Genomic DNA, 110011 nt, shown 5'->3' on the forward strand with positions numbered 1-110011 from the left:
GCATATTCCGAGCCGGGAATACGTCAATGCGGAATCGGACGACCACAAAAACGAGCTCGTGATTCACCTCGGACACTCGCTATCCAATAGTATCAGCGATTACCCACTTAGAGAGTCTGAAACACCCGAGAACACCGACGGAAAGGACGTTGGAGTCGTCGAATCTGACGATGCAGTGGTTATCGACAACACAGAATCCACGCAAGCAACGCTTGACGAGATCCTGGCGGACTAGCCGACAGATTGCGGTACAGTAGCCCTCCTGGCGGTGACGTGGGGTTCGATTCCTCATAAGGGCATACGGCGAAGCGTGTCCCCGCTTCGTCACCCTCCCTCCAATATGAGTAGAACACTAGAGCGTGTCATAGACCTCTTCACATACTATAGTCAGTTTGAATACTATTATAGCGGGTTATTAGATTAGAACTACGTGCACTAAGTGCACACAGTTCAAAATTAGTTAGAGAGTACCCTTTCGTTTCCGAATAATGATTTCTCGTACCCGTTTAACGTGATTCGTCTCGGATTGAACGAACGCTGTGAGGATGGCTTCGACGATCTCGGAGCGGCTGGCTCCGAGATCGTCACACTCAGCGACCAGTTCATCCACTTCTCGCACGATTTCCTCGTCAACAGCGACGCCGAACTTATCTTTCGCCATAGCTAAAACAAGCTGAGAACAGCGTGCACCAAGTGTACGGCGATATTATTTCGTTAGAGCCGACTCAGCAAGCTATGAGAACTATTCTATGACACGCTCCACTAAACAACAAAACAGAACAGAACCTGAATAGACTACGCAGAACCGGCTTCTGTGCCGCCTGCAACAAATACAAACACGACTGCAAGCAACGTGTCGAAATTCGCGAAACACGCTGGCTTTGCAGCAATTGTGACCAAACCACCATCGGCGACTTCCTCAAAGGAGACGACCGATGACGGTCGTTACCATCGAATCCTACAGCGACCTCGAGTCCTGCTATGAAATCAGCAGCAAGGGAGCGGACGCGATTGCAGAGTTGATGTCGGAAGGCATCGAAACCATCGTGTTCGTCCCGGGCTGGATGGCCGACGGCACTTCCCTAGAATCGATTGCTGGTGGGAAGACGTTGTTCGTCGCGGAAGTGGAAGATTACAGCTCGAAATCGTGGCTGGTGACTCAGCCAGACGGTCAGTCTGAATTTCTTGCTAAAAGCCAAGTCGTGGTTTTCGAAAGTGCGTCCGAGACTATCGACTCTCCACAGACGGGACTCGACAAATTCGCTAAAGGTGAGTCTCGATGAGTCGAGGAACAGTCAGCGACCACACGTGTGAACGGTGTGAGTCGCTCACCCTCCAACGGCCATACCGTGGCTTCGTCGAATATTGATGCTCCGACTGCCATCACAGCGAAAAGGACTGGCGTAGTGCGACGTTCCCTAGCCCTCTGGGGTCTCTGTTGCTGCTTCCGTTCTGGGTGCTTTCCGTCGTCTCCAGGGTTATTCTCGACTCCTTCGCAGGTGATTCTCGATGAGTGATATTTTGTCCATCGCCGTAGGGGTCGCTGCTGGTGTCATTTTCGCCACAGTGGTCTTTCCACTGCTGCTGATCGGCGGTTTGTACCTCTTTGTTGAAACGACGGAGCGTGTCGTGGCTTGGTGGCATCGCAACAGCACGATGGTCTACGAGATCGACTCCGTGACCGGCACTGTAGATACCTATCGGGGTTCAGATGAAGCGCTTGAAGACCTCGAGGTGACCAACGATGAGTAGTGTCCCTCGCAGTGTGCGGATGGAGTCGGAACTGGCCGACCGTTCGACTCTGTTCAACGCTGGTCAACGGAAGGCAGTGAGGCAGGCTATCAACTACTGTTCTGTCGTCTCCCCACAAATTGCTGACTTAGAATCGCTCCTCCAGAAAGTCGAGAAGGGACAGGTACTGACGAAGAAGGATCGACGTCGATTGCAAGACGTACTGAACAAACACGGCAAGCAACACCTCGACACCAACGAACGCCGATTGAATTCATGGGCCAAATCGGAACTGTGGAACGCAAACCGCCCATAGCTCACAACCAGTTTATAAGCGTATTAACCATACACAGTAGAAGACTCACAATAGCCAAATATATGCCATTCAACTAGCTAGGACATCCCTACTACTAAATAGATACAATCGAATAAACATCTAACATGGCTGATGTCCGCCAAACTAAATTAGGAGAACTCTTTTCCAGTTCAGTTTTTAAAATCCCTAAATATCAAAGGGGGTACGCTTGGGACAAGAAGGAAGTCCGCGATCTTCTCGAAGACATCGAGTACTCTTACGAAGAACGCACAACCGAAGAGGGAAGCAACTTCTCCCACTACTTTGGTACTATCGTGATGCTTGATAAGGGCATCCAAGAATCTGAAACAAACGATTTTGAAGCCTACGACATCATCGACGGACAACAGAGAATGACAACAGTGTCCGTCCTGATGAACTGTATCAACGAACAGCTCAAATCACTTGATGAAGAGAAAGTGAGTTCAGATGCACTTCCAGCTGAACTCGCTAAAAAGAACCGAGAAACATTCGTTATCTCGTACGACACCGAACGAATCGAACTCGACAGCATCAATGACCGTGTTTTTGCATCTCTTGTTGTCCATAACGAAGAACTAGAAAATATCCGATCAGAAACAATCTCGCAACGCCGACTGATTAACGCAAAACGGGAGATTCGCAGTTGGTTGGAAGGAAAGCGAGAAAAACATGTTTCCGAGGACTCACATGACGAGTATTACGACTTCCTGAAAGAAGTGCAAAAAATCGTCAAGACCGGTCTTGAAGTGACGCAATACACCGTCGAGGACGAAACAGAGTCTGGCCGTCTCTTCGAGGTTATCAACGATAGAGGAAAGGAACTGACGAATCTGGACAAAATCAAAAGCTACCTTGTCTACTGCTCTGCTAGATTCGATGACAACGAACTATCGTTAGACATCTACCGGAATATTGGAGAGGTACTTGAAAACATCACTAAATATGGTGGTGAAGATAGTGATATTGAAACATTCGTCAGATATCACTGGATGCTCTTCTCGGGAGAACTCGTCCTTGCCAGACAGACAAACTCGGAATATACCACCGTCCATCGGCGCATCAAGCACCTCGAAAAGCACGCATCACTCAACCAACCCGAAAATGATGTCCGAGACTGGATTAACTCGTATTTAGACAGCTTTACTTCGCTGTTCTGTCGCGTACTTACAAATAAAATATCCCGATGAGATCAGCTCAGACTATGAGCGGACTGAGGAAATTGTGGAAGACTTGGATGGTCTGAATCGCCTCTCAGTATCAAACAACTTTTTGCCACTCCTGATGGCAACACACCATCAATACGGCATCGGGGACGAATTCCGTCGGATGGCCAGTTTATGCGAGAAAGCTCTCGTTCCGTGTATATAACGTAGCCGGACGCCGAACTGATGCTGGACGTGCTGCGTTGCAACGGCATGGGTATTGGATCGAGTGGGCTGGTCGATCTGACCATGCAAACAAGATATTCGACGGTCAACAGTCTGCACTGAAATTCAACACGCTGAATGAGGCTGCCCCGAAAACGTGCAAGCGTATTGAGTCAGAAATCGGGGACAATTGTCCGGATACCTACTTTATGGATTGTCTCCTCCGTGAGGATATTTTCGATGGAACAGACCGCAATGACGGGTGGACAGGGGTTCGTGATAACGAAGTAATTCGGTATCTTTTGTACAAGTACGAGGCACACCTGCGCGGGAAGGGTAGTCGTGATGACCTCTCGCAGTTGCCGCAGTTCTCGCAATGGAAGTCGGAAGGTATCACTATCGAACATATCCATCCGCAGTCTGCCGAAGATGATAGCACCGACCTTGCAGAGACAATAGATACGTTGGGGAACCTTGTGCTGCTGGGCCCTCGAGACAATGCTGGTGCGAGCAATATGCAGTATGAAGAAAAGTACGAAGATACGTACAGTGAGTCGAAAATGGAGATGATAAACGAACTTCCTGATCCAGAGGACGGCTGGTCTCGGGAGAAGGCGAACGATCGGGCGTTGCAGATCGTACGGTTCGCGCTGCAAGAGTGGGGTGGGATGAGTACTGCTCATGTTCACGTCCAAGAGATGCCTGACGATGTGAAGATCACCCCTACGATTCTTCGAGATATTGCTCACGAAGTCCGGAACTATCACCAAGAGAGAGATGATGATGGTTTCACTATTCCATCAGTGCGGTTTCAGCAGGAGAGGGCCACAGGTAGTGGGTGGGTGACGATGAATAATTGTCCGAGGTGTGATGCCACTGTGGTGGATTTGCATTCGTTGGAAGGTTGGGAGGCTGAATGCAGTGGGTGTGAAACGAATCTGAAAGATCCAGTATACAAGTTCCGTCAGAGTGAGTATCTGAACGCGATATAGACAACTAACGCTTCTTCTCCTGTAGTTTTCCAACGTTCACTACAGACTGGTAGAGACAGAACGGCTTTAATACCGACATAGGTGACTATGAACAAGAATGAACCTCGTGAGCGTAATTACTGAGGCAATAACCGGTCTGGTTGTTCTTCTGGTTTCTGTTCAGGCTGGGTATTCGACACACGAGACAATCCACTACCGCGCCACTCGCCGATGGACAAACACGCAGAGATTAAAATTCAGGTTCATAACACCGACGTTCACGAACTTCGACCCCAGCAAGGTTCCGAATAAGGGTATTCAACTATCAGCCATCGCACCGACACTCCTCTTCGTACCTGTGCTTATTTTTCTCCTCATCACAGTCGGTCTACCACCACTCCTCAATATGGAACTTCAGGACTATGCTCACCTCGGATTCTTCCTCACATTGACTCTCGCAGCTTGGCCAAGCCGAGGCGATATCCGCGCATTGATCAATCCAGAACAGTAGCCGTTACCGCAGTCCGGCTTCGTCCATCATCTCGACGGCCAAGTGATCCGGTTCTTTCCCCAAATAATTCTCTCTGAACGTCTCCCCATTTTGCCATCCGCCCCACTGAAGAATAACCTCCAAAGCGTATGGTGAAGAGAGAGAATAGTACGTGCTGGTGGCCCACGTCCTTCTACAGTCATGTGCTGAGACGTGCACCCAGTCGCTGTTGTCTGTCTCTTCGGCTAGTTCGTCGGTAGCGTTCGATACCCAGCGTTGCACTGTGCGCGGAGCGACGTCAATGAGGGAGTCTGTTTTGGTAAGACTGCGAGCGTTTTTCAGCATCACTGCTTTCTGCTTCGTCTCGTTACTCACGGGGCATTCTCGCCAGCCAGTTTTGCCCTCTCGCACTCGCAGCTTGTGGGCGGTATCATCGGAGTCAAGGCGTCGGAAGTCGCGTGTGGCGACTCTCGGGACTTCCTCTGAGCGGAGTCCGTCGAGCATCAGTTCGATAGCCAGCTGCTTGCGTGGTTCCTTAGCGTAAAACTCAATCAACTGTTCTTGTTCCGAGGGAGAGAGCCAGCATCGGTATCCGTCTTTCTCAGGCATCGGCTCGATCTGCATTAGAGGGTCACCCTTCGGAGGTTCCCGACTCGGCAGTGCGGGCAGTTGTCGTGTTGGCCGCGAACGCCACGGTTGCAATGTCGGCAGGTCTGGTATGTCCATTTGTATGTTGTATCTACAAGGAACACTCCCGTTGCGACTGCTGCTATAGTCTCCATCGAGAATACGGGGCTCGATAGATTGTACCACGCAGCAGCTGTGAGGCCGAGTAGTGCTCCGGTCAGGAATCTGTGTTTCATTTTCATTGTGGAGGGCACGAACACCGATTCAGGACGGTGTCGCACTTACTCTATATCTAGTATTTTCTGACACTTAACGCTTCTCACCAGAAAAATAATTGTGCAAAAAATCATCGAACCCACCTATAGGACTCTCACAACAGACTAGACGAGACCCATCGTCGCAGAAGGTGCCTTCTCCGACACCAACAACAAATAAGAGTCAGAACTCTTTGAGAAAACAAGACTGGTACATCTCCTCCGGTGCACCATCAATAAAATCGTGAATACCCGGGTTCTCCACCTTCCGGAATCCCAACTTCGAAAAGACGTGCCGGATAACGGGGGTAGTCGCAGGAGTCGTCGTAACACGATCAAAACCCCGAGACTCCACTATATCGAGATACTGGCGCAAAGCCTCCGTTGCATAGCCTTGATTCCGTTCCTCAGGAATCACCTCGATCTTCTTTAGATGATTCTCCTCGCGGGTGAACTTCCCAACCTCGTCTCCATCAACTAGAATAACGCCATCACCCAGAGTAACCACAATCAATCCCTCCTATTCCTCGCAATCTTGTTCTCGAAGTACTCTACCTGGAGGAATCTCCGCGAGCTTCAACTCCTCCTGCTTCTCCTCTTCACTCCACCCGCCATAGTGGTCAGGGTCGAGACCGAAGTAAGCCATTGACAGAGATTACATCGTCCTTCGACATAGAATCAGGGGTCTCCATCAATCATCGCTCGTCACCCACGGGACTTCTCCTAAGCACCTGTTGCACACTTTCCCTGATACCCACCGAGCTTCCTCTCACATTCAATGCACTCGCTCTCTTCCTCCCACATCTGAACAGGTCTAACCTCACCCATCACATCTCCCGCGCCATCGAGGAACTCTGTGCGTTTCGCACCCACGCCGCTACCTAGCCACATTTGAAATTCCTCAACTTCGATCTCATCGGTGTAAGGCATCAATCCATCAAACAGGAATTTTTCTGCGAGACGTCTGTCCTCGAACAGCCTCCCTCCAAACGAAGTGGGCCGAGTCTCTCCATCTACGCTGGTAACATCGGTAATGTATAGCACTTTGTCCGTCGGGTGAACAAGTTCTCCCGCGTCACTCATCGTGCATCACCTCGCGGGCCTTCTCCAGCCCATCCTCACCCACGTGCTCTTGCCACCCGCTGTTCAGCGTGTACATCTCCACTGGGATACCGTACGGGCTAACGCGCACACCATCGATAGCAACATACGACCCACCAGGATTCATGTCAGAGTCAATCTCGTAACTCACGGTGTGCTCGTCGCTCCAGAGCATCACGACGCATTACTTGACAGCCTGGTGAATGCTTATAATGGCCATTTCACCGAAACTAGAGATAGTCTGTATAAACTTGAACCAATTCCAAATTTTCCAGAACCTGTGCTTGAGGGACTAAACAAAGAATTCGATCTTGCCTACCGTCAGCCCAAACTTGAACTCCCCGTTGTCGAAGACTGCAACGGAAACGACGGATATCAACCTAGTGACTATCCCATTCAAATCCACGATATTCTTGCTGACCTCCGTCTAAAAGGTATCGTCACAAATCTGGCAAATTCTGGTTGTGAGAAGTGTGGGCACAAAAATGGAATTCAGTATGCCACTGAATTGCGCAATGGGGGAAGCACAATTCATGGGTACGCAGGTATCGCTGCAAATTCACCTCCAGAAAGCCCCGTGATTTCAATACAGGACTGTGAAGAAAGTTCTTTGAGCACTAATGATGTCGTCGATTTGGTGTTGGATAGCGCCCATACTCATCAATTCCGTTCGAATCTTCGAGTGAGAAAGGCAGGTATATTGAGACAGTAACTGCGTCACCGTGTTGCTTCAGTCATCAGTAGATAAATCCTTATCTTCCAGTATCTTTCTGCCCGCAGATTTGAAAGCTGACGGCTGTACTTCCTCATCATCGAAAAAATACTTTTCAGATGATCTGCCAACCGCATAGGTTCCTGCACCAGCCACAGCACCAGAAACAGCTTGTCCATATCCAGGAACAAACTGAACAAGACCCCTGGCCAACTCCCTAAATCCGAGACCAGCTAACCCTGTGGTTCCTAATGAAGACACGTATTCCCGTACAGTCTCTTTCTCCATTTCATTACAAGAGAAACCCCCAATCAACGCAACAAGTATCAATTGTCCTGCTGTTAATGGAGGCAAATCTGCATACGACGTTGGGGCCGCTCCAACTATCCCTCCTGCAACTGCAAATCTATTTGTTACATCTCTGGACAGATCTCTCATCAGCTCTGTTCTCTGCTGTGCTTGGATGAATTGAAGTCGAGCATCAGTCGGCAAAAAATCTCCAACCAGCCACGAGAACGTTTCGACGTTCCAATAATCTTCTTTTCTTTTCATATGAACAGGTACTACGCCTATGTGGTCATCAGAATCGAATTTGTATCCATAGAGGGGTCGGTTCTCATTGAATGCTTCTTTCTTCTCTTCATTGAGGACTTTTGAAACGAAGTCTAAGTTTTCTTTGACGGCTCCGGCGAGTATCTCAGACTCCTCTGGCGGCCATTCACCCGGACTTGCATGTTGATCGACCTTGTTTAAACAATACACTACCGGAGGGAAGAGATTACCGAGGTCGTCCCTTAGATTCTTCACTGTTTCAAAGTCTTCCTTGCCTGCGCGTACTTGATCGGGCGTCATAACGTGGATTAAAATATCAGGACGGTACTCCTGCAAATCCTCTTTCATAAATTCCTTAGTATCAGCAGGAACATCACCATCCGGAGTTACGCTTTCGAATAGCCCCCGAGAGTCAATAACATCCCACGTAGCATAGCGGTCTGGGAATTCAATATGATAAAGCTCTGATTCTACAGTTGTCGGCTCAATGTCGCCCACTTCTGCCACGTTCTTGTTAGCAAGTGCATTGATTAGAGAGGATTTTCCAGCACCGGAGCGCCCAAATACGTATATTCGTGGTGGACGAGATTCATCAATCAGCTCTTCAGTTTCACGCAATGCGTCCCCAAAGGCCGTATCAACTAGGGCTTTATTCATATTACTACTTCCAGGAGCCATCTCCGTAACTTGGTCAATATTCTCTCGGAATTGTCGGAACTTCTCTGGATCAATGGCCATAATATGACACGAAATCCAACACTCATATATTCTTTCATAGATAATTACAATGTCACAACAATATCCACAGGCTATTTATCAGGTAAACAAAATATAAAATATTAATATAAATATGGTAACAAAAGTGGCAATAGATATAGAGGTACTCAGCGGTGGTGCAATCTGCGTATCGTGTCTTCGTGTTGTCGTTATGTGAATATCGAGAACAGCATCGAGCCAGCACCATAGCACATTCACCGCATTCTGTGGGGTTACGGGGCGTACGTCCAAGTACCGAATATGAACTCTAAGTCACACCGAACATTAAATAAATGCTGTCAATATATACAAAGTATCGTATGAGAAGTCCATACATTTGGGTGGGGCTGATGTTCGTTCTGGCTATTCTTTCCTTTAGTGCAACGGGGGGAGTGACTGTTTTTAGTGCTGGTTTTCTAACTGTTCCATTGGTCATTATCGCGCTATTGATTACTGCGATTCCTACGCTTATTCTGATGTCACTAGACGTTCGAGCAACCAGCAAGGGAGGAGCAGACTGGGGGAAGGAACGGTATGCGATCTATGTTGCTGCGCTTCCTACCCCTGCCTGGATAATCATTCCCATTTACCTACTTGTACGTCTGAGTAAGTAACTATTCTGACTTTATTCTACTCGATTTGACGTATAGCACTTCCATTATTTATAATGCAAAAAGTTATCAGATGCCCATATATTGGATAGAATATGAATTATGAATACTTTGGACTCGTTGTTGGAGTGGTGGTGATGGTAACAGCCTCTATAAATACAGTCGCACCTCCTTTGACAGCCCTCTTTGTTGCGTACTGTCTTGGATACTTGCTTCTTCGTGAGACCGACCTCTATGCTCAGCACTTCAACCTTCTTATGATTTCCAGCCTCTTGATACTCGTTCTAAATACTATTACTGGCCCGTTTGGTTTGCTCGCCATATTCTGGGGTTCGGGAATGGCAGCACTGGGAGAAATGGGAGTGGTACTGGGAGTATTAAAACTGATCTTCGCAATTCCAGGAAAATCGATAAAAGGACAGTTTGTTACGGCAAAAGGCGCGACAGCTGCTGCTGCTGCGCAGCAATCCCTCTGGACGGCAGTAACCTCTGTATTGAATCCACAAGCCGTCCTGGCGTTCATTGCCGCTCTTTTTGCAATCATTCCTCTGGTCATCCTCGACATTCTCCTCAATCAGGGTTCACATACTGTCCTGGCAGAAATTTTCGTAATTATGGGAGTAATCAGCCTGTCCCTGATCGCTATTGCTCTCGATACGAAAGATCGAGCAATACGCGTTGCCAGTAAGTTGAAGCAGGCCTTCGCCAGCACCAGTGAAAGTCAGAAGCAAGCAGGGAGAAATCAGACAGATATCGAAGCGGCCCGGGCTGATTTCGCCCGCAATTTTTATAAAGAGTTGGATGAGGATCTACCTGAGAAAGCGAATTCCGCGTGGACTGAAACGCAGATTCAATCACTCTCAGCAGAGGAATTTCGAACACTCTGTTTCAAGAGTGCCAAACAGGAATGTAAGGAAGAAGGGGGAAGATTTGATATCAAAGACTCGTCTTCAGACTTCGGGAAGATCGGTGTTGCGGAGTTGCCCAACCACGTGGTGGGTGTACTCATTTGGATACCAGAATCCCAACCCAATATAAGTAGTGAGCTGTTGCTCTCCACAGTGTGGGAAGCAATGGAAGCCCTCGACCCACTTCCTGATTTCGTCCAATTATATGTCCCAGAGGAGATAGACGATGGTGAACAAATAGAACTCCTACAGGAATTCGGACTTGTTACTGTCGATGTGAGCCTCCTCTGTAGAGAATTCGAGGACAATGACATTCGACCCACTAGCGCCTGAGTGTCGGCCCCGGCATGCTATAGCCTCATACTTAGTCGCCCGAAGACGATATTTAACATCATCTGATGCATCTCCAAGTTTCGCGTTCGGTACATAGCAACGTGTAATAAAGCTTCAATGATATGAATTTCACAGTTCACAGTAAGCTCTCACAGAGATATCTGAAACTCAAACACCACAGCAAAGCATCAGCACGCAACAACCCACCATCCATATATAGTGCAAATTGTATCATATTCCAAATAAATCGAAGAATAAATATATCGCAAATGCATGTTCTAAACTGACCGTGAACCGTCGTCAACTATTGTCCGGAGTAGGGACACTTGGTATTACATCTATAGCAGGCTGCGGAGAAACTTCTAGTGGTTCTGAGGCAGAACCCGCCAGAGAGCCAGAACCGGAAACAGAGCCTGAGACAGAACCCGCCAGAGAGCCAGAACCGGAAACAGAGTCTGAGACAGAATCCGACAGAGAACTAGAACCGGAAACAGAGTCTGACCCTGTTGAAGAAGAGCCTACTGAAGAACAGGCGAATTTGGAGTATCTACATGGAATAACTGGGTTCACATGGCCATCTGATACAGAGGGTAATCACACCCGGCGATACGAGTGGAATGCCGCTGGATATGAGTGGTGGTATGAAATGGCGATCTCCAGATCACTTGGTGCATATTATAAAAATCGGTATAGTCGAGGTCGAAACTATGATATGTATATTACTGATGCATACGGGAAACCATATATAAAGGATTTAGCCAATGATTTTGAGCAAATGGCCGACAGTAATGGTTTATCTGAAGCAGAAAAAGTGAATTTAGTTATTAGATTTGTCCAACAGATGAAATACACAAAGGATGAGGTTACTAGCAGTTTTGACCAATATTCTCAATACCCTGTTGAGACGCTTATTGAACGGGGTGGTGACTGTGAAGACTCTGCATTTTTATTGTCCGCCCTTTTAACGGAGATGGGCTACGGTTGTGTACTGCTTCATTTACCCGATACCGAACCAGTGGCTCATATGGCAATGGGTGCCAAAGGTGGCTCCTCATTACCAGGAACATATTATGAATACAACGGGGAGCGTTATTACTATATTGAGGGGACAGATGAGTATGCTGTCGGAGAAATGCCCGACTGGGGTGGGAGTACGAAGGCAGACATCATTCCAGTCAAAAGTGCCTATCCAACATTAGTATACGGCTACAGCACTGAGGTGACTGATTTGAATGAAATTGCTGTTGACGTAGAAATCACAAATTGGGGTGATGCTAGCGCTCGAAACACAGTATTCGGTGCCGGGTTCGAAGGTAAAAACGGGGTGATTCATGCAGAAAGTTCTTTAGATATTGGGAATCTCAACAGTGAACAATCTACAGAAGAGCGGCTGTACTTGTCGCCTCCCGATGACAAAAAATTACGACTGTTAACCTTCGTGGAAGCTGAGGAAGAAATTCACGATATATCTCGGAGTAAGTGGCAGTATCCAATAGAGTAGTATCTACTTTGACTGTACGATGACTGCCGTGGGGTGTCCTCGTTGAAATTGATGCAAATCCAGTAATGGACTAGAGCTTCAACGCGTCACACCTACACGTCACCTTCGAAGTTACTCCGGGCCGAAATCGTGCGCATCATCCGTCCCAGCCCGAGGATCATACTCGATATAGGTTTTTTCGGTAACGTCCACCGACTGGTGGCCAAGGTAGCGAGAGACCTGGTATAATCCAGCATCCGTATTGTGGATGAGATGTGATCCTAGTCCGTGACGGATGTTATGGCTCGAAATTAGCCACCGGTTCGGCTCCGGATCACTCCCGTCCTCGGGTGTAGCGGCGTTCGCGTCCGCATACAGTTTCCTGTTGATGCCAGCGCGTTCGGCAGCCTCACGAACAAGCTCGTTAATCGCCTCCGGACTCAACGGAGCGCCGCGCTCGCCGATAAACAGATTGTCGTGGTCGTTCCCGCCGAGGTAATCGTCTCGATACCCACCATCCAGCCACTTGTGCAGCAACCCGTCGAGATTCGGCTGCCAGGCCACAACTCGGGGCTTTTTATTCTTCGTGATACTGCCCGGAAGCGCGATCTCGCGGGCATCTCGATCAAGCATATCGACCGTCACCCGACTCGCTTCCTGACGCCGCATTCCAGTGTGCCAGAGGCACCGAATAATTAGTTGATTCCTGATTCGATTCCTACCCGCATTCTTCTCCATGGCCCGTACGTCTTCCTGATCCACCGCATACGTCTCACCATCCTCCAACCGCTTACTCTGCTCCGTACTCTTCGTCATTCCCCACTTCTCAGACTTCTGGTCGTTCCACCGGTCTAACGGGTTCCTATCGAGAATTTCGAGAGATACAAAGTAGTCGTACATTGAAAGGATTCGATCCCATCTGTACCTGGGAGTCGTGCCATTATATTGATTTGAGAGAACTCTCCCGAGCCTGTTGGTGTCCTTTGGCCCGACATCAAACGCAGACGCAATCCCCTCCTCGTCCAACCAGTGATCGTACCAGCGAACGTCTTGTTTGTACCGTTGGGTACTCTTGGACTGCCGCTGGTCTGGGTCGTTGTTGTCAGTCCCGGTCTCCAGCTCATCGACGTAATCCACGATCTCGTCTCTGCATTCCTCAATCGGCTTGAAGCGGCGAGGAGGCATTTACTCGGCCTCCGAAGTTCGGTAGTATCGACGCTTGCCCATGTTTTCGTCGTAAGTCCACTGCACGTCCGGGTACCAATTCGTGGCGCGGTTAATTGCTCGACGCGTCTTGTTTTTGTCTGCATCAACGAAATCCGCCCAAAACTCGATGGTAGACATCTCCTTTGTGAATTCGAGGTCAGACATGCCGCTGTGTGCCCGTTCCTCCATAATCGCGTTCGTATCCCTAAGCTCCTTGCTGGAATCCATCACCGGTAATTGCATCGCAATGTCGTCCGCCAGGTCATCAACATCCTCGTTGTTCGGTTGAACTGCCGTATCGACCCGGTTGACCTCCTGCTCAATTCGGGCCAAGCGCTCGTGCACGTCACTAAGACCGATTTCAATAGCGCTGGTGATTTGTTCTGGGTCGATGTCTGTGGTCTGTTCGTCGTCTTGATGGATGTGCGCGTTAGCACTCGCTCGCAGCAGTTGACTGACGCTGGGGAACTCGCCAGTGTCTTCAATATACTTTTCAAATTTCTCCTTTCGTTCTGGTGTCACCCTGACTTTGATTGTTTCCGTCCGATTGGCCATGCACCACCAATCCGCCGCAGAACTATAGTAGTGTGCATACATTGTAGCCCGCTTAGCATGGAGAACCGCGTCATATAGACGCCACGTGGGGTTTTGTGGTCTCTCCAGAACCCGCCGGGGAGCCACTGCTCCTGTGTTTGCCGGACCACCGGAAGGGTTAGGATGGTCCACGCGGGACCTGACAGTCGTGCTCGGGTCGATACCTGACCTGTTGCGACTGGTCGCCGTCCCCGTCTTCGCGTGGACGGCCTACCGCGACGTGAAGACGCGCCGGGTCCCCAACCGGACGTGGCTCCCGCTGGCCGCCCTCGCCGTGGTCTTGCTGGCGTGGGACGCCTACGCCGTCTGGACCGCGCCGACCGGCGGCCGTCTGTTTTTCCTGCGCGTGGCCATCAGTCTGGGGTTCGTCGCCCCGCTGGCCTACGGCTTCTGGTACATCGGCGGGTTCGGCGGGGCCGACGCCAAGGCGTTCATGCTCGTCGCCGTGCTCTTTCCCGTCTATCCCACGTACCTGCTGTCGACGCCGTCCGTCGCGCTGCCCCTCCAGCAGACGCCCATCGGTGTCTTCTCGTTGACCATCCTCTCGAACACGGTGCTCGCCGGCGTCGCCTATCCGCTGGCGGTGGCCGCCGGGAACCTCGCCCGGGGGCACGTCTCGCTGGCCATGTTCATCGGCCGGCCCGTCGCCGTCGCGGACGTCCCCGGCGAGTACGGACGGTTGCTCTCGGCGCCGGACGGGTTCACGCGACAGGGCCTCGACCTGGACGCTCTGCGGATGTACCTGCAGTGGCGCGGTCTCACACTCGAGGAGGTGGTCGCGGACCCGGACCGGTACCGCAACCCCGAGACGCTGCCAGCGGTCCCGAACCCGCCCGGCGACGGGGCGCTGGTCACCGACGGCGGCGGACCGGAGTGGGGAACTGCCGGGAAGCCAGACCCCTGGGGCGCCGAGCGGTTCCTCGCGGACATCGACCACTCGGCCTACGGGACGACCCCCGAACAGCTGCGCGAGGGCCTGGAGGTACTCGCCGCCCGCGAGACGGTCTGGGTGTCGCCCGGCATCCCGTTCCTGGTCCCGATGTTCGTCGGCCTGGTCGTCTCGCTGACCTACGGCGACGTGCTCTTTACCATCCTCCGGTCGGTGGGGCTGGCCTGACCCTGTCAGACTTGCAGAGTGGACAACTGATTTACCCTCGCGGGGAGTAGTGAGGAACATGGCAGATAAACCACAGTCCGGATCCATCTTCGGCGTGCCCTACAACTTCGAGCGACCGAGCTTCAAGCGACTGGTCTCCTCGTACTGGCAACCCGGTGACGGAATGCTGGTCGAGAAACCGTTCGGCATCGGCTACACGCTGAACCTCGCCAACTGGCGCTCGTGGGTCGTCCTCCTCGTCGCGGGCGTGATGCTCTACCTCGAACGGGGCGGCGACGGCGAGATCGAGGACGAAGCGGACGACGAACCCGTGGAAGTCATCGTCGACTGAGAGCGGCCGTTCCACGTCGTTCCCGTACCGACCGCGCGACATCCTGCGGTCGGGGACGGTACACAGGTACAACGACTGCGACGGCGCGTTTCGACGGCTCTTTGACTGCCGGCTACCCCTTGCCGGTATGCTGTACTTCGTGACGACCAACCCCGGGAAGGTCCGGGAGGCGACCGAGTACCTCGACGACGAGGTGCGCCAGTTCGACTACGACTACCCCGAGATCCAGGCCGACGATCTCGGGACGGTGGCCACACAGGGCGCCCGCGAGGCCTACCGGGCGGCCGACGGCCCGGTCATCGTCGACGACGCGGGCCTGTTCATCGACGCCTTCGACGGCTTCCCCGGCCCCTACTCCTCGTACGTGGAGGACACGGTCGGCGTCGAGCGGGTCTGGGGCATGACCGAACCCGAGGCCGACCGCTCGGCGGCGTTCAAGACCGTCATCGCCTACTGCGACGGGGATCCGTTCGAGGCGACGCCGGAACCGCTCGAGCCCGGCGACCGTCGAGGACAGGACCTCGCGGCGACGGACCGGGAGACGGCCACCACCGACGAGCAGGTCCGCGAGGGGGACGTCCCGGTCAAACTGTTCGAGGGGTGGGTCCCCGGCGAGATCGTCGCCCCGCGGGGCGACGGCGGTTTCGGCTTCGATCCCATCTTCGAACACGACGGCGAGACGTTCGCCGAGATGAGCACCGAGGCGAAAAACGCCGTCTCCCACCGCGGCCGGGCGCTGGCGAAGTTCGCCGAGTGGTACGCCGGTCGATGACCGGGACCGCACTCGTCACCGGCGCGTCGGCCGGCATCGGCGCGGCGCTTTCCCGCGAGTTCGCCGCCAACGGGCACGACGTCGTCCCGGTTGCCCGACGCCGCGACCGCCTGGCGTCGCTCGCCGGCGATCTCGAACGCGACCACGGCGTGACCGCGACGCCCATCGAGATGGACCTAGACCGGCGTGACGCCGCCGCGGACCTCTACGGGGCCGTCCAGGAGCGCGGGCTCGACGTCGACGCCCTGGTCAACAACGTCGGCGTCGGTGTCTACGGCCCCTTCCGCGAGAGCGACCTCGAGGCGGAGCGCACCCAGTTGCAGTTGAACGTCGTCCTCCCCGTCGAACTCACGCGGCTCTTTCTCGAGGACTTCGACGACGGCGGGAAGGTGCTGAACGTCGGCTCCGTCGCGGGGTTCCAGCCCGGGCCCCGGATGGCGGGCTACTACGCCAGCAAGGCCTACGTCAACAGTTTCACCGAGGCCATCGCCGAGGAGCTGCGCGGGACGCCGGTCGACGTGACGCTCGTCTGTCCCGGGCCGGTCGACACCGAGTTCCAGGCCCGTGCCGGGATGGACGACTCCAGCGTCGGGTCGCACGCCTCGAACACTCCCGAGGCCGTCGCCACGGCCGCATACGAGGGGTTGATGGCCGGCGAGACGGTCGTCGTCCCCACCAGGGCCATGCGGGCCGTCGACCTGCTGGCCCGCCTGAGCCCCCGGCCGCTGGTCCGGCGGGTGGCACACTGGGTCAACAGCGACCGGTGAGGCCGGGTTCGACTCCGACACGGCGCCCCGCGGCCGGACCGGTTATCATATTCTGCAAAGAGCCCCGTTCATTGAAAGGGGAGTCGGTGGTAATTCGTCTATATGTCACTCGACCCCATCGACACGTACAAGGGGCTGATACGGATCTCGATGGACCTCATCGGCGTTTCGGGCTCTATCAAACGCAAGGTGCTGGCCGCTGTCGGCATCCAGCTCGGCGTCTCCATCGCGCTCGCGGCCGTCACGTTCGCGCTGTCGGGGACGCTCCAGCTCGTCCTCACCGCCGTGCTCCTCTCCGGTGCAGCCCTGGCGTTCGTGAACACGGTCTTTATCACCCGCGAGGACTTCGTCCGCCCCGTCGAGGCGCTGGACGAGGCCGCCGCCCAGATCGCCGCCGGCGAGATCGACGTCGACGTCCCCGACAGCGAACGGGACGACGAGGTGGCGAGTCTCACGGCCTCGTTCGCGTCGATGCAGTCCCACCTCGAGACGGTCTCGCGGCAGGCCGACGCCCTCTCCCGCCAGGAGTTCGACGCCGACGTCTTAGACGAGGACGTCCCCGGGGACTTCGGGCGGTCGCTCGAGCGGATGGCCGCCAGTCTCGACGACTACACGACCGAACTCCAGGCGATGACCGACGACCTGGAGGCACGCTCACAGGCGCTGCGGGACCTCGTGACGGCCTTCGCGGAGGCGGCCGAGCGCGCGAAGGAGGGGGACCTCACCGCCACGCTCGACGACGACTTCGACGACGTCGACGAGGACCTGTTTCAGGCGGTCGTCGAGAACTACAACGACCTCGTGACGACGCTGGGCGAGACGGTCGGCGAGGTGACCGCCTTCGCCGAGGAGGTCTCCGGGACGACCGACCGGTTCGTCGAGAGCGTCGAGGAGATCGACCGCGCCAGCGACGAGGTCGCCCGGTCGATACAGGACATCTCCGCGGGGGCGAGCCAGCAGTCCGACCGCCACGACGACGTCGCCTCGGAGATGAACACCCTCTCTGCGACCGTCGAGGAGATCGCCGCGACCGCCGACGACGCGGCTCAGACCGCACAGCAGGCCGCCGAGCGGGGGCGGACCGGGCGCGAGGAGGCCGCCGTCGCCATCGACGAACTCGACGAGATGGAGGCCCGTATCGGGGAAATCGCCAGCGCGGTCGAGGGACTCGTCGACGAGGTCGGCGAGATCGACGAGATCGTCGACGTCATCACAGAGGTCGCAGAGCAGACCAACATGCTCGCGCTGAACGCCTCCATCGAGGCCGCCCGCGCCGACGCCTCCGGTGACGGCTTCGCCGTCGTCGCAGACGAGGTCAAGGCCCTGGCCGAGGAGACCCGTGACGCCGCTGCCGACATCTCTGACCGCATCCAGGCCGTCCAGGACGAGGCCACGCAGACGGTCACCGACGTCGAGGAGATGAACGAACGCGTCTCGGAGAGCACGGACACCATCGAGGGGGCGCTCCGCGACTTCGAGGACATCGTGGACGTCCTGGGCGAGGTCAACGACGCCATCCAGGAGATATCCGGCGCGACCAGCGAGCAGGCAGAGACGACCCAGGAGGTCGTCGCGATGGTCGACGAGGTAGCGACCGTGAGCGACCAGACCAGCAAGGAGGCCGAATCGGTCGCGGCCGCCACCCAAGAGCAGACCGCGACCATCGCCGAGGTCTCCGAGGAGGTGTCGTCGGTGGCGCGTCGGACCGACGAACTGCTGGACCTCCTCGCGCAGTTCGAGGTCGACGCGAGTGGCCAGGAGCGACCCGCGACGGACGCGACGGCCGCGCCCGGTGTCTCGGACTAGCCGCGCGGGTCCCGGTCCGGCCCGGGGTAGGAACCACCTTCGACCGCCTCGTACAGGGCTTCGGGGTCGAACAGGCGGGCGAAGGCGTCGGGTGGCCGGACGCTCAGGGACATGTGTGACTGCAGCGAGGCGCCCGCCTTCGCACTTCTGAGCCCCTCGTCGTAGGTGAGCAGGTGGGCGGCGCCGCCGCGGTAGGCCGAGGCGAGCGCCGGGTGGTCGCCCGGCGGATGCTCGACGGCCGCCCGCTCGCGCCCGATGCGCTCGCGCCAGTCCGCGGCCAGCGTCGCGTCGGCGAGCGATTCGACGACCGTCCGGGCGTCCTTGAGCAGGTGGTCGCTGGCGACCAGCTCCATCCAGGAGTGCCGGCGAACGTGGTCGAGCGCCACCCGGGCGGCGTTGCCGGACTCGTCGCCACACAGCAGGTCTGCCGCCAGTACGTCCGCGTCCGCGACGACGCGGGCGGGTGACGCCTCAGGCATCCCCACGGTGGGTCTCGAGCGCCTCGCGGACGGCCTCGACGCTCGTCTCGTACTCCCTCGCGCGCTCGAACAGGTCGCTCCAGGTCATACCCCACAGACGACACGCGCCGGGAAAAAGCCGCCCGTGACTGTCCGCCGCCCGTCGGTCGTGCGTCTGACGGGTGTTTATATTCGGCCGTGGTCTCGCCTCAGTACGGGCGCGCTCTGACGGCCTCGATTTCCCATCCTCCCGAACGGCGCGCCCGGACACCGAAACCCATCCCCCCTTTCTGGGTTCCGGTCTCTCTCAGGCAGACGCCTCGCCCCGCAGCGACGCGCGCACGGCCTCGAGCTCCTCGGGCGTGCTCATGATGGCGACGCTGTCGCCCGCCTCGATGACCGTCTGTGGGAGCGGGATGCTCATCGGTTCGCGACTGCGGCCGTGGGCGTAGATGTGGGCGTCACCGGGCAGTTCGACCTCGACGACGCGTTTGCCGATGACCGGCGACCCGTCGGGGACGGTGACGCTCGCGACGGAGAGCTGTTCGGTCAGGTCCGCGAGGACGTTGAAGTCCCCGCCGAGCAGCGCCGTCTTCGCGCCGGCGGCCCCCAGTCGCTCGGGGTAGATGATCTCGTCGACGTCCGCGGCGTACTTCTCGTAGATCTCCTCGCGGTAGTCGGCGTCGATGCGCAGGACCGTCCGACAGCCGTACTCGCGGCCGACCATACAGGCGGTGAAGTTCACGTTCAGGTCGCCCGTGAGCCCGCCGATGGCGTCGGCCGTCTCGATGCCCGCTTCGACCAACAGCGACTCGTCGCTGCCGTCGCCCTGGAGGGCCTCGAACCCGGCCTCCCTGGCTCTGTCGACCTTCTCGTGGTCGCGCTCGACGATGGTGACGGCGTGCCCTTCGCTCTTGAGGATTCTCGCGGTCCGGGTGCCGACGCGGCCGTAGCCGACGATGACGAACTTCATGGGCCCGGCTACGACGGGCACCGTTAAAAATGTGAACGGATGACAGGGCCGGTCCGCCGTCGGGTTCCGACACGCGTTTACCCGTCGGTGGCCGACGACCAGACGAGATGCGCGTGACGTTCCTCGGGACGAGCGGAGCCATTCCGACGACCCAGCGAAACACCAGCAGCGTGTTCGTCAACCGGGAGGGCGACTACCTCCTGTTCGACTGTGGCGAGGGGACCCAGCGACAGATGATGCGCTACGGCACCGGCTTCGCCGTCGACCACCTCTTTGTCACGCACTTGCATGGCGATCACGTCCTGGGGATTCCCGGCCTGCTCCAGACCTGGGACTTCAACGAACGGGACGCCCCCATCGCCATCCACACACCCGCCGGCACGCGCGGGAACGTCCGGCAGCTCATCGAGGCCAACGGCGCGTCGCCGTCGTACCCGGTCCGCATCAACGAGGTGTCGGCCGGCGACGTGGCGCTCTCCCGCGAGGAGTACGAGGTCAGGGCCTTCGGGACCCAGCACCGCTGTCCGTCGGTCGGCTACGTCCTCGCCGAGGACGACCGCAAGGGACGGTTCGACCGCGAGAAAGCCGAGGACGAGCTGGGCATCCCACCCGGGCCGAAGTACTCGGCGCTCCACCGCGGGGAACCGGTCGACCACGACGGCCGGACTGTCCGGCCGGAGGAAGTCGTCGGGCCGCCCCGGCCCGGGCGGACGCTGGTCTACACGGGCGATACGCTCCCGACCGACAGCGTCGTCGACGCCAGCGAGGGCGCCGATCTCCTGATCCACGACGCCACCTTCGCCCAGGACCGGGCCGACCGCGCACAGGCCACGGCCCACTCGACGGCCGCGGAGGCCGCCGACGTCGCCCGGCGGGCCGGTGTCTCGACGCTCGCACTGACCCACATCTCGACGCGGTACGCCGGGCAGGCCGACCAGCTCGGGGCCGAGGCCGCGGAGGTGTTCGACGGCGAGGTGTTCGTCGCCGAGGACGGCCTGCAACGCACCGTCGAGTTCCCCGACGCCGAATAGTGCGATATTTACCCGCGAGTCCGGTAACGCCCCCATGACACACCGACTGGTTCACGTTGGCCTGGGTGGGCAGGGTACCCACTGGGTCGAGGACGTCCTCCCGCCGAACGTCGACGCCGGCCGCATCGAAGTGGTCGCTGCCGTCGATACAGACCCCGACCGACTCGAACGCGCCGAGGACCACCTCGACCTGCCGGCCTCGCGCTGTTACACCGACCTCGACACCGCCCTCACCGAGCGCGACGCCGACTTCGTCTCGGTCGTCACCCCGCCGGGCGCACACGAAGTCGTCGTCGACATCGCGCTGGAACACGGCTGCGATGTCCTCTCGGAGAAGCCCATCGCCGATACCCTCGAGGCGTCGGTCCGCATCGCCCGGAAGGTGGCCGACGCCGACGCGAAGATGGGCATCACGATGAGCCACCGCTTCGACCGCGACAAGACCACGTTCCGCCGGGCGGTCAGGGACGGCTCGGCCGGCCCCATCGACTACCTCGCGGGCCGGTTCGCCGGCGCCGTCCGGGAGCGCGGCTACTACTCGCCGTACGTCTACGAGATGGACGACCTGCTCTTGCTCGACGGGGCCGTCCACCACCTCGATATCCTCGCCTCGCTCGTGGGTGCCCCCTGTGAACAGGTCTACGCCGAGACGTGGACGCCCGAGTGGGCCGACTACGAGGGCCACACCACCGGGTTCGTCACGATGACCTTCGCCGACGGCACCCGTGCGATGTACGAGGGCAGCTACGCCAACGCGACCGAGCGCAACGGCTGGGGCAACGAGATGTTCCGCGCCGAGTGCCGCGACGAGACGGTCGTCCTCGACCGCCGCGAGGTCCGCCGGTACCCCTACACGCCCCACGACGCGAGCGACGGGGCCGAGGAGGCCGAACCCACGGCTTCGGACGGCGGCGAAACGACCGAGGCGGCGGCCGACGGCGACGGCATCCCGGTCCCGCTCGCGGACCGGCCGACCTGGGGCAACGCCTGGCTCGTCGAGCAGTTCTGTGACTGGCTCGACGGCGGCGAGCCGATGGCGACGAACGTCCAGGACAACCTCCAGTCGATGGCCATCGTCTTCGCGGCCATCGAGAGCAGCGAGCGCGGCGAACCGGTCGACGTCCAGGCGCTGCTCGACGAGGCACGTGCGAACGCCTGATCCGGCTCACCCCTCGCCCCGGCGCTCGTCGTCGATCACCTCTGTGACCGCCGCGGCGACGGTTCTCCCCACTCCCCTTCCGAGAGACGGCCCCTGCGGTCGCCGTTCGCTTCCGGGAGCCCGAACGCAGTGAGGGGTCCCGCTACTGCTCGCGGCGTTGCCGCTCGCATTCCGAGGCCCGCTCACTCGCTTCGCTCGTTCGCGCCCCTCGCTACTCGCGGGTCGCTAACGCTTCCCGCTCGCTTTCGGGGTTCTTCGCGCTGCTCAGAACCCCGCTACTCGTGCCCGTACACTGCCACCGGCTCGTAGGGATCCTCGAGATACGCCACGTCAGACGCCGAGAGGTCGATCTCCAGGGCCTCGACGGCGTCTTCCAGGTGGTCGATGCTCGAGGTCCCGACGATGGGCGCGGTGACGTTGTCGTTCTGGAAGTGCCAGGCCAGCGCGATCTGGGCCATCGTCACGCCGTAGTCGGCCGCCAGTTCCTGGACGCGCTCGTTGATCTCCTCGCTGCCCGGTCCCTCGTGGTAGGGGACCTCGGCGGTCTCGGTCTCGTGCACCCCGCGCGAGGTCGTCTTGAACTCCTCGTGGGGCCGCGTCAGGTAGCCCGCGCCGAGCGGACTCCACGGCAGGACGCCGACGTTCTCCCTCTCACAGAGCGGGTACATCTCGCGTTCCTCCTCGCGGTAGGTCAGGTGATAGAGGTCCTGCATCGTCTCGAAGCGGGCCAGCCCCTCGCGGTCGCTGACGTGCAACGCCTCCTGGAACTGGTGGGCCCACATCGAGGAGGCCCCGATGTGGCGGACCTGGCCACGGCGGACGGCGTCGTCGAGCGCCCGCAGCGTCGTCTCGATGGGTGTGCCGTAGTCCCAGCGGTGGATCTGGTAGAGGTCGACGGTGTCCATCCCCAAGCGGGAAAGCGAGTTCGCCAGTTCCTGCTCGATGGTCTTCCGGGAGAGCCCCTGCGCGTTGCGGTGGTCGGTCGCGCCGGGGAACCGGACCTTCGTCGCGACGACCTGCTGGTCGCGGTCGTAGTCCGCGAGGACGTCGCCCAGAATCTCCTCGCTCTCGCCCGCCGAGTAGACGTTGGCGGTGTCGAAGAAGTTGATGCCGAGGTCGATGGCCCGTTCGACGAGTTCACGGCCCTCCTCGGCGTCGAGCATCCACTCGCGGCCGCTGCCGAAGCTCATACAGCCCAGACAGATCTTGCTGACTTCGATGCCGGTCGAGCCGAGCGTCGTGTACTCCATACCGACGAGACGACTGGCTGGCACAAATGCGTTCGGCACGCCCGCCATCCGGTACCGTCATCCCGCAGCGCCTACAACGAGCCCGCATGGACCTCGCACACACCGCACTCTGTGTCTCGGACCTCGACCGCGCGATGGAGTTCTACGCCGCGATGGGCTTCGAGGAGACCCACCGGTTCACCCTGGACGGCGTCGAGAACGTCTACCTGGCCGACGGCGGCGAGGGCGACGGCGACATCCAGCTCCGCTACGACCCCGACCGGACGACGCCCATCGCCCCGTCGCGGGCCGACGTCGACCACGTCGCGTTCACCGTCGACGACGTCGAGGCCGCCTACGAGCGGGCGCTCTCGGCCGGCGCCGCGCCGGTGCTCGAACCGACCGAAATCGAGGCCGCCGACGCCCACGCTGCGTTCGTCGAGGACCCCGAAGGGTACACGCTCGAGCTCTTCCGCCACGTCTGAGCGGGGCCGACACGTGCGACCACAGGAACTACTGCCGCCCGGCACGTACCGCGCACATGGTCTCGTTCGGGGAGGTGTACGTCGTCGTCCTCACCGCCACGGCGCTGGTGGCCCTCGCCGTGGCGCTCCCGGTACTGGTGCGTATCGTCCTCGACGGGCGCGAGCGCTGGCGTGAGGGCGCGCCCGACGCGCCCGAACCGGGGACCGGCGAGGCGGACCCCGCCGGCTCGGTGCCGTCGGGCGGGTGGCGCTGTGGCAACTGCGGGACGGTCAACGAGCGCGGGTTCCGGTACTGCCGGGAGTGCGTCGCGACGCTGTAGCCTCGGTCGTCACCCGTCGTGTCTCGTGACCTCGACGTTGGCGGCACCGGTTATCTCGAATGTCGCGAACCAGGTGCCGGTGCCGTCGGCCGTCGAGTCGGCCACCTCGAACTGTGCCTGCTTGCTCGTCGCGTCGAGACTGACCGTGACCGTGTAGCGTCCCTGGTCGTCGAAGGTGACTATCTCGACCGCGGTCCCCGGATGCATCTCGTACCCCCGGTGTGAGAGCGGTGGTGGCTGCTGACCGTCCTCCTCCGGCTCACTGTCGGCCTCCGTGACCCGGACACAGGCTGTGTACACCGACTCGGCCCCGTTTTGCAGGTAGACACCGCGGTGGCGGTACTCGTCGACGGCCTGATAGTCGACGAGTCGCGGGTCGTCACAGGGGTTCCCCGACCCGGATTGTGCCTGTTCCGCCGACCCGGTCAGCTCGCCGAGACACCCCGACCACGCCGTGGTGGCGACCATCCCGGCGCTCGACTGGAGCACCTGTCTGCGGTCCATACCTGCTGTTGGCGAGCCACTGACTTAACGAACGGCGACGATAAAACACTCGTCACGGCGTCCAGGGGTTGTGCTTTCGCGGTCAAACAGGAGAGTTACGGTGTCGGTGGGCGATGGGAGGACATGGACGTCGCCGACTTCCTCGCGGAGGCCGCCGTCACCGTCTCGGACGAGCCCTACGCCGTCGTGAAAGCCGACCGACCGGACCCTGACGCCTTCGCGTCCATCCAGGACGGCCGCGAGACGACCCTGGTCGTCGAGGAGGGGACCGACGACCCCGACGGCGCCATCGAGGTGGAACCCGGCTGGAAGGTCCTCACCTTCGAGGCGGTACTCCCCTTCGACCTCGTGGGGTTTCTGGCGAGCGCCGCGACGGCACTCGCCGAGGCCGACGTCTCGATATTCGCGCTGTCGGCGTACTCGACCGACCACGTGTTGGTCAAGGCCGAAGACGTCGACCGGGCGCTCGCGACGCTCGAGGAGCTAGGGTGTGACGTTCCTAGGTGACGCTTAGAACGCCGCTTCTCCACGGAATAATTCTGTTCGTTGCTGTAAGCATACCGCGCCGAAGGCGCGGTTTTACCGGACGCGAACGACGTGAGCGTCCGGCCTTTTTGGTCCAGATTTTTCAAGGAGTGGTTCGCGCGAAGCGCGAACCCGACGCAGAAAAAGGTGGTACGCCAGGACTGGGATTTGAACCCAGAATCCCGAAAGGGAACACGCTTTCCAGGCGTGCGCCTTACCGTTCGGCCATCCTGGCTCGTATTCGAGCATCAGACGGCGGGTGGTTAAGGACTTTCGTTTCCGGGCAGGCGGTCCTGCGTCAGGTAGGTCAGGCCCGTCGCGCCGGCCGCGACCAGGGCGGCGACGCCGAACTTCACGCCGAGGGCGACCGGTTGCGCTGCCAGCAGTTCGTAGCCCTGGAGCAAGACGAGGAAGGCGAGGCCGCCGACGACGCCCCACAGCAGGCTGGATTTCGTTCGCGGACGCATCTAGCGGGCGGCCACGGCCTCGATCTCGACGGCGACGCCCTTCGGGAGGTCCTTGACGGCGACGGCCGACCGGGCGGGCGGTTCGTCGTCGAAGAACGTCTCGTAGGTGTCGTTCATGGCGTCGAAGTCGTCGATGTCGGCCAGGAACACGGTCACCTTCAGGACGCTGTCCATGTCGGTGTCTGCCGCCTCGAGGATGGCGGCGACGTTCTCCAAGGCCTGTTCGGTCTGGACGTCGACGGCGGCCCCGTCCAGCAGGTCGCCGTCGGGAGTCAGCGGGATCTGGCCGGCGGTGAACACGAGGTCGTCGGTGGTCGTCGCCTGGCTGTACGCGCCGACGGCGGCGGGCGCCGCGTCGGTACTGACGATATCTCTCATACCGGAGCGGGGGCCGCCTGGCTAATAAATCCCGAGTCGGCCGGGTCAGACCAGCACGTCGACCTCGTAGCCGTGCTCGCGAAGCGCCGAGAGCAGTGCCTCGACGTGTTTGGGGCCCCGGGTTTCGAGGTCCAGTTCCACCTCGGCGTCGTTCATCGCCACGTCGCGACTGGTCCGGTCGTGTTCGATGGCGTAGATGTTGGCCCGCTGGGCCGAGAGAATCTCGACCAGTTCCTCCAGCGCGCCGGGGCGGTCCTTGAGCACGGTCCGCAGCTTGAGATAGCGCCCGGTCTCGACCAGGCCCCGCATGACGACGTTCGTCAGCATGTTCAGGTCGATGTTCCCGCCACAGAGCGCGGGGACGATGGTCTCGTCGTCGGCGTACTCGAACTTCTCCTCGAGCACCGCGGCGAGCGCGACGGCCCCCGCTCCCTCGGCGAGGGTCTTCGAGCGTTCGAGCAGCGTGGTCAGCGCCACGGCGATCTCCGAGTCGGAGACGGTCACCACCTCGTCGACGCGGTCCTGGATTATCTCGAAGGTCTGCTCGCCGACGGTCCGGGTGGCGATGCCGTCGGCGATGGTCTCGACGGAGTCCCGCTTGACGCGGTGCCCCTTCCGCAGCGACTCGGCGACGCTCGAGGCCCCCTCGGCCTGTACGCCGACGACACGGATGTCCTCGTTTTTCCCTTTCAGCGCCGTGGCGATGCCGCTGATGAGCCCGCCCCCACCGATGGGGACCACGACCGTCTCTATCCCGGGCAGGTCGTCGTATATCTCGAGGCCGATGGTCCCCTGGCCGGCCATGACCTGCTCGTCGTCGAAGGCGTGGATGTAGGTCCGCCCCTCCTCGCGCTCGATCTCGTGGGCGCGCTCGGCGGCCGCGTCGTAGTCCCGGCCCGCGAGGACGACCTCGCCGCCGTAGTTGCGGGTGGCTTTGACCTTCGAGACCGGCGCGTGCTCGGGCATGACGATCTTCGACTCGACGCCGATGCGCGTCGCGGCGAGTGCGACGCCCTGGGCGTGGTTCCCCGCGCTGGCGGTGACGACGCCGGCCTCGCGTTCCGCCTCGGAGAGCGTGGCGATGCGGTTGGTCGCCCCGCGGATCTTGAACGCGCCCGTGCGCTGGAACAGTTCGAGTTTGAGGTGGACGTCCGCGCCGGTCATCGCAGAGAAGGTGTGCGAGTAGTCGAGCGGCGTGTGGCGGGCCGTCTGGCTGACCCGGTCCTGGGCCGCCAGCACGTCCTCGAACGAGAGCATGCCCCGTCCTACTCGCCGGGAGGTGTTAGACCTGCGGGAACGGGCACCGACATCGCGTGACGGCGGCAGAACTGTTTTATCGCCCGTGGGCCACGTACCGGTAGATGGACACCTGGATGCGACGGACCGCCTACTACGTCGCAGGGCTGGCGGCCGTCATCGTCGCCTACGCCGTCGCATACGACTACGGGATGACGGCCTGGGAGTCAGACCCCCGGGACTTCCTCCACTCGCTCCAGGTCGTCGTCGAGACGTTCACCACCACGGGCTTTGGCTCCGATTCGCCCTGGGAGAGCACGGGGATGCGCCTGCTGGTCATCGTGATGGACGTCACCGGCGTCGTGCTCATCTTCCTTGCGCTGCCGGTGTTGCTGTTCCCGCTGTTCGAGGAGGCGATGGCGACCTCCGCCCCGACGAGCATCGACGAGGAGCTGTCGGACCACGTCGTCATCTGCCAGTTCACGCCGCGGGGCGAGACGCTGGTGACGGAACTCGACACCTGGGACGTCCCCTACGTCATCGTCGAGGCGGACCGCGAGCGGGCGAACGAACTGCACGCTGCGGGAAACCACGTCATCCACGCCGACCCACAGACCGTCGAGGGCCTGGAGAGCGCCCGCCTCTCGGCGGCCCGCTCGCTGGTCGCCGACGCCTCCGACCAGGTCAACACGAGCATCATCCTCACCGCCCGCGAGGTCGACGAGTCGGTCCAGACCGTCAGCGTCGTCAAGGAGCCAAGCCGGGCGAAGTACCACGACCTGGCCGGCGCCGACGCCGTCATCTCGCCGCGCCGCATCCTCGGCGAGAGCCTCGCCAGCAAGGTCACGACGGGCGTCTCGACGACGCTGGGCGACTCCATCGAGGTGGGCGAGGACTTCGACATCGCCGAACTCCCCATCCACCGCGGGAGCGATCTGGTGGGGACGACGCTCGCGGACAGCGGCATCCGCGAGCGGACGGGCGTCAACGTCATCGGCGCGTGGTTCCGCGGGCAGTTCGTCAGTCCGCCCTCGCCGGACGCCGAACTCGACGGGAGCACCGTGTTGCTGGCGTCGGGGACCGAGTCACAGCTCGAACGGCTCAAGGAGATGACGATGTCGTCGGTCCACGACTTCCAGCGGGGCAAGACCGTCGTCGTCGGCTACGGCGAGGTGGGACAGACCATCTCCGCGGCGCTGACCACCGCCGGCGTCCCCCATACCGTCCTCGACCGGAAGGACGAACCCGGCGTCGACGTGGTCGGCGACGCCACCGAACCGGAGGTGCTCCAGGCCGCCCGCATCGACGAGGCCCGGACGGTCGTCCTCGCCATCTCACAGGACACGGAGACGGAGTTCGCGACGCTCGTCGTCCGTGACCTAGACCCCGACGTGGAGGTCATCGCCCGCGCCGAGGAGACGAACAACGTCAAGAAGATGTACCGCGCGGGGGCCGACTACGTCCTCTCGCTGGCGACGGTCAGCGGACGGATGCTCGCCTCGACCATCCTAGAGGAGGAGGACGTCATCTCGATGGACCAGCAGGTCGAGATCGTCCGCGTCTCGCCGGAGCGACTCGGCGACACGACGCTCGGGGAGGCCGACATCCGCTCGCGGACGGGGTGTACGGTCATCGCCGTCGAGCGCAACGGCGACGTGCTGACGGACCTCGGGCCCGACGTCCACATCGATTCGACGGATCGACTCGTCATCGCGGGCACCGACGAGGGCGTCGACCGCTTTACCGACCTGTTTGGCTGAACCGGCGGCGTCTCACCCGCCGCCGCCCGCGACGCCGCTCCCGATGGCCGCGCCACAGTCGTTGCACGCGACCACGTAGAACCGCTTGGAGGACCTGAACAGGCCCGCCATCTTCGCGTCGAGGTCGATGAACTCGACGTCCGATTCTTCCGCTATCGTGCCGTCACACTCGGGACAGTGGACCATGCGGCAGCACCGTCTCACCGCCGGGTAAAAGGCCCTGCCGTCGCTCAAACTGGCGTTGAAGTCAGGCGCTCCACTCGAAAAAGCGGGTGAAGAAAGTCGGCCCGTCGGTTCGCTCGGGCCGGCCCCGGAGTCACTTACCGCTCCTCGAGCGGGACGAACGTCGTCTCGTCGGGGTCGGGACCGGTGTAGCGGGCACGCGGGCGGATGAGGCGGTTGTCCTCGATGTACTCGAGTACGTGGGCGACCCAGCCGCCGACGCGGGACATCGCGAAGATGGGGGTGTAGATGTCGATGGGGATGCCCATCTGGTAGTACGTCGAGGCCGAGTAGAAGTCGACGTTGGGGGCCAGCCCCTTCTCCTCCATGAGGTACTCCTCGATGGTGGTGGACATCTCGTACCACTTCAGCGACCCGGCGGCCTCGCCCAGTTCCTTCGAGCGCTCGCCGAGGATCTTCGCGCGGGGGTCCTTGACGTTGTAGACGCGGTGGCCAAAGCCGGAGACGCGCCGCCCCTTGTCGAGGGCGGTCTGGACCCACTCGAGGGGGTCCATCGCGGCGTCGTCGACCTCCTTGAGCATCTCCATGACGTCCTGGTTGGCGCCGCCGTGGAGCGGCCCCTTCAGCGTGCCGATGGCGGCGGTGACGGAGCTGTGGACGTCAGAGAGGGTGGAGGCCGTGACCATCGCCGAGAACGTCGAGGCGTTGAGGCCGTGGTCGGCGTGGAGGACGAGCGCCTGGTCGAAGACGTCGGCCAGCACGTCGTCGGGTTCCTCGCCGTTGAGCATGTACAGGAAGTTCGCGGCGTGACCGAGGTCGTCCCGGGGCTCGACCGGCTCCTCGCCGTTTCTGATGCGGGCGAAGGCGGCGAGGATTGTCGGAATCTTGGCCGTGATGCGCCGGCCCTTCGCGAGGTTGACGGCCTCGTCTGTCGGTTCGGCGTCCTCGGGTGCGGGGTCGTACGCCGAGAGCATCGAGACGGCCGTCCGGAGCGCGGCCATCGGCTTCTCGCCGGACTCGGCCAGCTCGCGGACCGTCGCCACCAGTCCGTCGTCGACGGCCCGTTCGCTCACCATCGCTTCCTCGAAGTCCGCCAGTTCGGCCTCGTCGGGGAGGTGGCCGTGCCAGAGCAGATACAGCACCTCTTCGTAACTGGCGCCCTTCGCGAGGTCCTCGATGGTGTACCCGCGGTAGACGAGCGTGCCCACGTCGCCGTCGATCATACTCAGATCGGATTCGGCGACGAGGACTCCCTCGAGCCCTTTTTTGAGGTCGTCGGACATACCCGAACGGTACCGTACCTGCCGGGAAAAACATTTTCTTTCATCGCCTTCGTCTCACACACTCACACGTCTGGCGTCGGGGCCTGCTACGACAATGTCCACCTCTCGCCGCCAGATGCTGTCGAACGTCAAGGTTTCGTCGCCTGTCCGTGACGGGGCCAAAGCCGGCCCGACCATGAGCGGTGAGGAACGTTTTTCCTCGGCGGCGCCGAACCGACGGCCATGGATCCGACGGTATCCGTCGAGTACGAACCGGTCAGCGTCAAGGCGGTCCTGGCCGAGATGAAAGACACCGCGGAGCTGCTCATCGACCTCTCGTACTCGGCGGTGCTGCTCGGGAGCGACGACGTGGCCGCCGAGGTGCTGGAACTGGAGTCGAAGATGGACGTCCTCCAGATGCGCGCCCGGATGAGCATGCTGATGGCGTGTCGGTCGACCGACGACGCCGAGGCACTGGCGCCGGTGCTGGGGATGGTCGGCGCCGCCGAGAAGATAAGCGACGCCGCCGGCGACATCGCGAAGGTGGTCTTGGAGGACATCGGCCTGCCGGAATCCATGCGGGCGGCCCTCCCCGAGGCTGTAGAGACACTGGTCCGGGCGACCGTCGCCCCCGACTCGCCGCTGACCGGCGAGACGCTGGGGGCGCTGAACCTAGAGACGAACACGGGCGTGCGCGTCATCGCCATCCGGCGCCAGGGGACGTGGTTGTTCAACCCCGACCGCGAGACGTCCCTCCTGGCCGACGACGTGGTGCTCTTCCGGGGGCCCGAGAGCGGCGTCACCGACGTCTACCGCGAGGCGACCGGCGGCGACTACGACCCGCCAGACCCGCCGGCTGCGGGCCTGCAGGACCTGGAGCGGGCCGTCGACTCTATCGTCGTGATGAAGGACATGGGCGAGCTCGCCGTCGACCTGGCCTACGGCGCGGTGCTGTTCGACAGCACGGAGGTCGCCGAGGAGGTCATGGAACTGGAGGCGGAGGTCGACGCCCTGCAATCGCGGTTCGAGGTGTGGGTGCTCCGGGCGGCCGCCGACATCGACGACCCCGTCTCGCTGCGGGGGCTGGTCCACCTGGCCCGGTCGACGGAGGTCATCTCCGACGCCGCCCAGGAGATAAGCGAGGGCGTGATGCGGGGCCTCTCGACCCACCCGGTCGTCGCCGAGGCCGTCCAGGAGTCCGACGAGATAATCGTGCGGACGACGGTCACCGCCGACAGCACCCTCGCGGGCACCACCATCGGGGACGCCGCGGTGAAGACGGCGACGGGGATGCGAATCATCGCCATCCGGCGGGCCGGCGAGAGCGCCCGGACCGGCCGCGAGGACGCCGACTGGGTCGTCTCGCCGGGGCCGGAGACGCCGCTGCGAGCGGGGGACGTCCTCATCGCGAAGGGGACCCGCTCGGGGTCAGAGCGCCTGACCGATCTGGCCGGCCAGTAGTCAGGGGGCGTCCGCCCGGGCGAGTCTGACAGCCGAGACGACGGTCAGAAGCACCGTCAGCAGTCCGCCCAGGGAGGCGGCGAGGACGAACCCCAGCGCGAGATAGAGGTAGGCCGGCCGCTGGGTCCCCGGCAGGACGAAAAGCGCGAATATCGCGGCTGTCACTACCAGCGCGCCCGCGAAGCCGACCTTCGCGTTCCGGGGGACGTTCAGCGCCGTGACCATGGCGGCCTTGCCGCTCTGTCGCTGTCCGTCGGGATCTGACACGAGCGCCGGTACGGCCCCCATCCAAATGACGCCGTCGGTCCGCGTCGGGCCGGATGAGCGAAATCCGAACCAGTAAAAACGCCCGTCACGAAAGTGGGCGCAATGGAAACGTTCGGCACCGCCAGTGCTGCGCCTGGCGACGTGGACACGGGGCGCCTGACGGTCGGGGAGACGCGGGACGGGAGTCCCGTGGGCCTCCCGGTCGCCGTGGTCAACGGCGCCGCCGACGGGAAGCGACTCTACGTGCAGGCTGCGAGCGACGGCGACGAGTTGAACGGCGTCGGCGTCGTCCGGCGACTGCTCCCGCGACTCGACCCCGCCGACGTCTCGGGGACGATTCTCGTCTGTGGCATCGTCAACTACCACGCCTTCCAGGTCGCAGAGCACCGCAACCCCATCGACGACACGAAGATGAACCGGGCCTACCCGGGCGACGAGAACGGCACCTCGAGCGAGCGCATCGCCGCGGCCACCTACGACGCGGCGGTGAGTGCCGACCTGGTCGTCGACCTCCACCAGGGGTCGACCTCCCGGATGATAGACGAGTGTCGGGTCCGCTGTGGGTCGCGCCACCACCTCCACGAGGAGTGTCTCGAACTCGCACGGGTGTTTGGCTGCGGGTACATCTTAGACCAGAAGGGCCCCGACGGGCAGCTGGCCCGTACGGCCCCGGACGACGGTGTCCCCACCATCGACCCTGAACTGGGCGGGGCCGTCGGCTGGGACGAGGACTCCATCCGGGCCGGCGTCGATGGGATGTTCAACGTCCTGCGCTACTACGGCTTCCTCGACGGGCAGTGCCGGCCCCGGCCACAGACCCGCGCCAGCGGCTTCGAACAGTACGGCTCGCCGGTCGGCGGGCTCGTGGACTTCCAGGCCGACCTCGGCGAGCGCGTCTCGCACGGGCAGACGCTGTTCGAGGTGACCGACGTCTTCGGTGAGACGAAAGCCGAAATTACCGCTGACTCGGCGGGCATCTTCTGGCGCTCGCGGCGCCTCCCGCAGGTCGCGACCGGCGAGTACGTCTGTTCGGTCGGGACCGACGTGGATACGTACTGATAGCGGCTTCCCTCGGCCAGTTCGACATCGACTCGACGGTACAGCGCGGTCGAAGTGACGGACGGAGACGACGCCTCAGCGCCACTCCAGCAGCGAGACGGCCGCGGCGGCGTTCACCGAGAGCCACGCCGTGTCCGCGGCCGTCCCACGGCTGTCGTCGTAACAGATGAACCGGTCGGTGCCGTCGGAGCGCGTCCGGACCACCGCCGGCAGGACGCCGTCTGCCGGGTCCGCCGTCGGTTCGCCGTCGACCGTGTCCCAGTGCTCCGCTCCCATGTCTCGTAGCGTCGCTCACTGGCACTATTGTTACCACGGCGTTACCCAGAACTGGGTTACCTTACGTCCTCGACGTCGACGAGTGCGGTCGCGTCGACCGCCAGCCACTGGTCGGCCACCCGGTGTGCCGGCGCCGCTTTCGGGTAGACGAGTGCCCGTGGCGGCCCGTTTGCCGTCGGTTCGGATTCCGCGACCAGCACTTCCTCGGCGAAGTCGTCCTGGGGGAGCGGGTCCCTGGCGGCGACGGGACCGTCTCCGACGGTGGCGGGCCAGTTGGTGCTCATTACCTCCCGATAGCGACCCCGTACACATTGTTATGTGCGGGGTAATCGGGGTCCGGGACCGACCGCGCCCCGACGGTGGACACTGCGAGGGCACCGCCCGGGGGCCGCCATCGTCGCCGCTGTGGCCTCCCTCGCCGAGTAAGGCCCGCGGAACCTCGCCGGACGCCCCCTCTTTGGTCAGGTCAGGGTGCGTGGAACTCGATCGCCGCGTCCTGCACGACCACCTTTTTCGTCGTCGGGTCGCCTGCGGCGACCACTCCTCGAAAAACGTGGGCGAAAAAGGCCGGCCCGTCGCTTCGCTCGGGCCGGTGAACCCCCTCGCTGCGCTCGCGGGATGCTAGGGCCGGTGGAACTCGATCGCCGCGCCCTGCACGACCACTTTTTTCGTCGTTGGGTGTGCTCGCTTCGCTTCGCACACCACGCCTCGAAAAATCTGGACCAAAAAGGCCGGCCCATCGCTTCGCTCGGGCCGGTGAACCCCCTCGCTGCGCTCGCGGGATGCTAGGGCCGGTGGAACTCGATCGCCGCGCCCTGCACGACCACTTTTTTCGTCGTTGGGTGTGCTCGCTTCGCTTCGCACACCACGCCTCGAAAAATCTGGACCAAAAAGGCCGGCCCATCGCTTCGCTCGGGCCGGTGAACCCCCTCGCTGCGCTCGCGGGATGCTAGGGCCGGTGGAACTCGATCGCCGCGCCCTGCCCGAAGCCGACACACTCCGTCGCCAGGCCCAGGTCGGCGCCGCGCCGGTTCATCTCGTGGACGAGCGTCACCGGCAGGCGTGCCCCGGACGCCCCCAGCGGGTGGCCGATGGCGATGGCGCCACCGTTGACGTTGAATATCTCGTCGTCGAAACCCAGCTCGTCCTTGCAGTAGAGAGACTGCGAAGCGAAGGCCTCGTTCAGCTCGACCAGGTCGTACTCCGACGGGTCGCGGCCGACGCGCTCGCCCAGTTTGCGGACCGCGGGGACCGGCCCGATGCCCATCACCGTCGGGTCGACGCCGACGACCTCGTGGGCGCCGATCTCCGCGAGCACGTCGAGGCCGCGTTGCTGGGCGAACTCGCGGGTCGTGACCAGCAGGCCCGCGGCGCCGTCGGAGACCTGTGAGGCGTTCCCGGGGGTGACCGTCCCGTCGGACTTGAAGACGGTCGGGAGCGAGGCGAGTTTCTCGAGCGTCGTGTCCCGGCGGATGCCCTCGTCCTCGGCGACGATGCCCTCGTCGGTCTCGATGGGGACGATCTCCTCGGAAAAGCGGTCCGAGTCCGTCGCGTCGGCGGCCCGTTCGTGACTGCGCAGCGCGTACTCGTCCTGGCGCTGTCGGTCGATCCCCTTCTCCTCGGCGACCGTCTCGGCGGTCATCCCCATCTGGAGCTCGCCGATGTTGTAGTGCTCGGCGATGCGCGGGTGGACGTTGTGGGTGTTCTCGCCCATCTTCACGCGGGACATCGACTCGACGCCGCCGGCTATCAGCACCTCACGCTGTCCGGCCGAGATGGCGTCGGCCGCCCGCATCAGCGCCTCAGCGGAGGAGGCACACCAGCGGTTGACCGTGGCGCCGGGGACGTCCTCGCCCAGTTCGGAGAGCAGGGCGACGACGCGGGCTAGGTTGTTGCCCTGTTCGCCGCGCTGCTGGGCACACCCCCACAGCAGGTCGTCGACCGCGGCCGGTTCGACGCCGGTGTCTGCGAGCAACTGGTCCACGAGCGGTATCGAGAGGTCCTCGCTGCGGACGTCCGCGAACGCGCCGTCCTCTTTCCCCTGCGGTGTCCGGACCGCCCCGACGATGACAGGTGTTGGCATGCCTGGTGCAAGGGCACCGCCGCTGTTAAACCCTCACAAACTCCCGACAGCGCGCGAGGCGTTGTCGCGGGTCAGAAGTTCCGGAACCCCTCCGGCAGACCCGTGTGTCTGATGCCGCTTCGCTCCTCGACGTCGAACCGGAAGATGGCGATGTCCTCGGACTCCAGGGCGGCCGCGAACACCTCCGGGCGCCAGACCCCGTCGAGGACGTCGGCTATGTCCTCCCACTCGGACTCCGGGACGCGTTCGGGCCGCCCGGTCAGGGCCACGCTCTCCCAGCTGAACATCGAGGCGACGTCCAGGACGAGGAACGTGGCCAGCTCGGCGTCCGTCATCAGGACCCGCTTCTCGCTCTCCGGACCGCCGATGAACGTGAAGTAGAGCACGCCGTCGGCGTAGCCGAACGATATCGGCACCAGGTACGGGGCCGCCGCCGCCGGGAGGCCGAGCACGCCGAAGCGCTGACTCGACAGGAAATCCTCGATCTCCGTATCGTCCATCTCCGTGAGTCCGGCCGCCTCAAGAGAGTCCATCGGCATACTGTACTGTTTCGAAGACTGACACTAAAGTGGTTCGTGCGTTCCCGCACCGAGAGAACGTCAGTCAGGCCGCTGCTGGCCGGACGACCCGAGCCGTGGACGTCTCGACGCCGCCATCACGTCGTGTGCCTGGCGCCCGCGCCGTCGGCGTGCTTCGAGTCACTTATTGCCCCCGGATTGCAAGGTCTGTGGGAATGAGCAATCCGGAACTGGACGTCGTCGAGTTCCTGCTGACGACGACACTCTACACCGAGCGACGGGAGCTCGACCCCGACGACCTGCCGGCGGCCTACCGGGCGGCGTTCTGGAGCGACGGGACCATCGAGCGCCCCCTCTCGGCGACGACGACGACCGCCAGCGAGGCGACCGGCGTCGAACGCCCCTGGGACGCCGTCTCTGGACTGATGTTCACCGACCGCGACGACTTCTCGGGGACCCTCTCGTTTACCGACCGCGACATGGCCAAGCAGTGGTTCTTAGACCGGGTCGACGCCGACCGCATCGGGCGGAACCCGGTGCTCGCGGCGGCCTACGAGGACGAGGTCGAGGGCGTCGACTACGAGACCGCCCGCGCCCAGAATCGCCCCTCGCGCGCCGACCGGGCGTTCATCGACGCGATGCTCGAGGAGGCGTTCGACACCGACGACGAGGACGACGAGTCGATGCTGGACCTCGTGGACGTGCGCGCCCCCGAGGAGGTCGAGATGACGCTGAACGACCTGGTGCTCACGGCGGACCAGGAAGGGGAGATCCAGAAGATCGTCAAGGCCATCGAACACCGCGACTACCTCGCCCGCATCGGCCTGCGCGAGATCGGGAAACTCCTCTTTGTCGGCCCGCCGGGCACCGGCAAGACGAGCGTCGCCCGCGCGCTGGCCCACGATCTGGACCTCCCGTTCGTCGAGGTCAAGCTGTCGATGATCACCAGCCAGTACCTCGGCGAGACGGCGAAGAACGTCGAGAAGGTCTTCGAGGTGGCCAAACGCCTCTCGCCGTGTATCCTCTTCATGGACGAGTTCGACTTCGTCGCGAAGACCCGCTCGTCGGACGAACACGCCGCGATCAAGCGCGCGGTCAACACCCTGCTCAAGAGCATCGACGAGATCTCGCTCATCCAGGACGAGGTGCTCCTGATCGGCGCGACCAACCACCCCGACCAGCTCGACGCCGCGGCCTGGCGGCGCTTCGACGAGATCGTCAACTTCCCCAAGCCCGACCGCGGGATGCGCGCGGACATCCTGCGCATCGTCACCCGCGAGATGGACATCCTCGACTTCGAACCGACGAAGCTCGCGGACATGACCGAGGGGCTCACCGGCAGCGACCTCCGCCTGGTCCTCCGGGAAGCTGTCCTCGAGGCGCTGACCGAGGAGCGGACGACGCTCACCCAGCAGGACCTCGAGGACGCCATCGTCGACTTCGAGGAGCGGGACAACCTCAAGAACATGGACATGATCGACGGCGACCACGACGCCCTGGTGGCCGGCGGCGACTTCTCCGAGGAGGCCGACGCCGCCTCCGACGGCGGCCACAGCCACGACCACGACCACTGAGGCGGCCGGTCAGGGTGACGCTTATCTGGTTCGGTGACCAGCGTCTGGTATGGACGAAGACGTGTTCACGACCCCCGAAGAACCGACGGACGACTGGGTCGACGTCCGGATGACCGACCCCGCCGCGGGCGAGTGGGACATCGACCTCGTCGTCGCCGACGGGACGGTCGAGTTCGTCGACCTGCGAATCAAACCGTCGCTCCTCGCTGGCTTCATCGACTGTCTCGTCGACGACGTCACCGACGAACGCGCTCGGGAGGTTCTCACCAGGGCCGCCCGCATGCAGGGCCTGGACCCCGACGACATCGTCTCCGAGGAGTGACGCCCGAAGCGCGGGACTTACACCCGTCCCGCCCGGAGCGGCCCACGATGGAGGTCACGCTACTGGGAACGGGCGACACGACGGGCACGCCGACGGTCGGCTGTGACTGTGACACCTGTGAACGGGCGCGCGACCCCGACGCCGACCTGCGCGAGGGGGTGCGCGAGCGCGGCCTCGACCCGGATTCCGTCGAGCGCTCGCGCTTTTCGGTCTACGTCGAACACGCCGAGACCGGCCAGTCGCTGCTCGTCGACGTCAGCCCCGACTTCCGCCACCAGTTCCTCCGCGAGGGGGTCGCCCTGCCCGACGCGGCCGTCGTCACCCACGTCCACTTCGACCACCTCGACGGCCTGGGCAACGCCTACCGCCTGTTCGAGGACCTGCCGGTGTACGCCGCCGACGAGACCGACCCGGTCACCGGCGAGAGCGTCGCCGAAGGCGTCCGGAACCGGTATGACTACCTCGACACCGTCTCGGTCCACCCCCGGACCCCCTACGACCCCTTCACCGCTGCCGGCTTCGAGGTGACGCTCGTCCCCGTCGAACACCCGCCGCTCTTGTGTTACGGCCTCCGCATCGCGGAACCGGAGACTGGCGCCGTCCTCGCTATCTCCGGGGACACCTGCTTCGAGATTCCCGACCGCTCCCGCGAGGTGCTGACCGGTGCCGACCTCGCGCTCGTGGAAGGACTCATCCACCCCGAGGCCTGCGAGTCCCACCCTGCCGGCGGTGCCCACCACGACGACGCGGGCGTCCCCCGGACCTTCGGGACCAAGCACATGACCCTGCGAGGCTCACGGGACTTCGCTGTGGCCATCGACCCCGCGGAGTACCGCATCGTCCACACCGCCCACTACGTCCCCGCCGACCAGGCCTACGCCGACGACATCGCCCTCGACGGCGAGCGCTTCTCGCTCGGCGAGTAGGCAGCCCAGGTCGGTATCCTCGCGGTCGTCGGTCTGGCTCTACGACCCGATGACTGCTACAGTAACCACCATCGGCCGCGTCCGCCCTGGACTTTTTGTAGGATGGGGCGACCAGTGGGGACATGGACCCGCGCGGCATCGCGGAGACGGTGGGGGCGGCACTGGTCAGCAGCGCCCTCGCGGCCGCCGGCCTGTGGCTGTTCGCGGGTGTCGTCGACTGGCCGCTCGTCGGCGGCGTCGGGGCCGTCGTCGCGCTCGCGTCGGCGGCGGCCTACCGCGACCGGCCCACGCACGCGGATCTGATCGAGGACCCGGGGGACGACGGGGCGGCCCGGCGCGGTGCGGAAAGCGACCCCGGACCGCGCCGCAGCGACCGTGAACCCGGACCGCACGACGAGGCGGGTCGGCCGCCCGACGGCGACCGCTGAACTCAGCGAAACCGGTCCAGGCCGCTCTGCCGGCGCCGTCGCCCCGCCGGGTCACGCTCCCAGGGCGTCCGCTCGGCGCGCAGGGCGTCGCCGTCCACCGTCGGGGCCTCGCCGGGGTCGTAGCCCCCGCAGTCCGGTCCGCACGCCTCGCTTTCCCGGACGGGCCGCCCCTTCCAGGCACAGTGGGGCAGGCCGTCGGCGTCGGGGCGACACCGGGTGCAGTCCGGGTAGTCGAAACTCCGCCACCCCTTCGCGTAGGCGCGCTCGGCCAGCCGACGGCGGGCGCGGGCCGTCTCGGCGGCCGTGACGACCCGCACGTCGGTCCGGAGCGGGTGCTCCTCGAGGAGTTCGACGCCGCCCGCGTCGGCCGGCAGCGGCGCCGACTCGCGAACGACCTCCCGGTCGCCGCTGTCGGGGTCGAACCGCCAGACACCGACCGCCTCGGGGATGCGGTTCAGGTGCGCGCCGGTGACGTAGTCGGCCGTCGCCAGCACCACCCGGTCGACCAGGCCCAGCGAGACGTCGGTCCGCAACTGGGTCTCGAGGTCGCCCGGCCGGTCGAGGTCGGGCTTGTTCTCGATGGCGGTGATGCGCCCGATCCAGTTCGGATATCGGGTGGTCTGGCGGACGTAGGTGCGCCCGCCGCGGCGCTCGCGCTCGAAGAAGCCACGTTCGACGGCCAGTTCGACGGCCCGCTCGGCCCGGTCGGGGTGGCAGTCGAAGGCCGACTTCCAGTAGCGGGCCCGGCCGGGGCCCACGTCGCTCTCGATTGCCGCCGTCGGGATGCGCTCGGGGGTGATGGCCGCCCGCTCGGCGAACTCGGGGCCGGGTTCGACGACGACGGTGTCGAGGACTCGCCGGCCGTGGACGTGCCCGCCCAGTTGACGGCTCACGAGGTGGCCCTCCCGCTCGAGGTGGGCACACAGCGCCAGTTCGAACCCGAACTCTCGCACAGCGAGAGGCAGGGGCGGCAGGAACAAAAGCGGCGCGCCCGAGTGGACTCCGCTCTCGGCGGTCGGCGAACTGCCCGTCCACCCCGCTGGCCGACCGAGCGCTCCCCCGCCGCCGTCGAGGGAGCGGTCACGGGCGAGGTCATGCACCTCCTGTTGGGCTGAGACCGTCGATTTCCGTGCAGGTGGGGCACACGCAGACGCGGGGCAGAGCCCCGCGCTCCGGGCGCAAACAGTAGGTTTATCAGGCGCACGTGGCGAAACTCAACCAAGATTACTCCCGAAATGACATCGAACAACCAACCGGAGGTGAACATCGGACTCGTCGGCCACGTCGACCACGGCAAGACGACGCTCGTCCAGGCCCTGTCCGGCGAGTGGACCGACCAGCACTCCGAGGAGATGAAGCGCGGGATCTCTATCCGGCTCGGCTACGCCGACGCCACCTTCCGTCGCTGTCCCGAGGCCGAGGAGCCCGAGGCGTTCACCGTCGAGGAACACTGCGAGGACCACGACGTCGACACCGAGCACCTCCGGACGGTGTCGTTCGTCGACGCCCCCGGCCACGAGACGCTGATGGCGACGATGCTCTCCGGGGCGGCCATCATGGACGGAGCTGTTCTGGTCATCTCCGCGACCGAACCCGTCCCGCAGGCCCAGACCGAAGAGCACCTCAGCGCGCTGGACATCATCGGCATCGACAACATCGTCATCGCCCAGAACAAGGTCGACCTCGTCGACGCCGAGCGGGCGAAACAGAACTACGAGCAGATCAAGGAGTTCGTCGCGGGGACCGTCGCCGAGGACGCACCCATCGTCCCCATCAGCGCCGGCCAGGAGGCCAACGTCGACCTGCTCATCGACGCCATCGAGCGCGAGATTCCCACGCCCGAACGCGACCCGGACGCCGACGCCCGGATGATGGTCGCCCGGTCGTTCGACATCAACCGGCCCGGCACCACCTGGGAGGACCTCATGGGCGGCGTCCTCGGGGGGTCGCTGGTCCGCGGACAGCTGGAGGCCGACGACGAGATCGAACTGCGCCCGGGCCGCGAGGTCGAGGAGGGCGGCCAGTCCGAGTGGCGCCCCGTCACCACGGAGGTCCGCTCGCTGCAGTCGGGCGGGGAGTTCGTCGACACGGTCACGCCCGGTGGCCTGCTCGGCGTCGGCACCGGCCTGGACCCCTCCATCACGAAGGGCGACGCGCTGGCCGGCCAGGTCGCCGGCCCGCCCGGCAGTCTCCCGCCGACTCACGAGCAGTTCACGATGGACGTCGACCTGCTCGAGCGCATCGTCGGCGACGACGGCGGCGAGGTCGAGGAGATCTCGACCGGGGAACCGCTGATGCTCACCATCGGCACGGCGACGACGGTCGGCGCGGTCACCAGCGCCCGTGAGGGCGAGTGCGAGCTCTCGCTCAAGCGCCCGGTCTGTGCCGAAGCAGGCGCGAAGATCGCCATCAACCGCCGTGTCGGCGCGCGCTGGCGGCTCATCGGCGTCGGCACGCTGCGGGGATGATAGTGCTGGACACGAACGCGCTGATGATGCCGGTCGAGTGCGACGTCAGAGTCTTCGAGGAACTCGACCGACTCGCCGCCGACGGCGAGTACGCCGTCCCCGAGGCGGTCGTCGAGGAACTCGAGAAACTGGCCGACGGCGCCGGGATGGAGGCGACGGCGGCGTCGGTCGGCCGGGACCTCCTCGACCGCGTCGCCGTGGTCGAGACAGCGGCCGACTACGCCGACGACGCGGTGGTGGAACTGGCGACGCGCGACGCGGCGACACACGCGGTCACGAACGACGCGCCCCTCAGACGGCGCCTGCTCGACGCGGGCGTTCCAGTAATTAGTTTAAGGGGCCGGAACAAACTGGGTATCACTCAACCATAACATGTACAAACGGGTACGCTTACGCGACACGGTAGAAGTCCCGCCACGACACCTGGCGGACGTCGGCCCGGAGCTGGTCAAACGGCTCCTGCAGGACAAGCTCGAGGGACGGATGGACGAGGACGTCGGTAGCGTCGTCACCGTCATCGACGTCAAGGACATCGGCGACGGCGCAGTGTTGCCGAACAAGCCCGGCGTCTACTACGAGGCCGAGTTCGACGCCCTGACCTTCGACCCACAGATGCAGGAAGTGGTCGACGGCGAGGTCGTCGAGGTCGTCAACTTCGGGGCCTTCGTCGGCATCGGCCCCGTCGACGGGCTGTTGCACGTCTCCCAGATCTCCGACGAGTATCTCGCCTACGACGAGGAGAACCAGCAACTCGCCTCCCGGGAGTCCAACCGGACCCTGGGCGTCGGTGACGCCGTCCGGGCCCGCATCGTCACCAAGAGCATCGACGAGCGCAACCCGCGGGACTCCAAGATCGGCCTGACGGCCAAACAGGTCGGCCTGGGCAAGCACGGCTGGCTCCAGGAGGACCGCGAGAAACGCGAGAGCCCGGCGGAAGCCGGTGATTCCTGATGGCGGACCGGCTCGTCTGTCGCGACTGTCACCGCGTCCAGGGCGCCGAGGTCGAGAGCCAGTGTGAGGCCTGTGGCGGCACGTCGCTGACCGAGGACTGGGCGGGGTACGTCGTCATCGCCCACCCCGAGGAATCCGAGATCGCCCGCGAGATGGAGGTCACGGAGCCGGGCCAGTACGCGCTGAAGGTCCGCTGAGCGTGGCCGACGTCGTCCTCGAACTCCCGGAGGACCTGCGAGGCGAACTCAAGGAGCCCTTTGGCTCGCTGCATACCGACGCGGCGACGCTGCTTTCTGTCGCCGGCGACCCGCTGGTCGCCGTCGGCGACATCGTCACCTACCACCTGCTCGAGGCTGGCCGGGTCCCGGACGTCGCCTTCGTCGACGAGCGCACCAAGCGGACCGCCGTCGACGAGGAGGTCCGGGCGGCCGTCGCCGGGTTCGACCGCCGCGTCGACGTCGAGAACCCGCCGGCGACGCTCACGCGGGACCTGCTCTCGGCGCTCGTCACCGCGCTCGAGACCGACGGGACCACGCTCGTCCACGTCGACGGCGAGGAGGACCTGGCGGCGCTCCCGGCGATTCTCGCCGTCCCCGCCGGCGGGGTCGTGGTCTACGGCCAGCCCGACGAGGGGATGGTGCTCGTCAGGGGCGACGCGGCGACCACCGAACGGGTGGAGGCGCTACTCGACCGGATGGACGGCGACGCAGCACTGGCTCGCTCGCTGCTGTCCGACTGACTACTCGGGACGGGGCACGCTCAGGTTCTGCATCTCGGCCCCACACTTCTCGCAGGTCACTGCGGAGAGCTCGCTACAGAGGCGCGTCCCGCAGTCGGGGCACTCGAAGAGTCGCTCGTTGTCGTCACACGGTGCCGGGTCTGACCAGGTTGGCATCCTTGAGCGTAATACCTCGCGAATGCGCTTAAACTTTGGTATGGAGTCGCATACCGTGGACGAACGTCCACCGACGGTGGACGAACGGTCACTCCAGCAGGTGGACGTGCCGGACCAGCGACCGGTGGACCCGCCGCTCGAAGCGGTCGGCGAGCGTCCACCCGGCGGTCTCGGCGGCCGCCGTCCACTCGCGGTCGGCGACCAGGACACAGCGGTCGGCGACTCGCCGTGCCTCGGCGAGCGCACCGGAAACGAGGGGGTCGAGGTCGCCCTCGATGCGGGACTGGCGGCCGTAGGGCGCGTCGAAGACGACGGCGTCGACGGCGTCGTCAGCGAGGGGCAGGCGCGCGGCGTCGGCCCGGAGGAGGTCCCAGCGGCCGGGTGGGGGGCCTGAACCGTCCGGGTGACTGGTTGCCGGGAGGCCGTGGCGCAGGTTCTCGCGCGTCCCGCGCACCATCTTTTCCTGTGCGTCGCTCCCGACTACGTCGGCGCCGACGAGGCCCGCCTCGAGCAGGATGCCGCCGGTGCCACACATCGGGTCGAGCACCGTCGCGCCGGGCCGGGCGCCCGCGAGGTTGACCAGCGCGCGCGCCTCCAGCGGGTCCATGCTCCCGGGCTGGAAGAACGGCCGGTCGGTGGGCTGGCGCTCGCCGAAGTCCCGGTGGCTCTCGACGGCGAGCCACCCCAGCGCACAGCAGGCCTCGCCCGCGTCGGACTCCTCGTCGCCCGCGGGGTCGGCGAAGTAGGCGTAGAGCGTGTGGTCGGGGGTCTCCAGGTCGACGGCGAACCCGCGGTCCGTGAGGGCGCCGCCCAGCGCCCGCTCGGCCGCCTGCGTGTCGACGTCGGTGCTCCCCCTGACGTCGACGGCACGCACCGCGACGGTCCCCGAGCGGTCGACGCTCGCCGTCTCGAGTACGGCCCGCGCGCTCTCGACGTCCGGGTCGCCGGTCCCGACGAGTTCGCAGGCTCGATGCGTGTAGGCGAGCGACGCCACGCGGTCGGTGACCCCGCGGGCCGTCGCCAGGCCGGGCGCGAGCGGCGTGACGGCGCTGGCGGCACTCGTGGCCTCCCGGGTCGCGAACGCGTCGTCCTGCCCGCCGAGTTCGAGCACGTACACGCCGCTACTGTCCGTCCGGACGGCTATCAGCGTGCCGGTCCGCGCCGTCCGGGTCGGATATAAACAGTTCCTCTCAGCGGTGTGACTGGTGTGACCGGCGACGTGTCAGTCTACGCCATGAACCTTTATAAACCTTAAATACGTGATTTAAATCGAGATATGGTTGACCCCAAGGAGACCATCAACATCGAAAACGTCGTCGCCTCGACTGGAATCGGGCAGGAACTCGACCTTCAGAGCGTGGCGATGGACCTCGAGGGTGCCGACTACGACCCCGAACAGTTCCCCGGCCTCGTCTATCGGACACAGGACCCGAAATCCGCGGCGCTGATATTCCGGTCCGGCAAGATCGTCTGCACCGGCGCGAAGTCCACCGACGACGTCCACCAGAGTCTGCGCATCGTCTTCGACAAACTCCGCGACCTCAACATCGAGGTCGACGACGACCCCGAGATCGTCGTCCAGAACATCGTCACGTCGGCGGACCTCGGTCGAAACCTCAACCTGAACGCCATCGCGATCGGGCTGGGACTGGAGAACATCGAGTACGAGCCCGAGCAGTTCCCCGGGCTCGTCTACCGCCTCGACGACCCCGACGTCGTCGCGCTCCTCTTTGGTTCGGGCAAACTCGTCATCACCGGCGGCAAGAAGCCCGACGACGCCAAGGAGGCCGTCGACAAGATCGTCTCCCGCCTCGAGGAACTGGGCCTGCTCGACTGACCCGGGTCGTCCCGGTGTCAGCGACGGGCCAGCGACTGCTCCGTGCCCGGTGGGCTGCCGTCGACAGAACAAAACGCACAAACGCTCCCCCGCCGAATCACGGGTATGCTCCAGGGTGGGACGCCGAGTCTGACCGGCGGCGGGATTCTGGCCGTCGTCGTGACACTGCTGGTCACCTGGCTGTTCTACGCGGTGACGCTGCACCTGGCGGCGACGTTCTTCGTCGGCGACGTGCCCAGCCAGCTGGCCGCGAAGGCGGCCGTGTTGCCCGCGGTGGTCTCCCTGCTGCTCCAGCGCTTCGGGGTCGAGGCCGGCGTCGTCTCACCGAGCCTCGGTGTCCTCGTCGTCGTCGTCCTCACGCTCGTCGCCGACGGCATCGCCGTCAGCGCCGTCTACCGCCTCTCGACGCGTTCGACGGCGCCGCTGGTCGCGCTCCACTTCGCCTTCGCGGCGGTGCTTGGCTTCGCGCTCAACAACATCTTCGGGCTGATCTGAGATGAACGGCAACGACCGTGCCATCGTCACCTTCACCGGTGTCGCCCACGCGCTCGTCCACACCTACGAGCTCTCGATTCCCATCCTCGTGGTCGTCTGGCTCACCGAGTTCCCCGTGACGACCGCGCTCGTCGGGACCGTCGTCGCCGTCGGCTACGCACTCTTTGGCATCGGGTCGCTCCCCGGCGGCGTCCTCGCGGACCGCTTCGGACCGAACCGCCTCGTCACGCTCTGTCTCGCCGGCATGGGCGGCTCCTTCCTCCTGTTGAGCCTCGCGCCGGGCATCCCGACCATCGCGCTCGCGCTCGCCCTGTGGGGCGTCTCGGCCAGCGTCTACCATCCGGCGGGGCTCGCGCTCATCTCGACGGGCGTCCAGGACCGCGGCTCCGGGTTCGCCTACCACGGGATGGCCGGCAACGCCGGCATCGCGCTGGGGCCCCTCCTGACCGCCGTGCTCCTGCTGGCCTTCGAGTGGCGACTCGTCACGGCGCTGCTGGTCGTCCCGGCGGGCCTCGCCGTCGTGTACGCGACGACCGTCGAGTTCGACGAGACGGCGGCGGTGAGCACCGACGGCGGCACGCCCGACGAGTCCCCCGCGTCGATCGCCGGCTTCCTCGCCAACTCGCGGGCCCTCTTTACCGCCGGGTTCACCGTCGCCCTCCTGGTCGTGATGAGCAACGGGCTGTTCTACCGGGGTATCCTCACGTTCCTGCCGGACGTCCTGGGTGGCTTCCTCCCGCCGGTGACGGATTACGTCCAGCTGTTCGACCCCGGGAGCCCGCTGGCCGAGAAGTTCGACCTGGCATCCTACCTCTACGCCGGCCTGCTCACCGTCGGCATCGGCGGCCAGTACGTCGGCGGCAAACTCACCGACCGCATCCCCGTCGAGGTCGGCCTGCTCGTGATCTTCGGCGGCCTCGCGGTCGTCTCGGCGCTGTTCGTCCCGGCCGCGGAGGCCGGGATTTTGCCACTCCTCGCAGTGAGCGTCGCGCTCGGCTTCCTGCTGTTTGCCGTCCAGCCGCTGTATCAGGCGACCATCGCCGAGTACAGTCCGCCCGGTGATCGCGGGCTCTCCTACGGCTACACGTACCTGGCGAACTTCGGCGTCGGCGCTGCGGGGGCCGCCATCTCGGGCTACCTCCTGACCGTCCTCGACGTCAGCGGGACGTTCCTCACGCTCGCGTTGCTTCCCGTGGCCGGCTTCGTCTTGGCGGCGGTGCTGTGGCGACTGGACGAGTGAGAGTCGGCTCTGTCGACCCCCTCGGGGGCGTGCGCCGGTCGAGTCGTCCGCACTCGCCACTTCGGATACCGGTCGAGTGCGTCCGCCCCGAGCGTGGGCCGGCCTGTCGCTCGCAGGACGCGACCGAATCAGCGACGAGGGCGGTTCGTCGGCCAGACGACCGTCGTCGCAACGCTGCCTGGCGGCCGTGACTATGCCGCTGCTGGCTCCGGTGCGTACCACGCCAGGAGCGCTCCGAGCACCCCGAGGCCCCCGGCCACGAGGAAGGCCGTCTCGTAGTTCGCGGCGTCGATGAGCCGCCCGGCGGCGATGGGTGCCATGAACGCCCCCGCCAGGCCGACGCTCGTGAGGAAGGCCACGGCCGTCGCGGCGACGGCTGGCTCGACCAGCTCACGGACGTACGCGAAGACGAGGCCGAGACACAGCTGGATGGCGAACCCGGCGACGAGCAGCGCCGCGACGACGACTGGGACGGATCGAATCGCGGTAAAGCCCGCGACGATGGGCGTCGCCACGAGGAAGGACAGCAGGACGACCGGGCGGCGGCGGCCGCCAAAGAGGGTATCCGAGAGGACGCCACCGGTCACCCGCGAGACCACGCCGACGGCCGGAAACAGGGCGACGAGTGCGCCGCTGAGCGCCAGCGACAGCTGCAGGTCCTCGGTGAGATACGACGGGGCCCAGCTGTTGACGAACAGGTACAGCGCGTAGCCGAGGAACCCGAGGAGGCAGACCGTCCAGACGCGCCGGTCCGTGACGACGCGGCCGAGATCCGACAGCGTCGGCGGCGAGGTCCCGCTGGCGTGTCCGCTGCCGCGACTCATCGGCCAGAAGATGAGCACTCCCACGCACGCGATGCCCGTGAAGATGGGAAAGATCGCGGGCCAGCCGAACTGCTCGGCGACGATGGGGCCGGTGCCCTGTCCGATGGCGAAGCCCACCGGCCCGCTCGCGGTGAACGTCGCCACGGCCGTCCCCTGTCTGGCAGGGTCGAACGAGCGCCCGACGATGTCGATGCCCGCGTTCCAGACGACGACGTAGGCGACGCCGCCGAGGACGCGCGAGCCGACGAGCGACCAGTAGGCCCCGGCGATCGCGGCCTGCCAGCCCCACACTCCGGCGAGGAGCAGGAGCCCGACCGCCACCACGATGGCGTACCGCGAGTTCGTCCGGTCGAGCACGACCCCGGCCGGAAGGCTCGCCAGGACTGCCGACCCGAACATGACGCTGACGAGGAGGCCGGCCCCCGAGGCAGAGACCCCCAGCGACTCCCGGATGAGCGGCGTCACGCTCGCCGGAACGAGTTCGTAGGCAGCGAGCCCCACGGACATGAGACTCGCGCCCGCGAGCAGTCCCCAGCGGGCGCGTTCGCTCGTCACGGCCGTCTCTGCATCCAACGCGGTGTCCTCGCCCGACACGTCGACGGGATTCACCCCGACGCGGTATCAACCTGGCGTGATGCGTTCGAACTGCCCGACGACTCGCCACCGAGCAGGGATACCCTCGCTTTGCCATCTGCTGTACTCCCCTCCTGTTTCCCGCAGACAAATGCTGACAGTCGTCGGAGTCGTGCTGAATACAGGGCGCGAATCGGTCAGTAGACGGTGTACATCTCGCACGGTAGTAGACTCAGGGATTCCCACTGCGTGGGAATAATGTATGTTTATAATATAATAACACTCACACTTTCTAGTGGGTGAATCGCACATGCCAATCGAAGACCTCGCTCGAAGCGACATCGTCACAGCTGATCCTGAAACCACCGTTACCGACCTCGCAGCAGCGATGGCCGAAGAGAACGTCGGGAGCGTCGTGATCACGGACGACGGGACGCCCGTCGGGATCGTCACGGATCGAGATCTGACCGTTCGCGTCCTCGGGGAAGCGCTCGATCCGACTGAGCAGACCGCCAGAGACGTGATGACCGACCAGCTTCATATGATCGCGCCCAACGCCGGGTTCTACGAGGCGGCCAAGTTGATGGCCGACCAGGGGGTTCGACGCCTGCCGGTCTCTGACGGCGATACCCTCGCCGGCATCATCACCGTCGACGATATCGCGGAACTGCTCGCCGACGAACAGCAACATCTCGGCGACATCATCCGGGCCCAGCGACCCGAATACTGACTACCGATGCCGGAAGAGACACTGTTCAAAACCGAGGACCAGATGACGAGAGCGGACATCGCCCGGACGCTGCGCGACACTGCGGACGAGATCGAGGCCGGCGACGTCCAGCTCGTGGGCGACACCGACGAACGCAGCGTCGCTGTCCCCGAGCATCCTCGATTCGAGGTCGAACTCGAACGGCTCACGGACTCGGAGACCGGCGAACAGCGGTACGAACTCGAGTACGAAATCAGGTGGACGACGTAGCACGACCGCCGTGCGACACGCTCTCGCTGCCTCTCGCAGCACGGTCTCGTCCTGGTTCCGACGTGGTATGACCCTCCCTACTGTCGACGTCGGCCGGTCGGTGCCCGAACACACAGGTCGGGCCGATGTCACGGGTCACAGACGGGACTGGTGAGATATCGAGCGCCAGTGGCTCAGATCGAGACGGAGTCGTTGACTGCGTCCGGTTCGACCCAGATGACGAACCGCTCACCGTCGCTGATGAGCCCGCTGATGTACGGACTCTCGGGTCCCGAATCGACGTCGGCGTCGTGAAGACTCCTGACGCGGTCGACCCGGTCTACGAGCCACCCGATGCGCTCCTCGCTGTCGAGGATGATGACCTGCTGGCTGTCCTGGTCCGAATAGGCGTCGAAGATGGACGTCGGATCCAGTATCGTCGTCGTCTCTCCACGCAGGTCCATCACGCCCGCGACGCTCGGTGACGTGTTCGGCAGGGTCGTCATCTCCCCGGCTTTGACGATCTCTACGATGCGGTCGATGCCGAGACAGTACTGCTCGTCGCCGAGCGTGAACTCGAGGACCTGTTCCGGGCGCTGCGGGGCTGTGACAGCGCCCGTCATTGCTCTGGCTCCGTGGTGTCTTCGAGTTCGGTGCCGACGTCTGACCCGCCGTCGGTTCCAGCGACCGAGAGGTCCGTTCCCGGTTCGAGGGTGTTCACCTCCGATTCACGCTCGGGGTCCGACTGCCCGGACCCGGTCGTCGCGCTCGTGGGCGTCGTTCGTGACGACGACGCTCCGGAGTGGACGCTCGCCCCGCCCACGTCGAAGTCCGCGACGTTGTCGTTGAGTTCTTCCGCGAGGCGGGAGAGCTGCTGGATGTTCGTGTTGGCCTCCGACAGTGACGAGGTCTGTTCTTCGGACGCGGCCGAGACGTTCGTCGCTTCGGCGGCGGTCTGCTGGCTGACACTCGACACCTCGTCGACCATCGAGACGACTTCCTCGGTGGAGGCCGCCTGGTCGTCGGTCGCTTCGCTTATCTCTTTGATTCCGCTCTCCGCCTGTTGGACCGCGTCGGCGATCTCGTCGAACATCGCGACGGCCTCTTCGATGGTCTCTGCACCCGTCTGGACGCGGGTACTCATCTCCTCGATGTCGTCGACGGTGTCGCCGGTGGTCTCCTGGATCTCTTCGATGCGGTTCTCGATTTTCGTGGTCGCGTTGCCGGCTTCCTCGGCCAGTGACTTGATCTCCCCGGCCACGACACCGAAGCCCTCGCCTGCCTCGCCCGCCCGAGCGGCCTCGATGGAGGCGTTCAGCGCGAGCATGTTGGTCTGCTCGGCGATGTCGGAGATCATCTCGACGATCTCGCCGATCTGGTCCATCTCCGCGTCGAGCGCTGCGACCTGCTCGGAGGCGTCGTCCGCCTGTGACTCGATCGCCGCTATCTCGCTGGTCGCCTCGGCGGCGTACTCCCGGCCGGTCTCGCCACGGTCGACGGCGGTGCTGGCGGTCGCAGAGACCTCTTCGGCCGAGGAGGCGATCTCCTCGACAGTCGCGGACATGTCGTTCATCTCGCTGGCGACCGTCTGGAGTTTCTCGCTTTGCGCTTCGGCCCCCTGTGAGATCTCGGTCACTGACTCCGCGACGTCTTCGCTTGCGGCCTCGATCTCCTCGGCACTCGCAGACACCTGCTGGCTCGACCCGGCCACCTCGTCGCTAATCGCCTGCACGCTACTGACGCTCTCACGCAGTTGTTCGACGCCTTCTTCGAGGTTGGCCAGCACGTCGCCGTACTCGCCGGGGAAGTCCGTCTTGATGGTCTGGTCCAGCTGGCCGCGTTTGAGGTCGTTGCTCGCCGCCGAAATCTGCCCGAAGCTCTCCGAGAGGCGGTCGGTTCCGCGCTGGAAGTCCGCGAGTACCTCACCGTACTGGCCGGGCCGGTCGGCGTCGATACGCTGGTCGAGCTGCCCGCTTCGTAACGCCTCGCTCGCCTTTTCTATCTCCCCGAAGCTGCCGGTGAGCTGGTCGGTCCCGCTGTCGAGACCGTCCATAATCTCACCGTAGGTTCCGGGGTAGTCGGTCTCGATGTCCGCCTGGAGTCGCCCTGCCTCGAGGTTCTGGCTGACGTCGCGCATGTCCCCGAAGATGCCGGTCAGGTTCGTCTGCATATCGCGGAACGAACCGACCATCCGACCGATCTCGTCGTCGTACGCACGGTCCTGCATATCGGTGTCGAGGTCCCCGTCGCTGATACTGGCGGCCGACTCCGCGAGCTGCTTCAGTGGCGGCGTGATGTGCCGGTTGAGCACGACCCCGATACCGACCGACATGACGAAGGCGATCAGCGTGAGGGCGACCATCTCCATCTGGGCCGTCTGGGTAGCACTATCGGCGAGGGCGACCTGCGCTTCCATGTCGGCCATCACCGTCTCCTCGAGCGTATGTGCCTGCTCTTCCATCTCGACTCGAAGCGTGCTCATCTCGGCCAGTTTCTGGGCGGCAAGCTCGTCGTTGCCGGCCTCTTTTGCCTCGAAGTATTCCTCGCCGAGGGCGTTGTACTCCTCGTGGGTCTCGACGAGCGCTTGCTTTTCGGCGATCGCCTCCTCTTGGTCGAGGTCTAGCGCCTGTTCGTATTCCTCGAAGTGTGCTGCCGCCTCGTCGTAGTCAGCGCGAGCGTCCGTCTCCCCGAGTTGGGCAGCCTGTACGGCGCTCTGTTGTTGCTCGACGGCGACGAGCATCTCCATTGCTCGGTCGACGTTCTGTCCTTCTTCGGCGATGTGGTGTGCCTCTCTGTCGAGTTCGCCGACGGCCATATATCCCAGCAGTCCCGTTCCTGCGACCAGCAACGCGACGACGAGGAACGATGCGATGAGTTTCGTCCGTAGGTTCAGCCCGTCAAGGTGCAGTTTCTCCGATAGTCCCATGTCTGTAACAGGAGTTGCGTACGGGTTCAATCCAGATGATAACCAGTTAACAACCCCCGAACGGGACGGGGTTAACCACGTAACCCCTCGTTCTCACTCGGCAGTTTCGGCCGCTGGCTCGAACACCGCTTCGAGTACTCGCCGGTGTGCAGCCTGGAGGTGATTGTAGACCGCAGGACCCGAGATGCCGAAGCTCTCGGCGAGCTCTTCGCCCTTCACTCGCCGCGGTGTCTCGTAGTAGCCCCCGTAGAACGCCGCGTTGAGGATCTCGTACTGTCGCTCGGTCAGCAGGTCTTCGACCCGTGTCGCGTCCGGAACGGCCTGCGTGCGCCGCTGGCGCTTTGCCACGAGGTCGAGGTCGTCGTACCGCGAGGTCAGCGAATCGAGTATCGGCCGGTAGGCGACGTTCGCCGGCAGTTCCACCCGGAACGTCGTGCCGTCCGCGTCCGAGATGGCCTCGACCAGCGTTCCCCCGTGTTTGCTGACAACCGATTCGAGGAACGGCGTCCGGAGGCACAAGCTGAGCTGGTTGTGTTCGACAGCCCCGAACCACTCGGCTGCGTCGATACTGGTCATCGACGAGGCGTGCTCGAGTACCGTCGCTGCGTCACCGTCGACCACGGTCACGAGGACGCGGACGGTGTCTCCCTCTCGTTCGGCGACGGTGTCGAACCGTATCGTGCTGTCGGTCGCCGCCGCGAGCCGTCGCAAGGGGAAGGCCTCGTCCCCGAGCGAAAACTCCAGTCCCGTGTGCATCTGCTGGCTGCCGGCCTGGCGCTGTTCGAGGATGCGGCTGTAGTTGACGACGAGCGACGCCACGTCGGCAAAGAGGTTCTCGTATATCCCGTCGAACGCCGCCTCGGTCTGCGAGTAGACGGTCAGGACGCCGTAGAGAACCTCGTCGTAGACGAGAGGGACACTCACGCCACTCCTGAACCCATACGAGAGTGCGTCTTTCGCCCAGGACTCCTCGAAGACACGACCGGAGATATTCGAGACCCCGTAGACGTCGTGTGTGTCTGCGGCCCGCTGGGCCGGAAGTGAGAGGTCGCCACTGTCGGTCAGCACCGAGTCGAGATAGCCGTCCGCATCGCCGGCCCAGGCCGACGGCGAGAGGTCGGTGTCTTCACCTGTGGGATGGCCGATCCACACGAAATCGATACGGTCCATCTCGAGCAGTTCGTCACACAACCCGGTCTCCAGTGCGTCTTGGCTGTCGCTGTCGGCGAGGCGGCGCTGTACCGCCTGGACGGAGTGGATGATGCTGTTTAGCTCCGCGATCCGGGACTGCTGGACCGACAGTTCCTCCGTAATCGCGGCGTGGACGCTGTCGGTCCGGAGACGCTGGAACGCCGACTCCGCGTTCGCCGTCAGCACGTCGACGAGGTCGACGTCCACGTCGTCGAAACCCCGCTGGGAAGTCGTCACGGCGATCATCACGCCGAAGTCGCCGACCGGCGCGACGAGCAACTGTGTGGTGGACGCGTCGAACTCGTCCCCGAGCGTATCGATTTCCGCCCGCGAAAACAGCCGTGTCTCTCCCGCCCGGTACGACTCCCAGATCGGGTTCGAACCGGGCTCGACGCGACCCAGCGCACTGTCCGCGTCGAGGCCGGACACGGACCGAACAGTAGGCTCCAGCGCGCCGGTCTCTTCGTCGTACTGTTTGACACTCACGTGCTCTACGTCGAAGGCGTTCTCGGTGAACTCGACTAAGAACTCGCCGATATCGTCCGGCGAGGTTGGTGGGTAGAACTCGCGTGTCGCGGTGTGGAGCTCCTCGAGGACGCGCTCTCGCTTTTCGAGTGCGTGTTCGCGACGCTTGCGGTCGGTGATGTCTGTCACGACACCGAGCATTCGCGCGCGCGCCCCACTGCCGTCCTCGGTGACGGTCCCGCGACCGTGGACCCATCGTTCGGCTTCGTCTGTCACGACTCTGTACTCGATGTCGAACCGCTCGTCTCGCTTCTGTGCCGTCCGCAATGCGTCCTTGACGACACGCCGGTCGTCCGGATGGATCGCCTCCAGATAGGTCTCGACGTTGTGTCGCCCCGACTCCAGGCCGTGCAGTTCTGCCGTCGTCCCGAACGTCGTGACGCTGTCGTCGTCGCCCAGCATCCAGATGCCGGTTTCGGTCTCCTCGAGTGCGACGTCGAGCACCTGGTTCATCTCCCGCAGCTCCCGCTCGCGATTCCGTTCTGCCGTGATATCCTGTGAGACACCCATCGCGGCGAACACCTCGCCCTCGTCGTTGCGGATCGGGACGATGCGGAACTGGTAGGCCCGGTCACCGATCGTCTCCTCGAACACGCTCTGTTCGCCGTCGAACGCGGCGGCGTACCGGGGGACGAGTAGCTCGGCCAGGTCGGACGGGAGTGCGTCCTCGAGCGACTGTCCCCGTAGTTCCGATACGGTCAGTTCAGCGTCGTCGACGGGCGTCCCACCGACGGTGGTGTAGCGCAGTTCCTCGTCGACGAGTGTGACCGCCCCGTTCGGGAAGCTCTCGACCAGCGTCCGATAGCGGTTCCGGGACTCTTCGAGTTCCCGTTCCCGTTCTTTCCGCTCGGTGACGTCCTGCTGGAAGCCGACGTAGTTGACGAGCGACCCCGACTCGTCCCGGACGGGGGCGATGTCGAGCCGGTTCCAGAACTCCGTTCCGTCGCTCCGGTAGTTCCGGATTTCGACCGACACCGGCCGCTCTTCGTCGATCGCCGACCGCAGTTCGTCGACCGTCTCGGGGTCGGTGTCGTCACCCTGCAGGAACCGGCAGTTCCGGCCCAGTATCGCCGCAACGTCGTACCCGGACTGCTCGCAGAACTGCTGGTTCGCGTATATTATCGGGTTGTCCGCCCGGGATGGGTCGGTGATGGTCACCCCGACCGGTGCCTCGTCGAGCGCCCGGCTCTTCCATCGGAGCTCCTCCTCCCTGCGTTTGCGGTCGGTGACGTCCTGTGTCATCCCGATTGCCGTCCGAACGACACCGTCGTCGTCGTACACCGGGAGGGTTCGATGGACGAGGAGACGGCCTGCGACCTCCGTTTCGACGGTGACCTGCTCGCCGTCCAGGGCGGCCCGGTAGCTCTCGACGAACACGTCCCGGTCGCCTGCACTGACGTCGCCGACCTTCGTTCCAGTGACCGTCCGGGGCGTTTCGTCGAGCACGTCGAACAGTTTTCCACCCGCCAGCTGGTATCGAAGCTCCTCGTCGACGAGCGTGACGGCACCGTTGGGGAAGTTCTCGACCAGCGTCTCGTATCGGCGTTCCCGCTGGCGCTGGGCAGATACGTCGCGGGCCGTCACGATCGCCCTCGTCTCGCTCTCGACCTGTGTGCACTCGAAGCTGTAGGTCCGGCGGCCGGTCGACCGCTCCACCTGGAATTCGATGGTCACGGCGTTGTCGCCGTCCGTTCCGAGGACCGTCTCCAGCGCGCGCTCGAGACGGTCGGGAGCCGCCGCGTCCGGAAGCAGTGTCGCCAGCGACGAGTGGAGCGGCCGGCCGGTCATCGCCGACAGCGAACAGTCGGCCAGCTCCCGCGCGGCGGGGTTCGCGTACTCCACGTCAGTAGCTCCGTCGACGACGTAGACGGCGTCCTCGGTCGTCTCGACGATACTCCTGTACTGTTCGAGACGGTCCCTGGTCCGGTCGCCGGTCACGTCGACGTACTGTTCGAGCCGCCCGCCTTCGAGTTCGCCCGTCGCTATCGGGGTACTGTCGTATCGCAGCCACCGCTCCGCGCGGTTCGCTGCCGGCAGCACGTGACAGTCGACCCCGTCTCCGGTTGCTGTCTCCGACCGGGGGAACTCCTCCGGCGCGTCGAGACACGGCAGCACGTACGAGTCGAGGAACTGCGACCGTTCCGTCCCGACGCCCGCCTCGCTCTCGAGTCCGAAAAATCGCCGCGCGCTCTCGTCGACCCACTGGACCGTCGCGTCCGGTCCGACGACGACGAGGCCGATGGGTGTGGCGTCTGCGAGTGACTCGACGACTGCAGGCTCGGTGGTCAGCCCACTCCCGGCGAGGGACGACTGGTCCCCGACACCCCGGTCCGCACTCATCTGTCCACCCCGTTCGTTTCAACAGGCCACATACCCATACCAGAAGATGTCCTGCGGTATAAAAGACCGCGCAAATCTGCGCTCTCCGGTGACTCGACGCAGCGTCCCAGCGCCAGTGAGTGGCCGATGGCCCACCGTGACTGGTGGCCTGTCCCATCCTCTCCCGGAGTCGACCGCATCGTGCCGGCTCCCTCTCGTACCCGCGAGGGCCTATTCCACGAGCCGCTCGATCTCGGTCACCAGCACGTCGCTCGCGCCCACCCCCTTGAGGTCGTTGATGGTCTCGAAGACGTCGCTGTCGTCGACCACGGCGTGGACGGCCACGTCGTCCTTGCCGGCGATGTCCATCACTGTCGGCCCGCCCATCCCCGGGAGCACGTCTTTCACGTCCTCCAGTGCGTCCTCGGGGACGTTCATCATCAGGTAGCGCTTGCCCTCCGCCGAGAGCACCGAGTGCAGCGCCATCCGGACCTGCCGCACCTTCTCGTCGTCGGCGACGTCCTCGCGGGCGAACAGGCGGACCGACGACTCAAGCACCTCGTCGATGATGGCCAGGCGGTTCATCCGCAGCGTCGTGCCCGTCGACGTGATGTCGATGATGCCGTCGGCGATGTCGACGTGGGGCGTCAGTTCCGTCGCGCCCGACACCTCGGCGATGTCGACGTCGACGTCGAGTTCGGCGAAGTAGTCCCGGGCGATGTTCGGGAACTCAGTGGCGACGGTGCCCCCGTCTAGGTCGTAGACGGTCTCGATGTCGCCGTCCTCGGGGGCGGCGAGCACCAGGCGACAGCCGCCGAACTCGAGGTCGAGCAGTTCCTCGAGGTTGTCGGTGTCGGCCTCGGTGACCTGGTCGAGGCCGGTGATGCCCACGTCGGCGGCCCCGTCGGAGACGTACTCGGGGATGTCGGCGGCGCGGGCGTACAGTACCGTCACGTCCGGGTCGACGGTGTCGGCGTACAGCTGTCGGTCGGCCCCGTCGACGATGTGGAGGCCGGCCCGTTCGAGCAGGCTCTCGGCGGGGTCGTGCAAGCGGCCCTTGTTGGGGACGGCGATGCGCATACCGTCAGTCGGACCCCGCGGGGCAACTGTCTTTCCCCTCGGCGTCAGGGCAGACACTGGTACCCCGACGAGACCACCTGGCCGTCGGCGAGCACGAGGTCCAGGCGGCTGACCGTCCCGGGCCCACACTCGACGAGTCGGGTCGCGAGCAGCGTCCCGTCGGCGTCGGACAGCGAGTACAGCACCGTCGACGTGCCGCCGGGGTGCGAGAAGGCCACGCCCCCGGTTCCATCGGGGCTCTCGACCGAGACCGTCGCGCTCCGACTCGTCGGTTCGACGCCGGTCGCCCCGTCGAGCGCGCCCGCCGGCAACGTGTCAGGCGTCGTCGTCCCGGCGAAGGTGCGACTGCTGTCGTCCCCGTAGTAGACGCGGAGCCCGGTGTTTTCCGGGGCGACGGCGTGGACGGTGAGGTGGAACGGGCCGTCGCTCTGGACGGTGCCGACCAGGGTGAATGCGTCGGGCGTCCGCGCCCCGTCCGGGGTCGCGGTGTCGGGCGGGCGTGGCGTCTGTGTGTCGGTACCGGCCGGTGGCTGGGCCGGGGGCTCGGGGGTCGGCGTCTCGGCGGCGGGCGAGCCGAACCCGCTACAGCCCGCGAGCGCCACCGCGAGCGCGAGGACCAGCGAGAGGGCGAGGCGGTTCATCGCTATCTACGTACTCCCGGCGAATAGATAATTCACACCTGATACGTGTGCGCCAGTCGCACTGTCGGCTGCGGACCCGGCCGAACTAAGAGCGGCCCCCACCAAGCCCGCCACATGACAGACCTCCTCGTCAGCGGCGGACAGGTGCTCCGGCCGGACCTGTCCGTCGAGCGCGCGGACCTCTTGCTCGACCAGGACAGCGGCGACATCGCCGCCATCGACGACCCCGGGACACTCGCGGGCGACGACGAACTCGACGCCAGCGGTGGCCTCGTCGTGCCGGGACTCGTGAACGCCCACACCCACGTCGCGATGACGCTCCTGCGGGGCTACGCCGACGACAAGCCACTCGACGCCTGGCTCCAGGAGGACATCTGGCCCGTCGAGGCCGAACTGACCCCCGAGGACGTCCGTGTCGGCGCGGAACTCGGTCTCGTCGAGATGATCCGCTCGGGGACCACGGCCCTCTCGGACATGTACTTTCACGTCGACGAGATCGCCGAGGCCGTCGAGCAGGCCGGCATGCGCGCCGTCCTGGGTTTCACCGCCGTCACCGTCGCCAAGGACGACGAGGGTGCCCACGCCGACATGCAGGAGAGTCTCGCCACGGCGCGCCGACTCGACGGCGCGGCCGGCGGGCGCATCACGACCACGTTCCAGCCTCACAGCCTCACGACCGTCGGCGAGGCGTACCTCCGCGAGTACGTCCCCGAGGCCGTCGCCGACGACCTGCGCATCCACCTCCACGCCAACGAGACGACCGACGAGGTCGACCCCATCGTCGACGAGCACGGGGTCCGCCCCCTCGCGTACGCCGACGACGTCGGCCTGCTGGGTCCCGACACCTTCCTCGCCCACTGCGTCCACGTCGACGGGAGCGAGATCGACCTGCTCGCCGACACCGGTACGGGCGCAGTCCACTGCCCGGCGTCGAACATGAAGCTGGCCAGCGGGATGGCCCCGGTCCAGGACCTGCTCGACGCGGGCGTCACCGTCGGCCTCGGCACCGACGGCCCGGCCTCGAACAACGACCTCGACATGTTCGGCGAGATGCGCGACGCCGCGATGGTCGGGAAACTCGCCGCCGACGACGCGAGCGCCGTCGACGCCGCCACCGTGGTCGAGATGGCGACGGCAAACGGCGCGGACCTGCTCGGATTCGACAGCGGCCGACTCGAACCCGGCCGGAACGCCGACCTCGCGGTGCTGGACCTCCAGTCCCCGCATCTCACGCCCGGTCACGACCTCGTTTCGCACCTCGCGTACGCCGCTCGCGGCGGGGACGTCCGCCACACGGTGTGTGACGGCGCCGTTCTCATGCGTGATAGCGAGGTTCGGGTCTTCGACGAACCGGCCGTCAGGGAGCGGGCAAGCGAGCACGCGACGGCACTCGTAACGCGAGCGAATGAGTGAGAAATAAACTCTCAGGGACGTTCTTGAACGCTCTTTTCGGCTCTCTGTCCGTCTGTGCCGACGTGGGATGTCGGTGAACTGACTGAACGAGATTGGGGGTTTAATCCCAGTACGACCGACGATAGAGACGAGATGGATACCAAACTGTTTGCACTGATCTCGACCGTCGGGTTGCTTCTGTTCGCGTTCGGGCCCGGTGCGGCCACGGCGATGGCGGCCACGGGCAACGACACGACGGCAGGCACCGACGCCACGACCGCCGGCAACGACGGAGTCGTCGTCTCCGTCGCCCAGGCCGGGAACGACGGCGCGACGGTGACAGTCACCGACGACGGCGAGCCCGTCGAGGGTGCAGACGTCACCGTCGAAGCGACCGACGGCAACATCTACATCGGCGAGGGTGACTACACGACCGGCGAGGACGGCACGGTCGACCTGCCGGAGCCCAACTTCGACGTCGAAGTCGAGGTGACTGCGACCACCGACAGCGGGACCGCGAGCACGACGACGACGCTGACCACCGAGGCGGACCAGTCCTTCGGGATGAGCGTCTCCGGATTCGTCCACGACCTGCTCGGCCAGTCCGGCCTCGAGGGCGGCATCGGATTCCAGGTCGCGACGTTCGCGACCCAGAACAACCCTGGTAACGCGCCCGACCACGCGGGACCGCCCGAGGACAAGGCAAACGCACAGGGCGAGCAGGGCCCACCCGAGGACCGCGGCAACGACGAGGCAAAGACCCAGGGCCCGCCCGAGGATACGGGTCCCGACGCGGCGGACGATGAGACGGTCGAGTCCGAGGACGTGGAGACCGACGAGGAGGAGACCGAGACTGAAGACGCGGAGACCGAAGACGGGGAGGCCGAAACTGACGACGCGGAGACCGAAGACGACGATGACGACGGCGAGAGCGGCCCGCCGGATCACGCGAACGGCAACGGCCGCTGATACCGCTTCGGTAGCGTTTTAGGCGTTCTGTCCCTCTCTCCCGGTATGACCTCACCCATTTCGGAGCGACTGGCAGACGTCGCGCCTGCCCGCGAGTCCGGCCGGCGGAAGATGGACTGGGCGGCCCAGCACATGCCGATCTGTGGCGCGTTGCGCGAGGACTTCGAGGCGACTCGGCCCTTCGCCGGCGAGATCATCGGGATGGCGATGCACGTCGAGGCCAAGACGGCGGTTCTCGCGGAACTGCTGGCCGCCGGCGGCGCGGAGGTCGCTATCACCGGCTGTAACCCGCTCAGCACCCACGACGACGTGAGCGCCGCGCTCGACGCCGTCGACGGCGTCACCTCCTACGCCGAGCGCGGCGTCGACGACGAGGGGTACTACGACGCTATCGAGGCCGTCATCGGTCACGAGCCGACCATCACCGTCGACGACGGGATGGACCTCGTCGCTGCCATCCACGAGGACTACCCCGAACTCATCGACACCATCGTCGGCGGGGCCGAGGAGACCACGACGGGCGTCCACCGCCTGCGCGCGATGGACGAGGACGGCGAGCTCCGGTATCCGGTCTTTGCCGTCAACGACACGCCGATGAAACGGCTGTTCGACAACGTCCACGGCACCGGCGAGTCCTCGCTCGCGAGCATCGCGATGACGACGAACCTCTCGTGGGCCGGCAAGACTGTCGTCGTCGCTGGCTACGGCCACTGCGGCAAGGGCGTCGCGAAGAAGGCCAGCGGGCAGAACGCCGACGTCGTCGTCACGGAGGTCGAACCCCGCCGCGCGCTGGAGGCCCACATGGAGGGCTACGACGTCATGCCGATGGCCGAGGCCGCAGAGGAGGGCGACGTGTTCATCACGACGACCGGCAACCGCGACGTCGTCGTCCGCGAGCACTTCGAGGCCATGCAGGACGGGGTCCTGCTGGCCAACGCCGGCCACTTCGACGTCGAAATCGACCTCGACGCACTCGGTGACCTCGCCGTCGACACCTACGAGGCCCGCGAGGGCGTCCGGGCCTACGAGATGGAAGACGGCCGCCGCCTGAACGTGCTGGCCGAGGGTCGGCTGGTGAACCTGGCGACGCCCATCGCGCTGGGGCATCCGGTCGAGGTGATGGACCAGTCCTTTGGCATCCAGGCCGTCTGTGTGCGTGAGCTGGTCGAGAACGGCGACGCGTACGACGCCGGCGTCCACGACGTCCCCGATCGGCTGGACAAGGAGGTCGCCGAGATCAAACTGGCGGCCGAGGGCGTCGCCTTCGACTCGTTGACCGAGACCCAGGACGAGTATCTGGACTCCTGGCAGCACGGGACGTAGGGAGGTTCCGAACGGAGTGTGGACCCTCCAAGATGCGAGCGGGGAGCGAAGCGAGTGAGCACTGTGGTGCCCGTCCGACCCGGGGGTAACGAACGAGCCCGTCGGTCACGGCCCGATGCAGATTTGACCCGTCGCCCCTAATCCGGTCTCGTGTTGGCTCTCCGCTTCTTCACGTGCCAGGGCCGTGGGACCGCGTCCGCGGACGTCGAGCAGCCCGACCAGTGCAGCCGGTGCGGCGACGCGTCGTTCGCGGAACTCGGACCCGGTACCCAGGCCGCTGTCTACTTCGCCGGAGTGGCGGGGGTGTCGGCTCACCGCTGACCGCTCCGGCCCCGTCAGGACGGCAATTTTATTCGCCACCGCCCGCAACACCGAGTCGATGCAGCCGCTCCACGCACGGTACCCGTTCCTCCAGGCCGCACGCGACGCCGTCGAGGCCGCCGCGGTCGACCTGGGGGAGGTCGTCGCGACCAACGAGGCGGTCACCCAGCGGGCCGTGGAGCGGGTCGAACACGCCATCACGGACGGGACGGTCGGCGACCCCCATCGCCGGACCCGGGTCGAACTCCTCTCGTACCCGGTCGCGCGGGTCCTGGTCTCGCTCGTCGACGAGCACGTCTGTACCCGCAAGTACGCCCGGGCGGAGGCCGAGACGGCCCGCGAGCGCTTCGGTGCGGAGTTCGAGGCGACGACGGAGTTCAAGTCCACCCAGGCCGAGCGGGTCTCGCTCGCGGACCTGCTGGCCGAGTTCAACCTCGTCGGGTCGGTCCACGAGGCCGAGGCGGGCTACCGCGTCGACGTCGGTGCGTATCTCGACCTGGCGGCCGACCAGCGCGGGGACCGCTGGCGGCTGGTCAACCGGCCGCTTTCGGCCGGTCAGGTCCGCGTGCCGGCCGAGGACCTCCACGTCCTGTTGAAGCAGGCCATCCGCCACCGCGTCGAAGACGGGTTACCGTTCGACGTTCCGGACGCCATCGCCGACGAGTTAGACGCGGAGGTCGAGCACCTCCGGGAGGTGCTCGCGGACCTCGATTTGACCCGCGAGATCGACACCGTCGTGCCCGAACTGTTCCCGCCGTGCATGCAGCACCTGCTGGACCAGGTCCAGAAGGGTGCCCACCTCGAACATCACTCGCGCTTTGCTATCGCAGCGTTCCTCACGGGCATCGGGATGACCACCGACGAGATCGTCGACCTCTTCCAGGTCAACCCCGGGTTCGGCGAGGAGGCGACCCGCTACCAGGTCGACCACATCCGCGGGGACACGAGTCCGACGGAGTACTCGACGCCGGCCTGTTCGACCATGCAGTCCTACGGTGACTGCGTCAACAAGGACGAGCTCTGTGCGACCATCTCGCACCCGATGGCCTACTACGAGAAGAAACTGGACGACAGCGACGAGGACGAACTGGTCGACTGGCGGGAGCAGGACGACGACGGCGACACGGAAGCGGACGCCTAGAAGTCCTGGCGTTCGAGCCACAGACCGGCGGCCAGCATGACGAGAAGGAACACGCCGATGGCGCCGACGATAGCGACGCCGCCCTGGGCCGTGAGGGCCCCGTCGACCGTGTAGGTCGAGGCCACGTAGACCGCTGCGGCGACGAAGACGAGCACGCCGATCGTCGCGACCACGATCTGCAACACAGTCTCCCGCTCGATATCCATACGGCGCGGTTTCACCGGCCCGGCAAAAAGGGTGTCGAAGCGCCAGTTCCGGGCCCCCAGACTGCGGGGTGCCGAGCGATTTAGGTTCCTCGAGCACCTACGTTTCAACTGGACACACCGACGAACACAGTCGTGTCCGCCACGCATGACACTCATCGAACCCACCGACGACCGGGGGCCGACTGCACTCGCACCGGACCTCCGAGACATGGACGCCCGTGCGGCCCGCGCCTGGGTCGAGCGCATGGCCGTTCGGCAACGCGAGGACGGCACCTACGCCGTCAGCACCGACAGTGGCCACGCCTACCTGGTCGATTTGACCGAGCGAACCTGTACCTGTCCGGACCACCGGATTCGCGGCGAGCACTGCAAGCACCTGCGCCGCGTCGCCATCGAGATTACGGCCCGTCGCGTCGCGCCGCCTGGCAAGCAGCGGGCCCGCTGTGACGCCTGTGGTACCGTCACCGTCGTCCCGGCGGACGCCGCCGAACCGCACCTCTGTCGGGCCTGCCGACTCACGCCCGGCGACGTCGTCCTCGACCGGGAGACCGGCAACCGCCTGGTCGTCGTCGGCGTCTCGGCCGAACGCGCCGACGAGTTCGTCGTCGCGGCCGCGGACAAGACGGTCGCCGAGTTCGAGACCAACGACGGCTATCCGACCGACGACGTCGTCGTCGAGGCGGTCTACCTGGCCGATGCGGCGCGTCGTGACGACCCCCGGCGCTACGCGTTCCCGCACTCCCGACTCCGCCGGGCCGACGACGCGGTGCTCGTGGGGTAGTCTTCGGCGATCGCCGCTCCGGTTCGCGCCCCCTCGCTTCGCTCGGCGTCTCCCTACTCTAACATCTCCGCCGCCTCGTCCTTCGAGAGGTCGCCCCGCTCGAACGCCGAGAGGACGTCCAGCACCGCCTGGTCGGGGCCGTCCTCGCCCACCTCGTCCAGGGTCACCTTCTCGGAGTGGCCGACGAACTCCTCGAAGTCCGTCCCCTCGGCCAGCGCCGTCTCCTTCTTGACCCGGTAGTTGCCCCCGTCGGTCGTGTAGAGGTCGCCGGGGTGGAAGAAGAACCAGTCCTCCCGGTCGAAGCGCACCCCGATGCGCGGTTTCGCGCCGAAGTTGCGCGCGAAAAAGAGGAGCGCCTCGACCTCCTCGCCGGTGAGATAGATGGGGTCGCCGGCGCTGGATTTCGCCTCGATGGCGTAGAAGTTCTCGCCGTCGCCGGTCAGCACGTCCGGGAGTTCCCGTTCGGTGGCGCTGCCGCTCGCCGGCGCGCGCATCACCGCGAAGCCCGCCGCGTCGAGCGCGTTGACCAGCTCGCGCTCGCGGCGGTCGCCCTTCGCGTTGGAGTTTGCCATTGTGTGGTGGTCGTCCCTCAGCCGTAAAACCGTTCAGGTCCAGCGTTTACACCGTTCAAGTGACAGTAAAACGGAAAACGAACTGGCACGTATATGAAACACAGCGCCGGTGGGATACACATGGACAGACGCAAGTTCCTCGGTACGACGACGGCGATCGGTGCGACGCTCGTCGCCGGGTGCGGCGGTTCGAGCGGCGACGGGGCCGCAAGCGACGGCGGCTCGGGCGACGGCACGTCGAGCACCGAGTCCGACGGCGGGGCCGCCGCGTCGACGGGCACCTTCCGACTCCTCATCAGCGACCGGCCGGCCGACATCGGTGACTTCGACTCCCTGGACGTGACATTCGACAGCGCCCGCGTCTTCCGGGTGCAATCGGACGAAGACGACGAGGTCGATAGCGCGACCACGGCGACGGAGGCCCCGGAGACGGAGGCGCCCGAAACTGAAACCGAAGAGACGACGACGGAGACCGCGACGACCGAGACCGAGGGAGAATCCGCCGACGAGGCGGGCTTCCAGACCTTCGACCTCGATAGCCCGACCGTGGATCTGACCGAAGTGGTCGGCGCCAAGGCCATCGGTGTGCTCGACGGGGAACTGGAGACCGGCCGCTACGCCAAGGTCGAACTCTCCGTCGCGGCCGTCGAGGGCGTCGTCGACGGCGAGACGGTCCCGGTGAAGGTCCCTAGCGAGAAACTGCAGATAACCAAGCCCTTCGAGGTCACGGCCGAGGCGCCCGTCGAGTTCGTCTTCGACATCAACGTCGTCAAGAAGGGGCCCAACGGCTACAACCTCCTGCCGGTCATCAGCGAGAGCGGGGTCGCCGGAAAGGACGTGGAGATCGAAGAGGTCGAGTCGACCGCGTCCGCATCCTCGTCCGCGGCCGGCGAGACCGGGACGGACGCCGACGCGACGACGACCGTGACCGAAACGGAGGGAGACGACGCAGCGAACGCCGACACCGCGAAAAACAAGTCCAGGGGCCCGTCCCAGTCAGACGACTAGTCCTCGAAGCGCGACTCCAGTTCCTCGATGACCCGTTCTGTCTCGCCGCCGTCGCTGCGGACCGCGTTCGTGTAGCGCCGGTACTCCTCCGGCGAGACCTGGACGGTCTTTGACTCGCCCTTGTGGGTGAGTTCGAGCCTGACTGTCCCCTGGGGGTCGTTGCGCCGGCGGAAGCTCGCCATGGCGGTGAAGACGAACCAGAACGCCACGCAGGCCCCCAGGAAGTACAAAATCGCTGTCTCGAAGGCGAGCGTCTGCGGGCCGGTCGTCCAGTCGTACGGGTAGGCCACCTGGAACAGTGCGAGACCCCCCAGACAGAGGGCCGCTCCGGCGATGACGCCGCCCTGCTCGCGGCGACTCGACGGCAGGACGGCGACGACACCGAGGAACATCGCGGGGATGCCGAGGCCGCCGACCGTCCCGGCGAGTTTCTCGGCGGCGCGGATGTCCGTCGCCCCGAAGACGTCGGCGAGCGGCGTGGTGGCGAGCAGTATCGCGAGGACGACCGCCAGCGCGCCCGCGACGGAGAGGCCGACGCCGGCGACGACTCTCCGGGGGTCGCGTCCCGTCCACCGGCGGCCACCGTAGGCGTCCCCGAGGTTCTCCATGGGACCGGGTTTGTCGCCGACCCACAAAACGCTACGTCAGACGTGCGTCGGACTGGCACGGAGGTACTCGACGCTCGCCAGCAGCGACCCCAGGTGGTCCGCGTCGACAGGCCGGTGCGTGGCGTCGGGGATCTGCTCGACGAGCGCCGGACCGGTCTCCGGCGAGACGTTCCCGTCGCGTCGACCCTGAACGACGGTGACCGGCACGTCGACGTCGCCGAGGTCGAACGGCCACGGCCGCCCGAGCGTCGCCAGCGACTCGACCAGCGTCGCCGGGCCCTGGGCCGTGGCTGCCAGCAGGTCCGCCTTGACCAGCCTGGCGACGTCCGCGTCGGTGAGCGTCGGGTGGCCGGGCGCGCGCTTCGCGACGAAGTCCAGGGCTGCCGCCGGGTCGCGGCGGTCGAGAACCAGCCGTTGCAGGCGGAGTAGCGGGCCGAGCACCCAGGGCACCGTCCCGGCGACGTGGCCCAGCACGCGCTGTGTCCGGGCCACGTCGCCGACGGCGGGCGGGCCGACGCCACCCGCCAGCGTCACGCGGTCGACCGCCGACAGCCGGTGGCAGGCGAGGGCGTAGGGCGCGCCGCCGGAGAACCCGAGGACCTCGGCACCGTCGACACCGAGGTGTGCGAAGAGCGCCCGCACGTCGTCCGTCCAGGTCTCGATGCCACCGTCCACCGGGTCGGAGGCGCCGATTCCCGGTCGGTCGGGCGCGACGAGACGGAGTCCGCGGTCCGCGGCAGGGGCCCCGAGCAGGCGAACCAGCAGGCGCGACCCCGGCGTACCGTGACAGAAGAGGACGGGTCGTCCGGTCGGGTCGCCGGCCGTCTCGTAGGCGACCTGCCGGTCGTCGATTCGACAGACTTCGGGGTCGCCCGTCCCGCCCGGTGGCGTCACGCCCATCGGTGGCCGTCTACTCGCTCTGGATGCGCGGGGCGAGCATGTAGGTGACCCGGCCCTGCCCCTCGGCGAAGTTGAAGTGCATCTTGACGGGGAACTCCTCGCCCAGCTCCATCTCGACCTCCGCGTCCTTCGGGATGGCCTTGTTCATGTTCTTGAGGTAGTCCAGCGAGAACAGGGAGTGGGCCTCCCCCGGCGTGAGGTCGATGAGGTCGTCTTCCGTGAGTTCGAGGTGGACGTCGTCGGTGTCGCCCTCGGCGTCGACGTAGAACAGCTCCTCGACGGTGTCGACGCCCAGCGCGATGTGGTCCGAGACCATGTCGGCGGCCTTCACGGCGCGGTTGATGTCCTTGCCCTCGATGACGATGTGTGCCGCCAGATCCAGATCCGGCAGGTCCGGCTCCTGGCGGATGGAGTCCGGGTCGATGAGCGCCAGCGTGTACTCCAGGCCGTCGATGGCGATGTGGAGCTTGCGCGTCTTCTCGTCGAGTTCGAGGTGGATGACCTGTCCGGCGTCGGCCATGCCGGCGATGTCCTCCAGTCGCGAGAGGTTGACGCCGATGAGGCCGCCGTCGGTCTCGTAGGACTCGAAGGCCGCCGCCTCGAGACGCAGGTCCACCATGCCCACGTTGGCGGGGTCGACCGCCCGAATCTCCATCCCGTCTTCTTCCAGGTGGATCTTGCACTCGTCCACCAGCACGCTCACCGAGTCGAGAGCCGCCTGGAGCGTGTCCGCGCTCACGATGGCGTTGAACATCTTGGGCCGGGCTACGCCCCCATCCGTTAAAAAGTCCCTCATTGAAATCGCGCGCACGCGCGGTTCGAGGGAGCAACGCGACCGAGACCCGCGCAGCGAGCGAGCGGCGAGCGAGGGCACGAGCGAGCCGCGAGCCACGCGTGAACGTACACGGAGATGCGACCGAGACCCGCGCAGCGAGCGAGCGGCGAGCGAGGGCACGAGCGAGCCGCGAGCCACGCGTGAACGTACACGGAGATGCGACCGAGACCCGCGCAGCGAGCGAGCGGCGAGCGAGGGCACGAGCGAGCCGCGAGCCACGCGTGAACGTACACGGAGATGCGACCGAGAGCCCGGAACACCCGGGACTGGTCGCTCCCGCCAAAACAACACCCATAACCACGTCGGCGGACTACCCGGGGGAAATGAGTGGGAAAGACGACTACTACAACCGGGCCAAGCAGGAAGGGTATCGCGCCCGGTCGGCGTACAAGCTCAAGCAGCTCGACGAGACGGCCGGGCTGCTCGGCGAGGGCCGGACCGTCGTCGACCTGGGGGCGGCCCCCGGCGGCTGGCTGCAGGTCGCCGCCGAAGGGGTCGGCGAGCGAGGGACCGTCGTCGGCGTCGACCGCCAACGCATCGACCCCCTCGAGGACCCCGAGCCCGCGGTCCACTACGTCCGCGGGGACATGACCGAGGAAAGTACGAAAGCCGAGATTCGCGAGGTCCTGGGCGCCGCGGACGACGACACGCTCGGTGGCCCCGTCGACGTGGTGCTGTCGGACATGGCACCGAACATGACCGGCGAGTACGACCTCGACCACGCCCGCTCGGTCCACCTCGTCCGGCAGGCCCTCGAGGTCGCGACCGACCTGCTCGCCGCCGAGGGCGACTTCTGTGCGAAGGTCTTCGACGGTCAGGACCTCAAGGACCTCATCGCGGACATCGAACCGGAGTTCGAGTACGTCCGCGAGGTCCGCCCCGACGCCTCGCGGGATTCCTCCTCGGAGCTGTACCTCGTCGCGAAGAACCGCCTGACTGCACCCGTCCGCGAGGGCGACGTCGTCGAGGTGACGATCGAGGACGTCGGCGCGGAGGGCGACGGCATCGCGAAGGTGGAGAACTTCACCGTCTTCGTCAGCGGCGCTGCGGACGGCGAGACGCTCGCGGTGCGCGTCGACGACGTGAAACCGCGGTACGCGTTCGCAGAACCCGTCGAGTGAATCACTGGACCGCCGGTGTGGCGGGCTCTTCCTGCCGGCCGCGTGCGAGTCTGACGACGGCGTAGACCAGCGGCGTATCGAGCAGGGCGATGAGCAGTTTCAGGAGATACTGGCCGACGACGAGCGACAGCGCCGCGCCCAGCGAGACGCCCTGGAAGACGACGAAGCCGACGCCGATGAAGATGACCGTATCGAGCAGCTGGCTCGACGCGGTGGAACCGAGGTTGCGCAGCCAGAGGTGGTCGCCGTCGGTGTACTCGCGGATGCGGTGGAAGACGAAGACGTCCCAGTTCTGGCTGACGACGTAGGCGGCGAGGCTGGCGACGACGATGCCGGTGCTGGCCGACAGTACGTTCCGGAACGCCGCGGGGTCGACGGGCTGGGCCGCCGCCGGCAGGCCGGGCGCGAGGATGGTGCTCCAGACCAGCGCCAGCAGGACGAAGTTCATCAGGAAGCCGACGTTGACGACCACCGTCGCCGCCCGCCGGCCGTACAGTTCGGCGTAGCAGTCGGAGGCAAAGAAGGTCAGCGCGTACGCCAGCGCCGCGCCCGGCAACACGAGCGTCTCGCCGGCGAGGGGGAGCGCGAACGGCAGGCCGACGGCGAGCAGCTTCGAGGCGGTCACCTGGGCGACGACCAGCGAGGTGACAAAGAGCGCGACGAGGCCGACCCGGAAGCCGCCCTCCCAGTCACCGCTCATCGTCGAGCCGCCCCTGTCGCTGGTCGATGTCGTCGAGCTGGTCGAGCGTCTTCCTGATGGACGCCCGTATCGCCTCGCTCCGGTTGACGAACTTTCCGTCCGCCCCGACGTGTTCGTCGAGGTCGTCGAGCAGTTCCGCGGGGACCTCGACGCTGATCTTTGGCATATCACGTAGGTATTCTTCCGGTAATATAATAGTCCAGCGTTCCCGCGGCTCTCGGGCCCGAATCCGGTCGTATCAGACCGCTGTCTGGTCCGTGGGGCCGTGTGGCCGGTGGCTGACCGACGGGTCGACACCGGACCGCGTACCGCCGACGGGCGGCGTCAGTCGGCGGGTTCGCTCCGCCGCTCGGTCGTCCGCCGGCCCCCGAGCGTGTACACCCACAGGATGCCCAGGCCGAGCAGGTACGCCAGCGCGGTGGGGACGCCCACGATGAACATCGTGAAGATACCGTTGGGCGAGACGATAGCCGAGATGGTGACGATGCCGATGACCACCTCGCGCCACCGCCGGTACATCAATTCGAAGGGGATGATGCCCCCCCGGTGGAACAGGAACATCGTCACCGGGATCTCCGCCAGCAGACCGATACCGATGGTCAGGAAGAACACGAGCCACCCGAAGTCGCTCACGCGGTAGGAGATGACCATGTTGGCCTGCAGCTGGTCGTAGGCGATGGCCGAGATGGTCATCGGGGCGACGTAGAGAAATCCCACGAGACTGCCGCCCACGAGCGCGGCAAAGACCGTCCCGCCCCAGACGAGCAGGACGTTGCGGTTCCCGACCACGAAGCCCCGTTCGCGAAGCGCCGGCCAGGCGAAGTAGAGGACGAGGGGAATCACGGAGACGGCCCCCAGGATGGTCGAGAACTTCACGATGAAGACGAGGTGCTCGACGGGGTGGAGCGTGACGATGTTGACCTCCTCGGCCATCTCCGGGGGGAGCCGGCTGACGAAGGTCCGCTGTATCTCGCCGATACCGCCCTGGTAGAGAAAGAGGAAGGCCCCGGCCAGGACGGCACCGAAGATACCCAGGATCCAGAACGCCTTGGAGGCAATCGAGTCCAAGATGAAGCGGATGTCGTAGTAGTAGCCGCCGACGTCGTCCTCGGTGGTCTCGTCCTCTGTGAAGGCGTTGAACACGCCGGCGGTCGTCGAGGTGAGGACGTCCGTGTCCTCCTCTGTGCCCTCGATGGCGCCGTCGGCGCCCTCGCCGCCCTCGCCGTCGTCCTCGTGGGCCATATCCCAGCGGTCGAGGACCATCTGGGCCTTGTCCCGGTCGCCGGCCGAGAGGGCCGTGTCCGCGTGTGCCAGCGCCTCCTCCTCGGTCATCTCCTCGAAGACCTCGGGGGGCGCGACTTCCACCGCGGACGCGTTCAGCTCGTCGATGTCGATGGCCGCCGGGTCGCCGACGGGCCCCCTGCCGGCGTTGGCCGCGAGCGCGCCCAGCACGTGGTAGTAGAGGACCACGACGGCTCCGACCAGGCCGACGAGCGCGGCCAGCAGGAGCGCCGTCCCCTCGACCGAGAGGCCGAGCAGCTGCGGGGGCTGGACGTTGCCGGTGAGCCGCGAGGAGTACTGCGCGGCGACCCCTTCGACCGCCCGGACGTACTGGAAGGCGGGGGTCGCGAGCAGGTAGTAGACCGCACCGCCCGAGACGACGGCGCCGCCGAGCACGGTGTTCCAGTGCTGGCGTGCCACGCCACGCGTGCTCACCAGGTCGCTGGACCGGCGGACGAGCATCGCCAGCTTCGCCAGCGCGAGGCTGATGACATAGAGGCCACACAGCGGGGCCGCCCACATGATCTGCGTGAACGGGTCCGGCGGCGAGAACAGGGCACCGAAGGCGAAGATGCCCAGCACCGAGAGGCGCCACTTGTCGCGGAAGGTCTCGTAGGGGACGATCTCGGTATAGGAGAGGACGGTCATCACCAGCGGGAGCTGGGCCGCCAGGCCGAAGGAGACGGCCAGCATGAAGACGAACTGGAACCACTTGACGATGGAGTACTGCGGGGTGAATCCGGCCTTGAACGCGTCGCCGGCCAGGAAGTCGAACATCAGGGGGAAGAACAGCTCGTAGGCGTAGGCGACGCCGCCGAAGAAGAGCGCCAGACTGATGACCGAGAAGGTCACCCCCTTCCAGAGCGGAATCCTGTCGGCGGGCCACCACCCCCGTTCGCGGAGGCCGTCCCGACCAAAGTAGATCAGCAGCGGGAGCGACATGAGGATGCCGATGACGGCCCCGATCTTCACCTGCAACAGGATGACGTCGAACGGCGTGACGGCGACGATGCTGGTCGCCTCCCGGGTCGTCAGGTCCATCTGCGAGTACAGGAGGTCGGCCCGGAGGCGGTCCCAGACGCCGTACTGCAGGGCCATGATGGTCCCGATCATGCCGACGACGAAGACGATAAACACCTTCTGGAGGTGCGTCTGTGCGCTGCGGAGCATCGCCCCCAGCGTGGCACGGCCGTTCTGGACCGTCCTGACGGTGTCCTCGTCGAGCGCGCTCGCCATGTTCTCTGAAGGTAGTCTATTCGGCGTTATCAATTTGTCCATCCCGTGGACGTCGACGGCCGCTCGACAGCGTTCGTGAGACGCCCGCGAGCGGGGTCGTCGCCGGCCGGACCGACGCGCGAGCGTGGCGCCGTCCCACCCTCGTTCCGTGCCGCGGCGGGACGACTGCGAAAAGAAAGTTTACAACGACGAACCGCCAAGCCCGGGACAGATGCCCGACGGGAACGCGGACGACGACGCGAGCCCACCACGCGAGGACCACGGGGGTGATGGTTCGACGCCCCCCTCGGATGGCGGGGCCGAGGAGCCCTCGCCCCAGCCAGCGGAGGGGGGCGACGACCAGTCGTCCGAGCGTTCCGGGGACTACGACGAGGACTACGGCCTGTCCGAGCCGGTGCGCCGGCCCGAGGAACACGGCCCCCGGGACCCGGTACTCTCGGACGAGGACGTCGCCGACGCCGACGAGTCCGACACCGACGGCGACGGCGGAGCCGAGTCCGGGGCTGCAGCGGCAGACGCCGACGCTGACGACGGGGCTGACACGGACGCCGACGGGACCGACGTGACGGAGTACCGGACTGTCTCGGACCCCCACGGGTTGCTCGTCAAGCAGCAGCCGCCGCTGTTCGAGCGCGACCCGAGCAAGATAACCGCCGCGATTCCGGCCGACATCCCGACCGACTGGGGCATTCCCCAGCCGACGGGTGTCGGCGACGCCGGCGGTGCCCCGTCGCCGCCGGAGCACGACTACGACGTCGACGAGATGGTCGACCAGGGCGCGCCGGACGACGAGGAGATGCCGCTGGCCGACCACGTCGAGGAGATGGCGCTCCGACTGTTCGCCGTCGTCGGCGTGATGGCCGCCGTCACCATCATCGCCCTGCCGGCCTCCGACGAACTCATCCAGTTCCTGTGGTTCTCCTTTCTCGACGGCCCGGCGGAGGCCTGCGGTTCCTTCGCCGTCGGCGGCACGGACACCGTTTCGGCGGCCGGACCCGACTGTCCGCACGTCTACAGCCCGCTCGCGCTCATCCTCGCGCGCCTGAAGGTCGCCTCGCTCGTGGGCCTCATCGCCGCGCTCCCCGTCTTCGTCTACCAGACGTACCTGTTCATGCGCCCCGGGCTCTACCCCCGCGAGCGGCGCTACTACCTCGCCGCCGTGCCGACGAGTCTCGTGCTCGCGGCCATCGGCGTCGGCTTCGCGTACTTCGCCGTCCTGCGGGCGATGTTCGATTATTTCATCACCTACTCGGACCGGGCCGCCGACCTCGCCTTTGGCCTGGGCGATACCTTCAACCTCATCATCCTGATGCTGGGCTTTTTCGCGCTCATCTTCCAGATCCCGCTGTTCGTGATGCTCGCCATCATGATGGGCGTCACGACCCGCCAGTGGCTCCAGGACCGCCGGCTGTACTTCTGGGGCGCCTTCGCCGCCATCGCCTTCGTCTTCAGCCCCGACCCGACCGGGATGGCGCCGCTGATGGTCGCCGTGACGATGATAACGCTGTTCGAGGGGACCCTCCTGCTGCTGCGCTGGACCGGCGACGCCTCGCCCGTCCCGACGCCCGAGGAGGCCGCGGCCCGCCGGCCGTTCGTCTGGCTTGCCGCGCTCCTCGCCGGCTACGTCCTCAGCCCCGCCCCGGTGCCGACCGGCTACTACACCCGGCTCCCGCCGGTGGTCACCGAGTCGCTGGCGTCGATCGGGCTGGGGAACGCGACGCCGATGCTGTTGGGTGGGAGCATCATCGTCGCCTTCGAGCTGTTGGCGTACCTGAACAAGAACTACTACGGCAGCGTCCGGGCCTGGCGGGCCTTCAGACGCGCCCGACTCCCCGTCTGGGCGGTGGGCATCGTCGCCGGCTACCTGGCCAGTCCCGACCCGACGCTGTTCCGCCTGGTGAACCAGGTCAGCCTCGAACCGACCGCCGCCACCGCCCTCGCGGCCGCGCTCATCGCACTCTTCGAGGTGAGCCTGTTCGTCGCCCACCGGCGGGCTCGAAGCGCGAGTGAGTCATGAGACGGGTGCTGCTCACCCGGCACGGCGAGACGCCCTGGAACCGCGAGGGGCGCATCCAGGGGTGGGCCGCCACCGGTCTGACCGACCGCGGCCGGCGCGAGGCCAGTGCGATGGGGGCGTGGGTCGCCGACGCCTACGACGTCGACCGGGTTCTCGCCTCGGACAGCGAGCGAACCCGGCAGACCACGGCCCACCTGCGCGACGCGGCGGCCGGCGACCTGCCCACTCCCTCCTTCGACGCCGCCCTGCGCGAGCGCGGGTTCGGCGTCTACCAGGGCTTCCTGGTCGAGGAACTGTTCGAGCGCTACCCCGAGCACGACCCGGACGACAGCGTCTCGTCGCTCTCGGCCGACCCCGCCCACGGCGAGTCCGTCGCGGCGTTCTGCGACCGCGTCGCGTCGGCCTGGGACGCGGTGCAGACGGCGACCGACCCCGGCGAGACGACGCTGGTCGTCACCCACGGCGGCGTGATCAAGGTGCTCCTGGCCGACCTGACCGACCGCGATCGGTCGGCGACACTCACCGCTCACTCACACGACAACTGCGCCGTCACCGAGATCAGCCTCGACGGCGACGACGCGACGCTCGTCGCCGAGGAACAGACCGACTGGCGCGAGACGGTCGACTGGTAGCCGTCCAGCGCCGTCGCCAGCCCGCACTCACTCGGCGCTCGGGTACTCGGCGTCGAAGACGTCCGCGACGACGGGCTCGTCGTCCTCGCTCTCCGGGCTGACGCTGCCGGTCTGGTAGCCGTGGAGGTCCAGGGTCACGTGGTCGAACCCGCAGTCCTCGATGTGGTCCCGCGCCGCGCGGACGAAGTCGGGGTCCAGCGCCGTCTCCAGTTCCGCCTCGCCGACCTCGATGCGGGCCAGGCCGTCGTGGTCGCGGACCCGGAACTGCTCGAAGCCCCAGGTCCGCAGGAGGCGCTCGGCCTTCTCGACCCGGGAGAGGCGTTCTTCGGTCACTTCGAGTCCCGTCGGGATGCGCGAGGAGAGGCAGGCCATCGAGGGCTTGTCGGCCACCGAGAGGTCGTACTCGCGGGCGATCTCCCGCACCTCGGCCTTCTCGACGTCGTGTTCCAGCAGCGGCGAGTAGGCGTCGAGTTCTTCGACGGCGCGCAGGCCGGGGCGGTGGCCCTCGCCGACGTCGGAGGCGTTGGTGCCGTCACACACCACGTCGATGCCCAGTTCCATCGCGCGGTCGTACATCGCGCCCAGGCGCATCGACCGGCAGTGATAGCAGCGCATGTCGTCGTTCTGGATGAACTCCTGGCTGTCGAGTTCGGAGAACTCCACGATCTCGTGACGGATGCCGATCTCCTCGGCGACGCGCGTGGCGTCCTCGAGTTCCTCGGCCGGCAGGGTCTCTGACTTCGCAGTGCAGGCGACGGCGTCGTCGCCGAGGGCGTCGTGGGCGATCGCGGCGACGACACTCGAGTCGACGCCGCCGGAGAACGCGACCAGCACGCCGTCCCGCGCGGCGAGGTCCTCCCGGGCAGCAGCGAGTTTCTCCGCGACAGCGGTCATTGGTCTGGCTTCTCGCTGGACCGTGAAAACGCCTTCGCGTTCTGCATCAGTAGTGTTCCCTGCAGTTGCCATCGAGGTGAACAGCCAGAAAGCCCCGAGACGCTGGACTCGGAGGGCTCGCTGCGCGCGCTCGTTTCACTCGCGTGCTTACGTCGCCCGCCTTCGTCCAGCGTCTCGCCCCTTTCAGTCCCGCCCCGCGTCGGCTGGTCAGCCTGCAACGGGTGGGGCTTTCTGGCTGTTGTGACTCGAAACGATTCCGCTCCACACTCTCCGTCCTGCTAGGCGACGGGTTTTATCTCGCTGGCGTCGAACGAACGGGCAGATGGAGTTCGAATCGGTGCCGGGCGTGGGCGCGAAGACGGCCGAGGCGCTCCGCCAGCTCGAGGATCCCGAGCGAGCCCTGCGGGAGGGCGACGTGGCGACGCTCGCCCGGGCCCCGGGCATCAGCGAGGGGCGGGCCGCGCGCATCGCCCGCGGGGCCATCCGGGCCGACCACGACGACCCCGGCGGGTTCGCGGCGACGCCCCGGGCCAGGACGATATTCCAGGACGCGCTCGGCCTGGTCCAGGACCGCACGGTCACCGATTACGCCGCCAGCCGCCTGGAGACGCTGTATCCAAGCGGTGTCCGCAGCCGCATCGAGGAGGTCCGCGCGTTCTCCGAGCGGGCGATGGCCCGCGACCCGGACCCCGCGGTGCTCGACGCGCTCGAGGCCGTCGAACCGCTCGTCGAACCCGGTGACGTCAGGGTCCGGGACCGTTGCCTGGCGACGAGTGACGCCGAACGATACGCGACAGCCAAGGAGGCCATCCCCGAGGTGAGCGTCGAGGTGGTCGACGACGCCCGCCAGCTGGCGGAACTGGCTCGCTCGTACGCGACGGTCGTCGCGCTGGACGAGTCGTTTGCCGGCGTCGACGTCGAGGGCGACGTCCGCGTCGACCCGGATGCGCTGGCGAGCCCCGAATCGGTCGTCCCCGAGCGCGTCCTGACGTTCTTCGCGCGGAACCGCGACCGCGTGCGGGCCGCCGCCGAGGTCCACCGCGTCGCCGGCCTCGAGGGCCCGTGTGACCTCGACGCCCTCGAATCGGCGCTCGGACAGCTCGACCCCGACGGCAGTGTCCGGGGCGACGACGAACTCGACCGCCTCGCCACCGCCGTCGACGACCTGGACGCCGCCGTCTCGACCGCCGAGAGCGTCGCCAACGACCACCTGCGCGAGGCCATCGAGGAGCGCGACGTCACCATCGAGGGCACCGACCTACTCTCGCTGGTCGAACGGGGCGCTGGCGTCGACTCCCTGCTCCAGCGCGAACTCGCCGACGAGTACGCCGCCGCAATCGAGCAGGCCCGCGACCACCTCGTCGACGCGCTGGCGCTCACGGATACCGAGGACGTGGCCCGCCGGGCCTTCCCGGACGAACCGGCCTACCCGGTCGAACACGAGGAGCGCGTCGTCAGTCGCCTGCGCGAGGAACTGACCGCCGCGCGGGACCGCCGGGCGACCCGCCGGAAGCAGGAACTGGCCGACGACCTCGCCGACCTGCGCGACGACGCCGACGCGCTGGTCGACGCCGCGCTCGAACTCGACGTGGAACTCGCCGTCGCGCGCTTCGCCGACGACTTCGAGTGCACGATGCCCGCGGTGACCGAGGAACCGGGCTTCGACATCCGGGGCGGGCGCTCGCCGCTGCTGGACGTGCCTTTCGAGGATGTGGACCCCGTCGACTACGCCGTCTCGGGCGTGACGGTGCTCTCGGGGGTCAACAGCGGCGGGAAGACCTCGACGCTGGACCTGGTAGCGCTCGTGACGACGCTCGCTCACATGGGCCTGCCCGTCCCGGCCGAGTCGGCCCGCGTCGGCCGCATCGGCGAACTCCACTACCACGCCAAGACCCAGGGGACGCTGGACGCCGGCGCCTTCGAGGCGACGCTGCGTGAGTTCGGGGACCTGGTGCGCGAGGTCGACGGCCAGTCGCCCGCGAACGGGGCGAGCGGTGACGCCGCGAGCAGCGACGGGGGCGCCGACCGCCGGGTCATGGTGTTGGTCGACGAACTCGAGTCCATCACCGAACCCGGCGCGAGTGCGAAGATCATGGCGGGCATCCTGGAGGCGCTCGGCGACAGTCGGGCGACGGCCGTCTTCGTCTCGCACCTCGCCCGGGACATCCGCGAGGCCGCCGCCATCGACGTGAGCATCGACGGCATCGAGGCCGTCGGCCTGGAGGACGGGGAGTTGCGGGTCGAACGCTCGCCGGTGAAGGGAAAGCTCGCCCGCTCGACACCGGAACTCATCGTCGAGAAGCTGGCCGACGGTGACGGGGGTGCGGACGGGACGGGCTTCTATGCGGCCCTGCTCGATAAGTTCGACTAGTCTCGCGTCGAGTGGCTCGTCGCATCCGTGTTGACGGCGACGAACCGCTTGATATCGCCGGAGCTGTCGGTGACCGGTGTGATCGTCTGGTCGACGACGTATCGCTCGCCGGACTTGCGCTCGTTGACGACCCACCCCTCCCAGGTCTCCCCGTCGAGGATGGTCTCCCACAGGTCCGCGTAGAACGCCTCGTCGTGTGCGCCCGACTTCAGGATGCGCGGATTGGCCCCCATAACCTCCGCTGCCGTGTATCCCGTCGACTCCTCGAACGCCGGATTGACGTACTCGATGCGGCCGTCGGGGTCCGTCCAGTAGATAGAGTGGCCGGCGTGCTCGACGGCCTCGCGGAACGCCTTCAGGTCATGCTGGTTCGACACCCGGTCGGTAACGTCCTGTACGGTCCCGTTCATCGCGACCGGGTCGCCGTCCTCGTCCCGGGCGATCTCGGCCCGTTCGTGGACCGTTCGCACATCGCCGTCCGGCCGGACGATACGGTGCTCGATGTCGTACGCCGAGTCGCCCGCGAGCGCCCGGTCGACTGCCGTAGTCACGGCGTCACGGTCGTCGGGGTGGACCAGCTCGAGGAACGCGTCGTACGTCGCGTCCCACGTGTCCGGTTCGACGCCGGCGATTCGGTATATCTGGTCGGACCAGTACAGCCCGCCGGTCTCGATGTCCCAGGTCCAGCTGCCCAGGTCGGCGATCTGCTGGGCGCGGGCGAGGTGTGCCTCGCTCTTCTGGAGTGCCGCCAGGGAGCGGCGCCGTTCGACCGCGTTGGCGATGCGGTTGGCCAGCACGGTGTACTGGTCTACCCCCCGCCCCTTCTGGAGGTAGTCGGTCACGCCCGCGGAGATGGCATCGCTGGCGATCTCCTCGCTGCCCTTGCCCGTATACAGGATGAACGGCATCTCCGGGTACGCCTCGCGGACGAGTTCGAGGAACTCGAGGCCGTCCGTCCCAGGCATGTCGTAGTCGCTGACGACACAGTCGACCGTCTCGCGTTCGAGACGGTCGAGCCCCTCCCGTGTGCTCGACTCGCAGACGACCTCGAAGTCGTCGTTCTCGCGACGGAGACAGCTGGCGGTGAGGTCCAGTATCTGGGGGTCGTCGTCCACGTGCAGGACACGGATCGGTGCCGTCGCTGTCCGGTCGCCGGGGCGGCCGTCGACTCTCGGAATCGAGGGTTCCATCTCCATCGTGCTCCCTGATGCCCGCTTCACACCGCTCTCAGTTGGTTTTCGACAGTCGTTGTATGGACGCCTGCAGGTCCGAGAGGTTCCTCGCGACCTCCCCGTTGGCTTCCGCGATGTCCTCGACCTGGCTGGCGACCGTCTCGGCCTGGTCGACGGCCTCGTCGACCTGGCTGGCGACCTCCTCGGTGCTCGCGGCCTGGTCGTCCATCGCGTCCGCGACTTCGGCGATGCCCTCCGACGTCTCCCTGACCGCGTCCGCGACGTCCATGAGGTTCTCCATCGCCTGTTCGACCTGGTCGGTCGACGCGTCCACCTGTTCGACCATCCGTTCCAGGCTCTCGACTGTCTCGTCGGTGTCGGTCTGGATGTCGTCGATGAGCGCCTCGATGTCGGTCGCGTACTCCTGGGACTCGCCGGCCAGGGACTTCACCTCGTCGGCGACGACGGCGAAGCCGTCGCCGGCGTCACCTGCGCGTGCGGCCTCGATGGAGGCGTTCAGCGCCAGGATGTTCGTCTGCTCGGCGATGTCGTTGATGATCTCGACGATGTCGTCGATCTCGTCGACGCGGTGCTGCAACGCGTCCACGTCCGAACTGACGGCCGCCGCCGAGTCAGACACGGCGTCCATCGAGTCCAGTGCCGCCTTCGCGGACTCGGTCCCGTCGTCGGCGAGCGTCGCGGCCCGGCTGCTGGTCGACTCGACCTCGTCGGCGGTCGAGGCGATCTCCTCGATGGTCGCGCTCATGTTCGCGACCTCGCTCTCGACGGCGTCCATGGCCTCGGTCTGTTCGTTGGCCGTGGCACTGATCTCCTGGGAGGTCGCCGCGACGTCGTCGGTCGTCTCGTCGATCTCGTCGACTGACTCGCCGACCTCCTCTGCGACCGCCTGCTGGCGCTCTAGCTCCTGTTCTAAGTCCTGGCTGAACGAGTGGATGTAGGTGTCCATCGCCACCTGCTGGTCCAGCAAGAGCAGCTTGAGCACCGACGTGGTGCGCTCTGCGACCGTCTCGACTGCTTCCTCTACGTCGGCCGTCTCCGCTGCCACCTCGTCACAGATCCCCTGGATGATGCCCTCGTAGTAGATCGAGAACGCGCCCAGATAGAACCGCGGCCCCAGGTCGAGCACGTCGTGAATCTTGCCGATGCGGGCCCGGCGCTCGAAGTACTCCCGGCCGTACTCGCCCCGGCCGAGCGCCTTGAGATACCGCTCCTGGGACCCTTTGAGCATCTCGACGGACTTGGTGGACCGCCCCAACACCTCCTTTGCCTCGCCGTGTGCCTGGATGTTGTCGTAGAACCGCTCGACGAGGTCGTCCGCGATCTCGTCGAACAGATCGTCCATCGCCGCCAGACGGCTGGCATCGTCCGCGTCGAATCCGGTGAACTCCTTCCGGAACTCGATTTCCTTCCGGTCGATGCCGATGTCGTCGACGAGCTGTGACCCGTCGACGCGCTGTCGCCGTTCGTCGTCGATACGCACGGCAGCCCCCCCCTGTGACATTATAGAATATGCGTGATAACAATAGCGTAAATAATTTTCTACTGATACGGACCAGAATATTCTGGGGTAATGAAAACTGTTTAACAAAAGTTCCGGCAATAGCGCTCCTGTGTCGGATTTCGAAGACGCTCTGTGTATCCCAACTACGACAGGTAGGCTGCCGGCCGGAAGCCGACAGCGTGGCCCGCTGGATGGGCCCCGCCGGACGCCCGTTCCGACGCCGACCAGTTTCACTTTCACCGTCGGGGTGGCAAATGGTTAAGTACGCAGCGAAGGTCGGTGCACGTGATGAGCGACGACCCCGAGGAGGGGATGCTCGGCTGGGACGAGTCCGTCTTCCGGGACGAGACCGTCTTCGAGATCGACTGGCTCCCGGAGACGTTCAAGCACCGGGAGACCCAGATGGAGACGCTGAAGTACGCGCTCCGGCCGGCGGTCCGCGGGTCCCGGCCGCTCAACGTCATCGCTCGCGGCCCGCCCGGCACCGGGAAGACGACGGCGACCCAGATCCTGTTCGACGAGCTGACCGCCCAGACCGACGTGCAGGCGGTCCGGGTCAACTGCCAGGTCGAGTCCACCCGCTACGCCGTCTTCTCCCGGCTGTTCGCCGAGATATTCGAGTACGAGCCCCCCTCCTCGGGCATCTCCTTCAAGAAGCTGTTCTCCCAGATCACCGACCGCCTGGTCGAGCGCGACCAGGTGCTCGTGGTCGCCTTAGACGACGTGAACTACCTCTTCTACGAGAACGAGGCCAGCGACACGCTGTACTCGCTGTTGCGCGCCCACGAGGCCCACAGCGGGGCGCGCATCGGCGTCATCTGTGTCTCCTCGGATCTGGACTTAGACGTCATCGAGGCGCTGGACACCCGCGTCCAGTCGGTCTTCCGCCCTGAGGAGGTCTATTTCAACAAGTACGGTCAGGCCGAGATCGTCGACATCCTCGACGAGCGCGTCGACCGGGGGTTCCACGAGGGGGCGGTCGGCCCGCAGGTGCTCGACCGGGTGGCCGAACTCACCGAGGAGCAGGGCGGGGACCTCCGGGTCGGCATCGACCTCCTGCGCCGGGCGGGGATGAACGCCGAGATGCGCGCCTCCCGTACGGTCGAACGGGAGGACGTCGAGGCGGCCTACGACAAGTCCAAGTACGTCCACCTCTCGCGCCGACTCCGGGAGCTCTCGGACTCGGAGGCCTCGCTCGTCGAGGTCATCGCCGACCACGACGGCAAGCGGGCCGGCGACATCTACGACGTGTTCAACGACGAGACGGGACTGGGCTACACCCGCTACTCCGAGATCATCAACAAACTCGACCAGCTGGGCATCATCGACGCCGAGTACACCAACGTCGACGGCCGGGGCCGCTCGCGGGAGCTGACGCTCAACTACGACGCCGACGCCGTGCTCGACCGGCTCTGACCGGCTCGAGCCCTCGCGTCACCCCAGTTTCTGGAAGGTCGTCTCGGTCCACTTGAGGGCGTAGTCGGGGCCGTGGTCGCGGTAGGCGTCCGTATCGAGTGCGGCGAAGGGCGCCGGCAGGTCGAGGCCGTGTTTGACGGCGCTACAGGCCAGTTCGGCCGCCGCGGCGAAGCGCGTCTGTCCGCGGGCCACCTCCCTCGACAGGTCGCCCAGGCGCGGTTCGAGGCGCTCGCCGGCGTCGACCCAGGCGTCGAACAGCCGCGGGTACTCGCCGTCCCAGTCCGCGAAGACGGGACGGGTCTCCAGGCCGACGTACGCGTCGTACAGTGCGGCGGCGAGCTGGTAGGTGTCCGCGGCCCCCAGTCGCGACCGGGCGACGTCGGCGAATTCGGGGTACACGTCCCGGAAGAATCCCAGGAAGTGCTCGGGCACACCCAGACCGACCTCGACCAGCGCCTCGGCCAGCAGGAAGTCGACGAAGCCCTCTGGCGACCCCGCGAGCCGGGGCTTGACGAACACACAGGGCGGGTCGGTCTGGCGGGTCCAGGCGACCCCGCCGTCGCCGGGCATCCCGACGGTGAAGTCGCTGCCCGCGAACCGCTGCAGCTCCTCGGGCGCGTCGGCCGGCAGCCAGGATCGGTCGTAGGTGACGGGGTCGACAGCGTCGGTCAGCAAAAGGAGGTCCTCCGCGACCGCCGGGTCGAGCGTCTCGAAGTCCCGTGCGGTGTCGACGACGAGCGCGTCGGGCGCGTGGGCCTCGCGGACGCCGGCCACCTCGCCGGACAGCGAGCGTTCGGTGAACATCTACGCCGACAGCAGGGCCATGCCAGCGATGACGAGAATCGCAAGGAGGGCCGACGCGCCGACGGTTCCGAGGACGATCTTCGTTGCCTTGCTCATGTGATGGCGTATCGAGGGCCGGGCATTAAACCTTGAGAAACGACGCTCGGCTTGCCACACCCGTCGTCGGCGTCAGTCGCCGCTCGCGCCGACGCCGGCGCGGTGGGCCACGTCGCGCCACTTGCCCGTCCAGAAGCGGCCGGTGTTTACCGCGGCCTTCACGTAGAAATCGCCCACGAGCGCCGCGAAGATAGCCGGCAGGCCGAGGCCGAGTCCGGGCGACACCGGGACGCCGACGATCGGGACGGTCACCACGAACGACGCCGGGAGCGCCAGTGCCGCCACCGGGAGGCGGTACCCGTAGGACCCCAGTATCGTCCCGTAGAGCGGCCAGCGGGTGTCGCCGGCGCCCCGCAGACTCCCGCGCATCGTCCGCGAGACCGAGAAGCCCGCGACCAGCAGGCCGAACACGCGGACGAACTGCGCGGCGAGCTCGGGGTAGGCGGTCCCGAACAGGCCCACGATGGGGCGGGCCAGCAGGACGAGCACGGCGCCGACGGCGAGCTGGACCGCCAGTGCGACCCGCAGCGTCTGCCAGCCGTAGTCCGTCGCCGCATCGGGGTCGCCCGACCCGAGGTGCTGGCCGACGAGCGTCGAGGCGGCCGTCGCGTACCCCCACGCGGGCATCAGCGCCAGCAACATCACGCGCCGGCCGATGGCGTAGGCCGCGAGCGTCGGCGTCCCCAGCACGCCCAGGACGAACAGGAACGGGAAGCGTGCGAACGTCTGGAGCAGGCGCATCCCCGTCAGCGGGAGCGCAACGCGGACGATCTCGCGCAGGAGGCCGGCGTCGAACTGTGGCCCGCCCAGCGGCAGGCGGACGGCGTAGCGCCCCGAGGAGAGCAGCGTGAAGAAGATGACCGCCGCGAGCGTGTTCGCGATGGCGGTCCCCCACGCCGCGCCGGCGATGCCCAGCCTGGGGAACGGGCCCAGGCCGAAGATGAGGACGGCGTTGAGCGCGACGTTCGTCGGGAGGCTCAACAGCCGGACGTACATCGGCGTACGGGTATCGGCGCTCCCGGCGAGCGCGCGAGCGGCGACCATAGACCAGAACCGCGGGGCCATCGACAGCATCACGATGGCCAGGTAGGTCGCTCCGAACTCGACCGTCGCGGCGTCGTCGGTCAGCACGCCGACCAGGAGTTCGGGGTACAGCCAGGAGACCAGCGTCAACGGCGCCGAGAGGGCCAGCGCCAGCCACAGGGACTGCTTGACCGCGAGGTCGGCCCGGGCGGCCTCACCGGCCCCCTGGAGCCGCGAGACGACGCTGATGGTCCCCGAGGAGATCGCCAGCGAGAGACCGAAGCCCACGAAGTAGTACTGAAAGCCCAGCTCGAGGCCGGCGATGGCCGCATCGCCCAGCGCGACCCCGACCATCAGGAAGTCCGCCAGTCGCAGGAGGATGCGAAGCCCGCCGGTGACCATCACCGGGGCCGCGAGGTCCGTCGCGGCGGTGGCCTTCTCGCGGTCGACCAGGCCCGCGCTGGAAAGCACCGCGGGAACCCAGCGAACCAGCCGCTGTAGCGCACGTCGGACCATCTATTCCCCCTGTGGACCGCAACGTGGTGTCGGTTTCGCTCCCGCTCAGACGACCTGCTCGCCGTCGTCGTCGTAGACGGCGATGGCGTCGACCGGACAGGCCCGCGCGGCGAACTTCGCGTCCAGTTCGGCTCCCTCGGGCACCTCGCGGACGAAGACGTCGTCCTCGCGCTCCTCGCTGTCGGTCAGCACCGCCTTGCCGGCGTCCTCGTCTTTCTCGAAGGCGTCCCACTCCGCGACGCACTGGAACATCCCGATGCAGGTGTCCCAGTCGTACTCGATGCGCATGGCGGGCGTTGGGCGGTCACGGCCAAAGGCGTTCCCCTCAGCTGGCTCTGTGACGGTATGCCGTCTCGCAGTATTCTCGGCGATATCTCCCCGACGGAACACTTCCACTCCGGAGTGCGACAGTTTAAATCGCGGGACGGTCCTAACGGGTGGTAATGGACGTCGCGGACCTGCCGGGTGTGCCCGACTGGTTGCCCGAGCACCTGCGTGCGGACGGTATCGAGGAGCTGTATCCACCGCAGGCCGAGGCCGTCGAGGCGGGCGTCACGGAGGGCGAGAACATCGTCGCCGCCATCCCGACGGCGAGCGGCAAGACGCTGGTCGCCGAGCTGGCGATGCTCTCGTCGGTCGCCCGCGGCGGGACGGCGCTCTATATCGTCCCGCTCCGGGCGCTGGCCAGCGAGAAGCAGGCCGAGTTCGAACAGTTCGAGCAGTACGGACTGGACGTGGGCGTCTCCACGGGCAACTACGAGTCCGACGGCGGGTGGCTCGGCGACAAGGACGTCGTCGTCGCCACCAGCGAGAAGGTCGACTCGCTCGTGCGGAACGACGCGCCCTGGATAGACGAACTCACCTGCGTCGTCAGCGACGAGGTCCACCTCGTCGACGACGGCAACCGGGGGCCGACGCTCGAGGTCACCCTCGCCAAGCTCCGCCGGCTGAACCCCGACTTACAGACGGTGGCGCTGTCGGCGACCATCGGCAACGCCGGCGAACTCGCCGCGTGGCTGGACGCCGAACTCGTCGATTCGGACTGGCGCCCCATCGACCTCCAGAAAGGGGTCCACTACGGGCAGGCGCTCCACCTGGAGGACGGCAGCCAGCGCCGCCTCGCGGTACAGAACAACGAGAAGCCGACCGCGGCCATCGTCCGCGACACGCTACAGGACGAGTACGACGAGGACGGCGACCTGGTCGAGACGGGCGGGTCGACGCTCGTCTTCGTCAACTCCCGCCGGAACGCCGAGGCCGCCGCGGGCCGGCTCGGGAGCACCGTCAGCCCGCACCTCGCGGCCGACGAGCAGGCCCAGCTCGCCGACGTGGCCGACGAGATACGCGACGTCAGCGACACCGAGACCAGTGACGACCTGGCCGACGCCGTCGCCCAGGGCGCGGCCTTCCACCACGCCGGGCTCGCCCGCGGCCACCGCGAACTGGTCGAGCAGGCCTTCCGCGACCGCCTCGTGAAGGTCGTCTGTGCGACCCCGACGCTGGCGGCGGGCGTCAACACGCCCTCGCGCCGGGTCGTCGTCCGGGACTGGCGGCGCTACGACGGGACGGCGGGCGGGATGCAACCCCTGTCGGTGCTGGAGGTCCACCAGATGATGGGCCGGGCCGGCCGGCCGGGCCTGGACCCCTACGGCGAGGCCGTGCTCATCGCCAACAGCCACGACGAACTCGACGAGCTGTTCGAGCGCTACGTCTGGGCCGACCCCGAACCCGTCCGCTCGAAACTGGCTGCCGAACCCGCCCTGCGGACCCACATCCTCGCGACCGTGGCGTCTGGCTTTGCCCGCTCACGAACTGGCCTGCTCGAGTTCCTCGAGGAGACGCTCTACGCCAGCCAGACCGACGAGAGCGGGCGGCTCGAGCGGGTGACCGACGACGTGCTGACCTACCTCGAGCGCAACGGCTTTTTAGAAATCGATGGCGGTAGCGAGGCGCTCCGCGCCCCGGACTGGTCGAGCGGCGACGAGCCGCGAGACATCGAACTCGACGCGACGTCGCTCGGTCACACCGTCTCCTCGCTGTACCTGGACCCGATGAGCGCCGCCGAGATCATCGACGGGTTGCGCGACTGGAAGCGCTCGGCGGGGACGACGAGCAGCGAGCCAGCGGATCCCGAGGGCGGGTTCACGACCGCCAGCGAACTCGCAGAGGAGCACGCCGAGGCGGCCGATGCCGACCCCGGCGAGATCTCGGCGCTCGGGCTCTACCACCTGGTCTCGCGAACGCCGGACATGTACGAACTGTACCTCCGGTCGGGCGACCGCGAGGAGTACGAGATGGAACTGTACGAGCGCGAGGACGAGTTACTGGGTCCGACGCCCTCCGAATTCGAGGACGACCGGTTCGAGGACTGGCTCGCGGCGCTGAAGACCGCGCGCTTGCTCGAAGACTGGGCGACAGAGGTCGACGAGGAGACCATCACCGAGCGCTACGGCGTCGGCCCGGGCGACATCCGCGGGAAGGTCGAGACCGCCCAGTGGCTCCTGGGGGCGGCCGAGTCGCTGGCCGGCGAGGTCGACCTGGACGCCGCCCGCGCCATCAGCGAGGCCCGCATCCGCGTCGAACACGGCGTCCGCGAGGAACTGGTCGACCTGGCTGGCGTCCGGGGCGTCGGTCGCAAGCGCGCCCGGCGGCTCTTCGAGGCCGGCATCGACGACCGCGCGACGCTCCGGGACGCCGAGAAACCGGTCGTCCTGGCGGCACTCCGGGGACGCCGACAGACCGCCGAGAACGTCCTCGAGAACGCCGGCCACCGCGACCCGTCGATGGAGGGCGTCGAACCCGACCCAGACGTGACCGTCGTCGATACGGGCCGGGCGGACGACCCCGACGACCCCGACGAGACCGCCGAGGACCAGTCGAGCCTGGGTGATTTCTGATGCAGGTGGTCGAGGGCGAGGCGACCATCGAGGACGTCGGCGAGTTCGTGGCCGCGCTGACCGACGTCGGCGACCGTCACGACGTGACCGTCCAGGCGTTCGACGCCCGCTACGTGGTCGACCGCGCCCACCTCGTTCGGGCCGTCGAACTCGCCGAGCGTGCCCGCGAGCGCGACGATACCATCGCCGACGACTTCGGCGTCGAGATACTGCTGTACGCGGCGGGTCGCCGGCAGATAGACCGCGCGCTCCGGATGGGCGTCGGCGAGGGGGAGTGTCCGGTGGTCGCCGTCGTGGTGGGTGACGACGTGACCGACGAGTCGGCGGCCGCCACCGACCTGCGTGATCTGCTCTCGCCGGCCGAGACGCTCGGCGACTACGACGCGGCGCTCGTTCGCGACTTCTTCGACGTGACCGACACGGAACTCGCCGCGACCGAGGGGACGCTGGCCGACGCCGTGCGCGAGCGGGTGGCGATGCTGCCCGTCGAGAAATAGCTACTTCTCGCGGTCCAGCGCCACCAGCACGCCCCTGACGTTCATCGCCGTCTCGGCCTTCGCCTTCCGTTCGCCCCAGACGGCCGGCGTCTCGACCGGGTCGACGAAGTGCTCGACGACGGCCTCGTCGTCGCCCAGTTCCGCGCGTTGCTCCTCGATAGCCGCGACCCACTCGGTCAGGATGTCCGCGTACGTCTCGAGCCGGTCGCCGGTCGGTGCCGGCCCGAAGTGGGCGTACAGCAGCGTCTCGGGGTCGAGATCCCGGATCATCGCCAGGTCGTCGAGCGCCTGTTCCAGGTCGAAGTTGACCGGGGGGCTCGTGACGTGGAGCTCGCCGGACGAGGGCGTGTAGATGCCGGCGGCGTCGCCGGTGAACACGGCGTCGATAGCCGCGTCGTGGAAGACGACCTGGTGTGGGGCGTGGCCCGGCGCGTGGCGGGCCTCGAGTTCCCGGTCGCCGAGGGAGACGGTGTCGCCGTCGGTGAGCTCGACGATGCGGTCTTCGGGCACCGGCTCTGGCTCGGTGTAGAACTCGAACTGGTCGCCGACCGCCCCCTTCGTGCCCTCCCAGAGCAGGTCGGGATCGACGAGGTGGCGCGCGCCGATCTCGTGGACGTACACTGTCGCGTTCGGGCACGCCTCGGCGAGGAAGCCCGCACCCCCGGCGTGGTCCAGGTGCACGTGCGTGACGGCGACGACCTCCAGTTCTTCGGGGGCGATGCCCACGTCGGCCATCGTATCGAGGACCCGCTCGTAGTTCGTCCCGATTCCGGTGTCGACCACCGCGGGCCGCTCGGTGTCCAGCACGTAGACGGACCCGTACTCGGGGACGTCGTACATCCCCGTATCGACGTAGTAGATGTCGGTACAGTCGCCGACCGTCGCCTCGTAGACGTCGCCGATTGCCATACTACGGGTCGGGTCCGGTGGGCGCAAAACCGTTGTGCTACCTGCTCGGTTCGACAATTCTGTGTCTCTGGCCGTTCGCCGCGACACCCTCGACGCTGGACGACACCGCGCTCCACCACGCACACCAGGACCGACACGCCTAATTTCCGCCATCGAGAACCGACGTCCATGTTATCGAGACAGTTCGTCCGGGAGCACCCCGAGACGGTCCGGGACGCCATCGAGCGCAAGGGCGTGACCGGCGTCGACCTCGAGGAGATCCTGGCGGTCGACGAGGAGTGGCGCGAGCTGAAGGCGAGCGGCGACGGGTTGCGCCAGGAGCGCAACGAGGTCTCGAAGAAGATCGGCCAGCTCAAACAGGAGGGCAAGGAGGAAGCGGCCCAGGAGGCAATCGAGCGCTCACAGGAGCTCAAGGCCGAACTCCAGGACGTCGAGGAGCGGGCCGACGAACTGGAGGCCAAGCTGGAGCAGGCCCTGCTCGAGCTCCCGAACGTCCCCCACGAGTCGGTGCCCACCGGCGAGGACGAGCGCGATAACGTCGAGCGCTACCGCGAGGGCTTCGAGGACCTGCGTGCCCTGCCCGACGACGTGATTCCCCACTACGACCTCGGCGAGGAACTCGACATCCTTGACTTCGAGCGCGGCGCGAAGGTCACCGGCGGCGGCTACCAGTTCGTCAAGGGCGAGGGCGCGCTGCTGGAACACGCGCTGATCCAGTTCATGCTCGACGTCCACCGCGAGCAGGGCTACTCCGACATCCTGCCGCCGATCCCGATCAACTCCGCGTCGATGGAGGGGACCGGCCAGCTCCCCAAGTTCGACGAGGACGCCTACCGCGTCGGCGCGCGCCAGGACGACGACATCGACGAGGACGACCTGTGGTTGCTGCCGACCGCTGAGGTGCCGGTCACCAACATGTACCGCGACGAGATCATGCTGGACGACGACCTGCCGATCAAGCACCAGGCGTTCTCGCCGAACTTCCGGCGTGAGGCCGGCGAACACGGCACCGAGACGAGGGGCTACGTCCGCGTCCACCAGTTCCACAAGGTCGAACTCGTCAACTTCGTGCGCCCCGAGGACAGCTACGACCGACTCGAGTCGCTACTCGAGGAGGCCGCCGAGGTGCTCGACCGCCTCGAACTCCCCTACCGTGTGCTGGACATGTGCACCGGCGACATGGGCTTCACGCAGGCCAAGAAGTACGACATCGAGGTGTGGGCTCCCGGCGACGACATGGAAGACGGCCCCGAGCGCGGCGGCCGCTGGCTGGAAGTCTCCTCGGTCTCGAACTTCGAGGACTTCCAGGCGCGTCGCGCCGGCCTGCGCTACCGCCCGGAGCGCCACGAGTCCGCCCAGTACCTCCACACGCTCAACGGCTCCGGGCTGGCGGTCCCGCGGGTGCTCGTGGCGATTCTGGAGTACTACCAGAACGAGGACGGCACCGTGACCGTCCCCGAGGCGCTCCGGCCGTACATGAACGGGCAGGAGCGTATCGAGGGACAGGACCCGGTCGGCGAGAGCGCCGTCGGTGCGGGCGAGAAAGAGTAGTGTCAGTCGTCGGCGACGGCCCGGTGGGCCGGGAGGTCGGCGACCCGCCGACAGATGTGTTTGACCTGGGGGAGCGTCGTGGCCGGCAGCGTCCGCAGCCCGAACCACCCGACGTCGTCGATACCCTCGCCCCGGTCGGGCGTCGGGTCCGACAGCAGCGAGCAGTCGAAGACGGTGTACAGCGACACCGTCGACGCCAGGCTCTCGTGGACGTAACAGAACTGGGCGCGCGCCGTCCCGACGTGGGCCCGGCAGTGTAACTCCTCGCGGAGCTCCCGGACCAGCCCGTCTTCGGGGGCCTCGTGGGGGTGGACGCCGCCGCCAGGGAGCGTCCAGAACGGCTGGCCGTCCGCGTGGCGTTCCCGGACCAGCAGGACCTTCGCCGCGGACGTCACCAGCGCCTTCGCACCGGTCCGGTACCGGTACTGTCCGGACTCGCGCGCTGTCTCGCCGTCCCGGAGGGTGGTCGACGGGTTCGTCATGCACTCTAACGAGGCTCCCGTCGTGAATAAATAGACGCCGCCTAAACCGGTAGCGTCGGCCTTCGGTGCGGCGTCGAAACCGCCGCCTCGGGCGCCGGTGCCCGCTCGGCGTGGCATCGTACCCTGAGTCTCTCGCGGGAGTATATTACTCTTCGGCAGACGGTGCCTACCGCGGTGGTAGTCACCCGGTGTAGGTCTCGATGCGGGCGATGCGGTCGCCGTCGAACGCGAAGACGTCGACGAAGCACACGAGCGTCTCGCCGTCGGCGCCTACGAGCCGGCCCCGGACCACGACGTCGGTCCCGTCCTCGGCCGGGACGTAGACGCCCTCGAGCGGGTGGGTCGTGTCGGTCCGTGGGCGCTCGTCGCGCATGAACCGGACGAACCGGTCCCGGCTCTCGATGGTCCGGTCGGGGCGGTCGTGGACGAACTCGGACGTCAGCAGGTCCGCAAGCGCCCCGTAGTCTCCGGCGTCTATCGCCCGATAGTACGCCCGGGCGCGGCCGACCGGCGTCATCGCGGCCTCCGAATCACGGGTCGTCCCGCCCGGTCGACCCGCCGGTGTCGGGCCGGTCCCGCGTCCGGTCGTCGTTCGCGTCGCCGTCCGCGCCCGGTTCGCTGGCTTCCACTTCCGCGTGTATCGCCGCCAGTTCCTCGTCGTCGATGGCGTCGTCGCCGTCCTCGCCGGCCGCGTCGCTGTCCGTCGCCCCGTGATCGTCCGCGGTCGCCGTCGCCCCGTCGACCTCGGCGTCGATGTCGACGTTCAGGGTCGCCGGCGTGCCGTCCTCGGCGTCCGGGAGCACGTCCCCAGTCGACCCCTGCTTCGGGTCCGTGCCGTCCGGCGGCCACTGGTCGGGGTCCGGGGGGTCGCGGTAGTCGCGGGCCGACTCGAGGCGGCGTTCCGCGTCTTCGCGGAGCGTCCGCCCGGCCATGCCGTTGCCACTGGAGTACTGGTTGGCCGCCCGTGCGAGCCAGTCAGCGGCCTGGTACAGCGCGTCTGCCTTGGTCCGGGCGCCGTCGTAGAGGGTCTCGAGGTCCGGATCGTCGACGAACCGGACCGCCGTGTCGAAGTGGTCCTCGGCGGCCGCGAACTCGTCGCGGGCCTGCTGGAAGTCGCCCTGAGCGAGCAGCCACTCGGACTCGTTGAACGACCCCATCGCGGCGGTGAACGCGCGCCGCCCTTCGGTGTAGTGGGCGTGGCCGACCCGGTAGCGGGCGAAGGCGACGTCGTCGCCGCCCGTCTCGCCGATGGCGTCTTTCACGCCCTCGAGGTCCGGGCGGCGACTCGGGTCGCTCGTCGACCACGTGTACGCGACGACCCCGTCGTGGTCGACGACGACGACGGCACGCTCGAGGAGATGTTGCCCCAGGTCGTCGACGACGTCGACGCCGTACCGGCGAGCCACCTCGCGGTCGGTGTCGGCGAGCAACGGCATCGTCAGGTCGTAGGCGTCGGCGAAGGCCCGGTGGCTGTAGACCGAGTCGGGGCTGATGCCCAGGACGGTGACGTCCTTCTGTACGGTGAACAGGTCCAGCTCCTCGAGGCCGCTGGACTGGTCGTCACAGGCCGGGTTGAAAGCGCCCGGGATGAACGCCAGGACCACCACGTCCTCGCCGAGGTACTCCTCGAGTGCCACCTGGCGGAACGACCCGTCTACCAGCGCCGGCAGTTCGAACCGCGGCGCCCTGGCCCCCTCTTCAAGCACACCGGATTGTTGCTGGCATGGTACTTAAGCGTGGGTGTCAGGTCCCCCCGCTGGACCGTGCCGAGGTGCTTTTGTCCGCCGGTGTGCTAGCCCGGATGTGGAACTTCACGTCCGCTACGAGGGCGACGACGACCCGAAGAAGTGCAGCGCCCGCAAGCTCGCCCGGTTCGACCTGGCGGAGCTGCACCGCGCGACGCGGTCGACGCCCCCGGGCGTCGTCCTCAACCCATTCGCGGACCGGGCGCTGTCGCCGGCCGACCGCGCTGACCCCGGCGACGGCGCCCGACACGACCGGCTGGTCGCGCTGGACTGCTCCTCGGAGACCGCCGAGCGCGAGGCGTTCGACCTCCAGGGAATCCACCGCTCGCTGCCCTTTCTGGTCGCGGCCAACCCGGTCAACTACGGGACGCCCTTCCAGCTGAATACCGTCGAGGCCTTCGCCGGCGCGCTCTGTATCCTCGGGGAGCGCCAGCAGGCCGAGGACATCCTCTCGAAGTTCTCCTGGGGCCACACCTTCCTCGAGCTGAACGAGGAACCGCTGCGGCGCTACGCGGACTGCGCGGACTCGACTGACGTCGTCGCGGTCCAGGACGACTACCTCGAAGCGGAGTGATCAGCGCGTCGGGACCTTCTCGTTGAGCGGCGCTTCACAGTACGGACAGGCCTCCCGGGCGTACACCTCGAAGGCGTCCTCGATGAACTCGCCGCAGTTCTGACACCGCATGGTGTCTGGTACCACGCGCGAGTTCTTGTAGATGTGCCGTCACTACTCAGGGCCGCCGAAGCCGACGCCGATGCCCCGCGGGTCGGCCGGCGGGGCGAGCGGACTCGTCGGCAGGTCCGGCGCGGGGTCGGGGTCGTTGTAGCCCCCCGGGGCGACGTCGTTGGGCGAGTCCGGGTAGCACAGCGACGCCAGCGCCTGGATGTGGTCGCGGCCGACGTCGAGCTCGAACTGGCCGCCGCCGTACAGGTCGATGCCCTCACGCTCGCAGTACGCGATGGTCTCGAGCACCGACTCGACGGTCCCACAGCGCGAGGGCTTCATGTTCAGCCACTCGGGTTCGAACGGCAGCGCCTCGATGCTCTCGACGCCGGTTATCGGGACGTCCCACGTCACCCGGTCCTCGTGACCCTCGAAGATGGGGCGGATGCCCGCCGTCAGGTTCGGGTCCTCGACGAGCGCCGACGGGAAGCCGTCGACGACCCGCCGGTAGAACACCGGGTCCGGGTCGCTGGCCACCCGCTCGTCCTCGTAGAGTCCCTTCATGTCGACGACGCGGACGTCGTACTCGGCCAGTTCGGCGATGAGGATATCGTCCCAGTCGGGTGTCGGGTCGAGTTTGAACGCCACGTCCGCGTGGATTGACTGTAGCGTCGCGAGGCGGTCGGCAGATGGGGCCTCGTCGCTCTCGGGGTCCGAGAGGCGCGTGGAGGCGACGAAGGTCACGGGGTCGTAGGTCCGCCCCAGCGCCGCCCCCAGGGAGGTGTCGGCCTGCTGCAGCGCCAGGTCGAGGGCCGCGCTCTCGAAGCCCCACCGCCGGTAGTGGCGGAAGCGGTCCTCCTCGGGCGGGTCGGGCCACAGGGCCACGTCGTCGAGGTGGTCGGAGAACGACTCGAGCGTGTACTCGCCGGCCAGGTCGACGTCGTCGGCGTGACTCGCAAGCGAGTAGTGGGCCTCGTTCGTGTAGGTGACGTCCTCGCCACGGCCCGTCTCGCCGGCCCCCGAGAGCGAGATGGTCGTCGAGGCCCGGTCGAAGCCACTGGAGGTCGCCCGCTCCTGAACGTCGACACGACAGGCCTCGACGGTCAGCGGCAGGTCGGCCACGCGGTCGTACATGTCTCCTCCGAGAACTCGCACCTTGAAAACACCGCGGGTGTGACGGGTCGTCGCGTGGACTGAAGAGATTCGGGTCGTGGACAGCCAGAAAACCCCCGGGCGCTCGGCTACTGCGACTCGCTGCGCTCCTCTCTCACTTCCCCCGTCGCGGTGCTCTCGTCGCCCGCCGTCCCGGAGCAAGCCAGGGCATTCTGGCTGTTCGCGCCCACACTGTCTGCGTCAAACGGTGCGACGCCGGGAGCCGACGCTGTTTTGTCGGGGGTGTCCGTAGCCGACGTGTGACCGGGGTCGACGAGTGGACGGCGCTGCTCGCCGAGGCGGGGGAACTCACCCCCGAGGCAGTGTCACGTCTCGTCGACGTCCACGGCGACCGGGGCCAGCGCGCCATCGAGGCCGTCGGCGAGGGCCGGGTGAAAGGCTACCGGGACTTCACCGTCGTCGTCGGCCACGACGACGAGTACATCGTCGAGGACGGCGGCTGTACCTGTGCCGACAGCGAGTACAACTTGGACGCCGACGACCCCGACCAGCTGTGCTGGCACGCCATCGCCGTCCGCGTCGCCGAGGCCATCGACGCCGTCGACGAACACGACATGTGGTACTCCGACGTCAGGGATTTCCTATAGTACCTTTTTGCTTCGGGGGGTGTCCTCGCTCGCTGCGCTCGCTGCGGGCACCCCCGCTCGCAAAAATCTACGCTAAAAAGGGCCGGAATCGCCGCTCGCGGCGATTCCGGTGAAACCGCGCCGTCGGCGCGGTATGCTCGCACTTCGGGCCTGCCCTCCCCCGCCGGCGCGCCACAGAGGGCGCGCCCGGCCACCGCACCGCTACCGCACCGCGACCGCACCGCTACCGCTGGTCGACACAGTAGTCGACGAAGTTCCGGAGGATACGTAGGCCCGTCTCGCCGGACTTCTCGGGGTGGAACTGGGTCCCGAAGACGTTGCCGGCCTCGTTGGCGACGATCGAGGCGAAGTCGACGTCGTAGTCGGTGGTGGCGACGACCGCCTGCTCGTCGTCGGGGACGGCGTAGTACGAGTGGACGAAGTAGGCGTACTGGCCGTCGACGGAACCGCCGGTTCCGTCTGCCCGTGGGGTCTTCGACCCCACGCTGTCGACGCCCTCGACGAGCGGGTGGTCGCGCTGGACGTCGAGTTCGTTCCAGCCCATGTGGGGGACCGTCTGGTCGCGCGAGAAGCGGACGTTCTTCCCGGGCACGAGGTCTAGGCCCTCGGCGTCGCCCTGGCCGGCGTGGTCGGCCTCCTCGCTCGTGGTCAGGAGCATCTGCATCCCGAGACAGATACCGAAGAGCGGCGTGCCCGCCTCGGCCTGTTCGACCAGCGTCTCGCGGAACGGGCCGGCGTTCTCCATCCCCTCGGAGAAGGCCCCGACGCCGGGGAGGACGATGCCGTCGGCCCGCGCGAACTCCGCGGGGTCCTCGGAGAGGGTCACCTCGGCGCCGGCCCGCTCCAGGCCGCGCGTGACGCTCCGGAGGTTCCCGAGCCCGTAGTCGACGACGACCACCTCCGCGGCGGTCTGTCTGGCGTTCATGGGAGGGGATACGAAAACGGAGGCTAAGTGGCTTCCCCTTCGGACAGATTTCGCGGGTAGTGGCGGCGCGGTGGCCGGGCGCGCGTTCCGTCGCGCGCCGGCGGGGAAGGGCAGGCCCGCACCACGAGCATACCGCGCCGGAGGCGCGGTTTCACCGGACGCGAGCAGCGAGGTCACTCCGTGACCTCGTAAGCGAACGGCGCGAAGCGCCGTGAGCGAGTGAGCGTCCGGCAGTTTTTCCCCACGTTTTTGCAAGCGGGGGTGCCCGCAGCGAGCGAAGCGAGCGAGGACACCCCCCGCAGTAAAAAGTGGTCGTCAAAAAGTGGTCTAGTAGTCCCCGAGCCGTCGCTGCCCGCTCTCGTCGTCGGTGAAATCGGCGGCTTTCGCGAGCGTGTCGGCGAAGGTGTCCTTCTGGCCGGGGTCGTACAGCGTGGCTGCCGGGTGGACACAGACGAGGACGCGCCGCGGCGACCCGGCGATGGCGACGTCGTGGACGGTGCCGGCTTCGCCGGTCACCGCGACGTCCCGGTCCAGCAGGTGCTGGGCGGGTACCTTCCCCAGGGTGACGACGACCTCGGGGTCGACGCGGTCGATCTCGGTCTCCAGGTACTCGCGGCAGTTCGCGAGTTCGTCCGTGTGGGGGTCGCGGTTGTCCGGCGGGCGACAGCGCACGCAGTTAGTGATGCGAACGTCGCCACGGTCCAGGCCCACGTCCCGGAGCGTCTCGTCGAGTACGTCGCCGCTGCGCCCGACGAACGGTTCGCCCTGCTCGTCCTCGTTCGCGCCGGGGGCCTCGCCGACGAACAGGAGGTCCGCGTCCGCGGGCCCGACGCCGTTGACGATCCGCGAGCGCGACTCGCACAGTGCCGCGCAGCGCTCACAGTCGACGACGTCGAGGCCGTCCATCCGAGTCATACCGGCCGTTCGCGTCCGGGAGTATCAAACGCGGCGGTCCCGGCGAGCGGGCGGCAGTCAGTCGGCGTCGACCAGGCCACGGGCCGCCAGTCGCGCGACCCGGAGCGGTTCCGGGCGGCCGCCCTCGGGCGTGAACGCCCGGACCACGTCGGCGGCCTCGTCGTCGGCCAGGCCCACCGCGCGGACGTACACCGTCTCGTCGTTGACCGTGAGGGGATGGCGCTCGGGCTGGGCGCGGTAGGTCGAGAGACGGTCGGCGACGGTCTCGGGGTCGTCGAAGGCCTCCTCGATGGCCGACTCGAGCCCCGGCGAGGCTTCGAAGGTGACCGAGACGACGGGCAGGTCGGTCTCGTCGTGGATGCGACGGAGGTCCAGAAGGTTGAACCACGCCGGGGCGATGCCCGACAGCAGGAGGTACTGGACGTCCTCGCGGTCCAGTCGGTCGACCATCATACAGACGGCCCTGGTCGCGTCGCTCCCGCCGACGGTGCAGGTGTCGAAGACGAACCCGTCGACGATGCGGCTCGCGCGGACGACGACGCCCGCGAGGTGGCTGGTCTCTCCCCGGAACGATTCGGCGACGCCGAGGGCTCTGACCCCGGCTTTCACGTATTGCGGTCTTCTTTGATGTCCTTCAGGCGGTCGAGAAGTTCGTCGTTCGATGCGGTAAACTCGTACTCGACGTCACCCTCGTGGGTGTTCTCCGCGGCGTCGAGTCCGTCCTCGTCGTCGAAGTCGGTGTCGTACTCCTGGTTTTCCTGTTCCGACTCGTCGTAGCTCCCAAACCCCATGATACGTGTGAATCTATGTCGTTGACGCCCAAAAATGAATCGCCCGAATATCACGATTGATTAGTATAGATTCCGCACCGTCGATCGGCGGCAAGCCGCTTCAGCGTGACTCTGGCGCCTCGACGTTGCGGTTGCCGGCGTAGGCGTCGGCTCCCTCCGACGGGGTCGCCCACCGGACGGCGTTGTCGAGCACCTGCTGGACGTCCTCGCGGTGGTAGATTGGATAGGTCTCGTGGCCGGGTCGGAAGTAGAATATCCGACCGCGGCCCCGCCGGAAGCAACAGCCGCTGCGGAACACCTCGCCGCCCTCGAACCAGGAGGTGAAGACGAGGCGGTCGGGTTCGGGGATACCGAAGGGTTCGCCGTACGTCTCGGCCTCGTCGAAGACCAGCGCGTCGTCCAGCCCGTCGGCGATGGGGTGGCCGGGATCGACGACCCACAGGCGCTCGCGCTCGTCGCCCTCGCGCCAGGTGAGGTCACAGGGCGTCCCCAGGAGGCGCTTGAACGGCTTCGAGGCGTGGGCCGAGTGGAGCACGATGAGGCCCATCCCCTCGTGGACGCGTTCGGCGACCCGCTCGACCACCTCGTCGTCGACCTCGTGGTGGGCGGCGTGGCCCCACCAGACCAGGACGTCGGTGTCCTCGAGTACCGCCTCGGTGAGCCCGTGGTCGGGCTCCTCGAGCGTGGCCGTCCGGGTGCCGTGGCCCCGGTCGGCCAGCGCGTCGGCGATGACGGTGTGGATGCCGTCGGGATAAATCTCGGCGACGGCGTCGTCTTCTCGCTCGTGGACGAACTCGTTCCAGACGGTGACGGAGACCATGGTCGTGCTGTGAGCGGGCGGGGCCTAAACCTGCCGCCGGCGACCGGGGACACACTGAAACGGGCCGCGGCCCACGACACCCACATGGAAGTCCACAACGTCACCGCCGACGCCGAGACGTTCACCTGCAACGCGTACCTCGCACTCGGCGAACAGACAGTACTCGTCGACGCGGGCGCGATGGACGGCGTCGTCGACGTGATTCGCGAACACACCGACGCGCTCGACGCCGTCGTCCTGACCCACCAGCACGGCGACCACGTCCAGCAGCTCGACGCCGTCCTGGACGCGTTCGAGGCCGACCTGTACGCCTACGCTACGCACCCGCGCCGGACCCACGAACTCGCGGCCGGCGATACGGTCACGGTCGGCGACGAGGCCTGCGAGGTGGTCTCCACGCCCGGCCACGCCGACGACCACGTCTCGCTGGTCTCGGACCGGTCGCTGTTCTCGGGCGACGTGGTCGTCCACGACGACGGCGCGTTCGAGGGCGGCTCCTTCGGCCGCACCGACCGGCCCGGGCAGTCACGCGAACGGCTCATCGAGAGCATCCGCGAGTTGCTCGACCGGATGCCGGAGGGGGTCGAACACATGTACGCCGGCCACGGGGGCGTCTTCCACGGCGACGTGCGGGCAATCGTCGAGCGCGCGCTCGAACGGGCCGAACGCCGCGAGCCGAAGTACCCCGACGAGTGAGCCAGCGCCGCCGCTGGTCGGTCGGCGCGACGGCAGAACCCCAACGGCGCGGTTACGCGTTCCGAACTTCCTTCGCCTTCGGGCGGAGGTTGCCGTAGCCGCACTTGCGGCACTGCTCGGCGCGCTGGGGGTTGCGGGCGTTACAGCGCATGCAGATCTGCTTGTTCAGGAGTCGGTCTGACGCAGCCTCGAAACTAGCCATGCCTGCCGGTTGCCCGTGCGTGCGTTTAAGTTTTGAGTTTCCGCTCGCCGTGGCGTTGGCCGTAGCTGTAAGTCCCCTGCAGAGCCGGAACGATTGTCGCGAACGTACACATAGTCGCCGGCCCACGTCGCCGGAAGGGTAAACACGGAGGGCGCGCAGGTTGGACCATGGCTGCCAGCATCCCCTGGCTCGCCGTGGGGTCGTTCGCGTCGGGGCTGGGCTCGCTCTACCTGCTCGCCCAGCTGCGCGAGCATCGGGGGAAACCGGGCGCGGACTGGTTCGTCGCGACCATCGTGACCATCACGGTGTGGTGCGTCGCGGCCGGCGTCGGCGCGCTGGTGTTCGACCCGGCGATCCGTCTGGCCCTGGAGATGGTCGTCTGGCTCTGTCTGACCTGGATCGGCGTTTTCTTCCTGGCGTTCGCGCTGGGCTATACGGGCCGGACGGGCCTGCTCGAAGGGTGGGGCTTCCGGGCCGGGGTGGCCATCCCGCTGGCGACGTCGGCGCTGATCGTGACGAACCCGCTGCACGGCCTCCTCTGGGAGGGGTTCCAGGTCGTCGGGTCACTGGGTGGTGCGGCCGCCGAGTACGCGATCTTGCCCGCCGGACACGTCGCCGTCCTCGTCGCGATGCTGTTTGTCAGTTTCGGCACGCTGCTGGTCTTCGACACCGTCGTCAGTTACGGGCCGCTCTACCGGCGCGAGGCGGTGGCGGTCGGGCTGAGTCCGATTCCGCCGGGCGTCGCGTTGCTGGCCTGGGCGGGCGGTATCGGCCCGGCGGCGAACCTCACGACGCTGTTCTTCCTGCCACACATCGCGCTGGACACCTACGCATTCGTCCGCAGCGACATGTTCGAGTTCCACCCGGCGACCCGCCGGGCGGGCGAGCGGGCGGCCATCGACGACATCGCGACGCCGGTGGCCATCGTCGACGTCGACGGCCGGGTGGTCAACCTCAATCCCGCCGCCGAGGGGATGCTCGCGATGGACAAGCGGGCGGCGCTGACCCGGTCCCTGGGTAACCTGCTCGACGGGGACGCCGTCAGCGCCGACGGCGAACCGGACCGAGTGACCGTCGAGAACGGCGGGTCGCCACGCGAGTTCAAGCTCGAGCAGACGGAACTGCGCGACGAGGGTGGCACCCAACTGGGCTACACCGTCGTCTTCCAGGACGTCACCGACGAGATCCGCCGCGAGCGGCGACTCGAGGTCCTCAACCGGTTTCTCAGGCACAACGTCCGCAACGAGGGCGTGGTCATCCAGGCGCGGGCGGCGTTGCTCGCCGAGGACCTGACCGGCGACCACGCCGCCCACGCCGAGACCATCGGGGCCGCCGTGGACCGACTCGTCGAGTCGGGGGCGAAGGCCCGGACGCTCTCGGAGGTGGGTGCCGACGACGAGGCGCTGGTGTCGGTCGACCTCCATCGCTCGGTCACCGCCGTCGTCGACGGCCTGGCCGACGAGCACGGGGGCGAGGTCACGGTGTCGGTGCCCGAGACGCTCTCGCTGACGACCCAGCCCGACCTGCTCGACGTGGTGGTCGAGAACCTCGTCGAGAACGCCCTGGCGCACGTCGACGATCCGGCGGTGACCGTCGGGGCGATGACCGACGGTGACGAGGTCGTCCTCACGGTCAGCGACGACGGCCCGGGCGTGCCGGACCACGAACGCGCGGTCCTCGAGCGCGGGCGCGAGACCGACCTGGCCCACGGCAGCGGCATGGGCCTGTGGCTGGTCTGCTGGGCGACGACCGCCCTGGGCGGGACCCTTTCCTTGGACACGAGCGACGGGACGACGGCGACGGTCAGGCTGCCGCGGGACAGGACCACCGGCGAGCGGTAGACGGAGCGATGGCTGTCGCGCCGGGAGTTCGTCGATGAGCGTCCGGTACCGGTCAGTCGACGCGCCACCGACCGCCGAGGTCGTCCTGTTCGTAATCCCGGTACTCTCCGTCCAGAAACGTCGTGACGCGCCCGTTCTGCTCGCTCAGTGTGATGGCCCACAGCACCTGCTGGCGGGCCGACGCCTCCAGTGCGCTCAGGTGTTTGGTCCCCATCCAGTCGGCGGGGCTGATCTCGTCAGTCCGCTCGCGTTCGGCCGCACTGAGGTTCCGGACTCGGACCATCTGCTCCTGTATCGTCCCGTCGCCGGCGACGACGACGGCACCGTCGCGGTCGAACGCCACGTCGCGGGCGACCTCGAGGAACGCCTCCGACTCGCGCTGGACGACCTCACACTTGTCGACCGGCCACGTGTTCCGCCCGAGGGGGTCGGTGTAGTTCCCGAAGTCGATGCCAGCGACGATCAACACGTAGAGGCTCGGTCCGGTCACGTGGCGCTCGTCCCACCGGTCGAACTCGATGCTCAGCGTCTCGGTGGCGTACCTGATGACGTCCATGAGTTCGTGGCTCGTGGCGTACCTCGCTCGAAGTGGGCTTGAGTCTGGCATGGATTCGCAGGGCTCTGGACCCACTACGACGCGAGGTCGCTTGAAGATACGTCCCCGTTGACGCCACGACGTCGCCCGGCAGTTCGTTCGCTGGGCGGCCCGGACACTCGCCAAGCGCCGCGGTCCGAACGACTTAACGCCGCGTGTCCGCAGATTCCGGTATGCGCGTCAGCGAGGGACAGGTGACGGTCGAGGTGCCCGAACAGCCCGACGCGGGCAAGGGGGCAGACGTGTTCTTCAACCCCGTCCAGGAGCTGAATCGGGACGTGACGGTGGCCGTACTGCGGGCCTACCGCGAGCGAGACGACGGGGCCGAGTCGTATCTCGACGCGACGGCCGCGAGCGGTATCCGCGGCGTCCGGGCGGCCGCCGACGGCTGGGAGACGACGCTGTGTGACATCGACGACGCGGCGACGGCGCTCTGTGAGCGCAACCTCGAGCGCAACGGTCTCGCCGCCGCCGTCCAGCGCGAGAACGCCAACGTCCTGATGCACTCAGAGGCCTTCGACGTGGTCGACGTGGACCCCTTCGGCACGCCCATCCCCTTCGCCGACGCGGCCATCCAGGGGACGAAACGCCTGCTCTGTGTCACCGCCACCGACACCGCGCCGCTGTGTGGGGCGCACTTCGAGAGCGGCGTCCGCTCGTACGGCGCGGTCCCGCGCAACACGGAGTTCCACGCCGAGATGGGGATGCGCGTCCTCCTCTCGGCGATGGTCCGGACCGCCGCGCGTTACGACATCGCCGCCCGCCCCATCCTGAGCCACGCGACGAAACACTACGCCCGCACGTACCTCGAGTTCGACCACGGCGCGCGCGTCGCCAACGACTGTATCGACGACCTGGGCTACGTCTATCACTGCCAGCGCTGTCTCTGGCGCGACCACGACTTTGGCCTCATCGCCGACGCGCCAGCCGAGTGTCCGAACTGCGGCGAGCACCTCCAGACGGCGGGCCCCATCTGGCTCGCCCGGACGTGTGCCCCCGCGTTCGCCGAGACGGTCACCGATCAGCTGAGCGAGGACATGGGCACCGCCGACGAGGCGGCCGACCTGCTCGCGACGCTCGCGGCCGAACTCGACACCCCGACCCACTACGACCAGCACCGCCTCTGCAAGCGGTGGGGGCGTGGCGCGGAGGCGATGGACTCCTTCATCGAGAAACTGCGAGACGCGGGCTTCGACGCCTCCCGAACCCACTACGGCGGGACGACGTTCAAGACCGACGCCGACGTGGTCGCGGTCCGCGACGCGACCGCCGAGTGAGTCAGCGGCCGTTCGCTCGTTTGCGCGTCCCGCCCCGGAGCGTCTCGAGGAGGTCGTAGGCAAACAGGTACAGCGGCCGGAGGAAGTAGTTCGCCATCCCCGCGAGGCCGAGCAGGCCACCCAGCGCCTGCACCTCGGCGGGCGTGGCCGACGGCTCGACCACGAGCGGGAGAGCCGCGACGACGACGGCGAGCCACAGCGACTGCAGCAGGTAGCCGACGTTGACGCCGGCGACCCGCCCCACCGGCGGGTCGTCGGGCCGGGCCACGAAGAGCCCGACGGCCAGGACGGCCAGCCCGGCGACCAGCAGCAGCGACGCCCCGACGCCGGCGACGCCCAGCGCCAGCAGGATGCCGGCGGCGACCAGCAACAGCACCGTCACCTGTATCGAGCCCTCGCGGATGGCCGCTTCCGTCTCCATATCCCCGAGGTTGGCGGGGCCGTGCATAAACCCTGTGAGCCACCCCGGGTGTGGACGTCGGGTGGTGCGCCGCGCCGACCGGCGCGGGACGACGAGGGGTTAGTCGGCCGCGACGTTCGCCACCGGCTCCGTCTCGACGCCCGGCAGGGCGTGCAGGTAGTCGTCCAGATCGAGTGCGAAGGGGCCGTTCGCCGGGAGGTCGACCCACGAGAACTCGAAGGTCGCCCCCCGCTCCGCGCCGGTCCCGGTGACGACGTGGGTCCAGGTGTCCCGGGACTCGTGGACCGGCGCGTGATAGAAGTTGCGCACGTACCGCTTGGGCGGGGACTCCCGCCGGGTCCAGATGTCGGTGACAAGGTGTCGCGGCGTCTCGATGGTCGCCAGCCCGCTCTCCTCGGCGATCTCCCTGAACACCGCCTCGCGGGGCGACTCGCCCGGTTCGACGGTGCCTTTCGGTATCTGCAGGCCGTCGTGGCCCGGTCCCTCGAACACCAGCAGTTCCGACCCGTTCCTGGTGATGTAGGCACAGGCCTTCGTGACGTGTTCGACGTTCTGTACTGGCATGGTCTACAGTCGTACAGCGATACGTATAAAACCACTCAAATAGTATCCTAATAGACTATTAATTGTTCGAACGTGGCCCACTATCGGATCTCGGTGGCCGGATACACTCTCTCTCGACCGGTAGACTCCGGACCCGTTCGTAGGACGTCCGAACTCGGGGCACGCGAGGGGGCTCCCCGCGACGGTTCCGAGGGCGGCGCGGACCGTCCCGGGATGCCGGTGCCGACCCCGTGACACCGACGTATATATAACAGCCGCCCGACATCCCGCTGTGAACACCGCACGGGCGTTCGCGGTCACTCGTGACCTCGTCGACACCGTCCGGACCGAGCAGATATCCTTCCTCGCCGCCAGCATCGCCTACTACATGTTCGTCTCGGTGATTCCGCTCCTGTTGCTGGGGCTGGTCGTCGGGTCGCTGGTGGGCGGCGAGGCGTTCGCCGCGCGTATCGTCGGCGCTGTGGCCTCTGCGCTCACGCCGGCGGCACAGGGGTTGCTCGAGAGTGCACTGACGAGCGGCGTGGGACGCGGCGGGGCGACGGTCGTCGGACTCGCGGTGCTGCTGTGGGGGGCGCTGAAGATGTTCCGGGGGTTCGATTTGGCCTTCGCCCGCATCTACGGGAGCGTACAGAGCCACTCGTTGGTCGACCAGTTGCGCGACGCGCTGGCGGCGCTGCTGGGTATCGGTCTGGCGCTCGCCAGCCTCGGCGCCGTCGCGATGATCGGGGCGTTCTTTGGCCTCCAGCTGGCCTTTGGCGGCCTCCTCTTGATTCCCGTCCTCGCGGTGGCGTTCTTCCCGCTGTACTACGTCTTCCCCGACGAGGAGATGACCGTCCGGGGGGCGGCCCCGGGGGCGCTCCTGGCCGCCGTGGGCTGGACGGTGCTCGGCACCGCCTTCGGCGTCTACGCCGCCCAGGCCGACGCCTTCCAGCTGTACGGGGTCTTCGGCGGCGTCCTCCTGCTCGTGACGTGGTTTTACTTCGGCGGGCAGGTCCTGCTGGTCGGCGCGGCGCTCAACGCCGTGCTCGCAGGTGTCCGGGACCGGCAATTACAACACGAACCGCCTCGAGAGTCCAGCAAAGCGATGAGCGAGGACGCCGATGCACGCGCCGGCGACACGCCGTCCCCCGGCGGCGAACCCGACCCGGAGCGGTCGCCCGACGACCTGTCAGAGGAGGAGCTCGCGGCGCTTCGCGAGGAGTTCGAGTCGTTCCGCGAGGAGGTCGACGACCGCACTCTCCACCGCGAGGACGTCGAGGCGGACCTGAAACGGTACGTCCGCCGACGGATGCGCCGGGGTCACGCCCGAGGCTGGGGCCCCTACGTCGTCCTGTTGTACGGGACGCTGATGACGCTGGGCGCGTTCTACTACCTGGAGGGGGCGTGGGCCGTCCTGGCGATGCTGGTCGTCTGGCTCTCGACGCTTGGCCTGTACGTCGTGATGGTCGTCGTCGGCGTCACCGTCTCCGCGGCGGGCGTCCCCGGCCGGGTCGCCGACCGGGTCCGCGACTGGCGGGACTGACCTGCCACGGTGCTCGCCGCCGCGGACGCCGGTGCCGGCGCTCCCGCTGGTCGGTCGCGTGTCGCGAAAAATGGCGGTGATGGCCGTTAGAACTTCTCGAGGTACTGGTCGAGCTCCCACTGCGAGACGTCGACGAGGTACTCCTTGTGCTCCTGGCGCTTGGCCTCGACGAAGTTCTCGAAGACGTGCTCGCCCAGCGCGTCGCTGACGACTTCGTCCGCCTCGAGTTCGTCGATGGCTTCGCCGAGGTTCTCGGGCAGCGTGGTGATGCCGTACTCCTCGCGTTTCTCCTCGTCGAACTCGTAGATGTTCTCGCGGACCGGGTCGTCACACTCGAGGTCGCGCTCGATGCCGTCCAGTCCCGCGTGGATGAGCGCGGCGAAGGCGAGATACGGGTTACACGACGGGTCGGGGAAGCGGGCCTCGATACGCGAGGCGGCCGGGACGCGGGCGGCCGGCTTGCGGATGAGCGCCGAGCGGTTGCGGTCCGACCAGGCGACGTAGACTGGTGCCTCGTAGCCCGGGACCAGGCGCTTGTAGGAGTTCACGGTCGGGTTGGTGACGGCCGTGATGGCGGGCGCGTGGTCGAGGATACCCGCGACGAAGCTCTTTGCCGTCTCGCTGAGGTTGAACTCGTCGTCGTCGTCGTGGAACGCGTTCTCGCCGTCCTCGGTGAAAAGCGAGATGTGGGTGTGCATCCCGGAGCCGTTGATTCGCGGGATCGGCTTGGGCATGAACGTCGCGTGCAGGTCGTGTTCGGCGGCGATGGCACGGACGACCGACCGGAAGGTCGCGACGTTGTCGGCCGTCGACAGGGCGTCGTCGTAGGTGAAGTTGATCTCGTGTTGGCCCTGGGCGACCTCGTGGTGGGAGGCCTCGATGTCGAAGCCCATGTCCTCGAGTCCGTAGATGATCTCACGGCGGACGTCGCTCGCGAGGTCCTTCGGCGCGAGGTCGAAGTAGCCACCGGCGTCGTTGGTCTTGGTGGTCGCGCGGCCGTCCTCGTCTTCCTCGAACAGGAAGAACTCGGGTTCGGGGGCGGCGTTGACCTCGTAGCCCATCTCCTCGGCACGCTCGATTGCGCGTTTCAGGACGCCACGCGGGTCGCCGGAGAACAGCTCGCCGGTCGAGGTGTTGACGACGTCACAGATGAGTCGCGCGCTGGAGCCGCCCTCGACGTTTTCGCGCCACGGCAGGATAGAGAACGTCGATGGGTCCGGGTCCAGACGCATGTCGGACTCCTGAATCCGGACGAAGCCGTCGATGGACGACCCGTCGAAGTAGATGCCTTCGGTGAACGCCTTCTCGGCCTGGTCGGCCGTGATTGAGACGTTCTTTACTGTGCCGAGAATATCCGTGAACTGCAGCCGCAGGAAATCGACGTTCTTCTCTTCGATCTCGTCAAGCACGTCCTGGGCCTCGTCCGAGAGTTCGCTTGTCATGTTGGGACACCCGATAGGAACGCCGCCACTACTAAAACCCTGCCGTTTTGCGCAATCCTTCCGGAGTTATCGATTCCATCTGGACATTCGTAAAATTCTAATCCCTGGGGGGCGTGCCTCGATGTAATGACGTACGAAAATCTCGACCGGAAGTTGGTGAATGCCCTGCTCGGCGACGGGCGAGCGAGCCTCCGAAGCCTCGGAGAGGACCTGAACGTCTCGGTTACGACGGTGTCGAACCATCTCTCGGACCTCGAGGACGAGGGTGTCATCAATGGCTACACACCGAAGCTGGACTACGACGCGCTGGGGTACGACGTCACCGCCATCATCCAGCTGAAAGTCGAGGGGTCGGCGCTGCCCTCGGTCACCGACCGGCTCAAAGAGCACAAGCAGATGATATCGGTCTACGAGGTCACCGGCGACTACGACATCATCGCCGTCGGGAAGTTCACCGACACCGACGGGATGAACGCCCAGATCAAGAAACTCCTGACCGACCCCGAGATCAAGGAGTCCAACACCTCGGTGGTGCTCAACGCCGCCGCCGAGAACGAGCAGTTCGATCTCGAAATCGACGAGTAACCCGATTTTCGTCGGCTTCCGAATCGGCCGGCGTCGCGAACCGCTACCCTCTTGACTGACCAGTCAGTCAGCTCTAGCAATGAGTGACGGCGACCCCGCGGACGACATCATGCGTGCCACCTATCGGGCGCTGTGTACCCACGGGTACGCCGACCTGACGATGCAGGACATCGCCGACGAGTCCGCAAAGAGCAAGGCGGCCCTCCACTACCACTACGACAGCAAGCACGACCTGCTGTGTGCCTTCCTCGAGTACCTCCACGACCGGTTCGTCGAGCGCACGAGCGACCCGGCGGGGGCGTCCCCGGCCGACCGCCTGGTCGCCTTGGTCGAGACGGTGCTGGACAAACCCGAGGACGACCGCGAGGCCTTCGAGACGGCCATCCTCGAGATCCGCGCCCAGGCACCCTACGAGCCCGGGTTCCGCGAGCGACTCACCCGGTTCGACGACTACCTCGCCGGTGAGTTCGAGCGGCTGCTGGCGGCCGGCATCGAGGAGGGCGTCGTCGACCCGACGGTCGACCCCGAGGACACCGCGACGTTCCTCGTCACGATGCTGACCGGGGCGGCGACCGAACGGGTCACGGCCGGGCGGCCGGTCGAGTGCACTAGGCGGATGCTCGCGGAGTACGTCGAGACGCACCTCCTGACCGGCGATCTGGAGGCCGACCTGTGAGTCTCCTGGACCGACTGGCGTCCCTGGGCGACCTGTTCCGGGGACAGGAGGACTTAGACCTCACCAGCGGCGACATCGGCCGGCCGCTGCTCTTCCTGTCGCTGCCCATCGTCGTGACGAACCTCCTGCAGGTCGCGTACAACCTCGCCGATACGTTCTGGCTCGGTCAGTACTCGACGACGGCGCTTGCGGCCATCTCCTTTGCCTTCCCGATGATATTCCTGCTCATCTCGCTGGGGATGGGCCTGTCGGTGGCCGGGAGCGTCCTGGTCGCCCAGCACACCGGCGCCGACGAACACCGCCAGGCGGAGTACGCGGCCTCCCAGACGGTCACCTTCGCGCTCGTCGCGTCGGTGCTGCTGGGCGTGGCCGGGTACTTCTTCGTCGGGGACTTCCTGGCGCTCCTGGGAGCGTCCGACCAGGTGCTCCCCGGTGCGACCGGCTACCTGCAGGTGGTTTCGCTGGGCCTGACGGCGATGTTCGGCTTCTTCGTGTTCATCTCGCTGATGCGGGGTGCCGGCGACACGGTGACGCCGATGCTGGTGATGCTCGGGACGGTGATTCTGAACATCGTCCTCGACCCGTTCCTCATCTTCGGGTGGGGGCCGTTCCCCGAGCTGGGCGTCGTCGGCGCGGCCATCGCGACCATCTTCTCGCGGGGCCTGGCGCTTGCCGTCGGGGTGACCATCATGCTCCGTGGCAACCACGGCGTCCGCATCCGACCGCGGGACATGGTCCCCGACCGCG

General features: G+C 66.0%; 119 protein-coding genes and 1 tRNA gene (2 of these 120 running past the window's edge). 59 read left to right on the forward strand and 61 right to left on the reverse strand.

The genetic code is table 11. The annotated features are described in order from the left end of the window. The 6 genes from P1K88_RS02900 to P1K88_RS02925 form a co-directional block, all read left to right on the forward strand. Positions 1-235 carry the 3' portion of a hypothetical protein gene (locus tag P1K88_RS02900; RefSeq protein WP_276412409.1) on the forward strand. Its footprint begins 182 nt before the window's first position, so only the last 235 of its 417 coding nucleotides appear in the window; its start codon lies beyond the left edge, outside the window; the stop codon is at positions 233-235. 700 nt (positions 236-935) lie between these two features. Then, positions 936-1283, forward strand: a complete 348-nt coding sequence (locus P1K88_RS02905; protein ID WP_276412411.1) for a hypothetical protein — start codon at positions 936-938, stop codon at positions 1281-1283. A gap of 226 nt (positions 1284-1509) precedes the next feature. Further along, complete coding sequence (locus P1K88_RS02910; protein WP_276412413.1) at positions 1510-1752, forward strand: hypothetical protein; 243 nt, start codon at positions 1510-1512, stop codon at positions 1750-1752. 420 nt (positions 1753-2172) lie between these two features. After that, positions 2173-3255 (forward strand): DUF262 domain-containing protein, encoded by a 1083-nt coding sequence (locus P1K88_RS02915; protein WP_276412414.1) that lies wholly within the window; start codon positions 2173-2175, stop codon positions 3253-3255. A 218-nt stretch (positions 3256-3473) separates the two neighbouring features. Next, entirely contained in the window at positions 3474-4427 is a 954-nt protein-coding gene (locus P1K88_RS02920) for an HNH endonuclease family protein (protein WP_276412415.1), read from the forward strand. Between the two features lie 97 nt (positions 4428-4524). Then, positions 4525-4917: a hypothetical protein gene (locus P1K88_RS02925; protein WP_276412416.1), complete on the forward strand. Its 393-nt coding sequence runs from the start codon at positions 4525-4527 to the stop codon at positions 4915-4917. 3 nt (positions 4918-4920) lie between these two features. On the opposite strand, the gene P1K88_RS02930 is transcribed toward P1K88_RS02925, so the two are convergent. The 4 genes from P1K88_RS02930 to P1K88_RS02945 form a co-directional block, all read right to left on the reverse strand. Beyond that, a complete protein-coding gene (locus P1K88_RS02930; protein WP_276412417.1) occupies positions 4921-5520 on the reverse strand; it encodes a site-specific integrase in 600 nt (199 codons plus the stop codon). Between the two features lie 441 nt (positions 5521-5961). Continuing rightward, a complete protein-coding gene (locus tag P1K88_RS02935; RefSeq protein ID WP_276412419.1) occupies positions 5962-6285 on the reverse strand; it encodes a GNAT family N-acetyltransferase in 324 nt (107 codons plus the stop codon). 215 nt (positions 6286-6500) lie between these two features. Beyond that, entirely contained in the window at positions 6501-6860 is a 360-nt protein-coding gene (locus P1K88_RS02940) for a hypothetical protein (protein WP_276412421.1), read from the reverse strand. Continuing rightward, positions 6853-7053, reverse strand: coding sequence for a hypothetical protein (locus tag P1K88_RS02945; RefSeq protein WP_276412422.1), 201 nt, complete (start codon positions 7051-7053; stop codon positions 6853-6855). The genes P1K88_RS02940 and P1K88_RS02945 overlap by 8 nt, the downstream gene beginning before the upstream one ends. On the opposite strand from P1K88_RS02945, the gene P1K88_RS02950 reads away from it, so the two are divergent. Beyond that, the gene (locus P1K88_RS02950; protein WP_276412423.1) at positions 7033-7590 is read left to right on the forward strand and encodes a hypothetical protein; all 558 of its coding nucleotides are present in this window, start codon (positions 7033-7035) and stop codon (positions 7588-7590) included. The two genes, P1K88_RS02945 and P1K88_RS02950, sit on opposite strands and share 21 nt — an antisense overlap. An 18-nt stretch (positions 7591-7608) precedes the next feature. Here the strand turns inward: P1K88_RS02950 and P1K88_RS02955 are convergent, their stop codons facing one another. Further along, a complete protein-coding gene (locus P1K88_RS02955; RefSeq protein WP_276412424.1) occupies positions 7609-8880 on the reverse strand; it encodes a GTPase in 1272 nt (423 codons plus the stop codon). 724 nt (positions 8881-9604) lie between these two features. Between P1K88_RS02955 and P1K88_RS02960 the strand changes: the two genes are divergently transcribed. Then, the gene (locus P1K88_RS02960; RefSeq protein WP_276412426.1) at positions 9605-10750 is read left to right on the forward strand and encodes a hypothetical protein; all 1146 of its coding nucleotides are present in this window, start codon (positions 9605-9607) and stop codon (positions 10748-10750) included. A 289-nt stretch (positions 10751-11039) separates the two neighbouring features. Beyond that, positions 11040-12251, forward strand: a complete 1212-nt coding sequence (locus P1K88_RS02965; protein WP_276412429.1) for a transglutaminase-like domain-containing protein — start codon at positions 11040-11042, stop codon at positions 12249-12251. Between the two features lie 111 nt (positions 12252-12362). Here the strand turns inward: P1K88_RS02965 and P1K88_RS02970 are convergent, their stop codons facing one another. Both P1K88_RS02970 and P1K88_RS02975 read right to left on the reverse strand, forming a co-directional pair. Continuing rightward, positions 12363-13415 (reverse strand): tyrosine-type recombinase/integrase, encoded by a 1053-nt coding sequence (locus tag P1K88_RS02970; RefSeq protein ID WP_276412430.1) that lies wholly within the window; start codon positions 13413-13415, stop codon positions 12363-12365. Beyond that, positions 13416-13991, reverse strand: a complete 576-nt coding sequence (locus tag P1K88_RS02975) for a hypothetical protein (RefSeq protein ID WP_276412431.1) — start codon at positions 13989-13991, stop codon at positions 13416-13418. It abuts the gene before it with no gap. A gap of 187 nt (positions 13992-14178) precedes the next feature. On the opposite strand from P1K88_RS02975, the gene P1K88_RS02980 reads away from it, so the two are divergent. The 5 genes from P1K88_RS02980 to P1K88_RS03000 all read left to right on the forward strand — a co-directional run bounded on the left by P1K88_RS02980 (position 14179) and on the right by P1K88_RS03000 (position 18823). Next, positions 14179-15147 (forward strand): A24 family peptidase, encoded by a 969-nt coding sequence (locus P1K88_RS02980; protein ID WP_276412433.1) that lies wholly within the window; start codon positions 14179-14181, stop codon positions 15145-15147. Positions 15148-15205: 58 nt separating this feature from the next. Continuing rightward, positions 15206-15478 (forward strand): DUF5808 domain-containing protein, encoded by a 273-nt coding sequence (locus P1K88_RS02985; RefSeq protein WP_276412434.1) that lies wholly within the window; start codon positions 15206-15208, stop codon positions 15476-15478. Positions 15479-15605: 127 nt separating this feature from the next. Beyond that, a complete protein-coding gene (locus P1K88_RS02990; protein WP_276412436.1) occupies positions 15606-16250 on the forward strand; it encodes a non-canonical purine NTP pyrophosphatase in 645 nt (214 codons plus the stop codon). After that, complete coding sequence (locus P1K88_RS02995; RefSeq protein WP_276412438.1) at positions 16247-17017, forward strand: SDR family NAD(P)-dependent oxidoreductase; 771 nt, start codon at positions 16247-16249, stop codon at positions 17015-17017. The genes P1K88_RS02990 and P1K88_RS02995 overlap by 4 nt, the downstream gene beginning before the upstream one ends. A 102-nt stretch (positions 17018-17119) precedes the next feature. Further along, a complete protein-coding gene (locus P1K88_RS03000) occupies positions 17120-18823 on the forward strand; it encodes a methyl-accepting chemotaxis protein (protein WP_276412439.1) in 1704 nt (567 codons plus the stop codon). Here the strand turns inward: P1K88_RS03000 and P1K88_RS03005 are convergent. Together P1K88_RS03005 and P1K88_RS03010 are read right to left on the reverse strand one after the other, a co-directional pair. Then, positions 18820-19302 (reverse strand): DUF7384 family protein, encoded by a 483-nt coding sequence (locus P1K88_RS03005; RefSeq protein ID WP_276412440.1) that lies wholly within the window; start codon positions 19300-19302, stop codon positions 18820-18822. The two genes, P1K88_RS03000 and P1K88_RS03005, sit on opposite strands and share 4 nt — an antisense overlap. 286 nt (positions 19303-19588) lie before the next feature. Next, on the reverse strand, positions 19589-20254 hold the full coding sequence (locus P1K88_RS03010) for a potassium channel family protein (RefSeq protein ID WP_276412441.1): 666 nt from the start codon (positions 20252-20254) through the stop codon (positions 19589-19591). Positions 20255-20361: 107 nt separating this feature from the next. On the opposite strand from P1K88_RS03010, the gene rnz reads away from it, so the two are divergent. Beyond that, a complete protein-coding gene (gene rnz, locus P1K88_RS03015; protein ID WP_276412442.1) occupies positions 20362-21285 on the forward strand; it encodes a ribonuclease Z in 924 nt (307 codons plus the stop codon). A gap of 34 nt (positions 21286-21319) precedes the next feature. Next, positions 21320-22444, forward strand: coding sequence for a Gfo/Idh/MocA family protein (locus tag P1K88_RS03020; RefSeq protein ID WP_276412443.1), 1125 nt, complete (start codon positions 21320-21322; stop codon positions 22442-22444). Positions 22445-22719: 275 nt separating this feature from the next. Here the strand turns inward: P1K88_RS03020 and P1K88_RS03025 are convergent, their stop codons facing one another. Next, positions 22720-23694, reverse strand: coding sequence for an aldo/keto reductase (locus P1K88_RS03025; RefSeq protein ID WP_276412444.1), 975 nt, complete (start codon positions 23692-23694; stop codon positions 22720-22722). 86 nt (positions 23695-23780) lie between these two features. Between P1K88_RS03025 and P1K88_RS03030 the strand changes: the two genes are divergently transcribed. Together P1K88_RS03030 and P1K88_RS03035 are read left to right on the forward strand one after the other, a co-directional pair. Then, a complete protein-coding gene (locus tag P1K88_RS03030) occupies positions 23781-24158 on the forward strand; it encodes a VOC family protein (RefSeq protein ID WP_276412446.1) in 378 nt (125 codons plus the stop codon). Between the two features lie 56 nt (positions 24159-24214). Continuing rightward, a complete protein-coding gene (locus P1K88_RS03035; RefSeq protein WP_276412448.1) occupies positions 24215-24478 on the forward strand; it encodes a DUF7577 domain-containing protein in 264 nt (87 codons plus the stop codon). Between the two features lie 9 nt (positions 24479-24487). Here the strand turns inward: P1K88_RS03035 and P1K88_RS03040 are convergent, their stop codons facing one another. Next, a complete protein-coding gene (locus P1K88_RS03040) occupies positions 24488-24982 on the reverse strand; it encodes a hypothetical protein (RefSeq protein ID WP_276412449.1) in 495 nt (164 codons plus the stop codon). Between the two features lie 123 nt (positions 24983-25105). Between P1K88_RS03040 and P1K88_RS03045 the strand changes: the two genes are divergently transcribed. Beyond that, on the forward strand, positions 25106-25489 hold the full coding sequence (locus P1K88_RS03045) for an ACT domain-containing protein (protein WP_276412450.1): 384 nt from the start codon (positions 25106-25108) through the stop codon (positions 25487-25489). 171 nt (positions 25490-25660) lie between these two features. Here P1K88_RS03045 and P1K88_RS03050 read toward each other — a convergent pair. The 4 genes from P1K88_RS03050 to ilvA form a co-directional block, all read right to left on the reverse strand. Then, positions 25661-25742: transfer RNA gene (locus tag P1K88_RS03050), tRNA-Ser, on the reverse strand. A gap of 28 nt (positions 25743-25770) precedes the next feature. Continuing rightward, positions 25771-25974 (reverse strand): DUF7981 family protein, encoded by a 204-nt coding sequence (locus P1K88_RS03055; RefSeq protein ID WP_276412451.1) that lies wholly within the window; start codon positions 25972-25974, stop codon positions 25771-25773. Further along, the gene (locus tag P1K88_RS03060; protein ID WP_276412452.1) at positions 25975-26352 is read right to left on the reverse strand and encodes a Rid family detoxifying hydrolase; all 378 of its coding nucleotides are present in this window, start codon (positions 26350-26352) and stop codon (positions 25975-25977) included. It lies immediately after the preceding gene. A 45-nt stretch (positions 26353-26397) separates the two neighbouring features. Further along, on the reverse strand, positions 26398-27609 hold the full coding sequence (gene ilvA / locus P1K88_RS03065) for a threonine ammonia-lyase (protein WP_276412454.1): 1212 nt from the start codon (positions 27607-27609) through the stop codon (positions 26398-26400). Between the two features lie 104 nt (positions 27610-27713). Here ilvA and P1K88_RS03070 point away from each other — a divergent pair, with 104 nt between their 5' ends. After that, a complete protein-coding gene (locus P1K88_RS03070) occupies positions 27714-29348 on the forward strand; it encodes a potassium channel family protein (protein WP_276412456.1) in 1635 nt (544 codons plus the stop codon). A 12-nt stretch (positions 29349-29360) separates the two neighbouring features. Here P1K88_RS03070 and P1K88_RS03075 read toward each other — a convergent pair whose 3' ends face one another. Together P1K88_RS03075 and citZ are read right to left on the reverse strand one after the other, a co-directional pair. Beyond that, positions 29361-29534 carry a hypothetical protein gene (locus P1K88_RS03075; RefSeq protein ID WP_276297366.1) on the reverse strand — a complete coding sequence of 58 codons (174 nt, stop codon included), beginning with the start codon at positions 29532-29534 and terminating at the stop codon, positions 29361-29363. Positions 29535-29668: 134 nt separating this feature from the next. Next, entirely contained in the window at positions 29669-30814 is a 1146-nt protein-coding gene (gene citZ / locus P1K88_RS03080; RefSeq protein WP_276412457.1) for a citrate synthase, read from the reverse strand. A gap of 222 nt (positions 30815-31036) precedes the next feature. On the opposite strand from citZ, the gene P1K88_RS03085 reads away from it, so the two are divergent. Then, positions 31037-32254, forward strand: coding sequence for a potassium channel family protein (locus P1K88_RS03085; protein ID WP_276412458.1), 1218 nt, complete (start codon positions 31037-31039; stop codon positions 32252-32254). Here P1K88_RS03085 and P1K88_RS03090 read toward each other — a convergent pair whose 3' ends face one another. Continuing rightward, positions 32255-32521, reverse strand: coding sequence for a DUF7536 family protein (locus tag P1K88_RS03090; protein WP_379786660.1), 267 nt, complete (start codon positions 32519-32521; stop codon positions 32255-32257). A gap of 102 nt (positions 32522-32623) precedes the next feature. Between P1K88_RS03090 and P1K88_RS03095 the strand changes: the two genes are divergently transcribed. After that, positions 32624-33580, forward strand: coding sequence for a succinylglutamate desuccinylase/aspartoacylase family protein (locus P1K88_RS03095; RefSeq protein ID WP_276412460.1), 957 nt, complete (start codon positions 32624-32626; stop codon positions 33578-33580). 75 nt (positions 33581-33655) lie between these two features. Here the strand turns inward: P1K88_RS03095 and P1K88_RS03100 are convergent, their stop codons facing one another. From P1K88_RS03100 to P1K88_RS03115, 4 genes are all read right to left on the reverse strand, one after another. Continuing rightward, entirely contained in the window at positions 33656-33856 is a 201-nt protein-coding gene (locus P1K88_RS03100) for a hypothetical protein (protein WP_276412461.1), read from the reverse strand. 56 nt (positions 33857-33912) lie between these two features. After that, on the reverse strand, positions 33913-34140 hold the full coding sequence (locus P1K88_RS03105) for a hypothetical protein (RefSeq protein ID WP_276412463.1): 228 nt from the start codon (positions 34138-34140) through the stop codon (positions 33913-33915). A 665-nt stretch (positions 34141-34805) separates the two neighbouring features. Beyond that, positions 34806-35939: a thiolase family protein gene (locus P1K88_RS03110; RefSeq protein ID WP_276412465.1), complete on the reverse strand. Its 1134-nt coding sequence runs from the start codon at positions 35937-35939 to the stop codon at positions 34806-34808. A 71-nt stretch (positions 35940-36010) separates the two neighbouring features. Continuing rightward, positions 36011-36478: a pyridoxamine 5'-phosphate oxidase family protein gene (locus P1K88_RS03115; RefSeq protein ID WP_276412467.1), complete on the reverse strand. Its 468-nt coding sequence runs from the start codon at positions 36476-36478 to the stop codon at positions 36011-36013. Positions 36479-36672: 194 nt separating this feature from the next. Between P1K88_RS03115 and P1K88_RS03120 the strand changes: the two genes are divergently transcribed. From P1K88_RS03120 to P1K88_RS03135, 4 genes are all read left to right on the forward strand, one after another. Further along, on the forward strand, positions 36673-38031 hold the full coding sequence (locus P1K88_RS03120) for an ATP-binding protein (protein WP_276412468.1): 1359 nt from the start codon (positions 36673-36675) through the stop codon (positions 38029-38031). Between the two features lie 49 nt (positions 38032-38080). Further along, positions 38081-38353, forward strand: a complete 273-nt coding sequence (locus P1K88_RS03125; protein WP_276412470.1) for a hypothetical protein — start codon at positions 38081-38083, stop codon at positions 38351-38353. A 47-nt stretch (positions 38354-38400) separates the two neighbouring features. Next, positions 38401-39279 (forward strand): MBL fold metallo-hydrolase, encoded by an 879-nt coding sequence (locus P1K88_RS03130; protein ID WP_276412471.1) that lies wholly within the window; start codon positions 38401-38403, stop codon positions 39277-39279. A 122-nt stretch (positions 39280-39401) separates the two neighbouring features. Next, entirely contained in the window at positions 39402-39707 is a 306-nt protein-coding gene (locus P1K88_RS03135; RefSeq protein WP_276412473.1) for a hypothetical protein, read from the forward strand. 2 nt (positions 39708-39709) lie between these two features. Here the strand turns inward: P1K88_RS03135 and P1K88_RS03140 are convergent, their stop codons facing one another. Beyond that, complete coding sequence (locus tag P1K88_RS03140) at positions 39710-40660, reverse strand: DUF5787 family protein (RefSeq protein WP_276412474.1); 951 nt, start codon at positions 40658-40660, stop codon at positions 39710-39712. A 282-nt stretch (positions 40661-40942) separates the two neighbouring features. Here P1K88_RS03140 and P1K88_RS03145 point away from each other — a divergent pair, with 282 nt between their 5' ends. Genes P1K88_RS03145 through P1K88_RS03165 form a run of 5 tightly spaced genes read left to right on the forward strand, consistent with a single transcriptional unit; the run spans position 40943 to position 43865 of the window. Beyond that, the gene (locus P1K88_RS03145) at positions 40943-42175 is read left to right on the forward strand and encodes a translation initiation factor IF-2 subunit gamma (RefSeq protein ID WP_276412476.1); all 1233 of its coding nucleotides are present in this window, start codon (positions 40943-40945) and stop codon (positions 42173-42175) included. Then, complete coding sequence (locus P1K88_RS03150; RefSeq protein ID WP_276412477.1) at positions 42172-42546, forward strand: PIN domain-containing protein; 375 nt, start codon at positions 42172-42174, stop codon at positions 42544-42546. The genes P1K88_RS03145 and P1K88_RS03150 overlap by 4 nt, the downstream gene beginning before the upstream one ends. A gap of 1 nt (position 42547) precedes the next feature. Then, a complete protein-coding gene (locus tag P1K88_RS03155) occupies positions 42548-43126 on the forward strand; it encodes a DNA-directed RNA polymerase (RefSeq protein WP_276297348.1) in 579 nt (192 codons plus the stop codon). Next, a complete protein-coding gene (gene spt4 / locus P1K88_RS03160; RefSeq protein WP_276412479.1) occupies positions 43126-43323 on the forward strand; it encodes a transcription elongation factor subunit Spt4 in 198 nt (65 codons plus the stop codon). The genes P1K88_RS03155 and spt4 overlap by 1 nt, the downstream gene beginning before the upstream one ends. Positions 43324-43325: 2 nt before the next feature. Further along, positions 43326-43865, forward strand: a complete 540-nt coding sequence (locus P1K88_RS03165; protein ID WP_276412481.1) for a GTP-dependent dephospho-CoA kinase family protein — start codon at positions 43326-43328, stop codon at positions 43863-43865. On the opposite strand, the gene P1K88_RS03170 is transcribed toward P1K88_RS03165, so the two are convergent. Together P1K88_RS03170 and P1K88_RS03175 are read right to left on the reverse strand one after the other, a co-directional pair. Beyond that, positions 43866-44021: a rubrerythrin-like domain-containing protein gene (locus P1K88_RS03170; RefSeq protein ID WP_276412483.1), complete on the reverse strand. Its 156-nt coding sequence runs from the start codon at positions 44019-44021 to the stop codon at positions 43866-43868. Positions 44022-44109: 88 nt separating this feature from the next. After that, complete coding sequence (locus P1K88_RS03175; RefSeq protein WP_276412484.1) at positions 44110-45138, reverse strand: methyltransferase domain-containing protein; 1029 nt, start codon at positions 45136-45138, stop codon at positions 44110-44112. A gap of 159 nt (positions 45139-45297) precedes the next feature. Between P1K88_RS03175 and P1K88_RS03180 the strand changes: the two genes are divergently transcribed. From P1K88_RS03180 to P1K88_RS03190, 3 genes are all read left to right on the forward strand, one after another. After that, a complete protein-coding gene (locus P1K88_RS03180; RefSeq protein ID WP_276275936.1) occupies positions 45298-45858 on the forward strand; it encodes a TATA-box-binding protein in 561 nt (186 codons plus the stop codon). 105 nt (positions 45859-45963) lie between these two features. After that, positions 45964-46353: a DUF7473 family protein gene (locus P1K88_RS03185; protein WP_276412488.1), complete on the forward strand. Its 390-nt coding sequence runs from the start codon at positions 45964-45966 to the stop codon at positions 46351-46353. 1 nt (position 46354) lies between these two features. Next, positions 46355-47593, forward strand: coding sequence for an MFS transporter (locus P1K88_RS03190; protein WP_276412490.1), 1239 nt, complete (start codon positions 46355-46357; stop codon positions 47591-47593). A 191-nt stretch (positions 47594-47784) separates the two neighbouring features. On the opposite strand, the gene P1K88_RS03195 is transcribed toward P1K88_RS03190, so the two are convergent. After that, positions 47785-49011: an MFS transporter gene (locus P1K88_RS03195; protein ID WP_276412492.1), complete on the reverse strand. Its 1227-nt coding sequence runs from the start codon at positions 49009-49011 to the stop codon at positions 47785-47787. A 289-nt stretch (positions 49012-49300) separates the two neighbouring features. On the opposite strand from P1K88_RS03195, the gene P1K88_RS03200 reads away from it, so the two are divergent. Then, positions 49301-49720 (forward strand): CBS domain-containing protein, encoded by a 420-nt coding sequence (locus tag P1K88_RS03200; RefSeq protein ID WP_276412493.1) that lies wholly within the window; start codon positions 49301-49303, stop codon positions 49718-49720. Between the two features lie 6 nt (positions 49721-49726). Next, entirely contained in the window at positions 49727-49969 is a 243-nt protein-coding gene (locus P1K88_RS03205; RefSeq protein ID WP_276412494.1) for an amphi-Trp domain-containing protein, read from the forward strand. Between the two features lie 173 nt (positions 49970-50142). On the opposite strand, the gene P1K88_RS03210 is transcribed toward P1K88_RS03205, so the two are convergent. The 5 genes from P1K88_RS03210 to P1K88_RS03230 form a co-directional block, all read right to left on the reverse strand. Next, complete coding sequence (locus P1K88_RS03210; RefSeq protein ID WP_276412495.1) at positions 50143-50571, reverse strand: chemotaxis protein CheW; 429 nt, start codon at positions 50569-50571, stop codon at positions 50143-50145. Beyond that, entirely contained in the window at positions 50568-52874 is a 2307-nt protein-coding gene (locus tag P1K88_RS03215) for a methyl-accepting chemotaxis protein (RefSeq protein WP_276412497.1), read from the reverse strand. Before P1K88_RS03215 ends, P1K88_RS03210 begins: the two co-directional genes overlap by 4 nt. Before the next feature lie 93 nt (positions 52875-52967). Continuing rightward, complete coding sequence (locus P1K88_RS03220) at positions 52968-56930, reverse strand: PAS domain S-box protein (protein ID WP_276412498.1); 3963 nt, start codon at positions 56928-56930, stop codon at positions 52968-52970. A 210-nt stretch (positions 56931-57140) separates the two neighbouring features. Beyond that, the gene (gene hisG / locus P1K88_RS03225) at positions 57141-57989 is read right to left on the reverse strand and encodes an ATP phosphoribosyltransferase (RefSeq protein ID WP_276412500.1); all 849 of its coding nucleotides are present in this window, start codon (positions 57987-57989) and stop codon (positions 57141-57143) included. A 44-nt stretch (positions 57990-58033) separates the two neighbouring features. Then, on the reverse strand, positions 58034-58630 hold the full coding sequence (locus P1K88_RS03230; protein ID WP_276412501.1) for a hypothetical protein: 597 nt from the start codon (positions 58628-58630) through the stop codon (positions 58034-58036). Between the two features lie 114 nt (positions 58631-58744). On the opposite strand from P1K88_RS03230, the gene P1K88_RS03235 reads away from it, so the two are divergent. The 4 genes from P1K88_RS03235 to priL all read left to right on the forward strand — a co-directional run bounded on the left by P1K88_RS03235 (position 58745) and on the right by priL (position 63776). Continuing rightward, positions 58745-60043 (forward strand): amidohydrolase, encoded by a 1299-nt coding sequence (locus P1K88_RS03235; RefSeq protein ID WP_276412502.1) that lies wholly within the window; start codon positions 58745-58747, stop codon positions 60041-60043. A 132-nt stretch (positions 60044-60175) separates the two neighbouring features. Further along, on the forward strand, positions 60176-60991 hold the full coding sequence (locus P1K88_RS03240; protein ID WP_276412504.1) for a hypothetical protein: 816 nt from the start codon (positions 60176-60178) through the stop codon (positions 60989-60991). A 45-nt stretch (positions 60992-61036) separates the two neighbouring features. Then, entirely contained in the window at positions 61037-62314 is a 1278-nt protein-coding gene (locus P1K88_RS03245; RefSeq protein WP_276412506.1) for an adenosylhomocysteinase, read from the forward strand. Between the two features lie 379 nt (positions 62315-62693). Next, a complete protein-coding gene (gene priL / locus P1K88_RS03250) occupies positions 62694-63776 on the forward strand; it encodes a DNA primase regulatory subunit PriL (protein WP_276412507.1) in 1083 nt (360 codons plus the stop codon). Here the strand turns inward: priL and P1K88_RS03255 are convergent. Continuing rightward, a complete protein-coding gene (locus P1K88_RS03255) occupies positions 63773-63982 on the reverse strand; it encodes a DUF7472 family protein (RefSeq protein WP_276412509.1) in 210 nt (69 codons plus the stop codon). The genes priL and P1K88_RS03255 overlap by 4 nt on opposite strands. Before the next feature lie 145 nt (positions 63983-64127). Here P1K88_RS03255 and P1K88_RS03260 point away from each other — a divergent pair, with 145 nt between their 5' ends. Then, complete coding sequence (locus P1K88_RS03260) at positions 64128-64763, forward strand: SWIM zinc finger family protein (RefSeq protein ID WP_276412511.1); 636 nt, start codon at positions 64128-64130, stop codon at positions 64761-64763. Positions 64764-64816: 53 nt separating this feature from the next. On the opposite strand, the gene hjc is transcribed toward P1K88_RS03260, so the two are convergent. After that, positions 64817-65335 (reverse strand): Holliday junction resolvase Hjc, encoded by a 519-nt coding sequence (hjc, locus tag P1K88_RS03265; RefSeq protein WP_276412513.1) that lies wholly within the window; start codon positions 65333-65335, stop codon positions 64817-64819. A gap of 120 nt (positions 65336-65455) precedes the next feature. Here hjc and P1K88_RS03270 point away from each other — a divergent pair, with 120 nt between their 5' ends. Beyond that, positions 65456-66343, forward strand: a complete 888-nt coding sequence (locus P1K88_RS03270) for a DUF4382 domain-containing protein (RefSeq protein WP_276412514.1) — start codon at positions 65456-65458, stop codon at positions 66341-66343. On the opposite strand, the gene P1K88_RS03275 is transcribed toward P1K88_RS03270, so the two are convergent. From P1K88_RS03275 to P1K88_RS03285, 3 genes are read right to left on the reverse strand one after another with little or no spacing between them, the layout of a single operon-like run. After that, positions 66340-66951, reverse strand: coding sequence for a cell division protein CdpA domain-containing protein (locus tag P1K88_RS03275; RefSeq protein ID WP_276412516.1), 612 nt, complete (start codon positions 66949-66951; stop codon positions 66340-66342). The two genes, P1K88_RS03270 and P1K88_RS03275, sit on opposite strands and share 4 nt — an antisense overlap. 36 nt (positions 66952-66987) lie before the next feature. Beyond that, complete coding sequence (locus P1K88_RS03280) at positions 66988-67851, reverse strand: alpha/beta fold hydrolase (protein WP_276412518.1); 864 nt, start codon at positions 67849-67851, stop codon at positions 66988-66990. Positions 67852-67861: 10 nt separating this feature from the next. Continuing rightward, on the reverse strand, positions 67862-68605 hold the full coding sequence (locus P1K88_RS03285) for a DNA polymerase sliding clamp (protein ID WP_276412519.1): 744 nt from the start codon (positions 68603-68605) through the stop codon (positions 67862-67864). A 404-nt stretch (positions 68606-69009) separates the two neighbouring features. On the opposite strand from P1K88_RS03285, the gene P1K88_RS03290 reads away from it, so the two are divergent. Continuing rightward, complete coding sequence (locus tag P1K88_RS03290; protein WP_276412521.1) at positions 69010-69807, forward strand: RlmE family RNA methyltransferase; 798 nt, start codon at positions 69010-69012, stop codon at positions 69805-69807. Between the two features lies 1 nt (position 69808). On the opposite strand, the gene P1K88_RS03295 is transcribed toward P1K88_RS03290, so the two are convergent. The 3 genes from P1K88_RS03295 to P1K88_RS03305 all read right to left on the reverse strand — a co-directional run bounded on the left by P1K88_RS03295 (position 69809) and on the right by P1K88_RS03305 (position 73024). Continuing rightward, positions 69809-70507, reverse strand: coding sequence for a queuosine precursor transporter (locus tag P1K88_RS03295; protein ID WP_276412523.1), 699 nt, complete (start codon positions 70505-70507; stop codon positions 69809-69811). Continuing rightward, positions 70497-70673: a ribbon-helix-helix domain-containing protein gene (locus P1K88_RS03300; protein ID WP_276412525.1), complete on the reverse strand. Its 177-nt coding sequence runs from the start codon at positions 70671-70673 to the stop codon at positions 70497-70499. The genes P1K88_RS03295 and P1K88_RS03300 overlap by 11 nt, the downstream gene beginning before the upstream one ends. 158 nt (positions 70674-70831) lie before the next feature. Then, positions 70832-73024: a twin-arginine translocase subunit TatC gene (locus tag P1K88_RS03305; protein ID WP_276412527.1), complete on the reverse strand. Its 2193-nt coding sequence runs from the start codon at positions 73022-73024 to the stop codon at positions 70832-70834. A 211-nt stretch (positions 73025-73235) separates the two neighbouring features. Here P1K88_RS03305 and tatC point away from each other — a divergent pair, with 211 nt between their 5' ends. Together tatC and P1K88_RS03315 are read left to right on the forward strand one after the other, a co-directional pair. Further along, the gene (tatC, locus tag P1K88_RS03310) at positions 73236-75041 is read left to right on the forward strand and encodes a twin-arginine translocase subunit TatC (protein WP_276412528.1); all 1806 of its coding nucleotides are present in this window, start codon (positions 73236-73238) and stop codon (positions 75039-75041) included. After that, on the forward strand, positions 75038-75673 hold the full coding sequence (locus P1K88_RS03315; RefSeq protein WP_276412530.1) for a histidine phosphatase family protein: 636 nt from the start codon (positions 75038-75040) through the stop codon (positions 75671-75673). Before tatC ends, P1K88_RS03315 begins: the two co-directional genes overlap by 4 nt. A 27-nt stretch (positions 75674-75700) precedes the next feature. Here P1K88_RS03315 and larE read toward each other — a convergent pair whose 3' ends face one another. After that, on the reverse strand, positions 75701-76567 hold the full coding sequence (gene larE / locus P1K88_RS03320; protein WP_276412531.1) for an ATP-dependent sacrificial sulfur transferase LarE: 867 nt from the start codon (positions 76565-76567) through the stop codon (positions 75701-75703). A gap of 322 nt (positions 76568-76889) precedes the next feature. Here larE and P1K88_RS03325 point away from each other — a divergent pair, with 322 nt between their 5' ends. Beyond that, positions 76890-78938 carry a helix-hairpin-helix domain-containing protein gene (locus tag P1K88_RS03325; RefSeq protein ID WP_276412533.1) on the forward strand — a complete coding sequence of 683 codons (2049 nt, stop codon included), beginning with the start codon at positions 76890-76892 and terminating at the stop codon, positions 78936-78938. Here P1K88_RS03325 and P1K88_RS03330 read toward each other — a convergent pair. Next, positions 78935-80158: a PAS domain-containing response regulator gene (locus P1K88_RS03330; protein ID WP_276412535.1), complete on the reverse strand. Its 1224-nt coding sequence runs from the start codon at positions 80156-80158 to the stop codon at positions 78935-78937. The genes P1K88_RS03325 and P1K88_RS03330 overlap by 4 nt on opposite strands. Before the next feature lie 7 nt (positions 80159-80165). Then, the gene (locus tag P1K88_RS03335) at positions 80166-81632 is read right to left on the reverse strand and encodes a globin-coupled sensor protein (RefSeq protein ID WP_276412537.1); all 1467 of its coding nucleotides are present in this window, start codon (positions 81630-81632) and stop codon (positions 80166-80168) included. A gap of 288 nt (positions 81633-81920) precedes the next feature. Between P1K88_RS03335 and P1K88_RS03340 the strand changes: the two genes are divergently transcribed. After that, positions 81921-83048, forward strand: coding sequence for an ORC1-type DNA replication protein (locus P1K88_RS03340; protein WP_276412539.1), 1128 nt, complete (start codon positions 81921-81923; stop codon positions 83046-83048). Between the two features lie 18 nt (positions 83049-83066). On the opposite strand, the gene P1K88_RS03345 is transcribed toward P1K88_RS03340, so the two are convergent. From P1K88_RS03345 to P1K88_RS03355, 4 genes are all read right to left on the reverse strand, one after another. Next, the gene (locus P1K88_RS03345) at positions 83067-83852 is read right to left on the reverse strand and encodes a DUF7089 family protein (RefSeq protein WP_276412540.1); all 786 of its coding nucleotides are present in this window, start codon (positions 83850-83852) and stop codon (positions 83067-83069) included. Continuing rightward, positions 83853-83948, reverse strand: a complete 96-nt coding sequence (locus P1K88_RS18380) for a hypothetical protein (RefSeq protein WP_419181079.1) — start codon at positions 83946-83948, stop codon at positions 83853-83855. Positions 83949-84020: 72 nt separating this feature from the next. Then, positions 84021-85487 carry an MATE family efflux transporter gene (locus P1K88_RS03350; protein ID WP_276412541.1) on the reverse strand — a complete coding sequence of 489 codons (1467 nt, stop codon included), beginning with the start codon at positions 85485-85487 and terminating at the stop codon, positions 84021-84023. A gap of 45 nt (positions 85488-85532) precedes the next feature. Then, positions 85533-85775, reverse strand: a complete 243-nt coding sequence (locus tag P1K88_RS03355) for a ferredoxin (protein ID WP_276412543.1) — start codon at positions 85773-85775, stop codon at positions 85533-85535. A gap of 155 nt (positions 85776-85930) precedes the next feature. Here P1K88_RS03355 and P1K88_RS03360 point away from each other — a divergent pair, with 155 nt between their 5' ends. After that, positions 85931-88384, forward strand: a complete 2454-nt coding sequence (locus P1K88_RS03360; protein WP_276412545.1) for an ATP-dependent DNA helicase — start codon at positions 85931-85933, stop codon at positions 88382-88384. After that, on the forward strand, positions 88384-88881 hold the full coding sequence (gene cgi121 / locus P1K88_RS03365) for a KEOPS complex subunit Cgi121 (RefSeq protein WP_276412546.1): 498 nt from the start codon (positions 88384-88386) through the stop codon (positions 88879-88881). The genes P1K88_RS03360 and cgi121 overlap by 1 nt, the downstream gene beginning before the upstream one ends. On the opposite strand, the gene P1K88_RS03370 is transcribed toward cgi121, so the two are convergent. Next, positions 88882-89790 carry an MBL fold metallo-hydrolase gene (locus P1K88_RS03370; RefSeq protein WP_276412548.1) on the reverse strand — a complete coding sequence of 303 codons (909 nt, stop codon included), beginning with the start codon at positions 89788-89790 and terminating at the stop codon, positions 88882-88884. It abuts the gene before it with no gap. Positions 89791-89958: 168 nt separating this feature from the next. Here P1K88_RS03370 and serS point away from each other — a divergent pair, with 168 nt between their 5' ends. After that, positions 89959-91341: a serine--tRNA ligase gene (gene serS / locus P1K88_RS03375; protein WP_276412551.1), complete on the forward strand. Its 1383-nt coding sequence runs from the start codon at positions 89959-89961 to the stop codon at positions 91339-91341. 2 nt (positions 91342-91343) lie between these two features. Here the strand turns inward: serS and P1K88_RS03380 are convergent, their stop codons facing one another. The 3 genes from P1K88_RS03380 to P1K88_RS03390 all read right to left on the reverse strand — a co-directional run bounded on the left by P1K88_RS03380 (position 91344) and on the right by P1K88_RS03390 (position 93529). After that, positions 91344-91823 (reverse strand): NUDIX hydrolase, encoded by a 480-nt coding sequence (locus tag P1K88_RS03380; protein WP_276412553.1) that lies wholly within the window; start codon positions 91821-91823, stop codon positions 91344-91346. Between the two features lie 181 nt (positions 91824-92004). Further along, entirely contained in the window at positions 92005-92340 is a 336-nt protein-coding gene (locus P1K88_RS03385; protein WP_276412557.1) for a nuclear transport factor 2 family protein, read from the reverse strand. A gap of 13 nt (positions 92341-92353) precedes the next feature. Continuing rightward, a complete protein-coding gene (locus P1K88_RS03390; protein ID WP_379786662.1) occupies positions 92354-93529 on the reverse strand; it encodes a peroxiredoxin family protein in 1176 nt (391 codons plus the stop codon). A 97-nt stretch (positions 93530-93626) separates the two neighbouring features. Between P1K88_RS03390 and P1K88_RS03395 the strand changes: the two genes are divergently transcribed. Beyond that, positions 93627-94142 (forward strand): DUF367 family protein, encoded by a 516-nt coding sequence (locus P1K88_RS03395; protein ID WP_276412559.1) that lies wholly within the window; start codon positions 93627-93629, stop codon positions 94140-94142. A 153-nt stretch (positions 94143-94295) separates the two neighbouring features. On the opposite strand, the gene P1K88_RS03400 is transcribed toward P1K88_RS03395, so the two are convergent. After that, positions 94296-95366 (reverse strand): enolase-like domain-containing protein, encoded by a 1071-nt coding sequence (locus P1K88_RS03400; protein WP_276412560.1) that lies wholly within the window; start codon positions 95364-95366, stop codon positions 94296-94298. 278 nt (positions 95367-95644) lie between these two features. Here P1K88_RS03400 and P1K88_RS03405 point away from each other — a divergent pair, with 278 nt between their 5' ends. Continuing rightward, on the forward strand, positions 95645-95992 hold the full coding sequence (locus P1K88_RS03405) for a hypothetical protein (RefSeq protein WP_276412562.1): 348 nt from the start codon (positions 95645-95647) through the stop codon (positions 95990-95992). A gap of 223 nt (positions 95993-96215) precedes the next feature. Here P1K88_RS03405 and hisH read toward each other — a convergent pair whose 3' ends face one another. From hisH to P1K88_RS03430, 5 genes are all read right to left on the reverse strand, one after another. Next, positions 96216-96917, reverse strand: coding sequence for an imidazole glycerol phosphate synthase subunit HisH (hisH, locus tag P1K88_RS03410; protein WP_276412564.1), 702 nt, complete (start codon positions 96915-96917; stop codon positions 96216-96218). Positions 96918-97244: 327 nt separating this feature from the next. After that, entirely contained in the window at positions 97245-97832 is a 588-nt protein-coding gene (locus tag P1K88_RS03415; RefSeq protein ID WP_276412566.1) for a uracil-DNA glycosylase, read from the reverse strand. Positions 97833-97889: 57 nt separating this feature from the next. Beyond that, positions 97890-98441, reverse strand: a complete 552-nt coding sequence (locus P1K88_RS03420) for an endonuclease dU (RefSeq protein WP_276412567.1) — start codon at positions 98439-98441, stop codon at positions 97890-97892. Then, positions 98438-98623, reverse strand: a complete 186-nt coding sequence (locus P1K88_RS03425; RefSeq protein WP_276275973.1) for a DUF5786 family protein — start codon at positions 98621-98623, stop codon at positions 98438-98440. The genes P1K88_RS03420 and P1K88_RS03425 overlap by 4 nt, the downstream gene beginning before the upstream one ends. A 100-nt stretch (positions 98624-98723) precedes the next feature. After that, entirely contained in the window at positions 98724-99443 is a 720-nt protein-coding gene (locus tag P1K88_RS03430) for a ThuA domain-containing protein (RefSeq protein ID WP_276412569.1), read from the reverse strand. 84 nt (positions 99444-99527) lie between these two features. Between P1K88_RS03430 and P1K88_RS03435 the strand changes: the two genes are divergently transcribed. Beyond that, positions 99528-100139 carry an MBL fold metallo-hydrolase gene (locus tag P1K88_RS03435; RefSeq protein ID WP_276412570.1) on the forward strand — a complete coding sequence of 204 codons (612 nt, stop codon included), beginning with the start codon at positions 99528-99530 and terminating at the stop codon, positions 100137-100139. Positions 100140-100191: 52 nt separating this feature from the next. On the opposite strand, the gene P1K88_RS03440 is transcribed toward P1K88_RS03435, so the two are convergent. Then, the gene (locus tag P1K88_RS03440; protein WP_276297305.1) at positions 100192-100341 is read right to left on the reverse strand and encodes a 50S ribosomal protein L40e; all 150 of its coding nucleotides are present in this window, start codon (positions 100339-100341) and stop codon (positions 100192-100194) included. A 167-nt stretch (positions 100342-100508) separates the two neighbouring features. On the opposite strand from P1K88_RS03440, the gene P1K88_RS03445 reads away from it, so the two are divergent. Next, a complete protein-coding gene (locus tag P1K88_RS03445) occupies positions 100509-102182 on the forward strand; it encodes a histidine kinase N-terminal 7TM domain-containing protein (protein ID WP_276412572.1) in 1674 nt (557 codons plus the stop codon). A 52-nt stretch (positions 102183-102234) separates the two neighbouring features. Here P1K88_RS03445 and P1K88_RS03450 read toward each other — a convergent pair whose 3' ends face one another. Beyond that, on the reverse strand, positions 102235-102789 hold the full coding sequence (locus P1K88_RS03450; protein ID WP_276412573.1) for a diadenylate cyclase: 555 nt from the start codon (positions 102787-102789) through the stop codon (positions 102235-102237). 161 nt (positions 102790-102950) lie between these two features. Between P1K88_RS03450 and P1K88_RS03455 the strand changes: the two genes are divergently transcribed. Then, a complete protein-coding gene (locus tag P1K88_RS03455) occupies positions 102951-104054 on the forward strand; it encodes a tRNA (guanine(26)-N(2))-dimethyltransferase (RefSeq protein ID WP_276412574.1) in 1104 nt (367 codons plus the stop codon). Position 104055: 1 nt separating this feature from the next. On the opposite strand, the gene P1K88_RS03460 is transcribed toward P1K88_RS03455, so the two are convergent. Next, positions 104056-104475, reverse strand: a complete 420-nt coding sequence (locus P1K88_RS03460; RefSeq protein ID WP_276412576.1) for a hypothetical protein — start codon at positions 104473-104475, stop codon at positions 104056-104058. Positions 104476-104574: 99 nt separating this feature from the next. After that, positions 104575-105039 carry an NUDIX hydrolase gene (locus P1K88_RS03465; protein WP_276412577.1) on the reverse strand — a complete coding sequence of 155 codons (465 nt, stop codon included), beginning with the start codon at positions 105037-105039 and terminating at the stop codon, positions 104575-104577. 271 nt (positions 105040-105310) lie between these two features. Between P1K88_RS03465 and P1K88_RS03470 the strand changes: the two genes are divergently transcribed. Further along, positions 105311-106561, forward strand: coding sequence for a YihY/virulence factor BrkB family protein (locus tag P1K88_RS03470; protein ID WP_276412578.1), 1251 nt, complete (start codon positions 105311-105313; stop codon positions 106559-106561). Between the two features lie 86 nt (positions 106562-106647). Here the strand turns inward: P1K88_RS03470 and glnA are convergent, their stop codons facing one another. Continuing rightward, positions 106648-108003, reverse strand: a complete 1356-nt coding sequence (gene glnA / locus P1K88_RS03475) for a type I glutamate--ammonia ligase (protein WP_276412580.1) — start codon at positions 108001-108003, stop codon at positions 106648-106650. A gap of 126 nt (positions 108004-108129) precedes the next feature. Here glnA and lrp point away from each other — a divergent pair, with 126 nt between their 5' ends. From lrp to P1K88_RS03490, 3 genes are all read left to right on the forward strand, one after another. Next, on the forward strand, positions 108130-108588 hold the full coding sequence (gene lrp, locus P1K88_RS03480) for an HTH-type transcriptional regulator Lrp (protein ID WP_276412582.1): 459 nt from the start codon (positions 108130-108132) through the stop codon (positions 108586-108588). 79 nt (positions 108589-108667) lie between these two features. Next, complete coding sequence (locus P1K88_RS03485) at positions 108668-109264, forward strand: TetR/AcrR family transcriptional regulator (protein ID WP_276412583.1); 597 nt, start codon at positions 108668-108670, stop codon at positions 109262-109264. Beyond that, positions 109261-110011: the 5' portion of an MATE family efflux transporter gene (locus P1K88_RS03490; RefSeq protein WP_379786665.1), read on the forward strand. 725 nt of this gene lie beyond the right edge of the window; 751 of the gene's 1476 nt are visible here — the first part of the coding sequence; its start codon is at positions 109261-109263; its stop codon lies beyond the right edge, outside the window. Before P1K88_RS03485 ends, P1K88_RS03490 begins: the two co-directional genes overlap by 4 nt.

This window comes from Haloarcula halobia (assembly GCF_029338255.1).
Classification (GTDB): Archaea; Halobacteriota; Halobacteria; order Halobacteriales; family Haloarculaceae; genus Haloarcula; species Haloarcula halobia.

What these genes read in the sequence shown, in the direction of transcription:
- P1K88_RS03415 (WP_276412566.1), bottom strand. Translation starts at nt 97,832, where the DNA reads ATGACTCGGATGGACGGCCTCGACGTCGTCGACTGTGAGCGCTGCGCG.
- priL (WP_276412507.1), top strand. Translation starts at nt 62,694, where the DNA reads ATGCAGCCGCTCCACGCACGGTACCCGTTCCTCCAGGCCGCACGCGAC.
- P1K88_RS03435 (WP_276412570.1), top strand. Translation starts at nt 99,528, where the DNA reads ATGGAAGTCCACAACGTCACCGCCGACGCCGAGACGTTCACCTGCAAC.
- hisG (WP_276412500.1), bottom strand. Translation starts at nt 57,989, where the DNA reads ATGCGCATCGCCGTCCCCAACAAGGGCCGCTTGCACGACCCCGCCGAG.
- P1K88_RS03135 (WP_276412473.1), top strand. Translation starts at nt 39,402, where the DNA reads ATGGACCCGCGCGGCATCGCGGAGACGGTGGGGGCGGCACTGGTCAGC.
- P1K88_RS03190 (WP_276412490.1), top strand. Translation starts at nt 46,355, where the DNA reads ATGAACGGCAACGACCGTGCCATCGTCACCTTCACCGGTGTCGCCCAC.
- P1K88_RS03440 (WP_276297305.1), bottom strand. Translation starts at nt 100,341, where the DNA reads ATGGCTAGTTTCGAGGCTGCGTCAGACCGACTCCTGAACAAGCAGATC.
- P1K88_RS03235 (WP_276412502.1), top strand. Translation starts at nt 58,745, where the DNA reads ATGACAGACCTCCTCGTCAGCGGCGGACAGGTGCTCCGGCCGGACCTG.
- P1K88_RS03430 (WP_276412569.1), bottom strand. Translation starts at nt 99,443, where the DNA reads ATGGTCTCCGTCACCGTCTGGAACGAGTTCGTCCACGAGCGAGAAGAC.
- P1K88_RS03275 (WP_276412516.1), bottom strand. Translation starts at nt 66,951, where the DNA reads ATGGAGAACCTCGGGGACGCCTACGGTGGCCGCCGGTGGACGGGACGC.
- P1K88_RS03355 (WP_276412543.1), bottom strand. Translation starts at nt 85,775, where the DNA reads ATGCGCATCGAGTACGACTGGGACACCTGCATCGGGATGTTCCAGTGC.
- P1K88_RS03255 (WP_276412509.1), bottom strand. Translation starts at nt 63,982, where the DNA reads ATGGATATCGAGCGGGAGACTGTGTTGCAGATCGTGGTCGCGACGATC.
- P1K88_RS02995 (WP_276412438.1), top strand. Translation starts at nt 16,247, where the DNA reads ATGACCGGGACCGCACTCGTCACCGGCGCGTCGGCCGGCATCGGCGCG.
- P1K88_RS03230 (WP_276412501.1), bottom strand. Translation starts at nt 58,630, where the DNA reads ATGAACCGCCTCGCCCTCTCGCTGGTCCTCGCGCTCGCGGTGGCGCTC.
- P1K88_RS03295 (WP_276412523.1), bottom strand. Translation starts at nt 70,507, where the DNA reads ATGAGCGGTGACTGGGAGGGCGGCTTCCGGGTCGGCCTCGTCGCGCTC.
- tatC (WP_276412528.1), top strand. Translation starts at nt 73,236, where the DNA reads ATGCCCGACGGGAACGCGGACGACGACGCGAGCCCACCACGCGAGGAC.
- P1K88_RS02925 (WP_276412416.1), top strand. Translation starts at nt 4,525, where the DNA reads ATGAACCTCGTGAGCGTAATTACTGAGGCAATAACCGGTCTGGTTGTT.
- P1K88_RS03155 (WP_276297348.1), top strand. Translation starts at nt 42,548, where the DNA reads ATGTACAAACGGGTACGCTTACGCGACACGGTAGAAGTCCCGCCACGA.
- P1K88_RS03485 (WP_276412583.1), top strand. Translation starts at nt 108,668, where the DNA reads ATGAGTGACGGCGACCCCGCGGACGACATCATGCGTGCCACCTATCGG.
- P1K88_RS03130 (WP_276412471.1), top strand. Translation starts at nt 38,401, where the DNA reads ATGGAGGTCACGCTACTGGGAACGGGCGACACGACGGGCACGCCGACG.
- P1K88_RS03035 (WP_276412448.1), top strand. Translation starts at nt 24,215, where the DNA reads ATGGTCTCGTTCGGGGAGGTGTACGTCGTCGTCCTCACCGCCACGGCG.
- P1K88_RS03445 (WP_276412572.1), top strand. Translation starts at nt 100,509, where the DNA reads ATGGCTGCCAGCATCCCCTGGCTCGCCGTGGGGTCGTTCGCGTCGGGG.
- P1K88_RS02970 (WP_276412430.1), bottom strand. Translation starts at nt 13,415, where the DNA reads ATGCCTCCTCGCCGCTTCAAGCCGATTGAGGAATGCAGAGACGAGATC.
- P1K88_RS03185 (WP_276412488.1), top strand. Translation starts at nt 45,964, where the DNA reads ATGCTCCAGGGTGGGACGCCGAGTCTGACCGGCGGCGGGATTCTGGCC.
- P1K88_RS03305 (WP_276412527.1), bottom strand. Translation starts at nt 73,024, where the DNA reads ATGGCGAGCGCGCTCGACGAGGACACCGTCAGGACGGTCCAGAACGGC.
- P1K88_RS03100 (WP_276412461.1), bottom strand. Translation starts at nt 33,856, where the DNA reads ATGGGAGCGGAGCACTGGGACACGGTCGACGGCGAACCGACGGCGGAC.
- glnA (WP_276412580.1), bottom strand. Translation starts at nt 108,003, where the DNA reads ATGACAAGCGAACTCTCGGACGAGGCCCAGGACGTGCTTGACGAGATC.
- lrp (WP_276412582.1), top strand. Translation starts at nt 108,130, where the DNA reads ATGACGTACGAAAATCTCGACCGGAAGTTGGTGAATGCCCTGCTCGGC.
- P1K88_RS03350 (WP_276412541.1), bottom strand. Translation starts at nt 85,487, where the DNA reads ATGGTCCGACGTGCGCTACAGCGGCTGGTTCGCTGGGTTCCCGCGGTG.
- P1K88_RS03335 (WP_276412537.1), bottom strand. Translation starts at nt 81,632, where the DNA reads ATGTCACAGGGGGGGGCTGCCGTGCGTATCGACGACGAACGGCGACAG.
- cgi121 (WP_276412546.1), top strand. Translation starts at nt 88,384, where the DNA reads ATGCAGGTGGTCGAGGGCGAGGCGACCATCGAGGACGTCGGCGAGTTC.
- spt4 (WP_276412479.1), top strand. Translation starts at nt 43,126, where the DNA reads ATGGCGGACCGGCTCGTCTGTCGCGACTGTCACCGCGTCCAGGGCGCC.
- P1K88_RS03280 (WP_276412518.1), bottom strand. Translation starts at nt 67,851, where the DNA reads ATGGGCGTGACGCCACCGGGCGGGACGGGCGACCCCGAAGTCTGTCGA.
- P1K88_RS03300 (WP_276412525.1), bottom strand. Translation starts at nt 70,673, where the DNA reads ATGCCAAAGATCAGCGTCGAGGTCCCCGCGGAACTGCTCGACGACCTC.
- P1K88_RS03465 (WP_276412577.1), bottom strand. Translation starts at nt 105,039, where the DNA reads ATGCCAGTACAGAACGTCGAACACGTCACGAAGGCCTGTGCCTACATC.
- P1K88_RS03450 (WP_276412573.1), bottom strand. Translation starts at nt 102,789, where the DNA reads ATGCCAGACTCAAGCCCACTTCGAGCGAGGTACGCCACGAGCCACGAA.
- P1K88_RS03315 (WP_276412530.1), top strand. Translation starts at nt 75,038, where the DNA reads ATGAGACGGGTGCTGCTCACCCGGCACGGCGAGACGCCCTGGAACCGC.
- P1K88_RS03070 (WP_276412456.1), top strand. Translation starts at nt 27,714, where the DNA reads ATGGACACCTGGATGCGACGGACCGCCTACTACGTCGCAGGGCTGGCG.
- P1K88_RS02975 (WP_276412431.1), bottom strand. Translation starts at nt 13,991, where the DNA reads ATGGCCAATCGGACGGAAACAATCAAAGTCAGGGTGACACCAGAACGA.
- P1K88_RS03055 (WP_276412451.1), bottom strand. Translation starts at nt 25,974, where the DNA reads ATGCGTCCGCGAACGAAATCCAGCCTGCTGTGGGGCGTCGTCGGCGGC.
- P1K88_RS03005 (WP_276412440.1), bottom strand. Translation starts at nt 19,302, where the DNA reads ATGCCTGAGGCGTCACCCGCCCGCGTCGTCGCGGACGCGGACGTACTG.
- hisH (WP_276412564.1), bottom strand. Translation starts at nt 96,917, where the DNA reads ATGAACGCCAGACAGACCGCCGCGGAGGTGGTCGTCGTCGACTACGGG.
- P1K88_RS03290 (WP_276412521.1), top strand. Translation starts at nt 69,010, where the DNA reads ATGAGTGGGAAAGACGACTACTACAACCGGGCCAAGCAGGAAGGGTAT.
- P1K88_RS03460 (WP_276412576.1), bottom strand. Translation starts at nt 104,475, where the DNA reads ATGGAGACGGAAGCGGCCATCCGCGAGGGCTCGATACAGGTGACGGTG.
- P1K88_RS03215 (WP_276412497.1), bottom strand. Translation starts at nt 52,874, where the DNA reads ATGGGACTATCGGAGAAACTGCACCTTGACGGGCTGAACCTACGGACG.
- P1K88_RS03060 (WP_276412452.1), bottom strand. Translation starts at nt 26,352, where the DNA reads ATGAGAGATATCGTCAGTACCGACGCGGCGCCCGCCGCCGTCGGCGCG.
- P1K88_RS03030 (WP_276412446.1), top strand. Translation starts at nt 23,781, where the DNA reads ATGGACCTCGCACACACCGCACTCTGTGTCTCGGACCTCGACCGCGCG.
- P1K88_RS03000 (WP_276412439.1), top strand. Translation starts at nt 17,120, where the DNA reads ATGTCACTCGACCCCATCGACACGTACAAGGGGCTGATACGGATCTCG.
- P1K88_RS03455 (WP_276412574.1), top strand. Translation starts at nt 102,951, where the DNA reads ATGCGCGTCAGCGAGGGACAGGTGACGGTCGAGGTGCCCGAACAGCCC.
- P1K88_RS02990 (WP_276412436.1), top strand. Translation starts at nt 15,606, where the DNA reads ATGCTGTACTTCGTGACGACCAACCCCGGGAAGGTCCGGGAGGCGACC.
- P1K88_RS03245 (WP_276412506.1), top strand. Translation starts at nt 61,037, where the DNA reads ATGACCTCACCCATTTCGGAGCGACTGGCAGACGTCGCGCCTGCCCGC.
- P1K88_RS03075 (WP_276297366.1), bottom strand. Translation starts at nt 29,534, where the DNA reads ATGGTCCACTGTCCCGAGTGTGACGGCACGATAGCGGAAGAATCGGAC.
- P1K88_RS03125 (WP_276412470.1), top strand. Translation starts at nt 38,081, where the DNA reads ATGGACGAAGACGTGTTCACGACCCCCGAAGAACCGACGGACGACTGG.
- P1K88_RS03040 (WP_276412449.1), bottom strand. Translation starts at nt 24,982, where the DNA reads ATGGACCGCAGACAGGTGCTCCAGTCGAGCGCCGGGATGGTCGCCACC.
- P1K88_RS03400 (WP_276412560.1), bottom strand. Translation starts at nt 95,366, where the DNA reads ATGTACGACCGCGTGGCCGACCTGCCGCTGACCGTCGAGGCCTGTCGT.
- P1K88_RS03085 (WP_276412458.1), top strand. Translation starts at nt 31,037, where the DNA reads ATGGATCCGACGGTATCCGTCGAGTACGAACCGGTCAGCGTCAAGGCG.
- P1K88_RS03360 (WP_276412545.1), top strand. Translation starts at nt 85,931, where the DNA reads ATGGACGTCGCGGACCTGCCGGGTGTGCCCGACTGGTTGCCCGAGCAC.
- rnz (WP_276412442.1), top strand. Translation starts at nt 20,362, where the DNA reads ATGCGCGTGACGTTCCTCGGGACGAGCGGAGCCATTCCGACGACCCAG.
- citZ (WP_276412457.1), bottom strand. Translation starts at nt 30,814, where the DNA reads ATGTCCGACGACCTCAAAAAAGGGCTCGAGGGAGTCCTCGTCGCCGAA.
- P1K88_RS03120 (WP_276412468.1), top strand. Translation starts at nt 36,673, where the DNA reads ATGAGCAATCCGGAACTGGACGTCGTCGAGTTCCTGCTGACGACGACA.
- P1K88_RS03385 (WP_276412557.1), bottom strand. Translation starts at nt 92,340, where the DNA reads ATGACGCCGGTCGGCCGCGCCCGGGCGTACTATCGGGCGATAGACGCC.
- P1K88_RS03110 (WP_276412465.1), bottom strand. Translation starts at nt 35,939, where the DNA reads ATGCCAACACCTGTCATCGTCGGGGCGGTCCGGACACCGCAGGGGAAA.
- P1K88_RS03045 (WP_276412450.1), top strand. Translation starts at nt 25,106, where the DNA reads ATGGACGTCGCCGACTTCCTCGCGGAGGCCGCCGTCACCGTCTCGGAC.
- P1K88_RS02910 (WP_276412413.1), top strand. Translation starts at nt 1,510, where the DNA reads ATGAGTGATATTTTGTCCATCGCCGTAGGGGTCGCTGCTGGTGTCATT.
- P1K88_RS03340 (WP_276412539.1), top strand. Translation starts at nt 81,921, where the DNA reads ATGAGCGACGACCCCGAGGAGGGGATGCTCGGCTGGGACGAGTCCGTC.
- P1K88_RS03025 (WP_276412444.1), bottom strand. Translation starts at nt 23,694, where the DNA reads ATGGAGTACACGACGCTCGGCTCGACCGGCATCGAAGTCAGCAAGATC.
- P1K88_RS03105 (WP_276412463.1), bottom strand. Translation starts at nt 34,140, where the DNA reads ATGAGCACCAACTGGCCCGCCACCGTCGGAGACGGTCCCGTCGCCGCC.
- P1K88_RS03145 (WP_276412476.1), top strand. Translation starts at nt 40,943, where the DNA reads ATGACATCGAACAACCAACCGGAGGTGAACATCGGACTCGTCGGCCAC.
- P1K88_RS03115 (WP_276412467.1), bottom strand. Translation starts at nt 36,478, where the DNA reads ATGCCGATGGACTCTCTTGAGGCGGCCGGACTCACGGAGATGGACGAT.
- P1K88_RS02905 (WP_276412411.1), top strand. Translation starts at nt 936, where the DNA reads ATGACGGTCGTTACCATCGAATCCTACAGCGACCTCGAGTCCTGCTAT.
- P1K88_RS03285 (WP_276412519.1), bottom strand. Translation starts at nt 68,605, where the DNA reads ATGTTCAACGCCATCGTGAGCGCGGACACGCTCCAGGCGGCTCTCGAC.
- P1K88_RS03220 (WP_276412498.1), bottom strand. Translation starts at nt 56,930, where the DNA reads ATGAGTGCGGACCGGGGTGTCGGGGACCAGTCGTCCCTCGCCGGGAGT.
- P1K88_RS03180 (WP_276275936.1), top strand. Translation starts at nt 45,298, where the DNA reads ATGGTTGACCCCAAGGAGACCATCAACATCGAAAACGTCGTCGCCTCG.
- P1K88_RS03205 (WP_276412494.1), top strand. Translation starts at nt 49,727, where the DNA reads ATGCCGGAAGAGACACTGTTCAAAACCGAGGACCAGATGACGAGAGCG.
- P1K88_RS03370 (WP_276412548.1), bottom strand. Translation starts at nt 89,790, where the DNA reads ATGGCAATCGGCGACGTCTACGAGGCGACGGTCGGCGACTGTACCGAC.
- P1K88_RS03210 (WP_276412495.1), bottom strand. Translation starts at nt 50,571, where the DNA reads ATGACGGGCGCTGTCACAGCCCCGCAGCGCCCGGAACAGGTCCTCGAG.
- P1K88_RS03270 (WP_276412514.1), top strand. Translation starts at nt 65,456, where the DNA reads ATGGACAGACGCAAGTTCCTCGGTACGACGACGGCGATCGGTGCGACG.
- P1K88_RS02955 (WP_276412424.1), bottom strand. Translation starts at nt 8,880, where the DNA reads ATGGCCATTGATCCAGAGAAGTTCCGACAATTCCGAGAGAATATTGAC.
- P1K88_RS03325 (WP_276412533.1), top strand. Translation starts at nt 76,890, where the DNA reads ATGGAGTTCGAATCGGTGCCGGGCGTGGGCGCGAAGACGGCCGAGGCG.
- P1K88_RS02915 (WP_276412414.1), top strand. Translation starts at nt 2,173, where the DNA reads ATGGCTGATGTCCGCCAAACTAAATTAGGAGAACTCTTTTCCAGTTCA.
- P1K88_RS02940 (WP_276412421.1), bottom strand. Translation starts at nt 6,860, where the DNA reads ATGAGTGACGCGGGAGAACTTGTTCACCCGACGGACAAAGTGCTATAC.
- P1K88_RS18380 (WP_419181079.1), bottom strand. Translation starts at nt 83,948, where the DNA reads ATGAGCAAGGCAACGAAGATCGTCCTCGGAACCGTCGGCGCGTCGGCC.
- P1K88_RS02945 (WP_276412422.1), bottom strand. Translation starts at nt 7,053, where the DNA reads ATGCTCTGGAGCGACGAGCACACCGTGAGTTACGAGATTGACTCTGAC.
- P1K88_RS03170 (WP_276412483.1), bottom strand. Translation starts at nt 44,021, where the DNA reads ATGCCAACCTGGTCAGACCCGGCACCGTGTGACGACAACGAGCGACTC.
- P1K88_RS03150 (WP_276412477.1), top strand. Translation starts at nt 42,172, where the DNA reads ATGATAGTGCTGGACACGAACGCGCTGATGATGCCGGTCGAGTGCGAC.
- serS (WP_276412551.1), top strand. Translation starts at nt 89,959, where the DNA reads ATGTTATCGAGACAGTTCGTCCGGGAGCACCCCGAGACGGTCCGGGAC.
- P1K88_RS02930 (WP_276412417.1), bottom strand. Translation starts at nt 5,520, where the DNA reads ATGCAGATCGAGCCGATGCCTGAGAAAGACGGATACCGATGCTGGCTC.
- P1K88_RS03425 (WP_276275973.1), bottom strand. Translation starts at nt 98,623, where the DNA reads ATGGGGTTTGGGAGCTACGACGAGTCGGAACAGGAAAACCAGGAGTAC.
- P1K88_RS03020 (WP_276412443.1), top strand. Translation starts at nt 21,320, where the DNA reads ATGACACACCGACTGGTTCACGTTGGCCTGGGTGGGCAGGGTACCCAC.
- P1K88_RS03260 (WP_276412511.1), top strand. Translation starts at nt 64,128, where the DNA reads ATGACACTCATCGAACCCACCGACGACCGGGGGCCGACTGCACTCGCA.
- larE (WP_276412531.1), bottom strand. Translation starts at nt 76,567, where the DNA reads ATGACCGCTGTCGCGGAGAAACTCGCTGCTGCCCGGGAGGACCTCGCC.
- P1K88_RS03200 (WP_276412493.1), top strand. Translation starts at nt 49,301, where the DNA reads ATGCCAATCGAAGACCTCGCTCGAAGCGACATCGTCACAGCTGATCCT.
- P1K88_RS02985 (WP_276412434.1), top strand. Translation starts at nt 15,206, where the DNA reads ATGGCAGATAAACCACAGTCCGGATCCATCTTCGGCGTGCCCTACAAC.
- ilvA (WP_276412454.1), bottom strand. Translation starts at nt 27,609, where the DNA reads ATGCTCTCGTTCGAGGACGTGCTGGCGGCCCAGGACCGGGTCAGCCAG.
- hjc (WP_276412513.1), bottom strand. Translation starts at nt 65,335, where the DNA reads ATGGCAAACTCCAACGCGAAGGGCGACCGCCGCGAGCGCGAGCTGGTC.
- P1K88_RS03010 (WP_276412441.1), bottom strand. Translation starts at nt 20,254, where the DNA reads ATGAAGTTCGTCATCGTCGGCTACGGCCGCGTCGGCACCCGGACCGCG.
- P1K88_RS03345 (WP_276412540.1), bottom strand. Translation starts at nt 83,852, where the DNA reads ATGTTCACCGAACGCTCGCTGTCCGGCGAGGTGGCCGGCGTCCGCGAG.
- P1K88_RS03095 (WP_276412460.1), top strand. Translation starts at nt 32,624, where the DNA reads ATGGAAACGTTCGGCACCGCCAGTGCTGCGCCTGGCGACGTGGACACG.
- P1K88_RS02960 (WP_276412426.1), top strand. Translation starts at nt 9,605, where the DNA reads ATGAATTATGAATACTTTGGACTCGTTGTTGGAGTGGTGGTGATGGTA.
- P1K88_RS03240 (WP_276412504.1), top strand. Translation starts at nt 60,176, where the DNA reads ATGGATACCAAACTGTTTGCACTGATCTCGACCGTCGGGTTGCTTCTG.
- P1K88_RS03380 (WP_276412553.1), bottom strand. Translation starts at nt 91,823, where the DNA reads ATGACGAACCCGTCGACCACCCTCCGGGACGGCGAGACAGCGCGCGAG.